Raw genomic sequence first — 115,343 nt, 5'->3', positions numbered from 1 at the left:
ATCCTTCTCGACGCATTGAAGAACGATCCCACGCGTGCGGCGATCTACGTGAAGTTGCTGGAGATCTACGCGCAACGCCGCAGCCTCAAGCAGTTCGAGAACATTGCGACCGATCTCTATACACAGACCGGTGGCGCCGGAGATGACTGGGCGAAGGCGGCTGCCTTGGGGGCGCGTCTCGACCCGACTAATCCGCTCTATCGTTCCGGTGGCACGACCGAACAGGCTGCGGCCGAGCCGGGCGTGCCGGTGATAGAGGCGGCAGTCGCGGCGACTGCTGTCGGGGCGGCTGCGGGCCTGGTGGCGGATTCTGTCGCGGCCCAGGTTGAGCAGGTGGCCGCCGCCGAGGAGCCGGCGCCGGCTGTGACTTTCGGGACCAACAACGTGTCGCAGATGCGGGCGACCTGGACGGTGCCGGGTGAGATCAGCCAGTTCGACACCAGCAATGGCGAGTTGCCGATGATTCCCGAGGCGACGCCTGCCGTGAGCGCGCCCCCGGCTGATCCGTTGAATCTGGACTTCAATCTCGATCTCGAGCTGCCGGAGGGTGAAGAGCCCGAGACGCGCATGGAGGCGCGTGAGGTGGATGAGGCGCCGGCCGACCTGGCCATCGATGACATCGTGGTTGAGCCGGATCTGCCGAAAGCGACCGACTCGATGAATCCGCTCGAATTCGACATCGACCTGGGTATGGAAACCGAGCCCGATGTGCCCGTGGTTGAGCAGGCGGCTGCGTCGCCGGTGCTTGAAACGGCCGCACCTGCACCGGCTCCTGCACCGGTCGTGGCGGCAGCCGAACCGGAGGATTTCGACCTTGGGATCGAGCGTGCAATGGAAAAAACCACACTGTCCGTGGTCGATCTGGAGAAGACCAACTTCGAAGGCAGTCTGCTTGATTTCGATTTTGAGCTGGGTGACGAATCCCGTCCCGATGACCGCAGCCTGGACCTCTCCCAAGTGAATCTACGCACCGATGGCAACCTGAGCCAGACTGCTGGCGTGATGCAGGCTTCGGCGCCTGCCCCGAGTGTCGATGTCGCGCTCGCCGAGCCCGTTGGGGCGGGTGAACCGCTGGCCGAGATCGATCTCGATGATGAAGTGACGACCAAGCTCGAGCTGGCGCGCGCTTACGAGGAGATGGGTGACTTGGAAGGTGCTCGTGAGCTGCTTGAGGAAGTGATGGCAGACGGTGTTGATGCGCAGAAGGAAATGGCCAAGACCATCTTGTCGCGTATCAGTTGAGCGCATGTAAGTCCGTGTCCCTTTTCGTTGCATGTCATCCGGCCGTCCCCGTGACGGCCGGTTTTGTTTTGATCCTTCTGCTGCAGCGCTTGCAGGGCACGCCCCTGTTGCTTGCCCTGTGCCTGCTCACAATCCTGAGTGTGGCCTGTGCCGCCAAAGCCTGGTGGCGCTTGACCAAGCGTCTGCGTTACATGCTCCTGGTCTTGTTCCTGCTGTTTTGCTGGCATACGCCGGGAACTCTGGTGTGGCCGCAGTTCGGAGCCTGGAGTCCGACCCTGGAGGGGGTAGGTCTCGCTGCAGATCACACCGCGCGCATCCTGCTGGTCGTCGCCATCGTGGGGCTCATGCTGCGCCTGCTGAATCATGCGCAATGGGTGCAGGGTCTCCACGGCTTATTGGCCCCCCTGCAACGCCTGGGGCTGCCTTCTGCAAGGCTTGCGATTCGTCTGCAACTGGTGCTGCAGGAAGCGGAGCATGCCGAGCGCCTGACATGGCGGGATTGGCTCAGCGCTTCAGCGGCAGAAAAACAAGTGTCAGTGAGCCCGTTGCGCCTGTCCCCGCTGACGACTGCTGATGTGTTTGCGGTGGCGATCCTCATCTTGCTGGCCTGTGCTGGCCTGCTGTGGGGAAGCGCGTGAGAGTTGCACTGGGCCTGGAGTACGACGGCGGCGCATTCGAGGGCTGGCAGACTCAGCCGCATGGCCGCACGGTGCAGGACGTGCTTGAGCGCGCGTTGTCCGCCATTGCGAATGAAACGGTGGCGACCGTGTGTGCAGGGCGCACCGATACTGGTGTGCACGCAGCCGTCCAAGTCGTTCATTTCGACACCGAGGTCCGGCGACCAATGAGTGCCTGGGTGCGAGGCGTCAATGCGCATTTGCCGAAGAGTGTCGCGGTGCGTTGGGCGCAGGAGGTTGACGAGGCGTTCCATGCACGTTTCTCGGCACGGGCACGTCGCTATCGTTACCTTCTGTTGAACCGACCGGTACGCAGTGCGCTACATCACGGGCGGGTAGGCTGGTTCCACCTGCCACTCGATGTGACAAGGATGGATCGGGTCGCAGCAAGCCTGTGCGGCGAGCATGATTTCAGCTCTTTCCGGGCCGCCGAGTGTCAGGCGCACTCGCCGGTGCGCACCATGAGTCATGCGCGTGTGTGGCGGCAGGCTGACTGGGTGGTCTTCGAGTTCGAGGCCAACGCCTTTCTCCATCACATGGTGCGCAACCTGGTTGGAGCACTGGTCTATGTTGGAAAGGGGGCGCTGGATGAACAAGGCTTTGCCGCGTTGATGGCAGCCAAAGACCGGCGTTTCGCTCCGCCTACCTTTGCGCCCGACGGGCTCTACCTGGCTGGCGTGGATTACCCGCCAAACTGGCGCCTGCCGGGCGACGGACGTATCATCGCGCCCCTTCAACAGCTTCTGGGATGAAACGCGTGCGCACCCGGATCAAGATGTGTGGCCTGACCCGGCCACAGGATGTGCTGGATGCCGTGCAGGCTGGGGCGGACGCCATCGGCTTCGTGTTCTATCCTCCCAGCCCGCGGGCCGTCAGCGTGGAGCAGGCGCGTGAACTGTGTGCCTTGGTGCCGCCTTTCGTGAGTACCGTCGGCTTGTTCGTCAACGAGGAACCTACCCGCGTGCGGGAGGTGCTGGACACGGTGCCCTTGAGCCTGCTGCAGTTCCATGGTGACGAGGACGAGGCCTATTGCCGCAGTTTCGGCCGCGCCTACCTCAAGGCTGCACGCGTGAGGGCTGGATTCGATCTGCTAAACTATGCCTCCCGCTTTCCCTCGGCCTGCGCAGTGCTGGCCGATGCCTGGGTGGATGGTTATGGCGGTGGTGGCGAGGTCTTCGACTGGTCCTTGCTGCCAGCCGATTTCCCTCTTCCACTCGTCCTGGCAGGTGGCCTGACCCCCGCAAACGTTTCTACCGCCGTAAGGTGCGTGCGCCCTTGGGCGGTGGATGTGAGCAGTGGGATTGAAGCCGCAAAGGGCGTCAAGGATCGGGCCCTGATGGAAGCTTTTGTTGCCGGAGTACGTGATGCAGATGGCCGAACTGAAGAATGAACCCCGCTACGAAGCCCCGGATGCGACCGGACACTTCGGGCAGTTTGGCGGCATCTTCGTCGCCGAGACGCTGATTCCCGCGCTGGATGAACTGCGTGCCGAGTACGAGAAAGCGATCCAGGATCCGGCCTTCATGGCCGAATATCAGTACGAGTTGAAGCACTACGTCGGGCGTCCCAGCCCGCTGTACCACGCACGGCGCTGGTCCGAGCAAATCGGCGGCGCCCAGATTTACCTGAAGCGCGAAGACCTGAATCACACCGGCGCGCACAAGGTGAACAACACCATCGGTCAGGCCCTCTTGGCACGCCGCATGGGCAAGAAGCGCGTCATCGCCGAGACCGGCGCTGGTCAGCACGGCGTGGCTTCTGCCACCGTGGCCGCGCGCTACGGCCTTGAATGTGTGGTGTACATGGGGGCCGAGGACGTCGCACGCCAGGCGCCCAATGTGTTCCGCATGAAGCTGCTGGGCGCCACCGTGGTGCCGGTAGAGAGCGGCTCCAAGACCCTCAAGGACGCCATGAACGAAGCCATGCGCGACTGGGTCACCAATGTCGATTCCACTTACTACATCATCGGCACCTGTGCTGGCCCGCATCCTTACCCGATGCTGGTGCGCGACTTCCAGGCCGTGATCGGCGAGGAATGCAAGGTCCAGTGCGCCGAGCAGATCGGGCGCCAGCCGGATGCGGTGGTGGCTTGCGTGGGCGGCGGGTCGAATGCGATCGGCATTTTCTATCCCTATATCGACGTGCCGGGCGTGCGTCTGATCGGTGTCGAGGCCGGCGGCTTGGGCATTGAGACTGGCAAGCATGCGGCGCCGCTGACGACCGATGCCCGCCCCGGTGTGCTGCATGGTCAGCGCGTGAATCTGATGCAGGATGAGAATGGGCAGATCATTGAAACGCACTCCATTTCTGCTGGACTGGATTATCCCGGCGTCGGCCCCGAGCACTGCCATCTCAAGGAAATTCACCGCGCCGAGTACGTAGCGGCCAACGACGATGAAGCGCTGGATGCCTTTCATGACCTCTGCCGTTACGAGGGCATCATTCCTGCGCTGGAATCCAGCCATGCCCTGGCACATGCCAAGAAGCTGGCGCCGACCCTGTCGCGTGACCAAGTGATCGTGGTCAATCTGTCCGGTCGTGGCGACAAGGACATCCCGACCATCGCGCGCCTGTCCGGCATCCAACTCTGAACTTGTTTTCTCCGGCAACAATGTCCCGAATCCAGACTACTTTTGCCCGCCTGCAGGCGGCTGGCCGCCAGGCCCTGATCCCCTACATCACGGCCGGCGATCCGAATCCCGGTGCCACGGTGGCGCTGATGCACGCGCTGGTGAAGGGCGGGGCGGACGTCATCGAATTGGGGGTGCCTTTCTCTGACCCGATGGCGGATGGCCCGGTGATTCAACGTGCCAGCGAGCGGGCGCTCGCCCATGGCGTGAGCCTGCGCCAGGTGATCGCCATGGTGGCCGAGTTCCGCCACAGCAATGCCGAGACGCCGGTGGTGCTGATGGGCTATGCCAATCCGGTCGAAGCGATGGGCTACGAGGCCTTCTCGCGTGTGGCCTCCGAGGCGGGCGTCGATGGTTTGCTGACAGTCGACCTGCCTCCCGAAGAAGCGGCAGGCCGCGTGGCCGTGCTCAAGCAGTTCGGACTCGATCCCATATTCCTGCTCGCACCGACCACGCCACCCTCGCGTGTCGAAGCAGTGGCCAAACTGGCGGCGGGCTATGTTTATTACGTGTCGCTCAAGGGCGTGACCGGTGCGGCGCACCTGGACATCGCAAATGTCGCAGCCAAGCTGGATGTGCTGCGTGGCCTGCTGTCGCTGCCGATTGGTGTGGGTTTCGGCATTCGCGACGCGGAGTCCGCCAAGGCGGTGGCCAAGGTGGCCGATGCGGTCGTCATCGGTTCCCGTATCGTGCAGGAAGTGGAGCAGGGTGAAGCCGGCTTGGCCGGACGTCTCACCGATTTTCTCGCTGGCGTGCGTGCCGCGATGGACCAAGCACGCGCCTGAGCGCAACAGAATCGAGGTGAATGATGAGCTGGCTGACCAAACTGCTGCCGCCCAAGATCAAGCGTGACCAACCCTCCAAGCGTTCGATTCCGGAAGGGCTGTGGATCAAGTGTGAGGCCTGCGAGGCGGTGCTCTACCGCTCGGACCTGGAGGCGGCACAGCATGTGTGCCCCAAGTGCGGCCATCACAAGCGCATCCGTGCGCGCCAGCGCCTGGATCTGTTGCTCGACACAGAGGGGCGCTTCGAAATTGGTGCCGAAGTGGTGCCGCTGGACCCGCTGAAGTTCAAGGACAGCAAGAAATACATCGACCGCCTGGCTGCGGCGAACGAAGACACCGGCGAAGCGGACGCGTTGATCGTCATGCAGGGGGCGGTTAAAACGATTCCCCTGGTCGTCGCGGTCTTCGAGTTCGATTTCCTCGGCGGCTCCATGGGCTCGGTGGTGGGCGAGCGTTTCGTGCGTGGCGTCACCGTGGCGCATGAGCAAGGCCTGCCCTTCGTGTGCTTCACCGCGACCGGTGGCGCGCGCATGCAGGAAGGCCTGTTCTCTCTGATGCAGATGGCCAAGACCACGGCTGCGATCACCCGCTTGTCGCAGAAGCAATTGCCCTTCGTGACCGTTCTGACCGACCCCACCATGGGTGGAGTGTCGGCCAGCTTCGCGTTCATGGGCGATGTGGTCATGGCCGAGCCGGGTGCGCTGATCGGCTTTGCCGGCCCGCGCGTGATCGAGCAGACGGTGCGCGAGAAGTTGCCGGAAGGTTTCCAGCGTTCCGAGTTTCTGCTTGAGAAGGGCGCCATTGACATGATCGTCGATCGTCGCCAGTTGCCGGAAAAACTGGCCCAGGTGCTGACCTTGCTGTCGCGCCAGCCGGCCTTGTCCGCCTGATGTCGGCTGCGTTCGCCACGCTTGAAGCGTGGCTGGCGTACATCGAGCGCCAACATCCCCAAACCATCGAGTTGGGCCTCGGCAGGGTGGCCCGTGTGGCCGACCGGCTGAATGCGCGCAGCGATGCGGTGGTCATCACCGTTGGCGGCACCAATGGCAAGGGCTCGACCTGCGCCATGCTGGAAGCGATTCTGCGTGCTGCTGGCTATCGCGTCGGCCTGTACACCTCGCCGCACTTGGTCCGCTACAACGAGCGCGTGCGCATCGACGCCCAGGAAGTGGACGATGCGACCCTGTGTGCGGGATTCGAGAAGGTGGAGCAGGCGCGTGGCGATATCGCGCTGACCTATTTCGAGTTTGGCACCCTGGCGGCCTGGCAGGTCTTCGCCGATGCCGGGCTGGACGTGATCATCCTGGAGGTTGGTCTGGGCGGGCGTCTGGATGCGGTCAACGTGTTTGAGCCCGACTGCGCCATCGTGACCGGCGTGGCCATGGATCACATGGACTACCTGGGCGACACGCGCGAGCAGATCGGTTTCGAGAAGGCTGGCATTTACCGCGCCGGCAAGCCGGCGATCTGTGGTGATCCGCAACCGCCCGCCACCCTGGTCGAGCATGCTGCCGTGATAGGTGCCGACCTGTGGATCAGCGGGCGTGATTTCCGTTTCGCTGGCGACAAGAACCAATGGAACTATCAGGGGCGGGCTCAGCGTCGCAATAGCCTGGCCTACCCGGCCTTGCGCGGGGCCAACCAGTTGCTCAATGCGAGTGCCGTACTGGCCGCGCTGGAAGCGCTGCAGGACCGCTTGCCGGTCCCGATGCAGGCAGTGCGCCAGGGTCTCATGCTGGTCGAGCTGCCGGGGCGCTTCCAGGTCGTGCCGGGCAAGCCCGTCAATGTGCTGGACGTTGCGCACAATCCGCAGGCGGCGGGCGTGCTGGCCGACAACCTGATGAACATGGGCTTCTACCCCAACACCCTGGCGGTGTGCGGCATGCTGGCCGACAAGGACATCGCCGGCAGCCTTCGTCATTTGTTGCCGCGCGTGGATCACTGGCACCTGTGCGACCTGCCGGGCCCGCGTGCAGCCAGCGCGGCGCAGATGGCACAGGTGCTGCGAGGCCTGCAGGCCGATGTGGCCCTGAGCCTGCATCCCGATCCGGCGACGGCGTGGCGGGCGGCCGGGGCGGCGGCGGGGGAGGGTGATAGAATCGTGACCTTCGGTTCATTCCTGACCGTCTCGGCCGTGATGCAGGCGCTCGCGGCCGCCCGCTGAGCCCATCCAGAGTCTGCTTCGAATCTTCTCCTGCCTGCCATGCCTGACAACGACGCCCAGCTCGAAATCAAGAAACGCGCCCGTCGCCGTCTCGTAGGTGCGGTTGCCCTGGCCTTGGCCGCCGCCATCATCCTGCCGATGGTCATGGACAAGGAGCCGCGTTCCACGGGCAATGAACTGCAGATCCGCATCCCCAGCCAGGAGGGAGGCAACTACACCGCCCGCCTGATCAACAGCACGGCTTCCGCACCGGTTGCCATGGCGCCACTGGAACCCGCGCTGCCGGCCAGTGAGCCTGCGGTGGCGCCAGTTGCGGCGAGCGTGCCCGCCGCGCAGCTTGAAAAGCCGCTGCTCGCCCCGACAGTCAAGGATGTGCCCAAGGAGGCGCCAGTCAAGGAAGCGCCTCCCAAGGAAACCGTGCCGAAGGAGCCGGATGGCGCGGCGCGCGCCAAGAGCCTGCTCGAAGGCGGTGAGCCGGTCGCAGCGGTAGCCGAGAACAAGCGCTTCTACGTGCAGCTCGGGGTCTATCGCGACGCCGAGAACGTCAAGAGCCTGCGCGCCAAGATCAAGACGGCGGGCTTTTCGACCGTGGTGGAGCCGGTGGGTGAGAGTTCGCGCGTGCGTGTCGGACCTTTCACCGATCGCGAGGCGGCCGACAAGGCGCTGGCCAAGCTCAAGAAGTCCGGCCTCAGCGGCATGGTGGTGAGTGCCAAGTAGGCGTGCTGGATGACGGTGTTCGACTACGTATTCCTGGGCGTGTTGGGGCTGTCCGTCCTGCTCGGGTTCTGGCGTGGTCTGGTGGTGGAAGTGTTCGCGCTGCTGGCCTGGGTGCTGGCAGTACTGGCGGCAAGGATGTTCGGCGGGATGTTGGCACCGTACTTTGCTGCCTGGATCACGGCGCCATGGTTGCAGATGGTGACGGCCTGGGTAGTGATCGTGGTGTTGGTGCTGGTAGTGCTGGCCCTGCTGCGGATGCTGTTGCGCGAACTGCTGGCGGCGGTGGGCTTGAGTCTGGCCGATCGTTGTCTGGGTGCCTGTTTCGGTGTGCTGCGCGCGCTGGTACTGGCCATACTGATTGTTGGGGCGGCAGGCATGACCAGCCTGCCGCGCGAGCCTTGGTGGCGGGAGGCGCAGTTGTCGGCGCCGCTCGAAACCGTGGTCCTGGCCGTCAGGCCCTGGCTTCCGCCAGAGCTTGCCGGGCGTATCAAGTATCGATGAACGGGTGAGCTATGTGCGGAATCATCGGCGTGGTGGCGACCACGCCCGTCAATCAGTTGCTTTATGACGGGTTGCAGGTCCTGCAACACCGCGGCCAGGATGCCGCAGGGATTGCGACCGCCGAGGGCGGCCGCTTCCACATGCACAAGGGCCCCGGCCTGGTGAGCGAGGTGTTCCGCACCCGCCACATGCGCAATCTCGAAGGCAACTGGGGCATCGGCCACTGTCGTTACCCGACGGCGGGCTCGGCCTACAACCCGGCCGAGGCGCAGCCGTTCTACGTGAATTCGCCCTTCGGCCTGATGCTGGCGCACAACGGCAATCTGACCAATGCCGATGAGCTCAAGCGCGAGATGTATCTCGCCGACCTGCGCCACATGAATACCAACTCCGATTCGGAAGTGCTGCTCAACGTGCTGGCGCACGAGTTGCAGGCCTCGTCGAACGGCTCCTTCCGACTCGATCCGGACACCATCTTCCGGGCCGTGGCCGGCGTGCACAAGCGGGCGCGCGGGGCCTATGCGGCGGTCGTGATGATCGCCGGCTATGGCCTGCTGGCTTTCCGCGACCCCTATGGGATCCGTCCGCTGGTGCTGGGAAAGAACGAGATTTCGCAGGGCACCGAGTACATGGTGGCCTCAGAGAGCGTGGCGGTGGACGTGTTGGGCTTCAAGCTGGTGCGGGACATCGCGCCGGGTGAGGCGGTGCTGATCGACACTCAGGGCAATCTGGTCAGCCGGCAGTGCAGTGAGCCCAAGACGCACGCCCCTTGCATGTTCGAGTTCGTCTATCTGGCCCGTCCCGATTCGTTGATCGACGGAGTTTCGGTGTATGACAGCCGGGTCAAGATGGGGGAGTTCCTGGCCGACCGCATCACGCGTGATTTCTCGCACCTGAAGATCGATGTGGTGATCCCGATTCCGGACTCCAGCCGTCCGGCCGCGATGGAACTGGCGGCCCGTCTGGGCCTGCCTTATCGCGAAGGCTTCGTGAAGAACCGCTACATCGGCCGCACCTTCATCATGCCGGGCCAGGCCATCCGCCGGAAATCGGTGCGCCAGAAACTCAATGCGATTCATCAGGAGTTCACCGGCAAGAACGTGCTGCTGGTCGATGACTCCATCGTGCGCGGCACTACCTCGCGCGAGATCATCAACATGGCACGCGAAGCAGGTGCGACGCAGGTCTTCATGGCCTCGGCCGCGCCGCCTGTGCGGCATGCCAACGTGTACGGCATCGATATGCCTTCGCGCGCTGAGCTGATTGCCTCTTATCGCGACGAACAGCAGATCGGCGAAGAAATCGGTGCCGATGCGCTGATCTATCAGGACCTGGAAGACCTCAAGCGTTCGGTGCAATCGCTCAATCCGACGCTCGAGGTGTTCGAAACCTCCTGCTTCGACGGCTGCTACGTGACGGGCGACATTACGCCCGAGTACCTGCAGGCGATCGAGGGTGGGCGCGCCGATGCAGCCAAAGCCAAAGCGAACGACGACGGGGAGGGCGGCGGCCAGCTCGACCTGAACCTTGTCAGCTCCGACGCCTGAGCGAGGTTTGACGCCACGTCGCGCTTCGCGCTAAGGTTCCGCCACGCGCCGATTTGATTTCAGCTTGCGGGCGCTTGATAAATTCAGCTAAAGCGGATCGGCACTCGAAAACCCGTTCCGGCTTTGGCTGAGCGGGTTTTCTGCTTTTGCGGGGTATGTGATGGATGAGCGTTTTGAGCACTACGACATCGACACGCTGGCGGTGCGCGCCGGCATCGAGCGCAGCCAGTTCGGTGAGCACAGCGAAGCGCTGTACCTGACCTCCAGCTTCGTGTTCAAGAATGCGGCCGAGGCCGCGCGCCGCTTCTGCGGCGAGGAAGAGGGCAACATCTACGCCCGCTTCACCAATCCCACCGTGACCATGATGCAGGACCGCCTCGCCGCGCTGGAAGGTGCCGAGGCCTGCGTGGCCACCTCGTCCGGGATGGCCGCGATCCTCTGCATGGCCATGGCCTTGCTCAAGGCGGGCGACCATGTGATTGCCTCGCGTGGTCTGTTCGGATCGACGCAGACCCTGTTCGGCGGCATTCTCAGTAAGTTCGGCATCGAAACGAGCTTCGTGCCGGCGACCGATCTGGACGCCTACCGCGCGGCGATCCAGCCCAATACGAAGCTGTTCTTCATCGAGACCCCGTCAAACCCGTTGACGCAACTCGTCGACATTGTTGCCGTGGCCGAGATCGCGCATGGCTGCGGTGCACTGCTGGCGGTCGACAACTGCTTTTGCACGCCGGCCCTTCAGTTGCCATTGAAACTGGGCGCCGACCTCGTCATTCACTCGGCCACCAAGTACCTGGACGGCCAGGGGCGTGTGCTGGGCGGCGCGGTGTTGGGCAGCAAGGCCCTGATGGATGAGGTCATCAAGTTCCTGCGCAGTGCGGGGCCCTGCATTTCCCCATTTAACGCCTGGATCATCCTGAAGGGGCTGGAGACGCTGAAGCTGCGCATGGACGCGCAATCGGCCAATGCGCTGGCCTTGGCTCAATGGCTGGAGAAACACCCGGCGGTGGCGCAGGTGTTCTATCCCGGCTTGCCCTCGCACCCACAGCACGAACTGGCCAAACGCCAGCAGAGCTCGGGCGGGGCCATCGTGGCTTTCGAGCTCAAGGGCGGGCGCGAGGAAGCCTGGCGCGTCGTCGACAACACGCGCCTGCTGTCGATTACCGCCAACCTGGGCGATACCAAGACCACCATCACCCATCCGGCTACCACGACCCATGGTCGCATCACGCAGGAGGCGCGCGATGCTGCCGGCATCCGCGACAGCCTGCTGCGCATTGCGGTCGGGCTGGAGTCGGTCGCCGACATCCAGGCCGACCTGGCACGCGGCCTGGGCTGATTCTCATGCGTTTGCTGGCGATCGAAACCTCCTGCGAGCGTGCCTCGCTGGCGTTGTTGCTGGATGGAGTGCTGGTTGAGCGCCAACTCCAGGGCAGCGGTGCGCAACACTCGGGCAGCCTGTTGCCGAGCCTGCATCAATTGTTGGCTGAGACCCAGGTGCGCCTGGCCTCGCTGGACGCCATCGCCTTTGGCAACGGGCCGGGTGCTTTCACTGGCGTGCGTCTCGCCTGTGGCGTGGCGCAGGGCTTGGCACTGGGGGTTGATCGGCCAGTGGCGCCGGTGGGCAGTCTGGCCGCGCTGGCCGAGCCTTGCGCAGAGGGACTGCTCTACACCGCGATGGATGCGCGCATGAACGAAGTCTATGTGGCGATGTTTTCCCGCGTAAATGGCCAGTTGCATGAGTTGCAGGCGCCCGGCGTATTTGCGCCGCAGGCGCTCCCCATTCCACCGGCCGGCCAGGTCTGGCAAGGCGTTGGCAATGCATTCACGGCTTACGCCGAAGTGATCAACACGCGTTTGGGGGACAGCGTGCGGGTGGTGTATCCACAGGCCGTACCGACTGCTGCTGCAGTGGCTCGCCTGGCCGCCGCGTCGCCGCACACGTGGATCGATCCTGCGCTGGCTTCGCCGTTGTATGTGCGTGATCGGGTCGCACTGACCATCGAGGAGCGCCTGCGCCAAGGAGGGCGGGCGTGAGCGAGGTGCAGTTCGAGCCCATGGGCACCGAGGTGTTGGACTGGGTGGCCGCGGCCGAGCAGCGCATTTACCCCTTTCCTTGGACGCGCACGAACTTCGCGGAGTCCCTGGAGGCTGGCTACAGTTGCTGGCTCATGCGCAGCGGTGGCGAACTGGCTGGCTATGCCGTGCAGATGCTGATCCTCGACGAGACCCACCTGCTGAACCTCAGCGTGCTGCCCGAGTTGCAGGGCCGCGGCCTCGGCTCCCTGTTCCTGCATCACCTGTGCCTGCAGGCCCGGTTGGCGCGGGCGGAGCAGATGTTCCTGGAAGTGCGGGAGTCGAACCAGGTGGCGCGCGGCCTCTACCGCAAATGGGGTTTCGAGGCGATCGGGCGGCGCAAGGGCTACTATCCGGCAACGGCGGGGCGGGAGGATGCGATCGTGATGAGGCGGATGTTGTGAGCGCGCGCCGTGAGGCCATGCTGGCGGAAATGGGGCTGCGGCCGCTGTGGCGGTTGCGCACAGGCGAAGAGCAGCAGGAGCGGGCTTGGACGGAGGAGGCGTCGGCGGGGGCCGCGCTGGAGTCGCCGGCTGCGCAGCCTGCCGAGCCGGAGGCGGCTGCCCGTATCGCACGGTCGGACCGGGCTCCGGCGCCTGCCGCCGCAGTCGAGGCCCCCCGCACGGTGGTCCAGGCCGACAGCCTGGACTGGGGCGGGCTGGAGGAGTCCGTCGCCAATTGCCGCGCCTGCCGTCTGTGCGAGCGCCGCAAGCAGGCGGTGCTGGGCGTAGGCGACCGCCAGGCGGAATGGATGTTCGTGGGTGAAGGGCCGGGTGCGGAGGAGGACGAGCGCGGCGAGCCCTTCGTGGGCCAGGCCGGACGCCTGCTGGATGCGATGCTGACCAGCGTGGGTATGCGGCGCGGCCAGAACGTCTACATCGCCAATGCGGTGAAATGTCGGCCGCCCGGCAACCGGACACCGGAACGGGATGAGATCGAGGCCTGTCGGCCTTACCTGGAGCGTCAGATCGCGCTGGTCAAGCCGCGTCTGCTGATCGCCATGGGACGGCCGGCCGCGCAGACCCTGCTGCGCCAGGACGACCTGCGCATCTCGGCGTCGCGCAAGCGCGTGTTCCAACATGAAAGTGGCGTTCCGGTCGTGGTGACCTACCACCCGGCCTATCTGCTGCGCAACCTGAGCGACAAGGCCAAGGCCTGGGAAGACCTGTGTTTCGCCCAGGACGAGATGGCGAAGCTCAGGGGCTGATCAGTCCAGCTTGTCGTGGCGCAACTGGGTGATCGAGTCGAACTCGCGCTGGTTGGCGTCGTGCCTGAGCTTGACGAGGTACATCGTAGCGGCCACGAACAGCCCGAACATCACGATCACCATGTTCACCGACAGGCCGCTGCTGATCAGGTAGGCGTAGAGCCCGGTCATCATGAGGATGCTCAGGTTCTCGTTGAAGTTCTGCACCGCGATCGAGTGACCGGCACCCATCAGCACATGTCCGCGATGCTGCAACAAGGCATTCATCGGGACGACGAAGAAGCCCGCCAGGGCTCCGACCAGCACCATCAACACCATGGCCAGGTGCACGTCGTGGACGAAGATCATCACGTTGATCACCACCCCCATTGCGATCCCCAGGGGAATCACCGAGGGTGAGCGCGGCAGGGTGATCAGGCGGGCCGCCAGCACCGAACCGACCGCCACGCCGACGGCCACCACGCCCTGCAAACGCGTAGCGTCGGATAGCTCCATGTCCAGGTTGTGTTTGGCCCAGTCCAGCACGATGAACTGCAGGGTCGCGCCGGCGCCCCAGAATAGCGTGGTCACGGCCAGCGAGATCTGCCCCAGGCGGTCGCGCCACAGCAGGCTCACGCAGTGGGTGAACTCGTGGACGAGGTAGATCGGGTTGTTTTTCAGCGGCTTGTGGTCGACGCCGGTGTCCGGCACATACATGTTGAAGAAGGCCGCCAACGCGTAGAGCAGCATGACCAGGAACATCGCGATGTGCTCGGTGGTGGCGAGCTGGACCGGGATGAAGCTCAGGTTGGCGTGCACGAAAAACGCGACTTCCGGGCGGATGAGCGCGCCGCCCAGCAGGGTGCCCAGGATGATCGCGCCGACCGTGAGGCCCTCGATCCAGCCGTTGGCGACGACCAGCTTCGAGTGCGGCAGCATCTCGGTGAGGATGCCGTACTTGGCCGGGGAGTAGGCCGCCGCCCCCAGGCCCACCACGGCATAGGCGATCAAGGGGTGCACGTCGAACAGCATCAGGCTGCAGCCCACCACCTTGACGGTATTGCTGATGAACATGACCCGCCACTTGGGCATGGAGTCGGCGAAGGCGCCCACGAAGGCGGCCAGCACTACATAGGAAATCGTGAAAAAGAATTTGAGAAGCGGAATCTGTTCCGCTGGGGCCAGCATCTGCTGAAGGATGTAGATCGCTGCGATCAGCAGCGCGTTGTCAGCCAGCGCAGAGAAGAACTGCGCCAGCATGACAATGTAGAAGCCAAGGCCCATCAGTGTCTCGTCAATCGGCCCGGGGCTGGGCTCTTGTGATTGGTGAGCGACGTTTATACCACAGCTGCGTCATCGCCCTGCCAGCTCCGGGCGTTTGCCATTGAGGCGTCTGTTGAATGCCGCACAGCAAAATAGGTGCGCAGCAGGGTGACGTGTCCGCATGAATATGGTGGAATGCTGCACATAAGCTGAATTTATGTGAGAGGTTGGCCATGGCAGATCGCAGACTCCAGGTGTTCCACGCCGTTGCCAAGCTGGGTTCCTTTACACGGGCAGCCGAAACGCTGTTCATGACCCAGCCGGCGGTGACCTTCCAGATCAAGCAACTGGAAGAGCAGTTCAATACCCGCCTGCTTGATCGCGGCCACGGCAAGGTCACGCTCACGCCAGCCGGCGAGATCGTGTTCGCGTACGCGGAGCGGATACTGGGCCTGTCGGACGAGATGGAGACGCGCATCAGCGAGCTCACCGACGAGCTGACCGGGGTGCTGACCATCGGTCTCAGTCCGACGATCGCGGCCTATTGGCTGCCGCAACTGCTGTCCAAGTTCAAGCAGAAGTATCCGCGGGTGATTCCGCGCGTCTTCGTCGCCAATTCCGAGAATGTCGAGAACCGCGTGCTGGAGCATGAGTTCGACGTCGGCCTGGTGGAGAAGGATTCGACCAACGCCGACCTGGAATGCACGCTGGCTTTCCGCGACGAATTGCTGGCGATCGTGCCGCCAGGGCATGCCTTGGCGAGTGCCGGTTCGCTGGAGGCCCAGGATCTGCAGGCCTATCCCTTTGTCGATCGGGACCCCGGCGCTGCGATCCGGGCACTGGCCGAGGGCTTCTTCCGCGCTGGAGGGGTGCCGCCGGACACGCTCAACCGCACGGCGGAGCTGGGCAGTCTCGCGGTAATCAAGCAACTGGTGCGTGACGGCGTCGGCTTCGCCATCGTGTCCCATGCTTCGCTCAAGCGCGAGGTGCGCGAGGGCTCCCTGGTGGCGATTCCGCTGCGTCCGCAACTGTTCTCTTCGATCAACGTGCTGGTACCCAAGGACCGTTTCCGCGCCCGCCTGCACTCGACCTTCGCCGAGTTCGCCGTGAAACATTTGTCCGAACTCGCCCAGTCCCTGACGCCGCCGGGTGAAAATCCCCTGGTGGCCAACAATCCGCATCCCTGATCGGGCCGCACTCGTCCATTCACCATTCGGCGCCCTTGACGGCGCGCGACACCATGTCCCGTCCGATTCTTGCCCGCATCGACCCTTCCGCGTTTCGTCACAACTACCTGCTGGCCAAACAGCATGCGCCCGGCGCCAAGGCGTGGGCGGTGATCAAGGCCAACGCCTATGGCCATGGTCTGATGCGCTGTGCCGAAGCGGTGCGCGACGTGGCCGATGGCTACGCCATGCTGGATCTGGCCGAGGCTGCCCAGTTGCGCGCGGCGGGTATCGTCCAGCCGATCCTGATGCTGGAAGGGCACTTCCGCGAGGACGACCTGCGCATGGCGGCCGAGTACGCGCTGACGCTGGCGGTGCACTGTGAGGAGCAGTTGCGCATGCTGGAGCTGGAGGATCTGGCGCGTCCGGTGGATGTGATGCTCAAGCTCAACACCGGCATGAACCGACTGGGCTTCGAGCCGCGTCGCTTTGCCGAGGTGCTGGCCCGCCTGCGCGCCTGCGGCAATGTCGCCGGCATCACCGCAATGACCCATTTCGCGTGTGCTGACGGCAGTGGCATTGAAGCGCAGATCGTGCGCTTCCGTGCAGCCACTACCGGCAGCGGGCTGCCGATCAGCGTGGCCAACTCTGCAGCCCTGTTGCGCTTCCCCGACGCGCATGGCGAATGGGTGCGACCGGGCATCATGCTGTATGGCGGCTCGCCGATGCCGGACCTGCAGACCGCCGCGCAGATCGGGCTCAAGCCAGTCATGACGCTGACCAGCGAGATCATCGGTGTGCAGGAGCTGCAGCCCGGCGACAGCGTGGGCTATGGCGCCCTGTTCACCGCGGATCGTCCGATGCGCATCGGCATCGTGGCCTGCGGCTACGCCGACGGCTACCCGCGCCATGCACCGACCGGCACGCCCATCGTGGTGGACGGCCAGCGCACGCGTACCCTGGGCCGTGTGTCGATGGACATGCTGGTGTGCGATCTCACCGATATCCCGGCGGCCGGCGTGGGTTCCAGCGTCACGCTGTGGGGGCAGGGCATGCCGGCCGATGAGGTGGCGACGGCGGCCGGTACCGTGAGCTATGAATTGTTCTGCGCCCTGGCGCAGCGCGTGCAGGTGATGGAAGTCGGGGCCTTCTGATGGCGAAGGCCAAGACGATCTACCAATGCACGGAATGCGGGGCGACGAGCCCCAAGTGGCAAGGCCAGTGCCCTGGCTGCGGACAGTGGAACACCCTGGTTGAATCCATCGCCGAGCCGGCGGCGGGAAGCCGTTTTGCGACGCTGGCAGCCAGTTCTGGCCGGCTGCAGAAGCTGTCGGAGATCGACCCGCGCGAAGCGCCGCGCCAGCCCACTGGCATTGAGGAGTTGGACCGCGTGCTGGGCGGTGGCCTGGTGCCGGGCATGGTGGTGCTGATCGGGGGTGACCCCGGCATCGGCAAGTCCACGCTGCTGTTGCAGGCTCTGGCGCAGTTGGCGCCCACGCAATCTGCGCTGTACGTCAGTGGCGAGGAGTCGGCGGAGCAGGTTGCGCTGCGTGCGCGCCGTCTGCAGCTCGATTGCGGTGACTTGCCGCTGCTGCCCGAGATCGCACTGGAGAAGATTCTCACCACGCTGCGTGACACCAAGCCCGCCGTGGCGGTCATCGACTCGATCCAGACTATGTATTCCGAGGCCTTGCAGTCCGCGCCCGGTTCGGTCGCTCAGGTGCGCGAATGCGCGGCGCAACTCACCCGCCATGCCAAGGCCACCGGCACCACGATGATCCTGGTCGGCCACGTGACCAAGGATGGTGCGCTGGCCGGTCCGCGCGTGCTGGAGCACATCGTCGACACGGTGCTGTACTTCGAGGGAGACACGCACTCGAGCTTCCGCCTGGTGCGCGCCTTCAAGAACCGCTTCGGTGCGGTCAACGAGCTGGGCGTGTTCGCCATGACCGACAAGGGCCTGCGCGGGGTCAGCAATCCGTCCGCCCTGTTCCTGTCGCAACATGCGCATCCGGTGCCGGGCAGTTGCGTGATGGTCACGCAGGAGGGCACGCGGCCCTTGCTGGTCGAAATCCAGGCCCTGGTCGACAGCACCCACGGCAATCCGCGCCGGCTATCCGTCGGCCTGGAGCAGAACCGCCTGGCCATGCTGCTGGCGGTGCTGCATCGTCATTCCGGCATCATGTGTTCGGATCAGGACGTGTTCATCAATGCGGTGGGCGGCGTCAAGATCGCCGAGCCGGCCGCCGACCTGGCGGTGTGCCTGGCCATTGTGTCCTCGCTGACCAACCGCGCGCTGCCCAAGAAACTCATCAGCTTTGGCGAAGTCGGCCTGGCCGGCGAGATCCGGCCCGCGCCGCGCGGGCAGGAGCGTTTGCGCGAGGCGGCCAAGCTGGGCTTCGAGATTGCCCTGATTCCCGCTGCCAACGCGCCCAAACAGCCGATCCCGGGCATCACGGTGCATCCGGTCGAGCGCATCGAGCAGGCTTTGTCGGCCTTGCGCGAGCTGGCGTAAGGCTCGTCACGGGTGGCTCCGGTAAAATCCGCCCCATCCCTTTCAACCCACCACCTTCGGACTGAGTGATGCGAACCAAATGGCTTATCGGTAACTGGAAGATGCACGGCAACCTGGCCGCCAACAAGAGCCTCATCGAGAGCCTCCGTACGGCCTTGCCTGCCTTGGACAAGCAGGTCGAGATGGTGGTGTGTCCTGCCTTCCCGTACATCGTGCAACTGGTGGAACTGACCAAGGGCACGGGTATCGCGGTCGGGGCGCAGAACGCTTCTGACCACCTGCAGGGCGCCTATACCGGCGAGACCTCGCCGCTGATGCTCAAGGAAGTCGGCGCCGGTTTCGTCATCATCGGCCACTCGGAGCGCCGCTCCTACTACCACGAGAACGATGGCCTGATGGGGCGCAAGTCGCTGGCGGCCATCGATGCCGGCCTGATTCCCGTCATCTGCGTGGGCGAGACGGCGGAGGAGCGCGATGCCGGGCGTACCCACGAGGTGCTGGCGCGTCAGCTCGACGCCGCTTTCGGCTACATCCGCACCGCTCATGACAAGATCATCCTGGCCTACGAGCCGCGCTGGGCCATCGGCACCGGCATCGCGGCCACGCCGGAGATCGTGCAGGAGGAGCATGCCTTCCTGCGCATGCGCGTGGCGCAGCGCGACGCCGAGTTCGCGGCGCGCCTGCCCATCATCTATGGCGGCAGCGTGAAGGCCAGCAATGCGCACAGCCTGTTCTCCATGCCTGACGTGGACGGCGGCCTGATCGGCTCGGCCGCGCTGCAGGCAGATGAGTTCTCCAACATCTACAAGACCCTGGTGACCATCACCTCGGGCGGGAAACACCCCTGATGCGGCAGATCGTGCTCGACACGGAAACCACCGGGCTCGAATGGCGTGGGGGTGACCGGGTGGTGGAAATCGGCTGCGTCGAGCTGGCCAATCGCAAGCTGACCGGGCGCACCTATCACGTGTATCTGAACCCGGAGCGCGAGGTGGGTGACTCCGAGCGCATCCACGGCTTGTCGGATGAATTCCTGTCCGACAAGCCCTTGTTCTCGCGCATCGTCGACGAGTTCATCGAGTTCGTGGCGGATGGCGAACTGATCATCCATAACGCGAGCTTCGATTGCGGCTTCCTGAACATGGAGCTGGAACGCCTGGGCCGCGCACGCCTCAGCGAGATCTGCCCTGGCGTGATCGACACGGTGCGCATGGCCAAGGAGATGTTCCCCGGCAAGAAGGCCTCGCTGGACGCCTTGTGCGAGCGTTACGGCATCGACAACGCGCACCGCACCCTGCACGGCGCCTTGCTCGACGCGCAACTGCTGGCCGAGGTGTACCTGGCCATGACGCGCGGGCAGGAAAGCCTGTCCATGAGCCTGGACGAGGCACCGCGACGCCAGGAGGTGGATGCCGCCCGTGGCGTGCGGAGTGAGCGCCCCGCCTTGCGCGTGCTGCGTGCCGCCGAAACGGAACTGGCCGAGCATGACAAGGTGCTGCAGGACATCCTGAAAGCGACCAAGGGCAAGTGCCTGTGGGTGCCGCCGGCGCCGCCCGCCGAATCGGCCTGAGCGTGGGGCCGCTCGGGGCGGCCTCTTGTTTTCTCCCCCTTTGCCCTGGCGCAAACGGCCGGCCTGTCTGCTGCCCGTGTGGTCCGCTGACGGTGTGGTCGATGTAGGCATAATCCCGGCGTCCGGCATCACCCGCGCAAGACGGGGCCGGTCTGTACATCACAACCAGTTCACTTCCGGGGGAAAGCATGAATGACGTTGCCTTCACGCCTGCCATGGCCACCGCGCCGACACAGCAGGAGTATCCGTTCGAGTTCACCGGCCAGGGCGGAGAGTACTTCCGCATCTGGATCGTCAACCTCTTGCTCACCATCGTGACCCTGGGCATCTACTCGGCCTGGGCCAAGGTGCGGCGCGAGCAGTACTTCCACCGCAACACGCTGCTCGACGGCTCGGGCTTTGAATACCACGGCCAGCCCTGGTCCATCCTCAAGGGGCGCATCATCGTGGTGGCGGCCATCCTGGTGTACAACCTGCTGGGGAGCCTGAGCCCCGTGCTGGGTGTGGCCGGCATGGTCGTACTGCTGGTCGCCACGCCCTGGATCATCTGCCAGGCCATCCGTTTCCGTGCCGCCAACACGAGCTGGCGCGGCGTGCATCTGAGCTTCACCGGGACGGCCGCTGGCGTGGCCCGCGTCTATCTGCTCAACGGCCTGCTGGTGATCGTCACGCTGGGCCTGGCCGGGCCTTGGTGGCTCAACCGTTTCCAGACCTACCTGTTCTCCAACCTGCGTTTCGGCGGACAACAGTTCGCGGCCTACCCTTCGATGAAGGCCTACTACCGCGCGTGCTTCGCTTTTCTTCTGTTCCTGGTGCTCGGCGTGGTCGCCATCGTGGTCGTGGCTGTGGGCGGCGTGTCCGGTGCCAGCACGGCGGCCGGGCGCGGCGCGGCAGCCATGCTGATGGCCACGATGGTCTTCGGTTTCTATGTCGGCATGTACTTTTTCGCCGGCAGCTACCTGCGTGCCCGTCTTGGCAACGCGCTGTGGAACGACACACGCGTCGGCCCTCACGCCTTCGTCAGTGCCTTGCAGGCGCGCCGCCTGTTCGTGCTCCTGCTGACCAATGCGCTGGGCATCGTGTGCACGCTGGGCTTGTTCCTGCCGGTCGCCAAGGTGCGCATGGCGCGCTATCGCGCCGCGACCCTGGGCCTGTTGGCCGCCGGCTCGCTCGACGATTTCGTGGCCGAGCAGGAGGAGCAGGTGCGCGCCTTGGGTGAGCAGGCGGCCGAACTGCTGGATGTCGACCTTGGCTTCTGATCAGCCCGGGCGCTACTTCGACGGCCGCAGTACGCGCGCCGTCGAGGTGCGCGTGCATTGCGACGGAGACATGCTGCATCTGGCCGGTGCACTGAGCGCGAGCTGGCCCTGCGCGCAGGTGCAGATCAGCGAGCGCATCGGTCGCTCGCAGCGACGCATTCTGCTGCCAGAAGGGGCTTTCGTCGAAGTGGCCGACGGCCCGCAATGGGACGCGCTGGCCCAGACCGGCGGCACGCACATGGGTCTGCTGCAACGACTGGAAGCGCACTGGCAGGCGGTGCTGGTGTCGGCGGTGGCGACCCTGGTGTTGTGCTGGGCGGCTTATGTCTGGGTGCTACCGGTGGGCGTGGAGTGGCTCAGTCGCTGGGTGCCCGAGACCTGGGTCACGCGCCTGTCCTCCGAGTCCTTGAGCTTGCTCGATCGCGTCTACACCGCGCCCAGCGCCTTGCCGGCAGCGCGACGCGAAGCTTTGGCAGCGCGCTTTGAAAGCTGGCGCACGCCGGATGGCCGGCGTCCCGCTTATCGCCTGCATTTCCGCCAGGGCACGCGCCTCGGCGCCAATGCTGTGGCGCTGCCTTCCGGCGACATCGTGATCACCGATGAGCTGATCCTGAAAGCCCGGGATGACGACGAAATCCTCGGGGTGCTGGCGCACGAACTGGGCCACGTGCATGCGCGGCATGCCTTGCGCCAGACCGTGCAAGGGGCCTTGCTGGTGGTGGTGGCGAACCTGATGCTGGGAGATGCTGCCGACATGACCGGCACCGTGGCCAGCTTGCTGAGCCTGCGTTACTCGCGCGATTTCGAGCACGAGGCCGACGATTACGCAGCGCGCATGATGCGCGCCAACGGCCGCGACCCGGCGCATCTGGCGCGTCTGTTGCAGCGACTGGAGGGGGAGGCGGGAGGTAAAGGCTTCGACTACTTCCGCACCCACCCGCTCACGGAGGAACGGGCACGGCGCCTGGAGCAAGCCCCCCGCTAGGCTCAGTCGCCGGTGGGTTCGCCCGCCGAGCCCCAGCGCGCCATCAACTGGTGGGGGACGCGGATCTGGTCCATCACGCGCGCGACGACGAAATCCACCAGATCGTCGATTGTCTGCGGGTGGTGATAGAAGCCCGGCGAGGGCGGCAGGATCACCACGCCCATGCGCGACAGGCGCAGCATGTTCTCCAGGTGCAGGGTGGAGAAGGGCGTCTCGCGCGGTACCAGCACGAGTTTGCGGCCTTCCTTGAGGCACACGTCGGCGGCGCGTTCGATGAGGTTGGACGACAGGCCGGCTGCAATGGAGGCCAGCGTGCCCATGCTGCACGGGCAGACCACCATCGCGTCCGGCGGATTGGAGCCGGAGGCCAGCGGGGCGAACCATTCCTCGCGGCCGTAGACCGCCAGTTGGCCCGGACGCGCGTTGAAGCGTTCGCTTAGCCAGGCCTGGGCTTCGGCGGCGCGTGCCGGAATGCCCAGGTCCATTTCCTGCCGTGCCACGATCTGCGCCACCTGCGAGATCAGGACCTGGACGGTGCAGCCGGCGGCCAGCAGGCACTCGATCAGGCGCAGGCCGTAGGGCATGCCGGAGGCGCCGGTGAGGGCGACGGCGATAGTTTGGGTCATGGTGTGTTCTCTGTAGTGGGCTGAGGGGCATCCAGCGAGCGCAACAACCAGGCAGCGGTGAGACCGTTGGCGATGCCGAACACGGTGGAGGCCGCGGCGAACACCGGAGCCAGCGCCCAGATGCCTTCGTGCGGGATCAACCATAGGCGGGCCAGCAGCAACTGGCCGAAGATATGGGCGAAGGCGGCGATCAGGCTGTGGGTGACCGGCCCGAAGGCACGCCGTGGCAGGTGGGTGCTGAGGCCCAGCGCGGCCAGACTGGCGAGGCTGCCGGCCAGACTCAGGAAGAAGCCGGGGGCGAACAACTGGCCCAGCAGCAGGTTCGCAGCCAGTACGCGCAGGATCGCCACCCAGGCTGCCTCGCGCCAGCCGTGGCGCATCAGCACGATCAGCACGACGATGTTGGCCAGCCCCGGCTTGACCCCAGGCAGGGGACTCGGGATCGCCGCCTCGGCCAGGCTCAGCGCGATGGCCGCGGTGGCGTAGCGCGCCACCCGGTAGTCGCTGGCATCGGCCTGGACGAGTTGCGGCTCCGCCATGCCGTCTTCAGTCCTCGAAGCTGACTGGCGCCTGGCGCAGGCCCAGGCTGCCATCCTCGGCCTGGCGGGTCAGTTCGGCGGCGGTGATCGCGAGGATCTCGCCCGCTGGTCGCAACTGCAGCACGTAGAGCTGGCGCAGGTTGCCGATATTGGCGATCACCGCGGCGCTGCGCGTGCCGTCGGGCAGACTCAACTCGATCACATCGCCGACGCCAAGCTGGGCAAAGTTCGCGGGAGGCACCGGGTCGCGTGCCAGGAAGCCGGGGCGGCGCAGGATGCGCAGCTTGTCGTCGTAGCCGGAAACGTCGATTCGCGGCGCTTCCTGTTCGCTGGGCGGCACTGGCGGTTCGCTGGCCTTGGGGTCGCGGCCGTGCAGAGCCTCGGTGTGCATGGCGGTGAAGCGGGCCAGCAGCTTTTCGCGCGAACCCTGGCTGAGGCCGATGGCTTCCAGCCCTGTGCCCAGGTGCTGGACCAGATTGGGCAGCAGGCTGACGAGGCGTTTGCGTTCATCGGCGTCCTGCTTGGGCTGCATGCTCCAGATCAGGGTGTCGGCCACTTTGAGGGCTTGCTTCCATTCCTCGCTCTTGTCGCCATGGGCCATCAGCACGCGACGCAGCACCATGAACCAGTAGCGTTCCAGGAAGATGCGCACGGTGGCGGGCGGCTCCAGCGCGCTGAGGGCACGCACGGCCTTGCTGGCGTAACGGCGTACGGCCTCGGCGCGTTCCTCGTTGCGCAGCGCCGTGGCCAGGCCGTCGACCCGGCCGGCCAGGGCCTTGAGGCGCTCCTGGCGGGCGTTTTCCAGGGTGGCGAGGATGTCGCTGAAGACGCGCTCGTCGTCGACATACTCGCGGCTCAGGCGGGCGATGGTGGCCTCGATCAGGTTGAGCTGGGTGGTGCCCACGGCCACATCCCGCGGCAGTTCCACGGCCTCACGCACCAGTGCCTCGGTGAGCTTGCGGGCCGGATGTTCGGGATTCATCACGAACAGCGGTTCGCGCAGCGAGAGCTTCAGCAGCGGCACACGCAGGCCGTCCAGCGCTGCGCGCGCGGGGGCGGCGATCTGCTCGGCCTCGGCAATACGCTTGAGCGCCAGCTCGACGCTGGAGATGGCTTCGCGCACTTCGGGCGAGAGCAGTGGCGCCAGTTCGCTGTTGCCGAGCTGGCGCGCGATCTGCGGATTGCTGCCATTGCTCTGCTGGAGCTGCTCTTCCAGCCAGGCCAGCATGCGGTCGCGCAGGGCGCCGGCAAGCATCGGCTCCAGCCCGCCGCCGGTGCCACCGCTGGCGGTGGGCGGTGTGCCGGTCGTGCGGGCGGCCAGCATGTCGAAGCTCCGGCTGGGTCGTTCGCTGGATGAGGCGCGCAGCAGGTTCTTCTGCACGATGCCGTCCTCTTCCAACTGGCGGTTCATCTCGGTGTAGAGCTGTGGCAGGCGGCCGGCGAGGATGGGGCGGATCGATTGCAGGAAGCTGATGCGGTTGTCCTGGTCCAGCGCGGCGGCCTCGGCCAGCGCGCGGATGCCGGCGCACACGGTTTCTGGCCCCGGCGCGAGCTGTTCGTCGGCGGCGTCTTCCTGCTCCAGCAGGGTCATGAAGCGCAGGCTCAACTGACCGAGCTGCGCTTCGCAGCGATCGCGCAACTGTTGCGCGAGATCGCTCAGGCGGATCGAGAATTCGAGGTCGTCCTCGTGTACCAGCGAGATGCGCGAGGCGGTGAGGCTGCGCACCGCGTCGAAACTCTTGCGGTCACGCAGGCCCACGGCTTCGTCGTAACGCTCGCGCGCGGCCTTCCGCATGGCCTCGACGGCCGCTTCGTCGCGGATGCCGAACTCCTGAGCGGCCGCCACCAGCATGTCGAGGACTTGCTGGCGACAGCGGTCTAGGATGTTGCGTTGCTCCAGCGTGAAGTGCTGGGACGGCTGTGAACTCATGGTGGAAACCCAGGCTACGGCTATTCCCGCAGTCTAGCGAAGCCGGCGCCCGCGTGGCGCGCCGGATGTCGCTCATTTGACCGTGCTTTACCCGGCTTGGCTCAAAGCCTCGCGCTTCTGTCGCAGCAAGTGGCGGTTGCAGGCCGATACCAGCGCGCGCAGCGAGGCTTCCACGATGCTGCCGGAGCAGCCGGCGCCGAAGATCGTGCCGCCCTCCTCAGCCGCGACTTCCACGAAGGCGATGGCGCGGGCGTCCGAGCCCTGGCCCAGCGAGCGCTCCTCGAAACTGTGGATGCTGGCCGGCAGGCCCAGCGCGGCGATGGCCGCGGCGAGCGGGCCATTGCCTTCGCCGCGCACGCGCTGCGGCTTGCCGTCGCGCATCAGGTCCAGCTCGATCACGTGCTTGTCGCGCGATTCGTCGAGCTTGTGGCCCAGCAGGGTGATCGGCAGATCGGCGTGGAGGTAGGTCGATTCGAACACGCCCCAGATGTCCTGCGCCGAGAGTTCGCGCCCGCTGTCGTCCATCACGCGCTGCACTTCGGCCGAAAACTCGACCTGCATGCGCCGCGGCATCACCAGGCCATAGGCCGATTCGAGCAGGTAGGCGATGCCGCCTTTGCCGGACTGGCTGTTGACGCGAATGATCGAGTCGTAGCTGCGGCCCAGGTCGCGCGGGTCGATGGGGAGGTAGGGCACTTCCCAGATGCCCTTGTCGTCCTGCACCGCGAAGCCCTTCTTGATGGCGTCTTGGTGCGAGCCGGAGAAGGCGGTGAACACGAGATCGCCGACGTAGGGGTGGCGCGGGTGGATGGGGAGCTGGGTACAAGCCTCGGCCGTTCGCGCGATGTCGTTGATGCGCGAGAAGTCGAGGCCCGGATGCACGCCCTGCGTGTAGAGGTTCAGCGCGAGCGTCACGAGGTCGACATTGCCGGTGCGCTCGCCATTGCCGAACAGGCAGCCTTCCACGCGGTCGGCGCCAGCCATCACGGCCAGCTCGGCGGCGGCGACGGCGGTGCCGCGGTCGTTGTGTGGATGCACGCTGACGATGATTGCCTCGCGCTGGGTGAGGTGGCGGCACATCCATTCCACCTGGTCGGCGAACACGTTGGGCGTGGCGCATTCCACCGTCGCGGGGAGGTTCAGGATGGCGGGGCGCTCACGCGTCGGCTGCCAGATTTCCATGACGCGCTCGGAGATTTCGAGCGCGAAGTCGAGTTCGGTGGAGGAGAAGGTCTCCGGGCTGTACTGGAACACCCATTCCGTCTCGGGCTGGGCTTCGGCCAGCTCGCGGATCAGCTTGGCGGCGTCCTGCGCGATGCGGATGGAGCCGGCGCGGTCGGTGTTGAACACGATGCGGCGGAAGTTCTCGGCCGTCGCGTTGTAGAAATGCAGGATGGCGCGGCGTGCGCCCTTGAGGGATTCGAAACTGCGGCGGATGAGGTGCTCACGGGCCTGGGTCAGGACTTCGATGGTCACGTCCTGCGGCACGCGATCTTCCTCGATCAGTTTGCGCACAAAATCGAAGTCGGTCTGCGAGGCGGAGGGGAAGGCGACTTCAATTTCCTTGAAGCCGATGCGACACAGGGTCTCGAACATCTCCAGCTTGCGTGCCGGCGACATCGGCTCGAACAAGGCCTGGTTGCCGTCGCGCAGATCGGTACTCATCCAGATCGGCGGGCGGGTGATGGTCTGCGCGGGCCAGCGGCGGTCGGCGAGCTGGATGGGGGCTGTGGCGCGGTATTTGGTTTGCGGTTGCTTCAACATGATTGCTTGCTCCATGACGTTCGGTATCGGGTGGTGTCAGCCGGAATGAACGAGAGGGCACCGAACGGCTGGTTCGTGGTCCGGTGCCCGATGGGCAGTCGTAGCGTCGTCATGGTCATGGCTTTGCTCCGCAAGGAGTGGATATGGGGAAACCGGTTCCGGGCTGGCGGCGGCGCATAGGAATGCGCATCGCCCGCTTGCGCGGATCGGGTACGGCTCGGCAGGAAGGGGGAGGATTTATCTGCGCGCGCGGCGCAGCAGCAGGCGCTTGGCCAGCAGGCCAAGGCTCAGGGAGAGAAGCGAAGCGAGGATGAGCGAGAAGCTCTGGATCGCGGACATGGCTGAACCATATCTGGGGCTCTTATTTGCTGTCAACAATGCCGATGATAGGGGGATGCTATGTTCGCCCTCCCGTAACGAGACAACACCGCCGTGACTCAGGACGACTGGATCCGCCTGCCTGCCGAACTTCCCTATCCCCTGCGTTCCCATGCCTGGGCGCGCTGGCTGCTGCGTCGCCTGGGCTGGCGCATCGACGTCTCGCAGTTGCCGCCGCGTGGTGTGATGGTGGTCTATCCGCACACCAGCAACTGGGACTTCCCGACCGGCATGCTGCTGGTGTTCGCGCTGGGCTGGCCCTTGCGCTGGATGGGCAAGAAGAGCCTGTTCCGCTGGCCTTTCGGTGGCTTGATGCGCTACTGGGGGGGCATCTCGGTGAACCGGGCTTCACCTGAGGGCATCGTGGAGGAGATCGCCGAGCTGTTCCAGCGCAGCCCGCGTCTGCACATTGCCATCGCGCCGGAAGGCACGCGTGGTTTCGTGCCGCATTGGAAGTCCGGCTTTTTGCGCATCGCACGGGCGGCAAACGTCCCCTTGGTCCTGTGCAGCATCGACTACGCCACGAAGACCATGGGCGTGCGCGGCGTGCTGATGCCCAGCGATAACGCGGAGACCGACATGCTGCGCATCGCCGAGGTCTATGCCGGTGTGCAGGGCAAGCGCCCGGAGTGTGCGGGAGCGATCCGTCTGCGGTCTTGAACGGACCGTGTGACAGTTGTTTCCGGGGCTACGGAAAATCCTGAGGCGACGCATTCGGGCGTCGCGTAGAATGTAATTTGATCTGTGTCAAACCAAGGATTTCCGATGTTCTCCGGCTTGTTCGACCTCACGTGGTGGGAGCTGATTCTCGCCACGCTTGGGCTCACCCACATCACCATCGCGGCCGTCACGATTTTCCTGCACCGCCACCAGGCACACCGCGCGCTGGACCTGCATGCGCTGCCCAGCCACTTCTTCCGTCTGTGGCTGTGGCTCACCACCGGCATGGTGACCAAGGAATGGGCGGCCATCCACCGCAAGCACCACGCCAAGTGTGAGACCGCCGAAGACCCGCACAGCCCGCAGGTGCTGGGTATCAACCGCGTGCTATGGACGGGTGTGATGCTGTACGTGAAGGAATCGCGCGTGCAGGAGACCATGGACCGCTACGGCCATGGCACGCCGGACGACTGGATCGAGCGCAACCTGTATTCGCGCTTCCCCAAGAGCGGCATCGTCGTCATGTTGCTGGCCGACCTGCTGATGTTCGGCCTGCCGGGCGTGCTGGTATGGGGTGTGCAGATGGCCTGGATTCCGTTCTGGGCGGCCGGCGTCATCAACGGCATCGGCCACTTCTGGGGCTATCGCAACTTCGACTGCGTGGATGCCTCGCGCAACATCCTGCCCTGGGGCATCCTGATCGGTGGCGAGGAGTTGCACAACAACCATCACACCTACGCCACCTCGGCCAAGCTGTCGGCCAAGTGGTACGAGTTCGACCTGGGCTGGGCCTATATCCGCACGATGGAAATGCTCGGTCTGGCCAAGGTGAAGAAGACCATTCCGGTACCGAAGCTGGGCGCACCGCGTCCGGTGGTGGATCTGGAGACGCTGCAGGCTGTGATCGCCAATCGCTACGATGTGACGACCCGCTACCTCAAGTCGATGCGCAGCGTGTATGCCGAAGAACTGGGCAAGCTCAAGGCGGCGCATGGTGAGCGCTTCGACATCAAGAAGCTGCGCGCCGCGCTGCTGGCCGATGCGCAGAACCTGTCTGCCAACGCGCGTCAGCAACTGGCGGATGCGCTGGCGCACAGCCCGCAACTGGCCAAGCTGCATGCCATGCGGGAGGAACTGGCCATGCTGTGGGCACGTTCCAATGCCTCGCGCGAGCAACTGGTGGCGCAATTGCAGGACTGGTGCCAGCGCGCCGAGGCTAGCGGCGTGCGGCAACTGCAGGAGCTCTCCTTGCGCATGCGCAGTTACGCCGCGACGGCTTGAGCCTTCGCCGTCACAAAAAAAGAAGCCCGCGACATGCGGGCTTTTTTGTGCCGTCGTTTCGGCGCGGGAATGACGGCGGGGTCTGCGGCTATCCCGGCGCTCGTGTCACTCGCACGATCTGATAAACGCCGCCGAATATCGTGCGCTTGTCCCACACATACTGTTCGGGGTGGCTGGCGAAATCGGCGATCTCGCGCTGCCACAGCGCCTTGGCGAAGGGCTCCAGCAGGCGGTTGACCACGCGCAGGATGTAGCCGATCGGCTGCCACCAGGCTGGGCGGTGGTAGTCGACGAACAGCACTTCGCCACCCTCCGGCATCTGGCGCAGCATGTTGTCGACGATCTGGTGCTTGCGCTCGTCCGGTACCTCGTGCAGCAGGAAAAAACTGCAGATCAGGTCGTAGCGCAGCGGGCCGTCGAACAGGCCGGCGTCGGCGCGGAACACGCGTGCCCAGGGCAGATCGGCCGTCTTGCGCTGGCCGTGGGTGACCTGGATCGGCGTGATGTCGGTCAGGTGGAAGCTGCCGGTCTCGCCACAGGCCTGGGCTGCGCGGCGTACCAGATCGCCATACACATGGGCGACCTGCCACACCTTCATGCCCGGTTTGATGCAGGCCAGGTAGGCGCGCATCAGGCGCTGGTCGTTGCCGAACAGCAGGGTCTTGACCACGATGTTGCGGTCTAGCTGGCGTACCCAGCGCGGGTCGACATAGGCCCAGTCGTAGACCTCGGTCATGTACTCCGGGACTGGGGGCGCCGCCAGTTCAAGCTGCTGGGGTGCGCCTTCATAGGTGGTCTCGGTCTGCATCAGGGTAAGTCCGGATGATTGATAGATAAAGATTATCACTAGGTAGTCTGGGTCGTATTTGCGCTAATGCAAGTTGCCTGTTCCGGTGGTGATTAGCCTGACTTGCCGCAATGCAGGATGAAAGACTCAAGCTCCCCGTATGGTCTGACGATACTTATGTTGCAGCGCCACGGGAGATGAGGCGAGAACGAGTATGCATCCGGGATTGAGCGGCAAGGTCTTGGTGGTGGATGACAGCGGTGCGCAGCGCATGGTCATGACGGCGATGCTGCAGCAGTCAGGCCATGAGGTGCGCGCGGTGGAGAACGGGGCCCAGGCCTTGCTGATTGCCCAGCTTGGCTGGCCGGACGTGATCGTCACCGATCTGGTGATGCCCGAGATGGATGGCTTCGAGCTGATCAGCCGACTCAAGCACAACCCGGTGACGGCCCATGTGCCGATCATCGTGCTGACTTCGATGCACGACCGCAGCGCGCGTCTGCGCGGGCTCGACTGCGGCGCCGAAGACTTTCTGGCCAAACCGGTCGACGAAATGGAGCTGCGGGTGCGCGTGTCCAATCTCGTGCGCCTGAAGGACTATCACGACCAGGTATCGGAAGCGCGGCGCGGTCTGGAGCGGCAGGTCCGGCACAAGGAGCATGAGTTGCAGGCGGCCAGCCTGGAGACGATTTTCACGATGTGTCGGGCAATGGAGTACAAGGACAACAGCACCGGCAATCATCTGCGTCGCATCAGCCATTATGCGCGCCTGCTCGGTGAGGCAATGGGGTTGGAGGAAGACTTCGTCGAGTGTCTGACGCATGCCACCCCGATGCATGACATCGGCAAGATCGGCGTGCCGGACAGCATCCTGTGCAAACCGGGGCCACTGGATGAGGCGGAGTGGGCCGTCATGCGCGGCCACTGCGAGTTGGGGGCCCGCCTGCTGGCCGGCACAACCTCGCCTTACCTGCGCATGGGGGCCGAGATCGCGTTGGCACATCACGAGAATTTCGACGGCAGTGGCTATCCTCAGGGCCTGACGGGCAAGGCCATTCCCTTGTCTGCGCGCATCATGGCGGTCTGTGATCGTTACGACGCACTGCGCGCGCATCGCCCGTACAAGCCCGCCATGAGTCACTCCGAGGCATTGCGCATCATGCGCGAGGGTGATGGACGCTCTTCGCCCTCACACCTGGACCCTGATGTGGTGGAGCATTTCCTGCGCGTCGCGGACCGTGTGGCCGAGGTCTTCGACCTGCATGCCGAGATCGCCTGAGCCGCGCCCGAGTCGGGGCGAGGTTCAGCTCAGCAGGTGACAGGCCGCCAGGTGTCGCGGCGCGATCTCGCGCAGGATGAGCGGCTGCAGCTCACAGCGTGGTTCGCCATGCGGGCAGCGTCCGTGGAATCGGCAGGCACGCGGGTCCGGGTTGATCGGGCTGCGTGCTTCGCCTTCGGCACGTGGCAGCGCCGAGGCCTTGCGCTCCGGATCGGGAATTGCGGCGACCAAGGCCTGTGTGTAGGGATGGCGTGGGTGGCGGAATACCTCTTCAGCCGGACCTTGCTCCACGACCTTGCCGAGGTACATCACCACCACGCGGTCGCACAGCAGGCGCACCACGTTCAGATCGTGCGACACGAACAGGTAGGCCAGGCCCAGGCGCGCCTTCAGCTCCATCAGCAACTGCAGCACGGTGGCTTGTACCGAGACGTCCAGTGCCGCGGTCGGTTCATCCAGGATCAGCAGGCGCGGTTGGGAGGCCAGCGCGCGGGCGATGCCCACGCGTGCCTTCTGTCCGCCGGAGAGCTGGTGCGGGTAGCGTGACAGCAGCTCGGTCGGCAGGCCGACCCAGCCGGCCAGCTCTTCGACGCGCGCCTGTATCTCGCGGGCGTCACGCATCTTCATGAGCAGGCGGAGCGGCTCGGCGATGGTGTCCTGCGCGGTGTAGCGCGGGTTCAGGCTGTCGTGCGGGTCCTGGAACACCATCTGGATCGCGCCGCGCTGCGGATGGCCAGCAAAGCCGCTGGCCGGAGCGAGGCGCAGGTCCATGTCCTGCAGACCGTCGTGGAACCAGATGCTGCCGGCATCCGCATCGGTGAGCCGGGCCAGCACGCGCGACAGCGTGGATTTGCCGCAACCCGACTCGCCGACCAGGCCTACGCTCTCGCCGGGTGCGATGGTGAGGCTGACGTCGTCGACCGCATGCAGCTTGGCGTTGCGGCCTACCTTGAAATGCTTGATCAGGCGCTCGACGCGCAGCAGGGGCGGGGAGGTAGTCATGTCATGGCGTTCCAGCAACGGACAAGGTGGGTGGCATTGAGTTGCTGCACGGGCAGTGGTGCGGCGGCGCAGGCAGCTTCGTAGCGCTCGCAGCGTCCGGCATAGCGACAGGGGGGAAGGTCGTGACGCCGCAGGTCCGGCAGGTTGCCGGGGATCGGGCGCATGGCCGCGATGCTGTCGGCGGTGTGCGGCGTGGAGGCGATCAGGCGCGCGGTGTAGGGGTGGGCCGGCGCATTGAGCACCGTCTGTGCCGGGCCGCATTCCACCAGGTGACCGGCGTGCATGACCGCGATGCGATCGCAGTACTGCGCGGCCAGCGCGAGATCGTGGGTGATCAGGATGGTCGCCATATTCGTCTCGCGCGCGAGCGTGGTGAGCAAGTCCATGATGGCGGCCTGGGTCGTCACGTCCAGCCCTGTCGTAGGCTCGTCGGCGATCAGCAGCGAGGGCTGACAGGCCAGCGCCAGGGCGATCAGGATACGCTGGCACATGCCGCCCGACAGTTCGAAGGGATAGGCCTCGTAGCGACGCGCCGGATCGGGGATGCGTACGCGCTTGAGACAGTCGATGGCACGCTCGCGCAGGTCCTGGCTACGCACCGCGGCATGGCGGCGCAGGATGTCTTCGATCTGGTGGCCCACCTTGCGGATCGGGTTCAGCGCGGTGCGCGGGCTCTGGAAGATCATCGAAATTTCGCGGCCGCGGATCTCGCGCAACTCACGTTCGCTGGCGCGCAGCAGGTCGCTGCCGCCAAACAAGGCCGTCCCCTGGTTGATGCGCGCCGCGCCGTCCGAGATGCCCAGCATCGCATAGGCCAGCACCGATTTACCGGAGCCGGACTCGCCGACGATGCCCAGCATTTCGCCTTTGCCCAGCGAGAAGCCGATGTCCTGCAGTGCATGCACGGTGCCGCTGCGGGTGCGGAACTCCAGCGAGAGATTGTCGACCTGGAGCAAGGGGAGGGAGTCAGGCTGCATGGTCGTCCTCTGTGCTAGGCAAAGGTACCGTCATTCCCGCGCAGGCGGTGACGTAGGGTGGAACTCCGCAGGAGGTTCCGCCGGCCGCCGGCAGGCGGCTTGTCGCGGTGTCGCAAGGTGGGGATTGGCGGAACCGCTGCGCGTTCCGCCCTACGTGTCCGCTCATGTGCGCCTCCGTGGGTCGATCAGGTCGCGCAGGCCGTCGCCCAGCAGGTTGAAGCAGAACACGGCGAGCATCAGTACCGCACCGGGGAACAGTGCGACCCACCATTCGCCGGAGATGATGTAGGTGGCGCCCTCGGCCACCATGATTCCCCACTCGGCTTCCGGTGGGCGCACGCCGAGGCCGATGAAGGAGAGGCCGGCCGCGTTGAGGATGGCCCAGCCCATGTTGAGCGAGATCTGCACCATCATCGGCGGCAGGATGTTGGGGAAGATGTGCAGCGCCAGGATGCGCACATCGCTGTTGCCGGCGAGTCGCGCTGCCTCCACGAAACCGGCTTCGCGCCGTACGTTCGCCTCGGCGCGCGCCACCCGCATGTAGAAGGGCAGGTTGATCAGGGCGGTGGCGTAGATCACGTTGCCGATGGTGTTGCCCAGCGCAGCGACGATGCCCATGGCCAGCACGAACAGCGGGAAAGCCATGATGGTGTCGGCCACCCGGCTGGAGATGCGATCCAGCCAGCCGCCCCAGTAGCCTGCCGCGCAGCCGATGGCCGAGCCGATGATGAAGGAGATCAGCACGGCCGACAGCGCGATGCCGAAATCCAGGCGGGTGGCCACGATCACGCGCGACAGGATGTCGCGGCCAAAGGAGTCGGTGCCGAACCAGTTCTGCGCCGTCGGGGGCGACAGTGCCGGGCCGGCGTTGGAGTCCAGCGGGTCGTAGGGCGCGATCATCGGGCCGAAGATCGCCAGCAGCACGAACAGGCCGAACAGCACGAAGGCGCCCGCGGTGACGGGGTTTTCGCGCAGGACGTATTTGAGGTGGCGCAGGTTCATGAGGAGGTTCCCGGTTCTTGACCGTCATTCCCGCGCAGGCGGGAATCCAGTGTCTTGCCCGGCAAGCAGCCGTACTGAGGGAGAACGCAAAGTCGCTGGGTTCCTGCGCGCGCAGGAACGACGGGGCGGAAAGGCGTGTGCATCTCTCACCCCTCCAGCGACACGCGCGGATCGAGCCAGCCGTAGGCAAGGTCGATCAGCAGGTTGAGCAGCACGTAGAGCAGCGCCATCGACAGCACGAAGCCCTGCACTGGCGCGTAGTCCGAGGCGACCAGGGATTCGATGGCGAACGATCCGATGCCGGGCCAGGCGAAGACCTTTTCGACCAGCACGTTGGAGCCGAGCAGGAAGGAGAACACCATGCCCAGCGTGGTGATCACCGGCAGCAGCGCGTTGCGCAGCGCGTAGGTGTAGAGCACGGTGCCGGGCGACAAGCCGGCGGCGCGCGCGGTGCGGATGAAGTCCGACGACAGCACGCCCAGCATGGATGCACGCGTCATGCGTGCCAGCGGTGCCAGTACGAACAGGCCCAGGGTGGTGGCGGGCAGGATCAACTGTTTGAGGCTGCCCCAGAAGGCTTGCAGGTCGCGCGCGATGAGGCTGTCGATGAGATAGAAACCCGTCACCGTGGGGGGCGAGACGAGAAAGGCGTCGAGCCGGCCGCTGGGCGAGGCGGCCCAGCCCAGCTTGTAGTAGAAGACGTAGATCAGCAGCAGGCCGGTGAAGAAGGTGGGCAGCGACACGCCCATGGTGGTCAGCATGCGCACGCCGTGGTCGGCCCAGGAGTTGGGCCGGGTGGCCGCCAGCACGCCCAGCGGCAGCGCCACCGACACCGCCAGCAGCAGGCCGCACAGAGTCAGCTCTAGCGAGGCCGGCAGGCGCGCCGCGATCTCCTGCGTCACCTTCTGCCCGGTGGCCAGCGACACGCCCCAGTCGCCGCGCACGAGGTCGTGCACATAGCTCATGAACTGCTCCGGCAGCGGCCGGTTCAGCCCCAGTTGCGCGCGCACCTGTTCCACCGCTTCCGGCGTCGCGGCGGCACCCGCGAAATACGCGGCCGGATCGCCGGGCAGCGCGCGCGTCAGCACGAAGGTGACGACGATCACGCCGACCAGATTCGGTAGCGCGAGCAGTAGTCGTTTCAGGATCATTTTCATGACAGCATCCTCTTGCCGCTCATCTGACTCCCCCTGCCGTCATTCCTGCGCAGGCAGGAATCCAGCGTCTTTCGTTGAGGCTTCCACACGGGCAACAAGCAGAAGCAAAGCCACTGGGTCCCTGCCTTCGCAGGGACGACGGCGCTTTTCAATTTCCTACTGACTGGTGTTGCGTGGCAGCACCGCAGGATGGGTGGAGGCCAGTTGGCCGATACCCATCGTTCTGCGGGCTTCGTTTAATGGGTATCGCTGCGCTCCACCCATCCTACGTAAAGTCACTGGATTCCCGCCCGGGCAATGCCCGGCCTGTCCTGAGCCTGTCGAAGGGCGGAAACGACGTTGCCTTTCATTTCATTCAGAGTCTCGTTACGTGGCAGAGACCGTCGCGAGAGGGCCGAGCTTGAAACGCGGAGCGGAGTCGTACGGATGTACGGCGAGCACCACAGTTTCAAGATCGGGCTCCGCAGTAGGCCTATGTCACATCATTGCTTTTCGATCTGACGATAGTCCGGCTGGATGTGGAACCAGTAGGTGTAGCCCGTGATGTTCTTGCCCATCACCACGTCCATCACCGGCTGTGCGATCGGGATGCGTGGCAGGTCGGCGTAGAGCAGATCGAGGAAGCCCTTCACCTGCGTGGCGTACTTCTTCGGGTCCGTCTCGAAGCGCGCGGCCTGGATCAGTTCGTCCATCTTCGGGTTCTTGTAGCTGCTGGTGTTGAACACCGGGTCGGAGCTGTGGAAGTTCCAGAAAAAGAAGTACTCGGGGTAGTTCAGCCAGCCGCCGAAGCGGTTGATGAAGATGGGCATGTCCTTCTTGAGCATCTGCGCACGCCAGTTGGCACCCGGCACCTTGTTGATGGTGGCCTTGATGCCGATCTCGCCCAGGGCCTCCTGCAGCAGCACGGCCATTGGTTCGCCGATGGTGCCGTTGCCGAGGTCGAAGGACAGCGTGGTCTCGAAGCCGCTGGGGTAGCCGGCTTCCGCCATCAGCGCCTTGGCCTTGGCGATGTCGGTGTTGTAGCCGTGCGGTGCGGGCCAGTCGGCGCTCGTCACGGGGCCGGGCTTGCCGCCCCACAGCTTGATCGCGCGGCCGTAGAAGGCGCGCGTGAAGATCTTCTCGTAGGGCACGGCGTAGGCCACGGCCTGGCGGACCTTCACATTGTCGAAGGGAGGCTTGTTCACGTTCATGCCGAGGTACCAGATGGCGTTCTCGACCGGCGTGCTCTTGACCGTCAGGGTGGAGGCCTTGTCTTGCGACAGCAGGGCGAAGTCCTTGGGCGGCAACTCGAAGCTCATGTCGGCGTCGCCCTTCTCGATCAGCGCGCGGCGCGTGCCGGCCGAAGGCACTTCGCGCTGGATGATGCGCTTCAGCTTGGGCAGGGGGCCGCTCTTCCAGTCGTCGAAGCGCTCGTAGACGATTTCCTGGCCCGGTTTCCAGCTCGCCACCTTGTAGGCGCCACCGCCGGCCGTATTGTTCTTGAGCCAGGCCGCGGCCCAGGGGTCTTGCGGGGTGGCGTTCTTCTTCGCCAGCGTGGCGTTGTAGATGCTGGGCACCGGTACCGCCATGTCGGGCATCGACAGCTTGTCCTTCTTCAGGAATTTCACGCGGAAGGTATTGGCGTCGACCGCCTCGAACTGCTCAGGTTTTTCCAGCGAGCCGGCCATCATCTGGAATTGCGGGAAGCCTCCCATGGCCAGCGCGCGGTCGTAGCTCCACTTGACGTCGGCCGCGGTGACCGGCGTGCCGTCGTGGAACTTGGCGTCGCGGCGCAGCTTGAAGGTGACCGACATGCCGTCCTTGGCGATCTCCCAACTCTCGGCCAGTTCAGGCGTGAGCTTCGAGTAGTCGTAGTAGGGCACGCCATTGACCGTCTTGCGGCCGAAGCTCATCAGGCGGTCGTAGGCCAGCCAGGCCACGCCGTATGACGGGCGGTTGGCGCCCACGGCGTGGATGTCCAGGCTGTTGGGGCCGGTCTCGTTGATGACCAGCAGGGTTTCCTTGCGGGCATCCTGGGCCTGGGCAGGCGCGCTCAGCGTGAGGGCCAGGAGGCCGACGGCCAAGAGCGTGGAGGTGAAGCGATTCTGCATGATGACTCCCGATGGAAAGTGGGCTGCGCCCGTTGTTCAGGCCGCCGACCGGCTTGCCACGTAGGCACGCCAGCCGCCGAAATGGGTGATGTCCTGCGCGCCTTCCAGCGCATAGGGCTCGCACAGGAAGCCCTTGACCTGTTCGCCGTCGTCCAGCGTCAGCGTGCCGATGCCCAGTGGCGCGGGAATGCGCGAGACGAAGTCGCCAAAGGCGGCTGGCGACAGCTCCCACACCTCCACGGCCAGCGCGGCGCCGCCTTCGGCCGCGCGCAGCAGACCCGGCTTGGGTGGCACCGTGCCGGGCAAGGCGTAGAGCTTGTAAGCCGGCGCCGTCTTGCAGGCACGAATGAAGCGCGCTGCGCGCTCCTGCAATTCGCGGTTGAGCGGCATGCCGGAGAGGTGAGCGCCCACTACGGCCAGGCGGATGCCTTCGGGCTGCGCCGGCCATTCGGCCTGCAGCGCGGGGCCGGCCGGCGGGGGCTGGTCGAGGCCGCAGGGCAGGCCGCTGGCGCGGTGAATGCGGTCGGCCAGGGTGGCCAGCGCGGCGTCGGTCCAGGCGGGGCCGAACAGACTGATGCCGAAGGGCAGGCCATCCGGTCGCATGCTGGTCGGCACGGCAATGGCGGCGAGGTCGAGCAGGTTGGCGAAGTTGGTGTAGGTGCCCAGGTGGCTGTTCAGGCGCACCGGGTTGGCCAGCACCTCCTCCACCCGGTAGTGGGTCGGGGCGGTCGGCAGGGCGATGACATCCAGCTTTGCCCAGTTGGCTTCCGCCATCCTCTGCAAGGCGGCCAGGCGGGAGCGGGCGAGGTGGGCATCGGCAGCGCTGTAGCGCAGGCCTTGTTCGATCACGCCTCGCACCGTGGAATCCAGCGCTTGTGGTGCCTCGGCGATCAGCGCGGCGGTGACCTCCAGGCGCTCGGCCACCCAGGGGCCGTCGTAGAGCAGGGCGGCGGCTTCGCTGAAGGGCGCGAAGTCGAACTCCACCAGTTCGCCGTACTCGGCCAGACGACCCAGTGCGCGTTCGTACTCGGCAGCCGCCAGCGCATCACCGAAGAATTCGCGTTGTGCCGGTTTGGGCACGCCAATGCGCAGACGCTGCGGCAGGCCACGCGGGCTGGCCGGGCGGCTCCAGGCGTCGCCCGCGTCGGGGCCGGCGGCGAGCCGGGTGACCTGCCAGGCATCGCTGGCGTTGAGGGCGAAGACCGACAGGCAGTCGAGTGAGCGGCAGGCCGGTACGACGCCGGTATTGGGCAGCAAGCCGCGGGTGGGCTTGAGGCCGACGAGATTGTTGAACATCGCCGGCACGCGGCCCGAGCCGGCGGTGTCGGTGCCGAGCGCGAAACTCACCTGGCCACTCGCCACCACGACGGCCGAGCCGGAGCTGGAGCCACCAGAGACATGCTCGGCACTGAACACGCTGGTGGGGATGCCGTAGGGGCTGCGCACACCGACCAGGCCGGTGGCGAACTGGTCCAGGTTGGTTTTGCCGACCAGGATCGCGCCGGCGTCGAGCAGGCGTTGCACGGCGGTCGCCGTGGCGGAGGCGACGTAGGCGAAGGCGGGGCAGGCCGCGGTGGTGGGCAGGTCGAGGACGTCGATGTTGTCTTTGATGGCGAATGGGATGCCGTAGAGCGGGCGGGAAGGGTCCGGGCCGAGCGACTCCAGTTCGCGGGCGCGGGCCTGCAGCGCCTCGGCCGGCAGCAGGTGAATCCATTCCGCACCGGGCATGGCGGGGCGGCGGGCGAGCAAGCAGTCGACCAGGGCCACGGGGCTCAGGGTTCCTGCCGCATAGGCGGCACTCAGCGTGGAGATGGCCAGGGCGTTGGGAGGGGCGTGATCGGGCGGGGCGGTGGTCGCATCAGGCGGATTCATGGTCTTCCTGCTTGGTGAATGCAATCATGTATACAAGAAAGTATTCAGCAAGCCTTGTGCCAGTTCCCGAGCGTCTGCTTCATTCGTGCAGTGCTGGAAAAAGCACTTACTTAACAAGGCGTTGGATGCGCGCCTGAGGGCTTGGGCGAACTGCGGCCGGGTGGTCGCTCGACGCGCAGCGGGAAGAAATGCCCCGGGCCAGGGCCTCATGCACCCTTCCGGTGCGCCACGGGGGCCGAATGGAGGGCTGCGCCGGCTGCAGGGGATGGCGTCTGGTTTTTGAGGGCCGCCATGTGGCGGGAGAGCCGCAGCCTGCTGTCAGGGCCTGTGTAACTGGCGAAGAAGCAAGGTATGGAATTTGCCTGCACCAATCATGTATGCAAGTCCGCATGCATCCAGACACGAGAGGAACGCATCATGCACATCGAATACAAGATGGATGGCAGTGACTGGCAGGCTTATGTCGAGCAGGTCTCGATGGCGCAGGGCTACAGCCTGGATGCCGGCCAGCTCGAACGCGTCGGTGCCCAGATGGCGCTGGTGGCCCAGGTGGCGCAGCCGCTGCTGGCCCTGCAACTCGCGGTGGAGGTCGAACCGGCCAGCGTGTTCGTGCCGGCGGGGCGTCCATGACGGCACAGGAATGCCTCGGCCTGCCCGCCTGGCGGCAGGCCGAACTGGTGGCGGCCGGTGAGTGCAGCGCGCTGGCCTTGTGCGAAGCGAGCCTGGCGCGTATCGACGCCCTGGATGCGGAGTTGTATGCCTTTACCGACCAGACGCGCGAGCGCGCACTGGCGGAGGCACGGGCCATCGACGAGCGCCGCGCCGGTGGCTCCGATCTGCCGCCACTGGCCGGCGTGCCCTTCGCGGTCAAGAACCTGTTCGACATCGCGGGCCTGCCGACCCTGGCCGGTGGTCATCGTGGCCGCGCGCCGCGCGCCGCGCCGGCCGATGCCACCCTGGTGGCGCGTTCGGTCCAGGCCGGCGGGGTGCTGCTGGGCGCCCTCAACATGGATGCCTACGCCTACGGCTTCACCACCGAGAACAGCTTCCATGGCACGACGCGCAACCCGCTCGATCCGACGCGGGTAGCCGGCGGGTCTTCGGGTGGCTCGGGTGCTGCCGTGGCGGCCGGCTTGTGCAGCTTCTCGCTGGGCTCGGACACCAACGGCTCGATCCGCGTGCCGTCCTCCTTCTGCGGCATCTTCGGCCTCAAACCGACCTATGGTGCGCTGTCGCGCGGTGGCAGCATGCCCTTCGTGCATGGCATCGACCATGTCGGCCCCTTCGCGCGGCATGCGCGCGACCTGGCCCGCGTGTTCGACCAACTGACCGGGCGCGATCCGCGCGATCAGGCGTGTTTGCGTGACGTGGGCGTGCCGACCGAGGGGGCGGTGCTGCGTGCGCTGGACGAGGGCGTGGAGGGTTTGCGTGTGGCACGGTTGAGCGGCCATTTCGACACCTGGGCCGGGGCGGAAGCACGTAGCGCCGCCCGCACCGTGGCTTTGAGCCTGCAGGCGCACGATGAGCTGGACATCCCCGACGTGGCTGCGGCGCGTGCCGGCGCCTTCGTCATCACCGCCAGCGAGGCGGGCCAGTTGTACCGGCCGGCGCTGCAGGACCACTACGAGGACATGGAGCCGCACAACCGCGACCGCCTGCTCGCGGGCAGCCTGTTGCCGGCAAGCTGGTACGTGCAGGCGCAGCGCTTCCGCCAAGTCTTCCTGCAACGCATGTTGGACCTGTTCCAGCGCTACGACCTGCTGATCGCGCCAGCCACGCCCTGCGTGGCGACCGAGATCGGCCAGCCATCGCTCGATCTGCCGGGCGGTCGCGTGCCGACACGGCCCTCGATCGGTCTGCTGACCCAGCCGATCTCCTTTGTCGGTTTGCCAGTGGTGGTGGTGCCGCTGCCCACGGCGGGTGGTCTGCCGATCGGTGTGCAACTGATTGCCGCGCCGGGGCGCGAGGACATCGCCTTGGCCGTCGCCGCCGTGCTGGAGGCCAAGGGACTCAGCTTCGTGCAACCCTGGATGAGGAGCGCCGCATGATCGTTAACGATCCCGTCGTGCTGGCCGAGGTCACGGCCATGTCGGACCGCTACGAAGCGGCCTTGCAGGCGAATGACCTCGATGTTCTCGATGGGCTGTTCTGGCAGGACGCGCGCGTCGAACGCGTCAGCCCGGCCGGCGAACTGGTCGGCATCGAGGCCGTGCGCGCCTTTCGTGCCCAGCGGCCGACGGCGGGCCTGGCGCGGGAGCGGCTGGACCGCCGCATCGTCTGCTTCGGCATGCACACCGCCACCGTGAACCTGGTCTTCCGCCGTGCGGCGGACGGCGCCATCGGGCGGCAGAGCCAGACCTGGGTCTGCATGCCCGAGGGCTGGCGCATCGTGTTCGCCCACATCAGCGACCGGGCCTGAAGCCGATGGCACAATGCAGCCCGTGAACACCGTCGCCAGAGCAAGAGATCATGAGTGAGGACGCCAAGCAGCCGGACGACAAGGCCGAGGGCATGGGCTTGCCCGGCTCGCGTGTCGACCACGTGTATGCACGCGTCAAGGAAGACATCTTTGATTTCCGCCTGCTGCCCGGCGACCGCTTCACCGAAAGCCAGGTCGCCGAGCGCCTCGGCGTGAGCCGCACGCCGGTGCGCGAGGCGCTCTACCGGCTGGAGCGCGAAGGCTACCTGTTCGTGCACTTCCGCAACGGCTGGAGCGTGCGCCCCTTCGATTTCGTGATGTTCGAGAACCTCTACGAGCTGCGCATGATCCTGGAGACGGCGGCGGTGCGGAAGCTGTGCGACCAGACCGATCTGACGCGCGTTGAGGTGCTGCGCGACATCTGGCTGGTGCCGCCCGAGCAGCGTGCGGCCGACCCGCTGGCCGCTGCCGAGCTGGACGAGGCCTTTCACACCACCCTGGTCGACGCCGCCGACAACCCGGAGCTGGCGCGCGTGCATAACGACGTGATCGAGCGCATCCGCATCATCCGCCGGCTCGACTTCACCCAGGGTTACCGCATCGAGCGCACCTACGAGGAGCACGCCCAGATTCTCCAGGCCGTGCTGCGCCGACGGGCCGACCAGGCAGTGATGCTGCTCAACAGCCACATCGCCGAGAGCAAGGCCGAGGTGCGCAAGATCACCATCCACCGCCTGCAGGCGGCGCGCCAGAGCTGAGCGCCGGCGCGGGCTCAGCCGTGCTGTGCGGCGGCGTTTAGCTGCGGCTTGCCGATCAGGTAACCCTGCAGGTAGTCGACCCCGAGGGCAACCAGCAATTCGCGCTGCTGCGGTGTCTCCACGCCTTCCGCCACGACATGGAAGCCCAGCCCGCGCGCCATGGTGACGATGGCGAACAACAGCTTGCGGCCACTGCTGTCCACGTCGGCGACGAAGCTGCGGTCGATCTTGATGCTGTCGACCGGCAGACGGCGGATGTAGGCCAGTGAGGAGTAGCCCGTGCCGAAGTCGTCGATGGCCACGCTGATGCCCAGTTCGCGCAGCGCCTCCAGCGTGGCGCAGATGTGTTCCAGGTCGTGGGCGAACACGCTCTCCGTCACCTCCAGTTCGAGGCGGCGCGGCGACAGGCCGCTGTCCTGCAGCGCGTTCATCACGGTCACGCACAGATCGCTGGCGAGGAACTGCTGCACCGAGACGTTCACACAGACCACCGTGTCGTCCGGCCAGGTGACGGCGATGCTGCACGCACGTTGCAGCACCCAGTTGCCGATCGGGACGATCAGCCCGCTCTCCTCGGCGATCGGGATGAAGTCTGCCGGCGACACCGGCCCGCGCTGCGGATGCGTCCAGCGCAACAAGGCCTCGCGCTTGCGCGGGCGCGAGTCGACCGTCGGCTCGATGGGCTGGAAGGCCAGTTGTAGCACGTCGTCGTTGAGAGCCTGCAGCAGTGCCTGGCGCAGGTCCTGGCGCTCCCGTGGTTTGTTGTCGTGCTGCGGGTCGAACACCCGCACGCCGCCCATGTTCAGCTCGCGCAGGTGATGCAGCGCCGCGGCGGTCTGGTAGATCAGCTCGTCGGCACTATGGGCCAGGCTGGGCAGGCTGGAACAGCCCAGCATGAAGTCCAGGCTCAATAGACCGGACTCCAGCGCGATCGGGCTGCGCAGGGTCTGGCGCAGTTGTTCCGCGCTCGCCTGCAGGGTTTCCGCCGAGCTCGCCGCGCGCGTCTCCAGCGGCACTGCGAGCATGAAGCTGTCATGTGTCCAGCGCGCCATCAGTGAGTGTTCAGGCAGGGTCTTGCGCAGGCGTTCGGCCAGGGTGCCGAGCACGCGTGCGCCGAGCGACTGCCCCTGCAACTCGATCACGTCGAAGCGCAGGATGCGTACGCACAGGCAAGCCCAGACCGCGCCGCTGGCCTTGGCAGCCTGCATCACGCGCTGCAGCTCCGCCGTCATGTGCTCGCGGTTGAGTAACTGGGTCAGCGGGTCACGGCTGCTCAACCACTGCATCTGGTGCGACAAGGCCTGTTGTGCCGCCAGGGCACGGCTGGCGCGCAAGGCATGGTCGCGCTGGCTGGTCAGCGCGCGCTGGGCGTTCTCGCGCGCCACCCGGGAGAAACCGCTGAGCCCCAGGAACATCACGACCCCCAGCCCGCCCAGCAGCAGGTCGTCAGGGTCGCGGCTGTGCAGCAAGGTCCACACCATGGGCAGGAGCAGCAGCAACAGGTAGGCGGTGTTGAGCCAGCGCACCAGCGACAGCACGACCACGCTGCCGGCCGCCATGATGGCGACGATCAGGGCGATCAGGGTGCGCTGGTCGGGCAGGGCGTGCGGAAAGATGGTGAGCGAGAACCAGGCCCAGGCCAGCCCGGTGGCCAGGGTGCCGGCGGCAAAAAGGTTCAGCAGGCGTGGCGCGTCGCGTTCCTCGGGCGGGCAGCGCTTCCACCACAGATAGATGCCCAGGCGATAGATCGCGATGAGTTGCATGACTCCCCACCAGACCAGCGTCTGCAGCCAGTGCCCGGCGCCGCAGTACAACAGCAGGGCGGTGCTGGCGACGAAGACGAAGATCAGGATGTTGGGGGTGTGGAGATAGAGCGCGGTGACCCGCTCGCAGTGCTGTTCATCCCATGCTGGCGCGCGAGGGTGTGAGGTAGAGCCGTCGCGGTGTGGAGTGTCAACCGTTTGCATGACATGCGGATGGGAAGGGCGTTCGTTCGGCCGGCGGATTATATGGTCAAGTTCCAAGCTGTATGACAAAAGGCGCCGAACGGCTGCCCTGCGGTGGCGGCAATGTGCGCACATCGGAGGCGGGTGGCGGGTTACGCTGTCGCCCTGTCTTCCCGGAGCACATCATGTCAGACCACTCGGACACCCGCGGCCAGAGCGCCAATTGGACCACCCTGCAGGTGGCCAACCTGAACGTGCTGAACTTCGCCCTGCCCGGGCAGGGCTTCTATTCCAACGAACGCCCCTATGACGAAGCCGAGTACGGGCGCAAATGTGCCTGGCTGGGTGAGCAGTTGCGGCGCCTGAATGCGGACATCGCCTGTTTCGAGGAGCTGTGGCATGAGGTCGCGCTGCGCGAGGCGATTGCCGCCAGCGGCCTGCACTATGCGCATGTGCTGGTGCCCGGCGCGGAGGCCGGCGCCAGTGGCACGCCGCGTGTGGGGCTGGCGACCCGCCTGGAAGTGCTGGCCCATGAGTCGTTGGTCGACTTTCCCGCGGGCATGGCCTTGGGTGTGCCGGAGCTGGGCGAGTACGCGCGCTTCGAGCGGCCGGTGCTGCATGCCCGGCTGGCGACGCGCAAGGGCACCGAGCTGCAGGTGCTGGTGGCGCACCTCAAGAGCAAACGGCCCAAGTTCCTCGTCGACGCGGCGGGCAATCCGCTGGAGGATCGCGACGATCCGCGCATCGTGGCGCGCGCGACGCTGCGCTCGCTGATCATGCGCGGCGCCGAGGCGGCTGCGCTGCGCAGCAAGGTGGCCCAGATCCTGCAGAACACGCACACGCCGCTGCTGCTGGTGGGGGACCTCAACGACCGGCCGGAGTCGGTGACCTCGCAGCTCATCGCCGCCACCTCGGAAGTGGCCTTCGACCGCAGCGCGCGCGATACGGCCCTGTGGCACGCGCCGGATGTGCAGACCGGGCTCGCCCTGCGGCGCGACGTGGGCTACAGCCATATCCACCAGGGCAGCCCCGAGGTGCTCGACCAGATCTGGGTGTCGGAGGAGTTTGTCGCGGGCAGCCGTTTCGCCCTGGGTGATGTGCGGCGCGTCGACTACTTCAACGACCACCTCAATGAGGGCCGCGACCGGGTGCGCTCCGACCACGGCTTCGTGCGTGCGCTGCTGCGCCTGCGCGAAGAGGGCTGAGGGACAGGCCGGGGCGATGTCTGCGATGATCGCGCCATCATGAATCGTCCGGAGCCCCGCCCATGCTGAGCCTCAGTGCCGTCTTCCTCGCTGCCGCCGTGCTGATGGTGCCCTTAGCCCGCAAGCTCGGCCTGGGCGCCGTGCTGGGCTACCTGATCGCCGGCATGTTGATCGGACCCTGGGGCTTGCGCCTGGTCGACGATGTGGAGGCGATCCTGCACTTCGCCGAGTTCGGCGTGGTGCTCCTGCTGTTCATCATCGGCCTGGAACTGCAACCCTCGCGGCTGTGGGTGCTGCGGCGCTCGGTGTTCGGCCTGGGCAGCGCGCAGGTGGCGGGTTCGGCGTTGCTGCTGGGGGTGGCCGCGTGGGTGCTCGGCCTGTCGGTGACGACCGCCGTGGTGGTGGGCCTTGCGCTCGCCATGTCGTCCACCGCGCTGGTGCTGCAGTCGCTGGCCGAGCGTAACGAGCTGACCGATCGCCATGGGCGCAGCGCCTTCGCCATCCTGCTGTTCCAGGACCTGGCGGTGATCCCCATCCTGGCCCTGATCCCCCTGCTGGGGGGCGGGGGTGATGCGGCCTTCAGTTGGTCCGGCCTCGGCCTGGCCGTCGCAGTGATCGCTGCGGTGGTGGTTGGCGGCCGCCATCTGCTGCGCCCGGCCTTCAAGTGGATCGCCACGCTGGGTAGCCGCGAGACCTTTACCGCCGCCGCGCTGCTGGTGGTCATCGGTACCACCTTGCTGATGGAGTACGTCGGGCTCACCGCCTCGCTGGGGGCCTTCCTGGCCGGGTTGCTGCTGGCCGATTCGGAATACAGGCACGAGCTGGAAGCCAGCATCGAGCCCTTCAAGGGGCTGCTGCTCGGCCTGTTCTTCATCGCGGTGGGCATGGGGGCCGAGCTGGGCGTGCTGGGGACGGCGCCGCTGCCGATCCTGGGCCTGGTGCTGGGGCTGATGCTGATCAAGTTCGGCGTGCTGTGGCTGGTCGGTCGCCTCAGTGGCTGCGAAACGCGCAGTACGCGCAAGCTGGCCATCGCTCTGGCACAGGGCGGTGAGTTCGCCTTCGTGCTGTTCGCGCTGGCGCGCCAGCATGCCCTGCTCGATCCCCACCAGGCCGACATGCTGGTGATGGTCGTCACCCTGTCGCTGTTGCTTGCGCCCTTGCTGTTCCTGCTCGAAGAGAAGCTGCTGGCGCCGCGCCTGGATGTCCAGCGCGAGCGGGCCTTCGACCGCGTCGAAGAGAGCGGCCCGCGCGTGTTGATCGCGGGATACGGCCGCGTGGGGCAGGTGGTGGCACGCTTGCTGGCGCTGCGACGCATCCCCTTTACCGTGCTGGACGCGAGCGCGATGCAGGTCGACTTCACGCGCAAGTTCGGCGCCCGGGTGTACTACGGCGACGCGACCCGGCTGGACGTCTTGCATGCCGCGGGCATCGAGGAGGCGCGCCTGTTCGTGCTGGCCATCGACGACGTGGAGGCCTCGCTCAAGACCGCCGAGCTGCTGCGCCGACATTACCCGGCGCTACCCATCCTGGCGCGTGCGCGCAACCGTTTCCATGCCTACAAGCTGATGGACCTGGGCATCCCGGCGCCGGTGCGCGAGACCTGGCACAGCAGCCTTGCCTTGGGCCGTTCGGTGCTGGCATCGCTGGCGGTCGCCGAGGATGAGCTGGCGCGCACGCTGGCCTTGTTCCAGCAGCATGACGAAGCCACCTTGCTGCGCCAGCACGCGATCTACCAGGACGAGGCGCAACTCGTGCAGACCTCCAAGCAGGCCACCGAGGAACTGCGCAGCCTGTTCGAGCAGGACGCGCAGCTTGTTCCTCAGGCGCCGTCGCCAGATTCCGCGCACGCTCAGCAAACCGCCTAGCCGAGCTTTGATTTTCTTGCACGGACGGAAAGTGCAAAAGATCGTCACAAGCGACTCTAAATTTTGGTTAACACGGATGAGATCCGCCTAGGCAACGCGCGATAGTCCCTTCATCGGACAAGCCCTTTCGGGCAGCTTTTCTCCCGCACGGGCGGGGCCTGAAAGGTGATGGAGGAAAAGGATGAAAACGCGATTCGCAGTGGGACTGGTCTGTGTGCTGGGTCTGGCACTGGCGTCTCCGGCCTGGGCCGCGCCGGAGATCATGAAGACTGAGAAGCTCAGCTTCGCTCCCGGCAGCACCGAGTTGAGCACGCAAGGCGCGGTGCAGGGCAAGGCGGTGGTCGACTACAAGGTGTTTGTGCCCAAGGGCAAGCTGCTGGCGGTCGGTGTGGTGGCGGACACCCGCGAGCTGTACTTCAACGTGCTGAGCCCGGACGGGGTGACCAAGATTTTCGATGGCACGGTCTCGGGCAACCAGTCGGAGGATGCCGCGTCGCAGGACGGGGAATACATCGTGCGGGTCTATCTGGCCGGCCGCGCCATGCAGAAGATCGAGCCGATCCGTTTCCGTCTGCAGGTGCGCGTCCGGGAAGCTGCCGGCTAGGGCGCGCATACGCTGAGCGCATCACCTCACCCCGAACACAGCCGGCGGAGCGGCTGGCGCCCCGCCTAGGCTTGCTCCAGCAGTGCCTGCGCTGCATCGAACTCGAACGCCTCCAGGCGCGCGAGCATGGGCGGATAGCGCTTGCCCAGCGCACCACGCAGAAGGTCCGCATGGGTATGGCACAGCGCCTGGGCGCGCACGTCGCTGTCGGCCAGCAGGCTTCTGAGTTCGGTCAGCACCGCTTCCACGGTGGCGGTGGGGGCTGGGGGCGTGGCGGCGGCGTGGTCCAGCAGGTCGAGAATCGGCTGCAGGCGCCCGGCGAGCGCTTCCACCTTGTCGTGCAGCGCAGTGTGGTCGATGGCCGCGCGACCAGGATCGAGCTGGTTCTCCAGTTCGCGTGCCGCCTCGGCCAGTCCCAGCGCGCCGAAGGTGCCGCCCAGTCCCTTGAGCGTGTGGGCGATGCGGTGGGGTTCCGTGAGATCGCCCTGCGCCACCCCCTTCCTGATCCGGTCCAGATCACTGCTGTGCGCGCTGGCAAAGCGTCGCATCAGGTCGACGAAGCGCGCCTGCTTGCCCTTGAAGAGCTGCAGTCCGCGTGCGACGTCGAAGTCGGGGATCTGCGCCAGGCTCTGCAGTACGGCGTGGTGATCATCGATGGGGACGACGGTCGTCGTCGGGCGTGAAGTGAGGTCGTTCGCCGCGGCGCGAGGCAGCCAGCGCAGAAGGGCCGCTTGCAGGGCAGCAGGATCGACCGGTTTGGGCACGAAGTCGTTCATGCCAGCGGCCAGGCAGGCGGCACGATCATCCGAGAAGGCATTGGCCGTCATCGCGATGATGGGCAGGCGTTGCCGACCCGGGAGGGCGCGGATGGCCTGGGTGGCCTCCAGACCATCCATCTCGGGCATCTGCATGTCCATCAGCACAAGGTCGTAGGCGTGCTCGTGGACCAGCGCCACCGCCTCGCGGCCGTTCTGCGCGGTGCTCACCTTGAGGCCCAGGGCTTGCAGCATCTCCACCGCGACTTCGCGGTTGAGCTCGCTGTCCTCCACCAACAGCACCGGGTTGCCCGCCCATTGCCTGGTGGAGGGGGCAGGGCACGCGGCTGCCTGCGCGCCACTGCCGCTGTCGCGATCGCTGGCGCGTGCGAGGCGGGCGGTGAACCAGAATGTGCTGCCCTGGCCGGGCACGCTGCTCACGCCAGCCTCACCGTCCATCATGCCCGCCAGGCGCCGGGTGATGGCCAGCCCGAGACCGGTGCCGCCGTACTTGCGCTTGGTCGAGGCGTCGGCCTGCTCGAAGGCCTGGAACAGCCGCCGCTGAGTCGCCTCGTCGATGCCCACGCCGGTGTCCTGGACCTCGAAGCGCAAGCGGACATGATCTGTCTGCTCGCCGATCACGCACACACGTAGCGTGATGCCGCCGCGCTCGGTGAACTTCACCGCATTGCCCGCGTAGTTCAGCAGCGCCTGGCGGACCCGGGTGACGTCGCCACGTACGCGGGCGGGGACGCCGGTGGCGTCGAGCGTGACGTAGAGCCCGCGGGCGCGCGCGGACTCGAAGATCATCGAGCGCACGTTGTCGAGCAGGGCGGGGACCGAGAAGTCGTCCTCTTCGAGTTGCAGCCGGCCCGCTTCGATCTTGGACAGGTCCAGGATGTCGTTGATGATGGCCAGCAGGTGATGCGCGGCGCCGTCGATCTTGCCCAGGCGGTCGGCGGCGGTCGCGTCGCGGGCTTCGCTGCGCAGGAGATAGGTGAGGCCCAGGATCGCGTTCATCGGGGTGCGAATCTCGTGGCTCATGTTGGCGAGGAAGGCGCTCTTCGCCTGGCTGGCCGCTTCGGCCGCCACGCGTGCCTGGTCCAGCTCTGCGGTACGGGTGGCAACCAGTTCCTCCAGGTGGTGACGGTAGGCGTCCAGCTCCTGGCCCATGCGCTTTTTTTCCGTGATGTCTTCCTGCACGGCGACGTAATGTGTGATCGAACCGTCTGGCTGTCGCAGCGGGGTGATGACGGCGAACTGCACGACCGCTTGGCCGGCCTTGTGGCGGTTGATGAGTTCGCCCTTCCAGCTCTGCCCTTTGACCAGGGTCTCCCAAATCTGGGCGTAGGTCTCGGCCGAGGTGAGACCGGATTTGAGGAAGCTCGGGTTGCGCCCCATCGCCTCGTCGGGCGCGTAGCCGGTGGTGCGCGTGAAGGCGTCGTTCACATACTCGATGCGCCCCTGCAGGTCGGTGATCAGCACGCACTCTGGGCTTTGTTCGACGGCCAGGGCGAGCTTGTGGAGCTGGGTTTCCACCGTGAGTTGCTGGGTCACGTCCTGCACCGTGCCAGTGGAGCGCAAGGGTTGCCCGTCGGAGGCGTAGCGCGTCTCGCATTGTTCGTGCAGGTACTTGATGCGCCCGTCGCGCATGCAGATGCGGTGTACCAGGTTGTAGTTCTCGTGTGCCTTGATCGACGCGCTGTAGGCGTCCGCCACGCGCTGGCGGTCCTCGGGATGGACCATGGCCAGAAAGGCCTCGTAGGAGGCGGGGACCTGTTCGCTAGCCAGCTCGAAGATGCGGAAGGTCTCGTCGGACCACCACAGCTCGTTGCTCACCAGGTCCAGCTCCCAACTGCCGATGTGGGCGACGCGTTGTGCTTCGGACAGGCGGGCCTCGCTCTGGCGCAACGATTCTGCGGCGTGGACGCGGGCCGTGATGTCTTCGCTCATGATCATGATGCCGCCGATGTCGCCGTTGGCGCCGTACCACGGACGGACCTCCCATTTGAGCCACTGCACCACGCCGCCGGGGCGCTCGAAGCGGTCTTCGTCGGCGCACACGACCTCGCCAGCGAGGGCGCGGCGGTGGACCTGTTTCCAGGCCGCGCTGACTTCAGGGAACACATCGTAGTGGCAGAGGCGGATGACCCCGGACTCGTCGAGTCCGAAGTCCTTCAGCCAGCGATGGCTGGCCGCCAGGTAGCGCATGTCGCGGTCGAACATCGCCAGTGCCGCGGGGGCATGCTCGACGAACAACTGCAGGCGGGTTTCGCTTTCGCGCAGGGCTGCAGCGGTGCTTTCCGCGCGGCGCCGCGCCGCGACCGCGTCTTCCATGAGGTTGAGCGCGGCCAGGCGGGCCTGCCGCTGTTCTTCCAGCATGCTGCTCTGCACCTCGCGCAGGCGGCGTTCGGCCACGGCACGTTCGGTGATGTCCAGCATCATGCCGTGCACGCCGACAATGCTGCCCGCCGCGTCGCGCAAGGGCTGGCCCGAGACGATCACGCTACGCTGGCTGCCATCGGCAGCGCTGATCTCGGCATCGGTCCAGTACGGTTCGCCACGCGTGAGCGCCGTGTCGATCAACTGTGACAGGCGCGCCCAGCTCTTGGGCAGGAAGTAAGCCGCCAAGAGCTTGAACTCCAGCGGTGGGGAGCCCGGTGGCGTGCCGAAGATGTGGTGCATCTCTTCGCTCCATTCGGCACTGTCGTCGCGCAGGTTGCGGCTCCAGAAGCCGAGTCGGGCCATGCGCCGGGCGTCCTGCAGCATGCTGTTGGAGCGCAGCAGGGCGGCTTCCGCCTCCTTGCGCGCCTGGATGTCCTCGACCACCGAGACGAAGTAGTCGGGCTGCCCGTCGGCGGTCCACAGCAGGGACACGCTCAGGCGGGCCCAGATGACGCTGCCATCCTTGCGGCGATAGCGCTTCTCCAGCGTGTAGGACTCCATCTCGCCGGCGAGCATGCGCCGTACCAATTGCAGGTCGGTCTCCAGATCGTCGGGATAGGTGATGTCCTGGAAACTGCGCTGTAGCAGCTCGGCGCGTGTGTAGCCCAGGATGCTGCACATCTTCCGATTCACGCGCAGCCAGCGCCCATCCGGTGCCACCTCGGCCATGCCGACCGCAGCCAACTCGAAGGTGGCCTCGAAATGCGATTGGAATAGTTGCCCTGCCGCGCTGGCGGCATGGGCCCGTTCGCGCTCGTCGGCCGCCAGCCGGCGAGCGCGATGGAGCCCGCCGGCCAGGCAACTGATCATGCCGCCGGTGACGAGCAGCAAGCCCCACTGGAGCTGATCGTAGCCGGCTGCCTGCAGGGGCCGGCCGAGCGGGGGAATCAGGAACAGCGCGCTCAGCAGCCCGCCGCCGACGGTGGCGAGCAGGCCCGGGCCGGGGCCATGCAGCAGGGAGACGAGGGCGATCGGGAGCAGGAACAGGAGCAGTAGCGGTCGTTCGCTGAGTGAGGCGGGCAGGGATGGATGCAGGCTCCGCACCAGCCACAGGGCCAGCGCCGGCAGCACGATGGCCAGGCTGTAGGCCAGGGCGGCGCGCGCCGGACGCAGCGAGGCGGGCGGTGGCAGCGCGCTCACGCAGGCGCCCCCGGGTAAGTGGTGAAGGCGAGGTCGTAGGGCTCGGGGCGGCCCAAGGCACGCGTCAGTGCGTTGATCGTGCGCTTGAGTTCCAGCATGTCGAGCTCGCGCCCGATGACCACTCGGTTGAAGCGCTCCAGCTCGGCGTTGCGTGCTTGTAGCTCGGCCGTCTTGGCCAGCAGGTCTTCCTCGGCCTGCTTCTGCTCGGTGATGTCGGACAGGGTGCCGATCATGCGCAAGGGGCGACCATCCTCTGCGCGTTCGACAACCTTGCCCTTGGAGCTGACCCAGCGGTGGTCGCCGTGCTTGGTGCGCATGCGGAAGCTGACCACGCAGGCGGGTGTTTCGCCGCGCAGGTGCGCATCCTGCTCGGCGGTGAAGGCCGGCCAGTCCTCCGGGTGGACCAGGCTGCGGAAGAAGGCAAGGTCCGGTGTGACTTCTTCGGGGGTGTAGCCGGTGATGGCGTAGTAGCGGGGGGAGAGAATGGAGAGCCCTGCCTCGATATCCCAGTCCCACAGGCCTTCGTTGGCGGCCTCGAAGGCATAGCGCAGGCGCTCCTCGCTGGCCCGCAGGCGCGCCTCGCTGGCCTGGCGCTGGCTGATGTCGCGCGATACGCCGCACAGCCCGATGACCGTGCCGCTCGCATCGCGCAAGGGCGTCTTGAGCGACAAGAGGGTATGCGGGCCGTCGGCGCTGGGCAGGATTTCCTCCAGGGCTTCGCTCACCCCGCTGTTCATGATGCGTTGGTTGGCGGCGATCAACGGCGCAGCGATCTCGTGCGGGAAGATCGCGCTTTCGTCCTGGCCGAGCACCTGCTCGGCGGGTTTGCCGGTCATCCGCTCGGCGGCCCGGTTGAACAGGGTGAAGCGGCCGTCGCGGTCCATCGCATAAATGCAGTCTTCCGAATGCGCCACCACGGTCTCCAGCAGGGCCAGGGCCTGCAGGCGCTCGTCCTGGGCTTGCTGCGTGCTGGCGGCGATCTGCAGTTGTTCGCGCTGGCGTTGCATCACGAACCAGGCGGTCAGGACGCCCAGCGCGAACACGCCGCTGAGTACGATCCACACGCTCTGGCGCAGTGCGCTGGCCATGATGTCGTCGCGGTCCTCCTTGGCCACTACGTACCAGTCCGAGTCGGGGACCGCCGTGGCGACCCCGAGCACCTCGTGTCCCTGGTAGTCGCGCCCACGCAGAGGTGAGCCGGGCCGCGCGCGGCCGCTGAGGATCTGGCTGGCGAGCAGGTCCGGGGTGTCCAGCGACAGGCGCAGGCTGACCGCACGTGCAGCGGCGTGGCGCAGATCGTTGAGGAACTCCACCTCCTGGCCCTCGCCGCGGAACAACAGCAACTCTCCGCTCTCGCCGAGGGTGGGCCAGGCCGACAGCAAGTTGAACAGGCGTTGCCGTGCCCGCGCATGCAGGACGACGAGGCCTGGCGGGCGGGCCAGCTCCAGGCGCACCACCAGGTCCAGCCAGGGCGTGCCATCGGCGGTCCGGTGGGGGCCGTGCAGGCCGATGGCCGGGTTGACCGGTGCCGGTGCGCCCTCCGATTGCCACAGTACGCGGCCTTGCGGGTCGAGCAGGCTGACGGCGTCGAATCCCCCCACCCGGGCCAGTTGCAGCAGGCGGGGATGCAGTTGCTCGGCGGCTTCGTGATTGCCGGCGCTGGCTTTCTGGTACCAGTCGGCCAGCAGGCTGCTGGAGCGGATGATCTGGGGCGAGCCCTGGGTGCGCTCGCGTAGCCAGTCGCCGATCTGCGCGGCCTTCAGCTCGGCGACGGCGCCGAGTCGGGCATAGGCGGTGTCTCGCTGGTGCCGGATGTTCAGTGCTACGGCGCCCGCTGTTGTCGCCACGATGAGCAGGGCCAGGATGAGGTGGGGGGGCACGAGGATGTCGTGCAGGCGCACGCGGGGCACCGCGGCCTGGGCGTCGTGCTGGCGCCGCAGCAGCAGGAACAGCAACAGCGAAGTGACCAGCACGAAGCCCCAGCCCTTGAGTGCACTGGCCAGGGCGAGCTGCTCCGGGTTGGGGAACAGCGCCAGCAGGAGACGGTCGGACGCGAGAATCCACAGGCCGGCGACCCCCGCGTAGCCCAAGGCAATGGAGTGCGGGCTGGGACGTGCGCGGGGCCGGGGTGGCAGTGGGCTCGGGGCGGACATCTCAGTCGTCCCGGTGATGCCGGGCTATGGTCACGATGCTTTCGTACTGTTCCACGAAGGCGTCCACGACGTCCGGGTCGAAGTGCGTGCCGCGCCCCCCCTCGATGATGCGGCGTGCCTCGTCGAAGGGTAGGGCCGGCTTGTAGACACGGCGCGAGATGAGCGCGTCGAACACGTCGGCCAGGGCCATCAGACGCGCGGAGACCGGAATCGCATCACCTGCCAGACCTTGCGGATAACCGCTGCCGTCCCACTTCTCGTGGTGCCCGCCGGCGATCTCCTTGGCCACGGCGAGGAAGGCCACTGGCTGCTCGACGTCGCGTTCGGCCATCTCGATGGCCTCGACACCCAGCCAGGCGTGCGTCTTCATGATCTCCCACTCGGCCGGCTCGAGTTTGCCGGGTTTGCGCAGGATGGCGTCGGGGATGCCGACCTTGCCGATGTCGTGCAGGGGAGCGGAGCGGGTGAGCAGGTCAATATAGGCGGTATTCAGCGTGTGCAGGAAACGCGGATGCGTGCGCAGCTTCATGGCCAGCGCACGCACATAGGCCTGGGTGCGCAGGATGTGATTGCCGGTTTCCTCGTCGCGGGTTTCGGCCAGGTGCGCGAGGGCACGGATGCTGACCAGTTCGGCCAGGTCCTGGTCGCGCATGCGCCGCGCGACTTCTTCTTCCAGCCAGGCGTTCTGGTCGGCCAGGCGGTCGCGTGCCTGCTTGAGTTCCAGTTGGGTGTGCACCCGTGCCAGCAGTAAAGGGGCAATGATGGGCTTGGCGATGTAATCTGCCGCGCCGGCTTCCAGCCCCTGCAGCTCGTCCTGCACCTGGTCGCGCGCGGTCACGAAGATGACCGGGATGTCGCGTGTGGCGGGGGTGCTGCGCAAATGCGCGAAGACCTCATGACCATCCATGCCGGGCATCTCCACGTCCAGCAGCACGAGATCGGGGCGCGGTTCGCTGTCCGCGATGGCAAGCGCCTTGGGCCCCGAGGTGGCCGCGCGCACGCGGTACTGGGGCTGCAGCAGTGCCGACAGTACGCCGAGGTTTTCCGGCGCATCGTCGACGATCAGAATGGTCTGCACGGTGGCTAGGGCTGCATCCATTGGGGCCCAGGGGCTTAGTCGCTCGGTTCGAGTCAATCCATGCAGGATTTACGTCAGCGAAGTCCGTCGGCTTGACGCCCGTAACCATTCCGCTGAATTCGGTCGCATCCCGGGCCGGGCCTTGCCACGCGGGGGTTGTGCGCCAGATGTGCCGTGTGGATTGATGTTACCTGCCCGAAGGTCTGGTAGTGCCCGGTCCGCATGGCCGGGCGCATGGCCGTGGACCCAGGGCGCGGTCGACTGCAAGGTGTTCGTGCGCAAGGGGCTGTTGCTGGGCACGGGTGGCGCGATGAAGCGCTTCGACGGCTCTACCGCGGGCAAGCAGTCGGCGGCCGTCGCTTAGTGCGAGACCAGGCGTACCGGCGGTTCGCCGATCAGGTTTGCCAGCATCTCCTGCAGGCCCTGGTCGACGCGTCGTCCGTCGCGGTACAGCACTACCGGCGCCAGCAATGAGGGCTGGCGCACTGCCACCTGGGCCACGTTGTCCGGGCTGATGGTGTAGCGCCCCAGGGTGCGCGCCAGTGGCCAGGGCACGTCTGGAAACACCACGTAGGCCAGCTCCGAGCACACGATGCGCTGGTCGGTGTAGGCGTCGAAGTTGAAGTCGTACTCCTTGCCGAGCTGCGCCAGCGCGGTGTGGACAGCCTGGCGCAGGTAGGCCGGGTCGGCCGGGCGCTGGTCGCGCAGCACCAGCAGATCGTCGATGTTGAGGAAGTGTTGCAGCGTGCTCAGGGTGACGCCGCCGCGCAGGGCTTCCACGATGCGGTGCCCCTCGCGGATGCGCTGTTGCAGCTCGGGCGCGATGTCGTCCCACGCGCCGATGGCGCGCAACTCCTCCTCGCTGCCCAGCCAGATGGCGACATGGCCATAGTGACCGGGGATGAGCTTGTCGGTGAGGCGGAAGGGTGTCTTCTCCAGCAGGATGTCCAGCGGCTTCAACTCGGCGGCGAGCCGTGCCTGCTCCGTGGACGACAACAGGGTCAGCCGGCCGCGCCGCGTCTGCACCAGGCCCACCACGTTGCCGAAGCCCATGCTGACGCCATGGCTCACCATCTGCTGCAGGTGGCGCCCGCGCAGGTGGATGTCGCCCCCCAGGTAGAGCAGGGTGCCGGCCAGGTCCATGATGCCGGCCTTGCGGATTTCTCCGTACCAGAGCGTGCTTTGCGTCAGGCCGTAGAGGTGGGCTTCCACTTCGTCCGGCTGGCGGCGCCGGTCGCGCAACCAGCCCATGTAGCCGTCGACGAAGCGTGTGGCGTGGGCCAGGCGGGCCTTCGTTTCCGGCGAGTAGTAGCGGCTGGCGAGCTGGCGCAGCGTGTTGGAGGAACTCACGTCGTAGGTGAGCAGGTAGCGCATGCTCGGGTTGTCGGCATACGGTTCCACCGCGATGCGGTAGCTGTCCATCAGCATCATGCCGGTGACCAGCCCGCGCTGGATCTGCCGCAGCAGGCGGCGCCCCTCGGCATCGTCCGGGTTCAGTGTCAGGCGGCGCGACTCGCTGTCGGCGTATTGAGCCAGGCGGATGGGCAGGCGCACGTTGGTGGGGCGGGTGTCGTCGAGGCGCAGCAGGTCCGGAAAGTGGAACAGCGGGGCCACCGCGTCGGCTTCCGGCAACAACTCGGCGCGGGCCTGCAGGTAGTCGGCGCCGATGCTGCGCAAGGTGTTGCCCTGGGCGCGCGTCAGCTTGGGCGTGTCGGGCCGCAGGATCCCGCTCTCCTCGGCGAAGCGGTAGGCACGCGCGCGCACCTCGATCAGGCGGTTGATGCGCTGCGTGAATTCGGAATCGCTGAGCGCTTCTCCGCTCGCCGCCGGTGGCTGGGCCGGCGCGGGCAGGGCCGATGCAAGACAGGCGAGCAGACACAGGCGCTGGAGGATTTTCGGCATGAGGAGTACCCGATCGGAATCCGCCGAATCTTAACGAATGTGCAGTGAGATGCCGATGGGCAGGAACAAGCCGCCGCCGGGAGGGCGGCGGTCTGGGCGGGAAAGAGCCGGCTCATTCCCGCCCCGCCGGACTTACAGCAGGACTCCCGGGTCGTACTCGGCCTCGCGCAGCTTGGCCTGCGCCGCCGCGAGGCGCGCGATGGGCACGCGCGGCGCGGAGCAGGACACGTAGTCCAGCCCGATGTGGTGGCAGAAGCGCACCGAATCAGGCTGGCCGCCCTGTTCGCCGCAGATGCCGATCTTCAGATCCGGCCTCGTCTCGCGGCCCCACTTGACGGCCATCTCCATGAGGCGGCCGACGCCTTTCACGTCGAGCACCTCGAAGGGGTTGTCCTTGAGGATCACGGCCTCCTGGTACAGCGGCAGGAACTTGTTCTCGGCGTCTTCGCGCGAGAAGGAGAAGGTGGCCTGGGTGAGGTCGTTGGTGCCGAAGGAGAAGAACTCGGCGACCTTGGCGATGTGGCTGGCGCGCATGACGGCGCGCACCACCTCGATCATGCTGCCGAAGGCGATGTGGGGGCGGATGCCGGTCTTGCGCTCCACGATGTCCAGCTCGGCATCGAGCATGTCGCGTACGCGCTTGAGCTCCTCGGCGGTGCACACCTGCGGCACCATGATCTCGGCGCGCACCTTGATGCCGTCCTTGATGCACTGGGCGGCCGCCTCGACGATGGCGCGCAACTGCATGGTGTAGATCTCGGGATCGGTGAGGCCCAGGCGCACGCCACGGTGGCCCAGCATCGGGTTCACCTCGGACAGCGCGCGTACCTTGCGCAGCATGGTCTCGCGCTTCTCGATGAGTTCGTCGAAGCGGTGGTTCTGCTGGTACTCGGCGAGATTGCTGGTGAGGTGGTCCAGGCTCTCCACGTACTGCGTATGCAATTGCGGGTCGAGCAGCTTGAGCGTGTCCGGCAGCTCGTACATGTTGCGTACCGCGCGCTTGAGGCCGCGCAGGTGCTCGATCTCGAACTCCAGTTGCGAGGCGGTGGGCAGGAACTCGTGGATCGGCGGGTCGAGCAGGCGCACCGTGACCGGCAGCCCGTCCATGGCCTTGTAGATGCCGATGAAGTCGCTGCGCTGGAAGGGCAGCAGCTTGTCCAGCGCCTCCTGCCGTGCCTTCGGTGTTTCGGCCAGGATCATCTCCTGCATGATGGGCAGGCGGTCCACGTCGTTGAACATGCGCTCGGTACGGCACAGGCCCACGCCCACTGCGCCAAAACTACGTGCTCGTGCAGCATCGCGCGGGGTGTCGGCGTTGGCGTGCACTTTCAGTGTGGCAATCTCGTCGGCCCACTTGAGCAGGGTGCCCAGCTCCTCGAAGAATTCGGCCTCCACCGTCGGAATGCGGCCGGCATAGACCTTGCCGCTGGTGCCGTCGATGGTGATGACATCGCCTTCCGAGAAGCTCATCACGCCGACGCGGGCGCGCTTGGCGTGCACGTCGATCTGGATCGCGTCGCAGCCCGACACGCAGGGCTTGCCCATGCCGCGTGCGACCACCGCCGCGTGCGAGGTCTTGCCGCCACGCGAAGTGAGAATGCCCTGTGCGGCGAAGAAGCCGTGGATGTCTTCCGGCTTGGTCTCTTCACGTACCAGGATGACCTTCTCGCCGGCTTTGCCCTTGGCTTCCGCCGTGTCGGCATCGAATACCACCTTGCCGGAGGCCGCGCCGGGCGAGGCGGGCAGGCCCACGCATAACGCCTCGGCCTTGGTGCTCGGGGCCAGCGTGGGCACCATCAGTTGTTCCAGCATCGCGGGATTCACGCGCAGCAGGGCTTGCTCCTTGCTGATCAGGCCTTCGCGGAACATCTCCACCGAGGTGACCACCATGGCGCGCGCGTTCATCTTGCCGTTGCGCGTCTGCAGGCAATACAGCTTGCCGTGCTCGATGGTGAACTCGAAGTCCTGCACTTCCTTGTAGTGCCGTTCCAGGCGCTCGCGCAGCTCGGCGAGCTGGCGGTAGATCTCGGGCATGTCGAGCTGCATCAAGGCCAGGGGCTTGGGCGTGCGGATGCCGGCCACCACGTCTTCGCCCTGGGCGTTGACGAGGTATTCACCGTAGATTGCGTTCTCACCATTGGCCGGGTTCCGGGTGAAACCCACGCCGGTGCCGGAGTCGTTGCCCATGTTGCCGAACACCATGGTGCACACATTGACCGCGGTGCCGTTCGCCATCTCTTTCGTGATCTTGAATTGGCGGCGGTAGTCGATGGCGCGCTTGCCCATCCAGCTCTTGAACACCGCGCAGATGGCGTATTCGAGCTGGGCATACGGGTCCAGCGGGAAGGGCTGGCCGGTGTGTTGCTCGACGATCTTGAGATAGACGTTGGCGAGTTCTTCCAAGGCGGTGGCAGAGAGGTCCACGTCCTGCTCGGCGCGGTTCTTCTTCTTGATCATGTCCATCGCACGATCGAACTGCTCGTCCGGAATGCCCTGGGCGATCTTGCCGAAGAGCTGGATGAAGCGACGCCAGGCATCGAAGCCGAAGCGCGGGTTGCGTGTGTTGTCGATCAGGCCGCGCAGGGTGCTCGGGTTCAGGCCGAGGTTGAGGATGGTGTCCATCATGCCGGGCATGGACATGGCCGAGCCTGAGCGCACCGAGACGAGAAGGGGGCGGGTGGTGGAGCCGAAGCCCTTGCCGGTCTTCTCCTCCAGCGCCTTGATGTTCGCCAGCACCTCGTCCATGAGACCGTCGGGCAGGCGATTGTTGTCCAGGTAGGCCAGGCAGGCCTCGGTGGTGAGGGTGAAGCCGGGCGGAACGTTGAGCCCGATCTGCGTCATCTCGGCCAGGTTCGCACCCTTGCCGCCGAGCAGCATCTTGTTCTTGCCGTCCCCCTCCTCGAATGGATACACATAGTGGACCATGCTTGTTCTCCTCCAGTGAAAGAGCTGAACAGGCCCCGGCAGACGGACAGACTCCCCGCCTGCGCAGCGGAGCCATCGCTTCACTCTAGGAAGGCCATGCGCGCCACACGGCGGCAACACGCAATGATCTGCGTTGCATCAAGCATCAGATACAGGACACGGGTTTGCCCGGCTTGGCACGCGGCCTGTTTCGGCGGCTGTCATTTCCTGCGCGTCCCCAGCTTACGCACCTGCACGTCATTCCTGCAAAGGTAGGAGTCCAGCGTCTTTCTCGGGGGCATCGGCCAAGAGCGAAATGCAAAGCCGCTGGGTTCCTGCCTTTGCAGGAACGACGGTGCTAGGGACGAGGGGACCAGTGACGAATGGGCTGGCCAGGGGCGATGAGGCCGGGCGCACCCACGCTCCCCTCGCCCCAGCGGGGAGAGGGGTGGGGGAGAGGGGGAGACTGACCGACTCGCGCACACGCCGTCATTCCTGCGAAGGCAGGAATCCAGTGTCTTTCTCGGAGCCCAGAGCCAAGGGGAGATGCAAAGCCGCTGGGTCCCTGCCCCCGATCAGGTCGAGGGCAGGCTCTTCGCAGGGACGACGAAGCGGGTCATTTGTGTTGCCGGCGCGGCCAGATCAGGCGGCGCTGTTCACCTCTTTCACCGCTGGCCGGACTTGGTGCGGCGTGCCCTGATTGGGTGCGTCGCGCGTCGCTGCGCTAGCGGGCGGATATCGCGGTAATCCGCGCAAATTCCCATGAATACGTGGTCCGTTTCGTTCGGCAGGGCGTGGCACATGCTTTGCTTCTTCTTGTATGCAAGATCGTGCACAAGGTTTTCAGGCGCGTTCAGACATCCAATCGAGAGGGGTAATACACATGGCCGGACAGCACTTCGATCGTCGCAATTTCCTCAAGCTCGCCGCCGCATCGGGCGCCACCCTGGCCTTGCCGGAGTTTGCCCTCGCGCAGGGCAAGCCACTGACCGTGGGCTTCATCTACGTCGGCCCGCGTGACGACTTTGGCTACAACCAGGCGCATGCGCAGGCGGCGGCGGTGATCAAGAAGCTGCCAGGCGTGAAGGTGCTGGAAGAGGAGAAGGTGGCCGAGACCGTGGCCGTGCAGAAGAGCATGGAAGCCATGATCGAGCAGGACGGCGCGCAACTGATCTTCGCCACCTCCTTCGGCTACTTCGACCCGCATGTGCTGAAGGTGGCGGCGAAGTATCCCAAGGTCTTCTTCGCGCATTGCGGCGGGCTATGGACCGAAGGCAAGCACCCCAAGAACGTGGGCAGCTTCTTTGGCTACATCGACGAGTGCGAATATCTCAGCGGCATGATCGCCGCCTCGGTCTCCAAGACCAAGAAGGCCGGCTTCGTGGCGGCCAAGCCGATCCCGCAGGTGCTGCGCAACATCAACGCCTTCACCCTCGGCGCGCAGTCGGTCGATCCGAGCTTCACCACGCGGGTGATCTTCACCGGCGACTGGTCGATGCCGGTCAAGGAAGCCGAGGCTGCCAACAGCCTGATCGACCAGGGCTGCGACGTGCTGACCTGCCATGTGGATGGCCCCAAGGTGGTGGTCGAGACGGCCGAGAAGCGTGGCGTGTTCACCACCGGCTATCACGCCAGCCAGGCCGCACTGGCGCCCAAGGGCTACCTGACCGGTGCCGAGTGGGACTGGACCACCCCCTACAAGACCCTGACCGAAGCGGTGAAGGCCGGCAAGGCGCCGGCCAACTTCCTGCGCGGCGGCCTCAAGGAGGGCTTCGTGAAGACCTCCGCCTACGGCCCGGCCGTGCCGGACAAGGCCAAGAAGGCAGCCGACGACATCAAGGCCAAGATGGTCAAGGGCGACTTCGTGATCTTCAAGGGCCCGATCAAGGACAACAAGGGCGGCTCCGTCATCGCGGCCGGCACCTCGCATCCGCAGCAGGACGGCGTGCTGGAAGGCATGAACTACCTGGTGGCGGGGGTGGTGGGCAGCATCTGATAACCGGCGAAGCCGCACGAAGCTCCCCTCTCCCGTTCTCGGGAGAGGGCAACTGAACGGGACGTCGCATGCACAGCACCATCGAACGCCTCTGCATCACTCTCGGTGCCATCCTCGTGGCGCTGGCGCTGTTTGCACTCTTCGTGGCCATCGCCGGTTACCCACCCAGCGAGGTCTTCTCGCTGATCTACAAGGGCGGCTTCGGCAGCAGCTTTTCCTGGAACAACACCTTGCAACGCGCCGCACCGCTGATTCTCACGGGATTGGCCGTGGCCCTGCCGGCGCGCGCGGGTCTGGTCATCATCGGCGGCGAGGGGGCGATGGTGCTGGGCGGACTGGCGGCCGCCATCGTCGGCGTGTGGGGGCCACAGGCCCCCACATTGCTGGCGCAGTGCGCAATGCTGCTGGCTGGCATGCTGGTGGGAGGAGCCTGGATCGGCCTGTGCGGCTGGATGCGCCATGCGCGCGGCATCAACGAGACCATCTCCAGCCTGCTGCTGGCCTACATTGGCATCGCGCTGCTCAACCACTTCGTCGAAGGGGCGCTGAAGGACCCCGCCAGCCTCAACAAACCGTCCACTCCGCCGATTGCGGCCGCCAACATGCTGGGCCTGACGCCCGGCTTCGATGTGCACATGGGCCTGCTGATCGGTGTGGTGGTCGCCGTGCTGGCCTGGTTCGTCATCAGCTTCACCACCACCGGCTTCTCGCTCAAGGTGGTGGGTGGTAACCCGCGCGCGGCGCAACTGGCGGGCCTGCGCGTCGGCATCTGGATCATTGCGGCCTGCGCCGCCGGCGGTGCCTGCGCGGGCCTGGCGGGCGCCATCGAGGTGGCGGCCGTGCATGGCGCGGCGAACGCTTCGCTGATTTCGGGTTACGGCCACGCCGGCATCCTGATCGCCTTCATGGCGCGGCAGAACCCGCTGGCGGTGATCCCGGTGGCGGTGCTGATCGGCGGCATCGGCGCGGCCGGCGGCATGCTGCAGCGCCGCCTCGACATGCCGGATGCCACCGTGCTGGTGCTGCAGGGCCTGGCCTTCGTCGCCATCCTGGCCAGCGAGGCGACCGTGGGCGCCGCCTGGCGGCGCATCGCGCAACGCCTGTTCGGCATCGAGCCGGTGGACCCGGCGAAGCGCCCAGCGCTGTCCGTGCCCGTCATCTCTTCGGCGAGGGCCACATCATGAACGAGGCTGCGCAAACCCTGGGCTGGTGGGGCGTGCCGCTGGCCGTGCTGGCCGGGGCGATCCGCGTGTCCACCCCCTTCATGCTGGTCAGCCTGGGCGAATGCATCACCGAGAAATCGGGGCGCATCAACCTCGGCCTGGAAGGCATCCTCATCATGGGCGCGATGTCTGCCTATGCGGCTTCGCTGAGCACCGGTTCGCCGTGGTTGGGCCTGATGGCAGCGGCCATCGTCGGTGCCGCCTTCGGTTTGCTGCATGCCATGCTGTGCAGCCTCAAGCGCGTCAATGACATCGCCATTGGCATCGCGCTGATGCTGCTCGGCACCGGGCTCGCCTTCTTCCTCGGCAAGCCTTACATCCAGCCCAAGGCGCCCAACCTGCCCAGCATCCCGCTGGGCTGGTGGAGCGATTCGCCGGCGGTGCGCGCGGCGCTGGACATCAACCCCTTGTTCCCGGCCGGCATCCTGCTTGCCATCTTCCTGCACTGGGCCTTTGCCAACACGGGTTGGGGCCTGCGCCTGCGCATCGTGGGCGACTCGGCCGATGCGGCGCGTGCGCTGGGTTATCGCATCCTGCCCACGCGCATCCTCGCCACCATGCTGGGCGGCATGCTGGCTGGTCTGGGCGGGGCTTTCCTGTCGCTGTATTACCCCGGTAGCTGGAATGAATCGCTGTCCAGTGGGCAAGGCATCATCGCCGTGGCCTTGGTCATCTTCGCGCGCTGGCAGCCCATGCGCTGCGTGTGGGCGGCGCTGATCTTCGGTGGCGCCGGCGCGCTGGGCCCGGCCCTGCAGGCGGCCGGCGTGACCACGGGTTACCACCTCTTCAACGCGGCACCCTACGTGCTGACCCTGCTGATTCTCATCGTGAGCTGTTCGCCCACGCGCAGCCTGCAAGGCGCGCCGGGCGAGCTGTCGCTGACCCGGAGCTGATGACGCATGAACACAGTCAACGCCACGCCCTACGCCTGGCCCTTCGACGGCGCACTGCGCCCGGACAATACCGCGCTGGTCATCATCGACATGCAGACGGATTTCTGCGGCGTCGGCGGCTATGTGGACCGCATGGGTTACGACATCTCGCTGACGCGGGCGCCGATCGGCCCCATCGGCCGCCTGCTGGCCACGATGCGCGCCAAGGCTTATCCGATCATCCACACGCGCGAAGGCCATCGCCCTGATCTCTCCGACCTGCCGGCCAACAAGCTGTGGCGCTCGCGCCAGATCGGCAGCAACGGCATCGGCATCGGCGATCCCGGCCCCTGCGGTCGCATCCTGGTGCGTGGCGAGCCGGGCTGGGAAATCATCCCCGAGCTGGCGCCGCTGCCCGGCGAAGTCATCATCGACAAACCCGGCAAGGGCAGCTTCTGCGCTACCGACCTGGAGCTGGTGCTGCGCTCGCGTGGCATCCGCAACCTGATCCTGACCGGCATCACCACCGATGTGTGCGTGCACACCACGATGCGCGAAGCCAACGACCGTGGCTTCGAGTGCCTGTTGGTCGAGGACGGTTGCGCTGCCACCGACGCCGGCAACCATGCTGCCGCGATCAAGATGGTGCACATGCAGGGCGGCGTGTTCGGCGCGACCGCGATGGCGGATACGGTGATTGAGGGGCTGCCGGGGTGAGGCTGCGGGACATGCGTAGGGCGGAACTCCGAAGGAGGTTCCGCCGGCCGCCGCGAGGCGGCTTCGTACCTTCGTTCACCGCCCGGTGGCGGAACCTCCTTCGGAGTTCCGCCCTACGTACGGCCTTCGCAGGAATGACGGTGCAAAGGGGTGAGTGCCATGCAGAACATTGAATCCATCCAGACCAAGTCCGGTGCGATGGCGCTGGAAGTGCTGGGCATGAGCAAGCGCTTTGGCAGCCTGGCGGCGCTGGATGATGTGTCGCTGACGATTCCGGCCGGTGGCTTCCATGCGCTGCTGGGCGAGAACGGCGCCGGCAAGAGCACGCTGGTGAAGTGCCTGGTCGGCTTCTACCGCCAGGATGCCGGCAGCATTTCCGTTGATCGCCGCGAGATGGACATTCCTAGCCCGGTGGTCGCCTCGCAGTTGGGTATCGGCATGGTCTACCAGCACTTCACGCTGGTGCCGTCGATGACCGTGGCGGAGAACCTCGTCGCGGCGCGCGGGCATTTGCCCGGCCTCATCGACTGGAAGCAGGAGCGCCGCACGCTGAGCGAATTCATGGATTCCGTGCCCTTCCGCATTCCGCTCGACAAACCGGCCAGCACGCTGGCAGCGGGTGAGAAGCAGAAGGTGGAGATCCTCAAGCAGCTCTACCTCAAGCGCCGATTCCTGATCCTCGACGAGCCGACCTCAGTCCTGACCCCGGACGAGGCCGACGAGGTGCTGGGCCTGGTCAAGCAGCTCACGCTGCAGAAGCAACTGACGGCCCTGATCATCACGCACAAGTTCCGCGAGGTGACGGCTTATGCCGACGCGGTGACCGTGCTGCGGCGCGGCCGCTGGATCGGCAGTGGCTCGGTGGCCGAGCTGTCGGTCGAGCAGATGGCCGAGATGATGGTGGGCAACAAGGTCGAGACCGAGCGCAAGCGTGCCAACCGCAAGCCGACGCCGGAGGGCGCGGCACGCCTGGTGCTGCAGGATGTCGGTGCGCTCGGCGACAACGGCCTGCCGGCGGTGCGCGGCGTGAACCTGGCGATCCGTCCGGGCGAGATCCTGGGCATCGCAGGCGTGTCCGGCAACGGGCAGCGCGAGCTCGCCGAACTGCTCAACGGCCAGCGCAGGCTCAGCAGCGGCAGTATCCGCGTGGGCGACGAAGTCTTCGCCGGCTCGCGCGCCGAACGTGCGGCGAAGCACGTCTACAGCCTGCCGGAAGAGCCGCTGCGCAATGCCTGCGTGGCGCCGCTGTCGGTGGCCGAGAACATGGCCTTGCGCAACTATGACCAGGCGCCGCTGGCGCGCTTTGGGCTGCTCAATCGCACCGCGCTGAAAGCGCAGGCGAAGCGTTTCGTGGAGAGCTTTCGCGTCAAGACCGAGGGCGTGGATGCCCCGATCGCCTCGCTGTCGGGCGGCAATGTGCAGCGCGCCGTGCTGGCGCGCGAGCTGTCGTGGCCGGTGGATGTGCTGATCGTCGCCAACCCGGTATTCGGGCTGGACTTCGGCGCGGTCGCCGAGACGCATGCGCGCATCATGGCGGCGCGCGATGCCGGTGCGGCCGTGCTGCTGATCTCCGAAGACCTCGACGAACTACTGGAACTGGCCGACCGCATCGCCGTCATGAGCGAAGGCCAGCTCGTCTTCGACGCGCCGGCCGAGGGCGTCGACGTGCGCACCCTGGGGCGCTACATGGGTGGGCATCACCACGAGGCGGCGGCGTGAGCGCGCTGCTGTTGCAATACGTAGGATGGGTGGAGCGCAGCGATACCCATCTCGATGTACGCACCCGGCATGGGTATCGGCCTACGGCCTCCACCCATCCTACCGGTCAGGACGAGGCACGCTCCATTCCGTCGTCCCTGCGAAGGCAGGGACCCAGTGACAGTGCCTTTCCGGCACTCTCGCAAAGCAGGTCGAAAGACACTGGATTCCTGCCTTCGCAGGAATGACGGTGCCCAGGTGAAAAACAGGAGTAGCCAAGCAACATGCTGACCGTCCAAGCCCGTCCCTTCGATTACCGCTTCGATCCCGCCCACACCGCGTTGGTGATGATCGACATGCAGCGCGACTTCATCCTGCCCGGTGGATTCGGCGAGACCCTGGGCAACGATGTGTCGCAGCTTGCTGCCTGCGTGCCGGCCGCGCAGGGCTTGCTGAGCTGGGCGCGGGCGCTGGGCATGCGCATCGTGCACACCAAGGAAGCGCATGCGCCGGACCTCTCCGACTGCCCGCCGGCCAAGCGCAATCGCGGCGCACCCAGCCTGCGCATTGGCGATGTCGGTCCGATGGGACGCATCCTGATCGACGGCGAGATCGGCAGCGACTTCATCCCGGAATGCGCGCCGCTGTCGGGTGAGACGGTGCTGGTGAAGCCGGGCAAGGGGGCCTTCTGCCGCACCGGCCTGGAAGAGATGCTGGACGACTGGGGCATTACCCATCTGATCGTGGCCGGCGTGACCACCGAGGTCTGCGTGCAGACGACCCTGCGCGAAGCCAATGATCGCGGCTACGACTGCCTGCTGGTGACGGATGCGACGGCCAGCTATTTCCCCAGCTTCAAGCAGGCAGCCATCGAGATGATCGTGGCGCAGGGCGGCATCGTCGGCTGGGCCGCGCCGTTGGCGGCTTTGCAAGCCAGTCGTGCGAGTTGTGCGTGATGCCGACTATATGAAACGGCGTATGCCTGGCATTCCGTGATGCTTGTATGACAGTCAGCCCCTGCTTGACCGGAGTCAAGCGCATAACCCTCATGCTTGGCGAGACTCGACGCTTTGTCGCTGACGCGCGCGTGGGAGTAGGGCATGGCTTTGATGAAATGGGACGATTCCCTGAGTGTCGGGAATCCGCAGATCGACGACGATCACAAGCATCTGTTCGCGTTGCTGGACAAGCTGCAGGACGCGATGAAGCAAGGCAAGGCGAACACCGTGCTGGCCAACATCCTGGATGAGTTGGTGCAGTACACCGTGTGGCACTTCCGGCGCGAGGAGCAGTTCATGCAGCGCATCCGCTATGCGGACTTCGCGGCTCACAAGGCCGAGCATGACAAGTTGATCGCCGAGGTCAACGACCTGCAGCAACGCATGCAGCGCGGTGCCCTGACCTTGTCGCTGAGCGTCAATCAGTTCCTCAGCGAATGGCTCAACAGCCACATCCGCAGCAGCGACATCAAGCTGGCCAAGGCGCTCGCCCTGGCCTGAGCCTACTTGCCCCTCGGTCGAGCCGGGCGCGGTGCTTGTTTGCCGGCCGGTCGAGGTGCGGGCTTGATGCGGTGCGCGTAATCGTTGCCGTTTGTGCGCGCCGCACCGCTCGCTTGCTGGGCACGTTGATGTCGGGCCGCTGGCGCGCGCGGCACCAGGTGCTGCGCACTGTTGCCGATGAGGTCCGTGCGGCCAATCTCGCGCAGGTATTCGCGGATGATGTCGTGGCCCGCTTCGTCGTGATAGCGCAACAAGGCCTTGTGCAGCTTGCGCTGCTTGGCGCTCTTCGGGGTTTCGACCTCTTCCGAATCGGCCGCCACCTTGCGTAGCGGATTCTTGCCGCTGTGGTACATGGCAGTTGCCATGGCCAGCGGTGTCGGTGTGAAGGTCTGAACCTGGTCCGGGCGGAAGTTGTTCGCCTTGAGCCACAGTGCGAGGTTCAGCATGTCCTCGTCCGTCGTGCCGGGGTGCGCGGCGATGAAGTAGGGCACCAGGTGCTGCTTCTTGCCGGCCTCCTTCGAGAACTTCTCGAAGAGCTGCTTGAAGCGGTTATAGGTGCCGATGCCCGGCTTCATCATCTTCGACAGCGGGCCGTCCTCGGTATGCTCCGGCGCGATCTTGAGCAGCCCGGAGACGTGGTGCGTGACCAGTTCCTTCACGTATTCCGGTGAGCGCACCGCGAGGTCGTATCGCAATCCCGAACCGATGGTGATCTTCTTGACGCCCGGAATTGCCCGCGCCTTGCGGTACAGCGCGATCAGCGAGCTGTGATCGGTGTTCAGGTTCTCGCAGATGCCCGGATACACGCAGGAGAGCCTGCGGCACGAAGACTCGATCTCCTTGCTCTTGCAGGCCATGCGGTACATGTTCGCGGTCGGACCGCCGAGGTCCGAGATATGCCCTTTGAATTCGGGGATCTTGTCGCGGATGTCCTCGATCTCTTTCAGGATCGACTCATGCGAGCGGCTCTGGATGATGCGGCCCTCGTGCTCGGTGATCGAACAGAAGGTACAGCCGCCGAAGCAGCCACGCATGATGTTGACCGAGAAGCGGATCATCTCCCACGCCGGGATGTGCGCGTTGCCGTAACTCGGGTGCGGCGCACGCGCATAGGGCCGGTCGAACACGTAATCCATCTCTTCGGTCGTGAGCGGAATCGGCGGCGGATTCAGCCACACGTCACGCTCGCCATGCCCCTGCACCAGCGCACGCGCGTTGCCGGGGTTGGATTCGAGGTGGAACACACGCGAGTTGTGCGCATAGAGCACCTTGTCGTCCTTGACCGCTTCGTAGGGTTGCAGGCGGATCACCGTCTTCGCGCGCTGCGCGCGGCGTTGGGCCACGCGCGCAGCGGCGGGGATGATGTGGATGGGTTGAGCAGTGCTTTTGTGCTCCCCTCTCCCGCTTGCGGGAGAGGGGGTGGGGGAGAGGGCTTCGACAGCCCCCCTCTCCCGGCCCTGCGGGCCACCCTCTCCCGCTTGCGGGAGAGGGGCGCTTCGTGCGGCTTCGCCGTAGGTGGACTCGGCATACGGATCGGGATGCGGTTCCACACGTCCCGGCCGGTCCAGACTCAGCGAGTCGACCTCCACCCAATCCTCCGCCGGACGCCAGCCGCGCTTGACCATGAAAGCCGTGCCGCGCAGGTCGCGGATGGCCTCGATCGGTTCTCCCGCCGCGAGGCGGTGCGCCAGGTCGACCACCGCGCGCTCCGCATTGCCATAGACCAGCAGATCGGCCTTGGAGTCGGGCAGCACCGAGCGGCGCACCTTCTCGCTCCAGTAGTCGTAATGCGCGATGCGGCGCAGGCTGGCCTCGATGGAGCCGAGCACGATGTTGGCCTGCGGGAAGGCTTCCCGCGCGCGCTGCGCGTACACCGTGACGGCGCGGTCGGGGCGCTTGTCCGCTGCGGCATGCGGCGTGTAAGCGTCGTCCGAGCGTGGTTTGCGATCAGCCGTGTAGCGGTTGATCATCGAATCCATGTTGCCGGCTGTGATGCCGAAGAACAGGCGCGGGCAGCCCAGCGCGCGGAAGGGCTCGGCCGAGTGCCAGTCGGGCTGCGCGATGACGCCGACGCGGAAGCCCTGGGCTTCGAGCATGCGGCCGATCAGCGCGGCGCCGAAGCTGGGATGGTCGATGTAGGCGTCACCGGTGACGATGATGATGTCGCACACGTCCCAGCCCAGCCTGTCCATCTCGGCGCGCGACATGGGCAGGAAGGGGGCGGGGCGCAGGCCCGGCCGGTGTGGCGGGTAGGCCATCAGCGGACGGGGCGTGGCCTCTGCAGGGGGCGTCGTGGTGAGCGGCGAATTCATCGGCGGATTTTACTGGATCGCCGATGGGGGCCCGGGGCAAATGTGTGTCGAGCGTGCACAGGCCCGGGCAATGGAACGGCCGGCGTCGCGCCAAGCGATGCCGGCCTCAGCGCCTGCGGCTCACTCCTCGCGGATCGTGAAGTTCCGGCTGCCGACGAGCTGGTCATCGAGCCAGATCTCGACCTTGAATTGCCCCACGCCCAGGTCGGCGGCGCGTACGGCATAGGAGGCTGCGCCAGGCGTTTCTTTCCAGCTCACATTGCCGCGCGGTGAGCGATGGATCAGCTCGCTGCCGCGATACCAGCGCGTTTCCAGCGTGTGGCTGCCGCCCAGTTGATCGACCGGCCAGGAGAAGGAGGCGAAGCTGAAGATCCGACCCTCCAGATTGAAGCTGCTGGCGATGCCCGTGGGCCCGTCGATCTCGCTGACGCTGCGAGCGGTGACGACCGTGCCGGCCTTGATCTGGGTCACGGTCTGCTGGGCAGGCAATGCCGTCGGCAGAGCGGCGACGGGCGTTTGGACCGTGCTGGGCGAAGCTGGCGCCAGGGTGGGCGCCTGTGCTGCGGCGGCCGGCTGCAGCGGGTAGGGGTCCAGCGTCGTGACCAGGCCGACCCGGTAGGGCAGCAGGGCGGGGTTCTGCACGCACCGATCTGGTTGGCGGTAGTTCTCGCAGTCCGCGGCCAGACCCTCCGGGTAGGCGGCGCTGGGCTGCACGAAACGGATGCCATTGGATGCGGTGCGCTTGTAGATGTAGAAATTCAGGGTGCTCATGGGCATGGCCGAGAAGCGCTCCTGAAAGTACGAGAAATAAGTTGGCGCGACGCTGAGCGAAGTGCCATCCGGCGGATTGGCAAAGATGGTCACGCCAGGCGAAGCGTTGGGGCGCAGGCCCCACTGGCGGCTTTCCCCGCCCATGAACATCATCAGGCACAGCGGGTCGCAGTCGCCGTCCATCACGGTCGTGATGCGCGCCTGACGCACGACCTTGGCCAACAGGAAGGCGGAATCCATGCCGGTGGCCGTGACCTGACGCAGCACCAGCACGCGCTTGCCCTTGATGTGACGCCACAGCGTCTCGCGGTCGCGCCAGCCATCGAGCTTGCCGCTGAGGGTGACGACATCACCTTCGGTTTGATACTGCGCCGGTACGCCCTGCGCATGGGCGAACGATGCCGTGATCAGCAGAGATGCAACGAGGAACGCGCGGAGTGAGTTGAGCATGTGAGGGCAGGCGGTTCTTGAGGAGGCGCGATTATCACGCAAGCCGGGTGCCCTGCTCATGAGTCGGCGCAAGACCGATGTGACAGGAATCGCGCGGGCCGCGGCGGCGGGATTTTGAGCGGCCCTCCCGCAAAGCGCCGCGCCCCATGCGTGCATGGTTTCATTCACATTGCTGAAAATATGACTCCCGCAACTGGGGCAAAATCGCAGTCTTGCATCCGCCTGAGGTTTGAACTCACTCGCGGACTCAGGGTCAAGACCTGACGAACAAGATCTGACACACCATTCCACCGGGGCCACCGCATGCCGCATGACGTATCACTCATCTCCACCATCGCTGTCGGCTTCGGGCTGGCCCTGATCCTGGGCTTCGCCGCCGCCCGCCTGTCCATGCCGCCGCTGGTGGGCTACCTGCTGGCCGGCATCGCGATCGGGCCGGCGACACCGGGTTTCGTGGCGGATGTGGCCCTCGCGGGGCAATTGGCGGAAATCGGGGTGATGCTGCTGATGTTCGGCGTGGGCCTGCATTTCTCGCTGGGCGACCTGATGTCGGTGCGGCGCATCGCCATTCCGGGGGCAATCGTGCAGATCGTGGCGGCCACCGCCATGGGCATGGCCGCGGCGCATTTCTGGGGCTGGTCCTTCGGTGCCGGCCTGGTGTTCGGCATCACCCTGTCGGTGGCCAGCACGGTGGTGCTGCTCAAGGCGCTGGAGGCACAGGGCGTGCTGGAAACGGTCAATGGCCGCATCGCGGTCGGCTGGCTGGTGGTCGAGGATCTCGTCACCGTGCTGGTGCTGGTCTTGCTGCCCGCGCTGTCGGGCATGCTGGGCGGGCAGCAGACTGGCGACGGAGGCAGTGGCCTGTGGCAGGCGCTGGGGATCACCTTGCTCAAGGTCACGGCCTTCATGGTGCTCATGCTGGTCGCCGGCAAGCGCGTGCTGCCCCGCCTGTTGTGGCTGGTGTCGCGTACTGCTTCGGGTGAGCTGTTCACGCTGTGCGTGGTGGCCTCCGCCATCGGCGTGGCCTTCGGCGCGGCCAAGCTTTTCGACGTGTCCTTCGCGTTGGGCGCCTTCTTCGCCGGCATGATGATGCGCGAATCGGAACTGAGCCACCGTGCGGCCGACGAGACCCTGCCGCTGCGCGACGCCTTCGCGGTGCTGTTCTTCGTGTCGGTCGGCATGCTGTTCGATCCGCGCGTGCTGCTGCAGGAGCCCGGCAAGGTGCTGCTCGTCGTGGCCATCATCATGGTCGGCAAGACCATCGCAGCCTCGGCCCTGGTGCTGGCCTTCCGCTACCCGCTGAACACCGCGCTGACGGTAGGCGCGAGCCTGGCGCAGATTGGCGAGTTCTCCTTCATTCTGGCCAGCCTGGGCGTGTCGCTGGGCTTGCTGCCGGTCGAGGCACAGAGCCTGATCCTGGCCGGTGCGTTGATCTCGATTGCCCTCAACTCGCTCATGTTCAAGGCCATCGAACCGGCCCGGCGCTGGATACTCGACAAGTCCGCCATGGCGCGGCGGCTGGAGATGCGCGACGACCCGCTGGCCGAGCTGCCGCAGACCACCGACCCTGCGCGCCTGAACGGGCAGGTCGTCGTGGTGGGCTATGGCGACCTGGGGCAGCGCATGGTCGAGATCTTGCAGGCGCACCAGGTGCATTGTGTGGTGGCCGAGCAGAACCGAGAGATCGTCGAGTCGCTACGCGCGCGTCAGCAGCCTGCCGTGTCTGGCGATGTGGCCGATCCGGTGGTGCTGGTGCAAGCGCACATCGCACGCGCCTCGATGGTGGTGGTGACGGTGGCCGATCCCTTCCTGGTGCGTCAGGTCATGGAAGTGGCGCGCACGCTGAACCCGGGCATCTGCGTGCTGGCCCGCGCGGACAGCGAGGAGGAAGCCCAGGTGTTGCGCAAGGAAGGCGCCGACGGCGTCTTCCTGCCGAACCAGGCCCTGGCCTCCAGCATGACGCAGCAGATCCTCAGCAAGCTGCAGCCCGTGCATTGAGCGCGCGGCTCGCCGTGTTGGCGGCCAGCATCTCTGGGCTGGCCGAACCCGTCTATTCGCTACGGATGCTGAAGGATTTGCTGGCGACGACTCGTCCGTCGAGCCAGAAGTCGACCTTGTAGTCACCCTTTCCCAACTCCGCAGCACGCATTGCGTACCATGCCGAGCCGGGTGTGGTGGGCCATGCGACGGCCTGAACAGGCGACTTGTGAACGAGTTGTTCCCCCCTGTACCAGCGCGTTTCAAACCGGTGGTTGCCGCTGGCGCCTCCACTGGCCCATGCAACCGGCAGGTAGGCAAAGATGCGCCCTTCAAGATTGAAACTGGTGGTGATGCCGCTGAGGCCTTCAGACTGACTGACGTTGCGTGCCATCAGCGGATCGCCAGCCTGCAGGCTGATGTTGTCAGCCACGCTGTTCGCGCCAGCGGACTCCATGGCCACGACGTTGGCGGGTGCTAGCGCGGCCGGTGCTGCCGCACTGCCAACCGCTGCGCCCAGCGCATAGGGGGTTGCACTGGTAAAAATGCGCGCGCTGAGAGGCTGCAATTCGGGGTGTCGCTTGCACTCTGCGGGTTTTGCAATGTCACTGCATTCCATCCCTTCGCCTTCGGGCAGGCCGTTGCCGGGGGCCACGAAGCGCAGGCCGTTGGTGGTCGAGCGCGAATTCACATAGTTGTTCAGCAACGAGAACGGAATCGAGAGCTGTCGTCTGTACAACTGATAGAGGCCAGGGTCGGTGCTCGTCAGACCAACGTTGACCGATGACGGCAGAGGCCGGTTGCCGAGAGTCAGAACGGGTGAGGCCGCTCCGGGGCGGTGGCCCCACAGGCGTTTTTCGCCGGCGGCGAACAAGGGCATGCAGGTCAAGCCGCAGTCGCCGTCGGCAACGGTCGTGACGCGCGCCTTGCCCACGACTTCTGCCAGTTTGAGTGCTGAATCGACGCTGTCTACGCTGACTCCCTTGAGGATCAGGACGGGCCTGCTGCGAATGGCCTGCCATAGCGGTTCCCGATCTTTCCAGGCATCGACGCTGCCGCTGAGCGTGACCGTGTCCTTGTCGATCTGGATGGTCGGAATCTGTGCCTGAACTGACAGTGGCAGTGCGAGCAGAAATGCAAAATGCAAGATGCGGCGGACAGTGTTCATGAGTCTTGTGATGGGTGTGGTGTCCAGGAAGAGGCAGGTGTGCACACCGTGCGGAGATGGCTGGATTGGTGTGTCCGTCTTCATGCTGCGGTGAGCCCGGCGCAGATTATAGGTGGGCCTGTCTCGCCACCATGTCGCTGGCACAGCTTGTACGTGACGAATCTGCGAGACGTGAACTTGCGCGCTTGCGCGTCACTGGCGGGCGGGCCGGCAACGCATCTCGCATGACGTACTCGCCCGGGGCTCAGCCCTTCGGAGGTGAGTCGGAACCCTCGGTGCCCTTCGCCGCGCCCGCCTGCTTCATCTGGCGGGTGATCTGCCAGGCCATGCCGGCCATCAGCAGCACGCCCAGGATCAAGGCGCCCCACAGCGCGGGCCTGGACCAGTCTTTGCGCGACGCAGTGCCGGGCTCGCCAGTGCTGCCGGGCCGGGCGATGTCGCGCGGCAGCGCCTGCAGGCTCGCATCCGCGATCTGCGGGCTGCCGGGCTGCCCGTAGGCCGGGATCAGGGTGGCCGGCGCGAGGCTGCTGTTCTTGGCCTGCGGGTGGCCCGCCGCGAGCCGGTACGGCCCGTCGCCGCTGGCCAGGAACAACAGCTCGGCGGGGCGCAGCGCGTAGTCGACATGCAGGCTGGGCGGCGGCTGCACCCGCGCATCCAGGCGCAGCACCAGCGTCCGCACGGACTGGGCCGGCAGCACGATCTCCTGCCGGCTCCATGGCTTGCCCTGGCTGTCGAGGCGGTAGACCACCTCGCTCGCGAGGCGCCGCCAGTTGCGCCGCTCGCCCTCGGCCGCCAGCACTTCCAGCGGCAGCACCTGATTGCCGGCCGGGACCAGCACGCGCAGGCGCGCCAGGGGCAGGGCCTGGGGGAGTTGCAAGTGGTACTCCTGCGGATGAGCCGGGTCTGGGTTCAGGGTGCTGGGCGCGTCAGACCAGCTCAGCGCCGTGCTGCGCACATCCTCGCTGAGGCGCAGTTCGGCGCGGCTCAGGGTGGGCGCCTGCTCGGGGCTGCGCCAGATGACGCGCAGGTAGCGCTGCGCCGGGCCGTCCAGCTCGATGCGCTGCTGCCGGATGCTCGCCCCCTGGTGGTCGAAGCGGGCGAGCGAAGCGCCGCTGGCCAGGCGCTGCCAGTGCTGCAGGTCGTCGCTGCCTTCCACGTCGACCGACTGGAAGCCATCCTCGGCCCCGCTCCAGTCCAGCTCCAGGCTGCGCTCGCCGCGCGCATCGCGCAGGCTGCTCGCATCCAGCAGGTAGCCCCGCAGCGTGTGGCCCGGCTGGCGTGCCGCATTCACGCGGATGTCCACGAGGCTGCCATCGCTCTGCTGGCGCACCTGCACCTGCAGGGCATCGTCGGGCCGGCTGCTTGCCGGCTGGCTCAGCGGAAACCAGCGCAGGGCCTGCTGGCGCGCCTGCCGGGCAAGCTCGTCCGGGGCGCTGACGCGCGCCATCGGCATCACCTGGCCCGCGGCGTTGAACACCCGCAGGTCCGGCAGGCTCGCATCGCGCGCCGCGAGATACACCGCCAGCGGCAGGCGGACGCGGTAGTAGGGCGCCAGCGTCTCGGTGCGCACCGCCCACTGTTGCTTGTAGTCCTCCGCGCGTTCCTGGGCGCTGGCGGGCAGGCTGGCGATGAGGCCGGCGATAAGGCCGCCCAGGGCGATCCGCCAGCGGCGTCGCGATCCGTTCATTCCGTTTCCTTTCTCGCGGGCGGCAAGGGCGCGAAGTAGCCCACGACCAGCAGCAAGACCCCGACGCCGATGAAGGAGATGATGCGCTCCAGGCCGCCACGGTCAGACAGTTCAACGAAGAAGAGCTTGGCGACCACCACCGCCACCAGCGTGGCGCCGGTGATCCACACCGCGCGTTGCGCGCGGCGATGGCCGGCCACCATCAGGCCCAGCGCGAGCAGCGCCCAAGCGAGGGACAGCGCGCTGTGCGCCCGCATCGAGCGCAGCATGATGTCGGCATCCCACGCCACATCCGCGAAGTGATGCACGCCGCGCAGCACGAGGCAGGTGTAGGTGAGGAAGCTGCCCGCCAGCAAGGCCAGCTCCAGTGGCCCGCACAGTCTGGCCGCCAGGCTGTCGTCTTCCAGCACATGGGCGCACCACAGCCAGCCGGCCAGCAGGATCAGGCACAGCCCGATCTCCAGCGGGTTGAGCAGCGGCAGGTAGGGCAGGGGCGCCGCGCTGCCCGCCGAGCCGATGTTCGCCACCCCTACCCAGCCCAGCAGCAGGACCAGCACCGGCCAGGTGGCGGTCAGCCGGTACAGCTCGGGGTAGCGGCTGAAAGGCCACAGCCGGGCCGGCGCACTGCGCGCGTTGAGCCACAGCCAGCCCGCCAGCGGCAACGTCCAGCCCAGCCAGCGCCAGGCGCTGCCCGGCTCGCCCAGGCCCAGGAAGAGCTGGCGGCACAGCATCGCGGCCACACCCAACCACACCCATGCATTCGCCAGGTGCAGGCGTTGCTCGGCCTGCATCGACCACACCGCGCCGGCGGTCTGCAACACGCTCAGCGAAGCCACCAGTGCCAGCACCAGCACCAAGCCACCTGTCATATCCCAGGCGATGTCCCCGGCGAGGAAATGGCTCAGCACCACCAGCGCCACCAGGGGCAGCAGCAGGCTCGTCACCGCCAGCAGGGCGGGCCACTGCCAGCGCCGCGCGGCCAGCCCGCCCAGCAGCGCGCTGGCCGCCATCGTGGCGAGGAAGGCATGCCCCGTGGCGATGTCGCTGCCCGCATGCAAGGCCCATTCGATGCCCCAGGCCAGCGCCCACCAGGCGCTGCCCCACACCAGCGCCGGCGTGGCGACATGGCGGGTCGCCGCGTGCTCGTCTTCCCGCGCAAGGTGGCTGAGCCAGGCGATGAAGAAGCCGGCGAGCGCGAGCAGCAGCGGCGCCCAGAAACCGAGGTGCAGGAAGGCGGCCGGGCGATCCTCCACGGCGAGCTGGTTCAGGTGCAGATAGCCCCACAGCTCGCTGCTGAAGAACAGCAGCCCGGCCAACAACTGCAGCACCAGCGCATTGGGCATCGCACTTGTGAGGCGCAGGCGCGACCCCAGCCACACCGTCGCGCCACCCGCTACTGCCCACACCGCAATGCAGGCTGCCGCCGCCAGGCTCAGGGCCGGGATCGCGTAGAGATGCCACAGGCCCAGGCTGAGGAAGAGGGCACCCAGCGCGCCATCCCACAGGGGTTGATCATCCGCCGCCTGGCGGGCCAGGTGCAGCACCCGCGCATTGCACAGGAAGGCCGCCGCCAGCATCAGCGCGGCCAGGGCCGAGCCCGCCAGCACCGTCTCCTGCCCCGGCATCAACTTGTAGACGAAGGCCAGCGTCGCCCCCAGTTGCAGCAAGAGCGCGAAACCACGCGCCACCGGTCGCTGCTGGCGATGGCCGATCCAGTACAGGCCGGCGCCTTCCACTGCCCAGGCGGCGGCGGTCCATTGCGCGTCCAGCCCCAGCGGAATCGCCAGCGAGCCGAAGATCACCCCCAGCGCGAGGAACACCTCGCTCAGCAGGCGCTGGCGCCCCGCCTCGCCACCCAGCGACAGCCGCGCCAGCACGAGGTAGAACAAGCCCAGCACCAGCGCGCTGAAGGCGCTGCCGTACTCGATATGCCGCACCAGCCCCACCTGCATGCCAAAGCCCACCAGCGGCGTGCCGAACAGCAGCGTGCCATCCACATAGCGTTGGCTGCGGCCCTGTGCGCGGGCGGCCCAGCCGGCCCAGGCGGCGGCATCCAGCCCGGTCGGCGCGCTTTCGTCCTCGGCCAGCATGCGGCGCGCGAACAGCAGGGCGATGGCCACGAACATCAGGAAGAACAGGATCAGGAAACCTTGCGCGCTGGCGTAATGCGCGGCGGCGTCATAGCTGCGCAAGCCCCAGGCGAGACCGATGCCGAAGGTGCCGAAGAAGCCCACCAGGTTCAGCGGGCGCCAGGCCTTGAACCACGCGATGCCCAGGATGCCCGCGTTGAGCAGCGCGAAGTAGGAGAACAGCCCCACATGGCTGCCGCCACCGGTCGACACCAGGATCGGCGCGGCGAAGCCGCCGATGGCGCCCGCCATGGCCAGCGACAGCGCGTTCTGCACCACCGCCAGCAGCCCCGACAGCGCCACCGTCGCGATCAGCAGCGCGAAGCCCAGGCCGGGCGGAATCAAGGGCTGCGCATGCAGCTTCAGCGCAGAGAAGATGGTGAGGTAGATCACCCCAGCCGCGCCGCCCTGCATCAGCAGGGCAAAACCGGGGCGCCGCTCGCGCAGCCGCCAGCCCAGCACCAGCGCCGCCAGCGCGGCACCCGCCACGGCGAGGTAGCGCAGCTCCAGCGGAATGACCACATGGTCCGAGGCATAGCGCAGCAGGAAGGCCAGCCCCAGGAAGACCAACACCATGCCCACCCGCACCAGCGTGTTGCCACCCAGCAACCAGGCCTTGGCCGCAGCGAAACCCTGCTCGATGTAAGAGGGGCCGGCCGGCTCCGCGCTAGCCGCCTCGCGCCGCGCACGATAGCTCGCGCGCAAGGCAGCGGCCGTTGCGGCATCCTGTGCCGGATCGCTGCTCGGCTTCGGCGCGGCAGGCGCCGCGGGCGCGGGCGTCTCCAGGGCCGGCAGGTCCGCCACAATCGGCTGGCCCCAGGGCTGCACCACCGGCTCGGGGGCCGGCTCCGGTTCCACGACGACAGGCGCGGGTGGCGTAGCCAAGATGGGCGGCACTTCCTCGGTCGGCTCGCTCGCCACCGGCGCGACGGCAGGGGCGGCCGGCTCGGGCGGCGCGACCGTCATGGTGGCGGCGGGAGCGGGCGCGCTCGCCTGGCCTTGCGCGAGCGTCTGCAACTGCAGCTCGGCTGCATGCAGCCGCTCCGCCAGACGCGCCAGCTCCTGTCTCTGCTTATTAGTGCGCGAGAAGGCAACGATGGCCACCAGCGGCAGACCCACCGCATAGGCCAGGGACAGCAAAACCAGAAACATCTCCATGCGCAGGCCCCCAAGTGTTCTTGTTGTTCGAGTCGCAGGCGATGGTAGCAAAGGCCGTTCCGCGCACCGTGGCTGCTGGACGAGTGGGTGCGTCGGACTTTGCCGGGCAGAAGCCGCCTTGTACCGAACCGCATTTCAGCTTTGAAAACGGGCAAGGAGACGACCCGGCGCCTACACCCAACACCTCCCCAAACCCTCCACTCTCGCCCCTGCATGGGCTCGCGGCTGCACGGGCGGAGTGCAATGCACTCCGAATTCCCCGCTTCGCCCCCTTGTCAGAGGAGGGCGCGCAGGGCGGCCCGGTGTGGAAACCCGGCCCCGCATCTGCTCAGCGACGTCGGCGGTAGAGAACCACGCCCGGCCCCTCCATCACAGGAGGAATTGTCGTAGGGCGGAACTCCAAAGGAGGTTCCGCCAGCCACCCGCAGGGCGGCGGGGTGAGTTGCGCACGGGGCGACGCGCTTGGGGCTATAGTCAGCGGCCCGCCGGGTCGGAGGGGATGGATTGGCGGAACCTCCATTGGAGTTCCGCCGTACGCGGTCAGTTCTACTGACGCTTGCGTGCCGTATACCTCGAGCCTTTCCGAAATGTTGTAATTCAAGACCTGACCCCGGGCCCGTTCTCTGTTGCACTTGATTCTTGAGACCAAGGAGGATTTATGAGAAATTTTTTTCCACGGATCCCGGAGGTGGTTGCTTTGATTTTGTTCGGGCTCTTTGCTGCTCGATACTACTCGTGGTTCCATGTTCCGAATTTTTTGTTATTAGCTCTTGGTTTTGTCTTCATAGTGGCGGTTTGTTGTGCCGCACCTGCAGTTGTGTCTTATTTTTCTAGAAATAGAAAAAGAGAGGATGCGGATCACCATGACTAGAATTGGCAGGCCGAAGCAGAAAGTCGCCAGCCTGCGCCAGATCGGAAAGGATGCACGGGGTCAGGTCTTGAATTTCGATATTTTTCTAAGCCAATGGGCGACTTAATGTCACCACATTCTTGTCCTGCGCTACGAAAAATTTATCCAGACTGTCGCGGGGGTGGATATGTTGCAATTCTAGACCTGACCCCGAGCTTCCTGGCTCCGAGCTTCCCCTATGAATAAGCCGAAACGACATCATTGGTGGCCAATGGCACAGTCTCGATACTGGACCGACACACACGGGTTCGTAACGGTGACTCGAGCAGATGGGTCGGCATTCCGCGCTAACCCTACGAACATTGGAGTCGAATCGGAGCTGTATACGCGCTTCCTTGATGACGACATTAAGGACACAGGAGTTGAGGAGTGGTTTGCTGAGACCATTGACAGCCCGGCTGCAAGAATGATCGAACACCTACTTGATCCTTCCAATGTCAGCCGACAGTCGTTTCGCGGTGATCCTGCGAAAGCGAGCACAGCCAGACAGATTGGCTTTCGCGTGAATCCCTATGTGGAGAAGATCACGACTCCGCCCGAGGTCCGCCGAGCCATCTCGCAGTACGTCGCCGCGCTTTTGGTGAGGCATCCTAAGTATCTAGCTCGGCTTGTTGCGTTTCATGAGAAGGACGCAGCACCAAGCACGAGCGTCAAGAACCACGCGCTGGACGACATGCTCCACCTTTACAAAGAGTATGTTGAAGTGATTGCAAGATCAGTCTTCCTTGTCACACGCCGTGTTGGCGATGCGGAGTATCTCTATGCTGACGGTGGACTGGTCGTTGAAGAGCCGTGGCGCACTACGTTCAATATCCCTTTTGATATTCATGCACCACTCACACCCGATATTGCACTGCAAGTGCTACCCGTACCTCTTTACTTCAATGGCGACCTAACCGTGGCGATGATAGGTGAGTCGACGAACCAGGGGGTTGCGCGTCAGAACCGCATCATCCTAGGCGGAGCTAGGCGCTTCGTGTTTTCTCGGCAGACCATCCCGCCTAAGTTTGTAGTGGAGAATATTGGACTGCCCCCGCCCAAGAACATTGGCTACAGCGTCATCGCTGGTCGACTGCAAACGTTCTATCGTGATTAAAGGGGCAGGATATGGGGCCGGGTTCGAATTGTTTTGCCGCGCAGAATTGAACTCACCAAACCTGCCACGTCGCCCACGTATCCACCTTGACTGCATGCCCTTGCACATCGTGTCGCGGGGGCACAACCGCCCACCATGTTTCTTCGGCGAAGAGGATTGCCTGGCCTACATGCGCTGGCTGGACGGGGCCTTGCGCAAGGAAGCGTGTGCACTGCACGCCTAAAACAAGTCGAGCCTGGCCTCTTTTGCTGCGGATTCCGTTGCAGCCCGAGGGACGGGAGGTCCATTTCATTCGTTAGGCGCCATGCTGGCGAACTCCAACAGCCATGATCGTGAATCCAATTCGGTACTACTCCTCGTACATGAAGACGCGTAGCGCGGTCAGGAGTGGTCAGCCCCTGTGGGACATGTCAGACGACAAGGTGACCCAGGCTGGGTACCTGACTGCGGGTACATTCAATAGGGTTCAGAACATCGCGTCCGTGGTAATCGCTTCACCGCTCATTATTCTTGGCGGAGAAGGCAGACCCGTGCTCTATGAACACCTACTGGGGTTCGGGAAACTTTCGCAGTCCTGTGATCTGGCTTGGCTTGGTCAGCTGTGGTCGATCATAAGTCCGTTGCTGTTGGCGGCTCTCGCACCAGTCCTCGTATCCAAGCTGGTCCTGCTGCTCTTGGATGTCACACTAAAGAGCAGTGAAGTCGCTCTACGTGCCTACAAATACCAAAACGCGGCAACTACCTTTGCCACAAAGGTTGCTTTCCTCAGTCTCTATGGTCTGCTTTTGCTATTTGGCGCTTGCGCATTTGCCCTCTACTCGTTCCTCCGGAATACCGGCGGCGACTTTCCAGGCCCAGACGGTGCAGGTCAAGATGTAGGGCTCCTTCTGGATCTCTTGGCCTATGGTCCGATTGTATTCGTCATAGCCCTGCTCTCCGTTCCGGTGTGGTTCTACTGTAGGTTCCTTGTTCGCTACGCAAAGTGGGCGCAGATGCGTAAATTGGCAGGCGGCTCTCTTGAGCCAAAATACAGCTTCATTCGATTGTCTGTCAGTTGTGTGCTCGCAGTCGTCGTCGCCACCATTCTCTTTCTGCTCTCTGTGGTGGCTCCTCAACTCGGCGAAACAGTCATAGATGTTCTCGCTTGTGGCTCACTCGAGATACCGGGAATCTAGGCTTGCAAAATGACCAACCCATCACACCACCTGGCCTGCGCAAAAATTCGCGCAGGCCGGTTTGCTCAGACAAGGTGTCCGAATAGATTCGTAGGGTAATGACATGGACGCCCCCTACCTGCGACGGCATCGAAGTGCCAAAGTGGAGTTGTCGAGAAACCACTGAGCAGAAGGGGACGTCATGGAAGAGCTTAAGGTAGTTGGGCTGGATGTGGCAAAGAGCGTGTTTCAGGCTCACGGCATCAACAGCCATGGTCGCAAGGTGTGCAGTAAGAAGCTGAGGCGCGGGGAAGTCGTTGCGTACTTTGCTCAACTCCCACCGGTGCTTGTTGGCATGGAGGCGTGCGGCGGTGCGCATCATTGGGCCAGAACGCTCTCAAGCCTGGGTCACCAGATCAAACTCATGGCGCCCCAACATGTGAAGCCCTTCGTTCAGGGCAACAAGACCGATGCACGTGATGCTGCGGCGATAGCAGAGGCGACAACGCGGCAATCGGTGCCCGCGGTGGCCGTTCGCGGCGTGGAAGGCCAGCAGATGCAGGCGCTCCATCGCGTGCGCGATTTGTGGATGAAGCAACGCGTGGCACTGGGCAATCAGGTTCGTGGTTTGCTCAGCGAGTTTGGCGAGGTCATCCCCTTGGGTTTTAAGCGACTCAAGCAGGATGTGTCCCAGTGGCAAGCTCGCGCAGGTGTAGAGCTGGTGACACTCAAAGAGCTGATTGCGCAATTGATGCATGCATTGAATGAGCTCGAAGAGCGCATCCGTGCGCTGGAGCTGCGAATCCGTCAGCAGCACAAAGGCAATGCCGCGAGTCGCTTGATCGAGAGCATTCCTGGCGTCGGGCTGTTGAGTGCAACAGCCGTGGTGGCCAGCTTTGGCCGGTGCGACAGTTTTGAGAATGGGCGTAAGTTCGCGAGCTGCCTGGGGCTGACGCCGCGTGAGCACAGCAGTGGTGGCAAGCAAGTGTTATTGGGGATCACCAAGCGGGGCAATGGCTATGTGCGCAAGCTGCTGATTCACGGCGCTCGTGCGGTGCTGCGGCATCTGATGCAGAGCGAGGCGCATGCAGAAGATTGGGTCGTGAAGCTTGCCAAGCGACGTGGGCACAACATTGCTGCAGTCGCGCTTGCGGCCAAGAACGCACGACGAATCTGGGCGATGCTCAGAACAGGAGAAATGTTCCGGGCCGACTACGCGCAAGCCAACTGCGCTTGCGCGTAGTCGGCCCGGTCGAGCACAACGTAGTACCGATCAACGCAACACGGAGGCAGCTCACTCGATTGCCTGGGCAATCTTGAAATGATGGCACCCACAGGTCAGACCGGGGTCATGACAACTCGTCCGAGCCCATGTGCCCTGAGCACGATAGGGTGATTGAGCTGTGACCCGCGAATATCATCATGCGTCAGCAGTCATGCAAGGGCTGCGTCAAAGACCGAATGTATGGCTGCAATCGACTCCGTGAGTCGTCATCATCGAAAAGATTGGTCGTGCAAACGGGGGGCGTCCATGTATGGGCACGGCGTGCCCACGCTGCCAGTCTTCTACCGATACACTGAACCGCGTGGGCTCACCGAGCCCACCCTACTGGGCTTTGCGCATGTGCGCTGCACGCTTACACGGCACTGGCGATATGCGCGCGCAGCCATTGATGTGCATTGTCACGGTGCAGGCGTTCGTGCCACAGCATGACCATCTCGTAACCCGGCACTTCGACAGGTGGCTCCACGACGCGCAGGCTGTCGTGATTGCGTACCAGGCGTGAGGGAAGCATCGCCACCAGGTCGGTGCTCTCCAGCACGGATCTTAGGAACAGGAAGTGGGGTACCGACAAAACCACGCGGCGTGTCATGCCAAGGCCTGCGAGCACCTCGTCGGTAGCGCCGCGAAAACCACCGCCATCGGGCGACACGATTGCATGCTCCAGTTCGCAGAATTGCGCCAGTGTGGGCCGCCGTTTCAGGCGCGGATGTCCGGCGCGCCCCACCAGCACGTAGCGTTCCGCGAACAGGACTTGCTGGTGCATCCCGGCAGGGGCTCCCTCGCGTGTGTGCAAAGCCAGGTCGATCTCGCCATGCTCGGCCTGCCGGGCGATGCGCCCCGGCGCCATGGCAACAACGGCCAGGCGCGTACCTGGTGCTGCCACGCGCAGGCTGGCCAGGGCGGGCAGCAGGATGGTCGACGCACCGTAGTCGACTGCAGCGATGCGCCAGGTCTTGCTGGCCTGAGACGGGTCGAAGGGGCTGGCAGGTGACACCGCGCGCTGCAGGGCTTCGAGCGCCTGGCGCAAGGGCTCACGCAGTGCTTCAGCACGCGCTGTCGGGCGCATGCCACGCGGCCCCGGCAGCAGCAGTGGATCGTCGAAGAACTCGCGCAGTTTGGCCAGGTGTACGCTGACCGAGGGTTGCGAGAAATGCAGACGTTCGGCTGCGCGCGTGACGTTGAGCTCGGCGAGCAGCGCGTCGAGGCTAAGCAGGAGATTGAGATCAAGACGCCGCAAATCATTCATGGCTATACCTGGAATTTCAGAAATTCATTTCCACTATAGCGTGAGCAGGTTCAGTCTGTGGTTCTCCTCAAACCCGATCCGCGCTGATGCCGCAGGAAAATGCCATGAACATTCTCATCGTCTACGCCCATCCCGAACCGCGCTCACTGAACGGCGCCCTGCGCGATTTCACGGTTCAGCACCTGCAGGCGGCGGGGCACAGCGTGCAGGTCTCTGACCTCTACGCTATGCGCTGGAAGGCTACGCTTGATGCCGCGGATAATCTCGATCACTTGGCCGGCGAGCGCTTCGATGCGGCCATGGATTCACAGCACGCTTTTGCCAACGGCCGCCAACGCGCAGACATCGAGGCCGAGCAACAGAAGCTGCTGTGGGCCGATGTGCTGATCCTGCAGTTCCCGCTATGGTGGTTCACCATGCCGGCAATCCTCAAGGGTTGGGTCGACCGTGTCTATGCCTACGGCTTTGCCTATGGTGTGGGCGAGCATTCCGATACGCACTGGGGTGACCGCTATGGTGAGGGGACTTTCGCGGGCAAGCGTGCCATGCTGATCGTCACCACGGGCGGCTGGGAATCGCACTACAGCGCGCGGGGCGTCAATGGTCCGATTGACGACATCCTGTTCCCGATCCAGCACGGCATCCTCTTCTACCCCGGCTTCGCCGTGCTGCCGCCGTTTGTGATCCATCGCACGAGCCGCACTGACGAAGCCCGTTTTGCGACGCTTCGCGTAGCGCTCGCGCAGCGCCTCGACCATCTCGCAACGACCGCACCCATCGCGTTTCGCGCACAGAACGGTGGTGACTACGAGATCCCGGCGCTGACGCTGCGCCCGGAGATCGCGCCAGGCGTCACCGGCTTTGCCGCACATGTCGACCTGCGCTAGGCGAAGGCAAGTGCGCAGTCCCGATCAGGACTGTGTCCGAGATTTGTAGGGTGGGCACGGCGTGCCCACGCGGTGGTTTTTCTTGCCGATGCGTTGAAGCGCGTGGGCTTACTGAGTCCAGCCCTGCCGGGCTGGGATGGGGTGGGTGAAAATCAAATCGAGCCTGGTCGCTATTGCTGTTTCCGCTTGCTCAGCTCATGTTTTGTTTATCGGAAGTACATCCAGAATTGACATGGGTGCAACGATTGCCCCTTGCGGATTAAAGTAATCTAGCTTGTGTAGTTTCCCTTCCTTAACAAGGTATTCACCGGAGCCATCAGTCAGGGCTACCACGGTCCCGTTGCGGGGAATAATTGGAAGTGTGGCAAAGGTGCCCGTAGGCACTGCGACCACACGGCGACCCGTGCCTCTGATCATCTTCCCTAGTTCGTCTGGATTCGCCACGCCAAGACGAGCGCCACCGACGATTGCGCACACCAGATCACTGGTGGGTTCCTTGATGAAACTTTCGTCACTCGGTTGCGTTGCCAAGGCGTTCAAGGCCGAAGGCGATATCGTGAGGACATCTTTCCAGTCCGTGTAGCCGAGTTGGAAGAATTCCGTGGGGCTTTTGATCCAGAATTTTGCTCCCCCGCACACCACAAACACTGCAGGATTGTCTTTCGTTTTGACTGCGACCCCATCACTCAGCAGGTAGTCGCACGGGTTTTTTCCCACGGTCGCGAATTTCATCTGCCAGTCTTGATTCCAGCCTACAACTGCAGACCCAAAGCAAGAAGTAGCGATAGTGTCCTGATGGCTATCGGTCCTCCCCTGAAAGAGCTTTTCTGGCGCGGATTCAAAGACGAAGTGCAACGCTCCCTGAAATAGGCGGGCGAACTGGGATACTGAACGCTTCCATTTCCGGCCAAGAAAAAGGAAGCGTTGATGAATAAGTACCACCAGCTCACCCGAGAGGAACGATACCGCATAACGGGGCTGCGGCTTGCGGGATTCTCGCAAGCGCAGATCGCCCAGCAGATGGGGCGCGCAGCCAGCACGATCAGCCGAGAGTTGCGGCGAAACCGCACCCATCACGACGGCCACTATCGCGCGGAGAAAGCGCACAAGTACGCCACGGCCAGGCGACGGCGGGCACGGCGCCGCTCCTGGTTCAGCCCGGCACAGTGGCAACAGATCGAAGGGTGGCTGCGCCAGAAATGGAGCCCGGAACAGATCAGCGGCACGCTGCGGGCAGCCGGGCAGTGGCGCATCAGTCCTGAGACGATCTACCGCCATGTCCTGCGCGACAAGCGTGCGGGGGGCACGCTCTTCAAATGCCTGCGCATCATGTGCAAGGCGGTGCGCAAGCGGTACGCCAGCAAGGATTCGCGCGGCGTACTGGCGGGCAAACGCCATATTTCCGAGCGGCCAGAAGAGATTGAACAGCGCCTGTACCTGGGGCACTGGGAAGGTGACACGGTCATCGGCCAGGACAAGCATCACTGCATCCTCACGCTGCTGGAACGCAAAACCGGCTACGCCATCATCAAGAAACTAAAGGCCAGGACGAGCGCACAAGTTACGCGGGCCGCCAGCCAGGCACTCACCGAACAGGCGGGTCGGTTTCATACCCTCACGCTGGACAACGGCACCGAGTTCCACGACTACAAGGCACTCGAAGCCCGTTTCCCTGTCACCTGCTACTTCGCCACCCCGTACCACTCCTGGGAGCGCGGGGCCAACGAAAACCTCAATGGCTTGATCCGTCAGTACCTCCCCAAGGGCACTTGCATGAGCCAACTGAGCCAAGCTCACTGCGACTGGATCGCCAATGAATTAAATACTCGACCCCGCAAAAGACTTCAATTCAAAACCCCCAAGGAGATTTACCATGCGTCCTGACTACCGTTGCACTTCAACGTTGAGACTACGTGGAGCGGACCATTGATTGGCGCCAGTCCGTTGCATGAAGTTCAATTGCCTGTCTGCTCCTCGGAAGAAGAGAAACAGGGTGCCATCAGTAGCTGCAATGCCGGGGCCTTTATCTGTCTTGGAGGAATCGGATAGCCGGATTTGCGGCGTCCAGATCCACCAGCTAGCCCTGTTCAGGTAAGAGGTGAAGATTGGTTCCCCGTCGTGATAGCCCGCCCACGCAGCATGGATCGTGTGATCCATGACTGTCATTGAAGGCGAGTGCTGACTGTCGAATGGCGTGGCCTTGATCGCTACGGCGTCGCGCTCAAAGCGGGTAAGTGGATCAAAGCTTGCGTGCACGAGTGCATCGGGATCGTAGGACGCCCAAAGCAAATGTACCCGGACCTCACGAGGGTCGCTGCCGGGGGGTGGAGTCAGAAGCACCATGGCCGGCCTGGTTTCATCTTTGATGCTGTTCGAAAGTTGAAAGCAGTGCCATCCAGCCAAATCCGATAAGACGGCAATCCAAAGTTCTCTGGTCCCAAGGCGGTGCCATGCGACGAAGAGCTGGTTTCCCACAGAGCAGGCAGCAGGTGTTTCTTTGGACCGTGCCACATCGTTACCGGGCGCGATGGTGATCGCCTGTTCTCCGGGCGGACCGAAAAGGGGCTGTAGTTTCAGTTTGCCGTTGTCGTTTGAATCACAGAAAACTGCATAGTCCCGACCTGCATGACGTACGAAGTCTGGGGCCCAGCTACTCTTACGCCCCTCAAGGGTTGTCGGGCCTTCCCAGAGAAGCCCAGTAGCATCGGAATAAGCTTCTTGCATCGCGTCCTCCTTTCGATATCCGTGCGGCTTTGATCGCACAAATAAAACCAGCGTAGACCGTCGTGTCGCGGAGATTCAAGAATGTATTTCAACAGCCGCGCGTTTCGTTTGTTCGCAGTCTCCCTTCGGGCGGAGCTCCTCGGCGGCGGCACGATGTCTTGGTTTCGACCAATGTATCCGTCATCTGCGATTTGAACGCCAAAGCCGATGCGCCGAGGTCGCGTGGAGGTGGCCGCTGACCTGTGTCACTCCAGATTCGCGGAGTGGGCACGGGGTACCCATGCGGTGGGTTTTCTGCCGATGCATTGAACCGCGTGGGCTCTCCTAGCCCACCCTGCCGGGTTACGGGTTCCCGCCTTCTCGCTCACGCGCACCCTCCCTCCCCATTTGCGCAGCCTCATGCATCCGGCATCACGCGCGGCAAGTGCGCAATCCCGATCAGGACAGTGTCGGTGCAGGTGCCGATCATGCGCGCCACAGCCCCAGTGAGGGGCGGCACATGACGGAGACAAGATGAATTCACGATTCCTGCGGTTCGGCGCGCCTGCGCTGAGCATTCTGGCTGCCTGCGTGTTGGTGGCCTGTGGTGGCAGCGGTAATGACGACGCGGCGCCGGCCGCGCAGGCGACGAGCCTGAGCGGGGTGGTGGCCACCGGGGCGCCGCTGGCCAAGGCCCGCGTCACGGTGTTCGACAGCACGGGCGCCAAGCGCAGCACCGAGGCTGGCACGGATGGCGCCTACTCGCTCGATGTGGAGGGCCTGGTGGCGCCGCTGATGATCCAGGCGGTGGAGGCGGGCAACAGCAATTGCTCGGATGGCGCCAAGCTGTGGGCGCGCTGCATGGGCGCCTTGCTGGGCAAGCTGACCCCGGGCGCGAAGAACGTGGCGAACGTGAATCCGCTGACCGACAAACTGGTCAGCGATGTGGCCGCGACGCTGAAGGCGGGCGATGCGACGCTGGTGGGCCCGCAAGCGCTGCTCGATAAGGGCACGGCCAAGGGCATCACGGCGGAGCTGATCAACAGCAAGGTCGATGAGTTCCGCCCCGCGATCCTGCAGGCGCTGAAGGATGCGGGCGTGGCGAATGCCGACAGCTTCGATCCGGTGACCACGCCCATGAAGGCGGACCACACCGGGGTCGATGCGCTGCTCGACGTGATCGTGTTCAACCGGGGGTACGACAACAACAGTGGCAAGCCGGGCGGCACCATGCTGCTGGATGCGGACTACAACTACATCGGCAAGATGGATGCGCTGAGCAAGCTGGAGCCGCTGGACCTCAAGCGCGCGCAGGCCGCCAAGGCGAAGATGGAGGACGCGAGCTATACGCGCGTGCTGATCGTTGGCGACTCGACGGCCAGCACCTACGAGCTGGCGCGCATGCCGCGCATGGGCTGGGGCCAGGTGTTCGAAGACCAGTTCAAGGTGGGCGCCAAGGTGAAGGTGCTCAACGGCGCCAAGTCCGGGCGCAGCTCGCGCAACTTCTACAACCAGGGTTACTACGACCAGATGGCGGCCTTCCTGCGGGCTGGTGACTACGTGATCATCCATCACGGCCACAACGACCAGAACTGCGACTCGACCAAGGCGAGCCGCGGCGCTGCCGACGTGTACACGATGTGCACCTACCCCAATGATGCGAGCGGGGCGCTGCAGCATCCGCCGGGACAGCCGGAGATGTCGTTCCAGAAGTCGCTGGAGCGTTATGTGACGGCGGCACGCGCGAAAGGTGCGATCCCGATCCTGATGACGCCCACCACGCGGGTCTGGAATGCTGCACGCAAGACGGGTTTCCCGGTCGTGCCGCAGCACATCACCACGCAGAACAGCACGAACGGTTTTGCCTTCGTGGGGGACTACGTGCAGACGATCAAGAACACGGCGACTGCGACCAGTACGCCGCTGATCGACATCGAAGCCAAGACCATCGCATTCGCCAATGCGCATCAGGCCGACTGGAAGGATTACTGGCTCGCCGCCGACCCGGCGGTCTACACCTGGTACGTCTCGCAGACCAGCGGCACGCTGGCGGCACCGGACACCACGCACTTCCAGGAGAAGGGCGCACGCGAGGTGGCCGCGATGGTGAGCCAGGGGCTCAAGGACAGTGGTGACGCCAACCTTGCCAAGCTGGTCGGCATGTTGAAGTGAGCCGGGCGGCCGTGAACTGAGGATGTCTCTTTCGAGGCGTGCGCCCCGCGTTGTCATGGACAAAGCGGGGCGCTTCGACGCTTAGTTGGGGAGGATCACGCTGTCGATGACGTGGATGACGCCATTGCTGGCCAGCACGTCGGTCTTCACGACGCGGGCGTCGTCCACTTTCACGCCGCCCTCGGTGCTGACCTTGATGGTGTCACCCTGGACGGATTTCACCTCACCGGCCTTCACGTCCTTGGCCAGCACCTTGCCCGGCACGACGTGGTAGGTCAGCACGGCGGTGAGCTTGGCCTTGTCCTTGAGCAGGGCGTCGAGCTGATCCTTCGGAATCTTCGCAAAAGCTTCATCCGTCGGTGCAAACACGGTGAACGGGCCTTGACCCTTGAGGGTGTCGACCAGGCCGGCCGCTTGTACGGCGGTCACCAGGGTCTTGAAACTGCCTGCGCCCACGGCGGTATCGACGATGTCCTTTTCTGCAGCGTGGACACTGAAGCTGGCGAGGGCGATGCTTGCAGCGGCGATGAGAGTACGGGTCATGCGAGTTCTCCTGAATGGCACATCAAACATGTTGGCTTGGGGTTGGGGCGCCCGCACGCGGTGCCACAAGGGCGATCCTGGAGGCGGGTTGCAGTCGCCACGGTCATGCCGTGTCGCTTGCTTTGTCTAGGACAAAAAGAATGCTAATTTGGTTCCGTGGAATTTGTGCGATGCATTCCCATGGACCCGATCTCGCCTCCGTACCCGTCCTCAACGTTCTCGCCGCTGCATCTGCTCTGGTTCAAGCGCGACCTGCGTCTTGAAGACCATGCCGCACTCGCCGAGGCCTGCGTGGGCGCGGCGGCGGTGTTGCCGGTCTATGTGCACGAGCCGGCGGTGTGGGGGGCGGTAGATGCCTCGGGCACGCATCTGGCCCTGGTGCAGGAGGCGCTGAGCGAGCTCGACGCGGCACTGGCCGCGCGGGGCAGTCGGCTGTGGGTGCTGCACGGCGCGCTGCCCGAGGTCTTCGAGGCGCTCTGGCAGCGGCATCGTTTTGTGGCCTTGTTCAGCCATCAGGAAACCGGCAACGGGGCGACGTTTGCGCGTGACCGTGCCGTGGCCGAGTGGTGCCGTGTGCGCGGCGTGCGCTGGTCGGAGCCGCCGCAGGACGGGGTTATCCGGCGGTTGGCGCAGCGCGAGGGCTGGGCGCGCCGCTGGGAAGCGCGCATGGACGGCCTGCCGCGCGCCGCGCCGGATACGCTGCCGCCGTCGCCCGCGCTGCATCCCGCATTGGCGGCCTTGCAGGTAGCGCCGCCTGCCTGGCATGCGTGCCTTGCCGAGGCCTTGCCGCAGCGGCAGCGTGGCGGGCGGGCGGCAGCCTTGCGCGCGCTCGACAGTTTTCTCGACGCGCGCGGCCAGTTCTACCGTGGCTCGATGTCCAGCCCGCTCACGGCCGAGCGGGCCTGCTCGCGTCTCTCGCCGCATCTGGCCTGGGGCACGCTGTCGATGCGCGAGATCGTGCAGGCCACGCGTGCGCGGCGTGCCGCGCTGCAGGCGATGCCGCCCGAGGCGCGGCCGCGTAACTTCCTGGCCTCGCTCAGTGCGTTCGAGGCGCGTCTGCACTGGCATTGTCATTTCATGCAGAAGCTCGAATCCGAGCCGCGCATCGAATTCGAGAATTTCCTGCCCGCGCTGGACGGGCTGCGCGAGGACGACTTCGACCGCGAGCGCTTCGAGCGCTGGCAGCGCGGGCTGACCGGCTACCCGATGGTGGATGCCTGCATGCGCAAGCTTGCCGCGACGGGCTGGATCAACTTCCGCATGCGCGCGATGCTGGTGAGCTTTGCGGCCTTTCCGTTGTGGCTGCACTGGCGCGAGCCGGGCCTGCATCTGGCGCGCCTCTTCGCAGACTACGAGCCGGGCATCCACTGGTCGCAGATGCAGATGCAGTCCGGCACCACCGGTATTAATGCGCTGCGCATCTACAACCCGGTGAAGCAGGCGCGCGACCATGATCCGCAAGGCCTCTTCGTGCGCCGCTGGGTGCCGGAGCTGGCGGCGGTGCCGCTGGATTACCTGTTCGAGCCCTGGCTCATGCCGGCCAGCGTGCAGTCGCGTGCGGGCTGCCGCATGGGTGTCGACTACCCGGCGCCCGTCGTGGTGTTCGAGCAGGCCACGCGCGAGGCCAAGCAGCGCCTGGGCGAACGCCTGCGGCAGAGCGAGACGCGCGAGCAGGCGCGCGCCGTGCTCGCGCGCCACGGCAGCCGCAAGAGCGGGCTCGCCCAGCATGCGGCCGCCCGCACACGCAAAACGGTGAAGCGACCTGCGCCAGACGGCGAGCAACTGGAAATGGAGTGGTAGGCGATGGCAGCCAACAGCTTTCGTGGCAACAAGCAGGCCTTGCCGAGCAAGCCTTGCCTCGCTTGCGGGCGGCCGATGAGCTGGCGCCGCAGTTGGGCGAAGAACTGGGATGCAGTGAAGTATTGCTCCGAGCGCTGCCGGCGCGACGCGAAGCACGCGGCAGCGAAAGTGATGAGGGCGCCCCATGCGTAAGCTCGTCCTGATTCTTGGCGATCAGTTGGCGCAGGATTCGCCCGCGCTCGAAGATTTCGACCCCGCACAAGATTGCCTGCTGATGATCGAGGCGGTGGGCGAAGCGCAGCACGTGTGGAGCCACAAGGCCCGCATCGCGCTCTTTCTCGCCGCCATGCGCCACCATGCCGACTGGCTGCGCGCGCAGGGCTGGCCGCTGGATTACCGCGCGCTGGGCAGTCATGCGGAGACCGATCTGTGCGCGGTGCTGCGCGATGCCCTGGACGCGCATCGCCCGCAGCGCCTGGTGCTGGTGGAGCCCGGCGAGTGGCGCCTGGCACAGGCGATCCGTGCCACCGCACAGGCCGCCGGGGTCGTGCTGCATCTGCTCGACGACACGCACTTCCTGATCTCGCGCCATGCGTTTGCCGACTGGGCGCGTGGCTACAAGCAATTACGCATGGAGTTCTTCTACCGCTTCATGCGCAAGCGGCTGGGCGTGCTGATGGAGGGCGAGCAGCCCGTCGGCGGGCACTGGAACTTTGACGCCGAGAACCGCAAGGGCTTCGGCCGCGCCGGTCCCGGCTGGGTGCCGCCGCACCAGGGCTTTGCGCCGGATGCGACCACGCGAGCGGTGCTCGACGAGGTGGCTACGCGCTTCGCCGAGCACCCTGGTTCACTGGCGCATTTCGACTGGCCGGTGACGCGGGCGGACGCGCGCGCGGCGCTGGCCGATTTCGTGCAGCACCGTCTCGCGCACTTCGGCACCTGGCAGGACGCGATGTGGCGTGACGCACCGGTGCTCTACCACGCACGCCTCAGCGCAGCGATGAACCTCAAGCTGCTGTCGCCGCGTGAGGTCGTGGATGCAGTGCTGGCCGCCTGGCGCGCGCAGGATCTCCCGTTGGCGGGCGTCGAGGGCTTCGTGCGCCAGGTGATCGGCTGGCGCGAGTTCATCCGTGGCGTCTACTGGCTCGACATGCCGGGCATGCGCGAGGCCAACCACTTCGGTCACACGCGCGATCTGCCGCGCTGGTACTGGACGGGCGAGACGCACATGCAGTGCATGCGCCAGGTGATCGGTCAGACCCTGGACTATGCCTACGCGCACCACATCCAGCGCCTGATGGTGACCGGCATGTTCGCGATGCTGGCCGAAGTGGCGCCGCAGCAGGTGGAGGACTGGTACCTCGCGGTGTACGTCGACGCCGTCGAGTGGGTGGAGCTGCCGAATGTCGCCGGCATGGCGATCTACGCCAACGGCGGGCGCTTCACCAGCAAGCCCTACGCCGCGAGCGGCGCCTACGTGTCGCGCATGAGCAACTATTGCGAAGGCTGCCGCTACCAGCCCGAGCAGCGCACAGGCGAGCGCGCCTGCCCGCTGACCACGTTGTACTGGCACTTTCTCGACCGCCACGAAGCCGAGCTGGCCAAGGAGCCGCGCACCGCACTGATGGTCAAGAACCTCGATCGCCTGCCGGCTGCCGAGCGCGTGGCGATCCGCGCGCAGGCTGCTGAGATGCTCGCGCGGCTGGATGGCTTGTAGGCGTGACCTGGCTTCAGCTCACCCGCGCTTTACCCATACTGCGCCTGCAGCTCAGCCGTAATGCAGCACCCGCACTTTGCCGCCGAACACGCGGTAGGCAAAGATCGTGTAGGCGATGATGGCCGGCACGCTGATGACGGTGCCGATCAGGATGACGCGCAGCGAGGCCGTGGCCGAGGCGGCTTGCCACAGGTCCAGCCGCTCCATCACCACCCACGGGAACAGGCTGTAGGCCAGACCGAAGAAGCCCAGCACGCAGACCAGTGCGGTCAGCGCGAAGGGCAGCCAGGCCAGGCTGCCGCGCCAGGCCCCCAGCAACAGCGACTGCGCGATTCCAGCCAGCGCCGCAGCCGTGGCGAGGGGAATCGGCAGCAGCGCGAGGAAGGCCGGGAAGCTGAACCATTTGTCGCGCACCGTGGCGCTGACCCAGGGAGTGGCCAGGGAGATGAGTGCCATGCCGATGACCACGGGCACCCAGGCCGCCAGCGCCCAGCGCACGGCTTTCTGCTGGAGCGCGCCCTCGGTGCGCAGCACCAGCCAGGTGGCGCCCAGCAGCACATAGGCTGCCGGCAGGGCGATGGCGATCAAGGCGGCGAAGACGTAGTGGTCCCAGTTGCTGGCAAAGCCGGTGATGTAGCGGCCGAGCATCCAGCCCTGGGCCACTGCCGCGGTGAGCGAGCCGAGGAAGAAGAGGCGGTTCCACAATGGCTTGTGCTCGTCCTGCGCCTTGACGCGGAAGTCGAAGGCCACGCCGCGCAGGATGAGGCCGAAGAGCATCAGCGTGGTGGGCAGGTAGAGCGCACCGAGCACGATGCCGTGTGCCTTGGGGAAGGCGATGAGCAGGATGCCGACGCCCAGCACCAGCCAGGTTTCGTTGGCATCCCAGAAGGGGCCGATGGCGCTGACCATGAGGTCTTTCTCGGCGTCGCTGCCGCGCGGCAGCAGCATGCCGACACCGAGGTCGAAGCCGTCGAGCACGACGTAGACAAGCATGGCGGCGCCCATCAGCACGTAGAAGATGATGGGCAGGGTGGTGTCGGTGATCATGCGTGTGCTCCGATCGGGTGGACGTGTGCAGCCGAGGCCTGTGGCGCCTTGCCCGCCAGATGCAGCAGCACGCGCAGGTAGGCCACGGTGAGCAGCGCGTAGAGCACGAGGTAGGCCGTCAGGGTCAGCGCAACGTGCGCGGGCGGTGTCTGCGTCACCACCTCTGCGGTGCGCAGCAGGCCGTGCACGATGAAAGGCTGGCGACCGATCTCGGTGACGTACCAGCCGGCCAGGGTGGCGACCCAGCCCGACAGCCCCATGCCGAACAGCCCCCACAGCACGGGCCGGGGGAGGGCGTCGATGCCTCCACGCTTGCGGCGGGCCAGCCACAGGCTGACCCAGCTCACTGCCCACATCAGCAGGCCGGTGCCGACCATGATGCGGAAACCCCAGAACACGGGTGCCACAGGCGGGTGGGCGCCGGGGAACTCGTTGAGCCCGCGCAGCTCGCCCTCCGGGTCATGGGTGAGGATCAGGCTCGCGAGCTGAGGGATGCCGATCTCGAAGCGGTTGCTCCGGGTGGCTTCGTCCGGCAGGGCGAAGAGCAGCAGCGGCGCGCCGCGTTCGGTCTCCCAGATGCCTTCGATGGCGGCGATCTTCTGCGGCTGGTGCTGCAGGGTGTTGAGCCCGTGCAGGTCGCCCACGAAGACCTGCACCGGAATCAGCACCGCACCGAGCGTGAGGCCGAAGCGCAGCATGCGACGGCTCGACTCGGGGGCGACGCCCTTGATGCGTTGCCAGGCCGACAGGCCCGCGATGAGGAAGGCCACGGTGAGGCCGGAGGCCAGCAGGGTGTGGCTGAGGCGATAGGGGAAGGAGGGGTTGAACACCACGGCCCACCAGTCGGTGGCGTGGAATTCGCCGTTGATGATCTCGAAGCCGGCCGGCGTCTGCATCCAGGAATTGAGCGCCAGGATCCAGAAGGCCGAGAGCGTGGTGCCGAAGGCCACGAGGACGGTGGCGATGAGCTGCACGCGCTCCGACACGCGCCCCTGGCCGAACAGCATGATCCCGAGGAAGCCGGCTTCCAGGAAGAAGGCGGTCAGCACCTCGTAGCCCAGCAGCGGGCCGGCGATGTTGCCGACGCGCTCCATGAAGCCGGGCCAGTTGGTGCCGAACTGGAAGCTCATGGTGACGCCGGACACCACGCCTAACGCGAAGCTGAGGGCGAAGACCTTGGTCCAGAGCATGAAGGCCTCGTGCCAGATAGGGTCGCGGCTGCGTATCCAGCGGATGCGCAGGTAGACGAGGACCCAGCCCAGGGCGATGGTGATGCTGGGGAAGAGGATGTGGAAACTGATGTTCGCGGCGAACTGCATGCGCGAAAGCAGCAATGTATCCATGATGCGTGATGCTCCAGGCCCATGATGCCCGGCGTGCGCGGCGGACCCAGACTCCGCGCGGCCGGATGATCGGGGTCAGGCGCTCTTGCTCTTGCCGGCGGCGACGCCGCGCACCTTGTCGGTGAAGTCGAGCAGTTTCTGCACGCGCGAGCCCATGCGCATGAGCTTTTCGAGCGTCTCGCGGTCCATGGCCTGCACTTCGTCGAACCAGCCGGTCAGCATCTCGATCAGCTCGTGCATGCTGCGCATGCGTTCCTGCGCGATGCGGTCCTCTTCGGTGGCGGGGGATTCGAGCAGGGCGGTGCGCAGCATCGACAGCGTGGGCTCGATCTCGCGCCGGCGCCGTTCCTCCGCGAGGGTGCGGAAGACGTCCCAGGCGTCGGTGGGGGCTTCGAAATATTCCCGGCGGTCGCCGGGCTGGTGGCGCAGCTTGACCAGCCGCCAGGCCTGCAATTCCTTGAGGCCCATGCTGACGTTGGAGCGCGAGAAGGCGAGTTGTTCCGCGATGTCGTCCGCGTTGAGCGGCTGCGGCGAAACGAAGATCAGGGCATAGATCTGGCCAACCGTGCGGTTGATGCCCCAGCGACTGCCCATTTCACCGAAATGGGCGACAAAACTGCTGACGAGCGGAGTCATGGCAAAACACTTCCTGTCGGGGTGAGCCGGCACTTCGGTGTGGTGCCGTGCGGTGTTGATGATAGTCAACTTTGTGCTGAATTTTCAAGAATTACTGAAAATTCAGCACGGATTTACTCCGTCATGGGCTCCGCCGTGTGCAGCCTGGGCACTCGCCGCCAGGGCGCACCGCGCCTCAGCGTGTCTTGCGGTAGGCCGCCAGCAAGGCCTGGTGGAGCTGGCTCGCCTCGAAGTCCTGCCCCAGCTTGCCCAGGCTGGCGAAGCAGTCTTCACCGGCCAGCATGCGGCGGGCGGTGAGCACGGTGGCTTCGCCGAACAGCAGGCGCAGCGCGGTCTCGCCCTGATCCTCCGGAGCCAGCCCCAGCAGCGCGTGCACGCAGCGGTAGAGGGCGGCGTGCGCGCCCGGCAGGGCGTCGATCTGACCGACCCATTGGCTGAACTCGGTGGCTTGTTCGTGATCGCCAGCGGCGAGGGCGAGCAGCAGGCGCAGTTCGCCCACGCGCAGGCTCTCCCAGTGGCTGCCCGGGTCGGGCGCGAGCCCGATCAAGGCGGCCACGGGGCGCATGTCGTCCTGGCCCAGTTCGTCCAGGCGGGCGAGCAGCGCGGCACACTGGTCGGCGCTGAGGTCCGGCAGGCGCGCGATGTCCTGGCGTACCGCGTTGCCAGCGCTGTTGTTCTCCCACTCCAGATCGTCCAGCGGGTAGACCTCGGACAGGCCGGGCACGAGGATGCGGCAGGCATACACGCCGTGCTGCTCGAAGTCGGCAACGTAGATGTCGTGGCCTTCGGCGTGGATGCATTCGCACAGCCAGGCGCAGTCCGCCTGTGAGTCGCCGCTGAAGTTCCAGTCGGCGAACGCATGGTCGGGCGTGTCGGCGAAGAAGCGCCAATGCAGCACGCCATCGGAGTCGATGAAATGGCTCTCGAGGTTGGTGGCGCTCGCGGCTTCGTCGAGGTCCAGCACCGGCGGCGGGAAGCCGTCCATCTTGTCCAGCCCGCGCCCTTGCAGCAGCTCCGTGAGCGCGCGTTCGAGCGCGATGGCGAAGCTCGGGTGCGCACCGAAGCTGGCAAAGCAGCCTTGGTCGCGCGGGTTCAGCAGGGTCACGCAGGCCACCGGGTAACGTCCGCCGAGGGAAGCGTCCTTGACCAGCACGCCAAAGCCGGCAGCGCGCAGTTCGGCGATGCCTTGTGCGATGCCGGGGTAGCGCGCGATGACGGTCTCCGGGATATCCGGCAGGCACAGGCCTTCGCGGATCACCTGATACTTCACATGGCGTTCGAGGATCTCCGACAGCGCCTGCGCACGTGCTTCCGCCGCGTTGTTGCCGGCCGCCATGCCATTGCTGACGAACAGGTTGCCGATCAGGTTGGCCGGAAACCACACGGTCTCGTTGTCGCGCAGACGGCGGTAGGGCAGGGCGCAGATGCCGCGCGAGTTCGCGCCGCTGTGGTGGTCGACCAGGGTGGCGGCCGGGATGCTGCCATCCGGGTCGTACAGCGCGTGCAGTTGGGGGGCGAGCAGCCCGGCGGGCCAGCGCGTGCTCTTGCCCAGGGGAAACCAGCGCTCGCGCGGGTCGAGCACCCACTCTGCGGCGGCCAGCGTGGCGCCCAGATGGAAGTGGTTCCAGAAGTAGCGGCACGAAAGGCGCTCGGCGAACTCGCCCAGCGCGCTGGCGCGTGCCGCGAGCAGCGAGGCGCCCTTGCCGTTGGTGTAGATCAGGCCGCAGTCGGTGTCGCGCAGATGCACCGACCAGGCGCCGCTGACCGGGTTGAGCCAGCTACACTCCTCCAAGCGGAAGCCCAGTGCGGTGAAGCGGCTTTCGAGCGCCGCGATGGACTCTTCGAGCGCGGCGTCCTTGCCGGGGATGTGGGTGAGCGGTGCGGCCATGGCGACGTCTTTGCGGGAAAAAGGCGCCGATTATGGCGGGCGGCGATCCGGCGCACCCCGCGCCGGATCAAGTAAGCGCTCAGCTCTTGAGGCTGCCGTCCTTGCCCAGGATGGCCATGTCCACGTACTGCGAGGCACGGTTGCCCCTGCGGAAATCGGCCGCCCAGCCCCCCAGGTCGACGCGTCGCAGGCTGCGCAGGGCCGCCATGTTTAGCGCCTGCGGATTGCCGCCATTGGCGCTCAGCGCGGCGATCAAGGTGCGCGCTGCGATGTAGCCTTCCAGCCCGGCTGCGCTGGGGGCCTCGTCGAAGTATTTGTTCAGCACGCGGGCATAGTCACGTGCCACGACCGTCATGCCGCGGGTGGGCTCGGGCACCACGCGCGAGACGATCAGCCCGGCGGCACGCTTGAGGCCCAGCATTTCCTTGAGGCTGTCGATGTTCACCGAGGAGGCGACGCAGACCTGCAGACCCGGATTGCGCGGCATCAGCTCACGCACGAACAGCGAGGCCGGAATGGTATCGGCCAGCACCGCGATGGCATGCGGCGGATTGCGCGCGATCTCCTGCGACAGCGCGACTGCATTAGCGCCGTTGTCGTCGATGCGCAGCAGCCGGGGCGGCGTGGAATAGCGCGCGGTGAACTGCTTCACCGCGATGTCGCGGCTCGCCAGGCTGGCCGGGGCATTGGTGTGGGCGATGGCGAGCGAGGACCAGCCGATGCGGAAGAAGCGCTCCAGCATGGTGGCGACCTCATCTGCATAGCTCGCGCGCAGGTAGACGACGCGCTCGGCCGTCCCCGCACTCGTGGTATCGGCCCCGCACATCGGAGCGAACAGCAGGGTGTTCGCGGCCTGGAAGGGACTGCTCTTCAAGACCGCCTCGACGCAAGCGTCGGAGGTATAGCCGAACAAGAGGTCGACGCGCTCCTCCTGCAGGAACTTGCGGGTATTGTCGATCGCCTGTTCGGGACGGGCTGCGTCATCCATCTGGATCAGGCGCAGGCGTCGCCCGCCGACGCCGCCCGTCGTGTTGGCCTCGTCCAGCGCGACCTTGGCACCGCTGAAGAAGTCCCGGGCCTGGTTCTGCAGCAGGCCGGACAGGTCGAGCGACTGGCCGATGAGGATTTCATTGCGGCTGCGCTGAGCCAGGGCGGGAGCGGGGGCGGCGAGGGCGCCTGGCAGGAGCGCCGAGGCGAGGAGAAACTGGCGTCGATTCATGCCTGCACGTTGTGAAACGGGAGGCGCGAATGTGCGCGACGAATGTTGTGGGATTGTTACAGCGGACTATGTCTTTTGGCGTAGAGACGGGTGGCTTGTGCTTCATCAAGCACGGACCGCCCAGCCCTCAACGAGGCGTGGCGGACAACAGCGCGTTGGGCTATTCCGGCAGACGGCCGCTGCCGAGGCTGGGGGCCAGCAGGTGGCCCAGGCGGGAAGTCGGCAAGTGGAGCAGCACCTTGTCTTCGCGGGCGCCCCGGCTCGCGCGCCGGAACCCGAGGTTCTCGCAGTAGAAGGCGGCATCCTTGCGGGTGCAGGCCATAACGACCTCGGTACTGCCCCAGCGGTCGACCACGACCGAACTCAGTGCCCGCACCATGGGGCCGATCATGTGCGGGATCGACAGGCGGGCATCGAAGGCGAGATGCTCGATCTCGGCCAAGCGCTCGCCGCGCGCGCGCAGGTCGTCCAGAGCCGCCGCATGGTGAGCGTCGAGCCCCAGGCCAGACGTTCCGTCACGATGCAGGCTGATGGTGGCGAGCGCCGAGCGCGGGCGTCCCAGGCCGGTGTCCAGCGCCAGGGCCACGACGCGTTCCTGCAGGGCGGTTTCTTCCTTGGGGGCCGGCGAGGTCCGGGGAACCAGGCCCGTGTACTCGAGCAGGGCCTGTGCCTGGCTCAGTTGCCAGGCCGTGGCCGCGAGACCGACCCGCATGCTGCATTCACCGATGCGCAGGGCGGACTCGAAGCTTAGCTCCTGCAGCATTTCAAAGAGGCAGGATCGCTCGCAGGCGTGTTGCCGCGAGTGAAGGGGGGAGGCTGTAAGGCCGCGATGGGGCCGGGAGATGTCCGCCACGTTCCTGCTCGATGAATGCCGATTACGCTGCCAGATAAATCGAAAGTGTTAAATATGATTGTTAAACGCCAGTTAAATCAGTCTCTTGTGGAAAGTCAAGCGCGCGAGCGGATAGCCGTGCCTGATCCGGCCCCGGCCGGTGTGCTAACTGACTGCCGGTAGGCGGGAACCCGTGGCCGGTGAGGCGGCCAGCAACTGCGCAATGGCCCGCGCAATATCTTCCGGCGCGCGCAGTTCGCCCGCCTGGTGACGGGCGACGAAACGCGCCACCTGTGGGAAATCGTCGGCCGAACAGGCGCGGATGCTCGCCTGCATGGAGGTGTCCATGACGCCCGGGTCAATGCTGAGGACGCAGAAGGGATGGGCCCGCTGCGCCTGTTCCACTGCCAAGGTGCGTACGAAATGCTCCAGGCCCGCCTTGGCGGCGCAGTAGAGCGACCAGCCGGCGTAGGGTTTGAGGGCCGCACCGGAGCTGATGCTGGCCAGCGTCTTGCGGCCAGGCGTGTCCGCAAAAATCCGCAGTACCAAGTTCATGAAGACGATGGCGCCGACGAAGTTGACGCCCAGGTTGGCGCTCGTCGCAAGCGCGCGATGGGCGCCGGCCGGGCCGATGGGGGCCAGGCTGGCGGCGTTGCTGAGGACGACGAGTTCCGTCGGCGCAGTGTCGCGCCAGGGCGCCAGATCGGCTTCGAGGATGCGTTCGATCTCTGCCGGAACGGCGAGATCGCACGCCACCGAATAGGCATGCGGCGCGCTGCGCGAGTACTCGCGGACCTGGAAGCCGCGGCGCAGATACTCCTGGCATAGGGCTGCGCCAAGTCCGCGCGAGCCGCCACTGATGAGCGCAAGTTTCATGAGGCAGGGCTGTGTCGAGACGGGACGCCAAGCTTACGCCGGGTGCCCTACCGGCAGTACCTGCCTCTGATTCACGCGTCCTGCGGCTTGTCCTCGTCGGCCGAACGGCCTACGCCATACTGGCTGCTCTCGAGATGGCTTTCGTCCAGATATTCCTGGCGCTCGAGCTCAATGTCGGCCTCGCTCGGGAGGGACGGGAGATTCTCGGGAGCGGTGAGGGGGCGGCGGCTGTGCATGATGTCCTCCTGCGCAGATGGCGACGAATGGGGATGACAAGGCAATGCAATTCCTGATCCAAGTTTGCGCTGGCTCAAGCGAATATTTTTTGATCGCGGTTAAGGCCCGTGCGGTGGGGGATTTGCGCCGGTGCTGCGCTGGCGTGCCGGCGCGCAGAGGCTTTGCCGAGTGCTTACTGGCCCCCAAGGCGGTGCGCCGGGGCCCGATATGGTGCATTGCAGCACGGGCAATACAAAGAAAACGGCCCGCCAGGTCTCCCCGGCGGGCCGCTTCCCTCTCTGTTGGCGCTGGAGGGCGCCTTTTTTAAACCGGCATCAGACCTTCACTTCGTCCGCGACTTCCTTGTACTCGGCGATCTGGTCGAAGTTCATGTAGCGATAGACCTTGCCGGCGTCGGCGTTGATCACGCCCATGTCGGCGTGGTACTCGGCGACGGTCGGGATACGACCCAGCTTCGAGGCGATTGCGGCCAACTCCGCCGAGGCGAGGAACACATTGGTGTTCTTGCCCAGACGGTTCGGGAAGTTGCGCGTCGAGGTGGACACCACGGTCGCGCCTTCGCGCACCTGCGCCTGGTTGCCCATGCACAGCGAGCAGCCGGGCATTTCGGTGCGCGCGCCGGCCGTGCCGAACACGCCGTAGTGGCCTTCCTTGGTCAGCTCGGAAGCGTCCATCTTGGTCGGCGGGGCGACCCACAGCTTCACCGGGATGTCACGCTTGCCTTCGAGCAGCTTGCTTGCTGCGCGGAAGTGGCCGATGTTGGTCATGCAGGAGCCGATGAAGACTTCGTCGATCGGCGTGTTCTGCACTTCGGACAGGAACTTGGCGTCGTCCGGATCGTTCGGGCAGCACAGGATGGGTTCCTTGATGTCGGCCAGATCGATCTCGATGACGTGCGCGTATTCGGCGTCGGCATCCGGGGCGAGCAGCTCGCCGTGGGCGATCCACTCTTCCATCTTCTTGATGCGGCGCTCCAGCGAGCGCTTGTCGGCGTAGCCGTCGGCGATCATGTTCTTCAGCAGCACGATGTTCGAGTTCATGTACTCGACGATGGGCGCCTTGTTCAGGCGCACCGTGCAGCCGGCGGCGGAGCGTTCAGCCGAAGCGTCGGAGAGTTCGAAGGCTTGTTCCACCTTGAGGTCGGGCAGACCTTCGATTTCCAGGATGCGGCCGGAGAACTCGTTGATCTTGCCGGCCTTGGCGACGGTCAGCAGACCTTGCTTGATGGCATACAGCGGGATGGCATGCACCAGGTCGCGCAGGGTGACGCCGCGCTTCTGTGCCTCTTCGAGCGAACCCTTGAAGCGCACCAGCACGGATTCCGGCATGTCCAGGGGCATGACGCCCGTCGCCGCCGCGAACGCCACAAGACCCGAGCCTGCGGGGAAGCTGATGCCGACCGGGAAGCGGGTGTGCGAGTCGCCACCGGTGCCGACGGTGTCAGGCAGCAGCATGCGGTTGAGCCAGGAGTGGATCACGCCGTCACCGGGGCGCAGCGAGATGCCACCGCGATTGCTGATGAACTTGGGCAGCTCGCGGTGCGTCTTGACGTCGACGGGCTTCGGGTAGGCGGCGGTGTGGCAGAAGGACTGCATCACCAGGTCGGCAGAGAAGCCGAGACAGGCCAGATCCTTCAGCTCGTCGCGGGTCATCGGGCCGGTGGTGTCCTGCGAGCCAACCGAGGTCATTTTGGGTTCGCAGTAGGTGCCGGGGCGCATGCCCTTGCCCTCGGGCAGACCGCAGGCGCGGCCGACCATCTTCTGCGCCAGGGTGTAGCCCTTGCCGGTGTCGGCCGGCACTTGCGGCAAGCGGAACAGCGTCGAGGCGGACAGACCGAGGAACTCACGCGCCTTGCTGGTCAGGCTGCGGCCGATGATGAGGTTGATACGGCCACCAGCACGTACCTCGTCGAGCAGCACGAGGGTCTTGAGCTGCGATTCGGCAATCGTGGCGCCGCCCTTGGTGGCGGTGACCTTGCCAGTGGCATGGTCGACGTTCAGGACGATCTCGTCACCCATGTCCATCTTGGCGACGTCGATTTCGATGGGTAGTGCGCCAGCATCTTCCTGCGTGTTGAAGAAGATCGGGGCAATCTTGCCGCCGAGACAGACGCCGCCGAACTTCTTGTTCGGCACATACGGAATGTCTTCACCCGTCCACCACAGCACGGAGTTCGTCGCGGACTTGCGCGAGGAGCCGGTACCGACCACGTCGCCCACGTAGGCGACGAGGTTCCCCTTGGCGGCGAGGTCCTGGATCATCTTGATCGGGCCACGCTTGCCGTCTTCTTCCGGGGTGATGCCGGGGCGGGTGTTCTTCAGCATGGCCAGCGCATGCAGGGGGATGTCCGGGCGGCTCCAGGCATCGGGTGCGGGCGACAGGTCATCGGTGTTGGTCTCGCCGGTCACCTTCAGCACGGTCAGCTTGATGCTGCTGGGGAATTCGGGGCGCGAGGTGAACCACTCGGCTTCGGCCCAGCTCTGGATCACGTCCTTGGCGGCCGCGTTGCCCGCCTTGGCTTTTTCGGCGACGTCGTGGAAGAAGTCGAACATCAGCAGCGTCTTCTTCAGCGCGGCGGCGGCAATCGGGGCCAGTGCGGCGTCGTCGAGCAGGTCGATCAGCGGCTTGACGTTGTAGCCGCCGACCATGGTGCCGAGCAGTTCGGTTGCCTTCTCCTTGCTGATCAGCGCGACGCTGATGTCACCGTGGGCGACGGCGGCGAGGAAGGAGGCCTTCACCTTGGCGGCGTCATCCACGCCCGGCGGCACGCGATGGGTCAGGAGGTCGACGAGGAAGGCTTCTTCGCCGGCGGGCGGATTCTTGATCAGCTCGATGAGCTCGGCAGTCTGCTTGGCGTCCAGCGCCAGGGGCGGGATACCGAGGGCGGCGCGTTCAGCGACGTGTTGGCGATAGGCTTGCAGCACGTTGGGGTCCTCCAGTCAGTGCAGCACTCTGGCTGCGTTCAAGTTCCGCAATCCGTCAGGGGCGCCGGACTGCATCCTGTTCCACCACTCAAGCCGCGCGGGCTTGAGCAAAAAAACGTTCCTGCGCCGCGGCCGGCAAGGCGACGCCGGTCGCCTGGGCTCGCTTGAGCAGGGTCCAGTAGTAACGGTAGGACGCGCGGTCATGCAGGCGTCCCCCATATTGTGTCGGGCCCCAATCCGCGTCCTGTGCGGCAAGCAGGATGTGGGCCGCTTCCTCGACCGAATCGTTGGCCGGTTGCATGGCACGCAGGATGGGTTCGATCTGCGCCGGGTGGATGCTCCACATCCGCAGGAAGCCGAATTCCTGGCGGGCGCGGCGCGCATCGGCGTAGACCGCATCGGCGTTGGCGAAATCCGTGCATACGCTGTGTGTGGGCAGCTTGCCATGGGCCAGTGCGGCGGCCGCGATTTCGCTCTTGGCGCGACGCATCAGGGGGTGGTCAAACTGCGCCGGACTGCGCATGCAGGCTGCATCCAGCGCGCCGTGATGGGCGCTGACGAAATCCATGATGCCGAAGTCCAGCGAGGCAACACCAGGCAGGGCCGCGATTTCCCACACGTCGTGCAGCGCCTGGTGCGTCTCGATCAGCACATGCAGCGGGATCGCGCGGTGCAGGCCGCAGCGCAGCTCGATATCGCGCAGCGCACGCAGGGCACGCCGGACGTCGTCGAGATTGCGTGCCTTGGGCAGCGTGATGTAGGCGATGCGCCCACCGGCCAGGCTGACGATGTGTTCCAGGTCGGCCAGCCAGCAAGGGTGTGTGAGGTCGTGGATGCGAGCACCGACACGCCCGTGCCGGTTGTCGTCGCCCTGGATCAGTGCGGCAACCAGCGCCGCATGCTCCGCTTCGGCGCCAACCGGCGCTCCATCCTCGCAGTCCAGCGTGATATCGAAGACCGCACCGCGCTCCGCTTGCAGGGCCAGGGCCTTGCGCATCAGCTTCTCGGAACCGGCGTAGTGATCGACACAGGGAATCGGGAAAGGCGCGAGCGCGCCTTCCGGATAGAGCACCGCATCCGGATGCAGCGGAGTGGAGGCGGTGCTCATGGGCCTCGGCTATCCGATCAGGCCAGCAGGTCGGCGACGCCGGCGCGCTCTTCTTCGAGTTCCTTCAGCGTGAAGTTCATCTTCTCGCGCGAGAACTCGTCGATTTCCAGACCTTCGACGCGCTTGTACTCGCCGTTGGCGGTGATCACCGGCACGCCATAGATGATGCCTTCGGGGATGCCGTAGGAGCCATCGGACGGGATGCCCATGGTGACCCATTCGCCGTTGGAGCCCAGCACCCAGTCACGGATGTGGTCGATGGCAGCGTTGGCGGCCGAGGCAGCGGACGACAGACCGCGCGCCTCGATGATGGCGGCGCCGCGCTTGCCCACGGTGGGCAGGAACACGTCGCGGTTCCAGGCTTCGTCGTTGATCAGGCTCTTCACGCTGTCGCCATTGCTGGTGACGAAGCGGTAGTCGGCGTACATGGTCGGCGAGTGGTTGCCCCATACGACCAGGTTCTTCAGCGAGGAGACCGGGCGGCCCGACTTGGCGGCCAGTTGCGACAGCGCACGGTTGTGGTCCAGGCGCAGCATGGCGGTGAAGTTCTTTTCCTTCACGCGACCGAACTTCTTGGCCGTTTCCTTGGCGATGTAGGCGTTGGTGTTGCAGGGGTTGCCGACCACCAGCACCTTGACGTCCGGATCAGCATATTGGCCGATGGCTGCGCCCTGAACGGTGAAGATCTTGGCGTTCTCGGTCAGCAGATCCTTGCGCTCCATGCCGGGGCCGCGCGGGCGGGCGCCGACGAGCAGGGCCACGTTGGTGTCCTTGAAGGCGACGGCGGGGTCGTCGGTGGCGATCATGCCGGCCAGCAGCGGGAAGGCACAGTCTTCCAGTTCCATCATCACGCCCTTCACGGCCTTCTGGGCCTGCGGCAGGTCGAGCAATTGCAGGATGACGGGTTGATCCTTGCCGAGCATTTCACCGCTGGCGATGCGGAACAGCAGGCTGTAGCCGATCTGGCCGGCGGCGCCGGTCACCGTGACGCGAACAGGGGCTTTGGACATTGCATGACTCCTGGATTCAGGTAAGTGGTCTCAAAAAACGGGGGAGGGGTGCCAGTGACTCGCCTTGCCAAATCTGGTTGCACTGCAGCGAGATCCGGACTATTGGTCATAGACGGTGTGGAGTTTAGATTCAAATGTGGGCGTCTGTCAAATGCTAAAAGATGTCTTATATAAGACAGAAGATAGGATATTGTTTTTCGGTGCCTTTTGTGCTTGAATGCCTGCCATGGCTCATGAATCGCCCACCTTCAGCCCGCTGTATCGACAGATCAAGGGCCTGATCCTGCGCGCGCTCGACGACGGCGAGTGGCTGCCGGGCCAGGTCATTCCCAGCGAGCAGGAATTGGCGACGCGTTTTGGCGTCAGCCAGGGCACGGTGCGCAAGGCGGTCGATGAACTGGCGGCGGAGAACCTGTTGGTGCGCCGCCAGGGCAAGGGTACGTTCGTTGCTTCGCATCATGACCCGCGCGCGATGTTTCGCTTCTTGCGTCTGGCGCCCATCGAGGGCGGATCGAACCAGCCGCAGAGCGTGCCGCTGGAGTGCTGGCGTGCCAAGGCGGGCCAGGAGGCAGCACGCAACCTGGCGGTGGAGCCGGGCAGTCCGATGATCATCATCCGTCGCTTGTTGCGTTTCGGCACGCGGCCGGTGGTGGTGGACGAGATCTATCTGCCGGGTGAGGTCTTCCAGGGCCTGACGCTGGAAATGCTCAAGGATTGGCAGGGCTCCCTGTATAGCCTGTTCGAGACGCGTTTCGGGGTGCGCATGATCCGCGCGACCGAGAAGCTGCGCGCCGTGCAGGCCGAGCGCGGTATCGCCGACATGCTGCAGGTGCCGGAGAACACGCCGCTGCTGTCAGTCGAACGGGTTGCTTACACCTATGGCGACCGCCCGGTCGAATGGCGGCGGGGCTTGTACTCGACTCAGGATTATCACTACCTGAACGAGTTGAGTTGAATTTTGTGAAACAGCGCGGCCGGCCTTGCATGGTCGCGCAGGCAAGGGGAGTAGATATGGCGGAAGCTAGCGTAAGTAAGCCACGGCCAAAGCACCTTGACCTCCGGGTCATCAGGTTGCCGTTGCCAGGCTTTGTGTCCATCCTCCATCGCGTCAGCGGTGCGGGTTTGTTTCTCTGTCTGCCGCTGCTGATGTGGCTGTTTGACGCCAGCCTGGGCACCCCTGAGCAGTTGGAGAGTTTTCGCTCGGTGTTCGGCAATCCGCTGGTCAAGCTGATCCTGCTGGGCTTGGTGTGGGCCTACCTGCACCACTTCTGCGCCGGCATCCGCTTCCTGCTGCTCGACATGCACAAAGGCATCGAATTGCCCGCCGCGCGCAAGACGGCCGGCGCCGTGCTGGTAGTCAGCCTGTCCTTGACCGTCGTGATTGGAGCCCTGCTATGGTGAAGCGACTCGTCGTCGGCGCGCACTACGGTTTTCGCGACTGGCTGCTGCAACGCCTGACCGCCGTGGTGATGGCGCTCTACACCGTCATCCTGCTCGTCAGCGTGCTGGTGCTGCCGGCCTATGACAATGCTTCCTGGCGCGCGCTGTTCTCTGGCGGCTTCATGAAGTTCGTTACCTTCCTGTTCTTCCTGTCCCTGTTCTACCACGCCTGGGTTGGCGTGCGGGACATCTGGATGGACTACATCAAGCCGATTTCGGTGCGCATCACGCTGCACGCGATCACGGCCCTCTTGCTCATCGGTTACGCCGGTTGGGCGGCCCAGATTCTGTGGAGGCTGTAATTGAAAGTCGCCAAGCGTACGTTTGATGCAGTGATCGTCGGTGCCGGTGGCGCCGGCATGCGCGCTGCGGTGCAACTGGCCGAGTCCGGCCTCAAGACGGCAGTTCTGTCGAAGGTTTTCCCAACGCGCTCCCACACGGTGGCGGCGCAGGGCGGTGTGTCTGCCTCGCTGGGTAACTCCGAGCCGGATCACTGGCATTGGCACATGTATGACACTGTCAAGGGCTCCGACTGGCTCGGTGACCAGGACGCGATCGAGTTCATGTGCCGTGCTGCGCCGCAAGTCGTGGTCGAGCTGGAACACTACGGCATGCCGTTTGACCGCACCGACGAGGGCAAGATCTACCAGCGCCCCTTCGGCGGTCACATGTCGAACTTCGGCGAAAAACCGGTGCGTCGCGCCTGTGCGGCGGCTGACCGTACCGGCCACGCCATGCTGCACGCGCTGTACCAGCGCAATGTGCGGGCCAACACGCAGTTCTTCGTCGAATGGATGGCGCTGGATCTGCTGCGCGCCGTCGACGGCCGCGTGCTGGGCGTGATTGCGATGGAAATGGAAACCGGCGAGATCACCGTATTCCAGGCCAAGGCGACCTTGTTCGCCACCGGTGGTGCGGGCCGCATCTACTACTCCTCGACCAATGCCTTCATCAACACGGGTGACGGCGTGGGTATGGCGGCGCGTGCCGGCATCCCGCTGGAAGACATGGAATTCTGGCAGTTCCACCCGACCGGCGTGGCTGGGGCGGGTGTGCTGATCACCGAGGGCGTGCGCGGCGAAGGCGGCATCCTGCGCAACAGTAGTGGCGAGCGCTTCATGGAGCGTTATGCCCCGAACGCCAAGGATCTGGCCTCGCGCGACGTGGTCTCGCGCGCCATGGTCACCGAGATCAACGAAGGTCGTGGTTGTGGCACGGGCAAGGATCACGTGCTGCTGGACATCACCCACCTCGATGCGGATGTCATCAATAAGCGTCTGCCGGGTATCCGCGAAATCTCGATCCAGTTCGCGGGCGTCGACCCGATCAAGGCGCCGATCCCGGTCGTGCCGACCTGCCACTACCAGATGGGGGGCATCCCGACCAACTATCGTGGCGAAGTCGTCGACTATGGCAATGCGATTGCCGGCTTCTACGCCGCCGGCGAGTGCGCGTGTGCCTCGGTTCACGGCGCCAATCGTCTCGGCACCAACTCCTTGCTCGACCTGCTGGTATTTGGCAAGAGCGCGGGCGAGTCGATGATCGACTTCATCCGCAAGGAGCCTTCGGCACTCCCCGAAGTGCCGCAGGGCGAGATCGACAAGGCGCTGGCGCGTGTCAATCGCCTCAACACGCAGACCGGCGGGGCGGATGTGAGCGAGACGCGCCTGGCAATGCAGCGCACGATGCAGAACCATGCTGGCGTTTTCCGCTTCAAGGACATGCTGGCTCAGGGCGTCGACAAGATTCTCGATATCGAGAAGCAGGTGCTGCAGACCGAGATCAAGGACAAGTCGCAGGTGTGGAACACGGCGCGCATTGAGGCGCTGGAACTGGACAACCTGATCGAAGTGGCGAAGGCCACCATCATCTCCGCCAACGCGCGTACCGAGTCGCGCGGCGCTCACGTGCGAGATGATGCGCCGGACACCCCGGAGCATCCGAACGGCCGTGACGACCAGAACTGGCTCAAGCACACCCTGTGGTATCGCGACGGCAACCGTCTCGAATACAAACCGGTGAACCTGAAGCCCTTGTCGGTCGAAACCATCGCGCTCAAGACGCGCGCCTACTGATCTTCGGAGTCGAAGCAAACATGGCTAACCGTATCGTTCAATTCAAGATCTACCGCTACGACCCCGACAAGGATGCCGCGCCCTACATGCAGGACATCTCGGTCGAGCTGGACCCGTCGGACCGCAAGCTGCTCGATGCGCTGACCAAGCTGAAGGCGAAGGATGACTCGATGTCCTACCGCCGTTCCTGCCGCGAAGGCGTGTGTGGATCCGACGCGATGAACATCAATGGCAAGAACGGTCTGGCCTGCCTGACCGACATCGACAGCCTGGCGCAGCCGATCACGCTGCGTCCGCTGCCGGGCCTGCCGGTCATCCGCGACCTGATCGTTGACATGACGCAGTTCTTCAAGCAGTACCACTCGATCAAGCCCTACGTGGTCAACAACACGCCGGCGCCCGAGAAGGAACGCCTGCAGTCGCCGGATGAGCGCGAAGAGCTCAATGGCCTGTACGAGTGCATCCTGTGCGCCTGCTGCTCGACGAGCTGCCCCAGCTTCTGGTGGAACCCGGACAAGTTCGTTGGTCCCGCCGGCCTGCTGGCGGCGTATCGCTTCATTGCAGACACCCGCGACGAAGCGACCAACGAGCGTCTGGACAACCTGGAAGATCCGTACCGCCTGTTCCGCTGCCACACGATCATGAACTGCGTGGATGTGTGCCCCAAGCACCTGAATCCCACCAAGGCGATTGGCAAGATCAAGGAACTGATGCTGTCGCGCGCTGTTTGAGTTAGATGCCCGCACCCGTGCCCCCATGGGTGCGGCAGACAAAGGAATGTGATGTACGAGTTGCGTGAAAAAGTGAAGTGGCGGGCCCGGCGCGGCCTGCTGGAGTTGGACCTGTTTTTCACGCGCTACCTGAACACCCGGCTGGAGGGACTCGACACCGCCCAGTTGGAAGCCTTGCTGGACTTGCTGACCTGTGATGATCACGAGCTGTGGGCCATGGTGAGCGGCAAGCAGGAATGTGAAGTCGAGAAATGGAAAGCCGTGGTGGCAGAACTCCGCGCGAGTGGCCCCGAATTGCCCCAGCTTGCAGCAACCCAGTCAACGGAAGGGAAAATTGGTATGACGACCCAAAAGACCGCGACGCTGACCTTCAACGGTCAGTCCCATGAGTTTCCGGTGCTCTCCGGCACCGTCGGCCCCGATGTCATCGACATCCGCTCGCTCTACGCGAAGACCGGCGCCTTCACCTTCGATCCCGGCTTCATGTCGACGGCGGCCTGTAAGTCGTCCATCACCTATATCGATGGGGACAAGGGCGAGCTGCTGTATCGCGGTTATCCCATCGAGCAGTTGGCGGTGCATTGCGACTACCTCGAGGTCTGCTACCTGCTGAAGAACGGCGAGCTGCCGAACAAGACGGAATACGACGCCTTTGCCAAGACCGTGCGCGAGCACACCATGGTGCACGAGCAACTGACGCGCCTGTACCAGGGTTTCCGTCGCGACGCGCACCCGATGTCCATTCTGGTGGGCGTGGTCGGCGCGCTGTCGGCCTACTACCAGGACTCGCTGGACATCAACAATCCGGATCACCGCTACATCGCGGCGACCCGCCTGATCGCCAAGATGCCCACGATCACCGCGATGGCCTACAAGTACACGGTCGGCCAGCCCTTCATGTTCCCGCGCAACGACCTCGATTACGCGTCGAACTTCCTGCACATGATGTTCGCCACGCCCTGCGAGAAGTACGAGCCGAACCCGGTGCTGGCACGCGCACTGGACCGCATCCTGATCCTGCACGCCGATCACGAACAGAACGCTTCCACCTCGACCGTGCGTCTGTCCGGCTCCTCCGGTGCCAACCCCTTCGCCTGTATCGCGGCCGGTATCGCCTGCCTGTGGGGTCCGGCGCACGGTGGTGCCAACGAGGCCTGCCTGGTCATGCTGGACGACATCATGAAGCAGGGTGGCGTGGCCAAGATCGGTGAGTTCATCGACAAGGTCAAGGACAAGAACTCCAGCGTCAAGCTGATGGGCTTCGGTCACCGCGTCTACAAGAACTACGACCCGCGTGCCAAGCTGATGCGCGAAACCTGCCACGAAGTGCTCAGCGAGCTGGGTCTGGAAAACGACCCGATGTTCAAGCTCGCCATGGAGCTGGAGAAGATCGCACTGGAAGACGAGTACTTTGTGTCCCGCAAGCTGTATCCGAACGTCGACTTCTACTCGGGCATCGTGCAGAAGGCCATGGGTATCCCCGTGTCCCTGTTCACCGGCATCTTCGCCATGGCCCGCACCATCGGCTGGATCGCCCAGTGGCACGAAATGATCGGCGACCCCGAGCAGAAGATCGGCCGCCCGCGTCAGCTCTTCACCGGCGCCACGACCCGTGAAGTTAAGCCGATGGCCCTGCGCGACAAGGCCTGAGGACAGCAGCCCCGGCGCCGGGCCTAACCCGGCGCCACCCCTAAAGAGATCCGGCAAACAAGCCCCTGATCACACACTCATCACACCCGCTACAGGTGATCCACATGATGAATCAGTACCTCACCAACTCCTATCTGTTCGGCGGCAATGCGCCGTTCGTGGAGGAGATCTACGAGGCCTACCTCGCCAATCCGGCGAGCGTGGACGAACAATGGCGCGAATACTTCGACGCCTTGCAGAACATGCCCGGCAACACCCGCGACGTGGCCCATGCTCCCGTCGTGGCCTCTTTCGCCCAGATGGCGAAGCAGAGCAAGTTCGCCGTGGCGGCGACCGGCGTGGCCGACAAGCGCCAG

Annotated in this window: 94 protein-coding genes (2 of these 94 running past the window's edge); 56 read left to right on the top strand and 38 right to left on the bottom strand. The window is 65.4% G+C overall.

The window, feature by feature from the left end:
• From NMB43_RS11550 to NMB43_RS11480, 15 genes are all read left to right on the top strand, one after another.
• Positions 1-1,242 carry the 3' portion of a motility hub landmark protein FimV gene (locus NMB43_RS11550; RefSeq protein ID WP_494348312.1) on the top strand. 1,908 nt of this gene lie to the left of the window's left edge, so only the last 1,242 of its 3,150 coding nucleotides appear in the window; the start codon falls outside the window, past its left edge; it ends in the stop codon at positions 1,240-1,242.
• 68 nt (positions 1,243-1,310) lie between these two features.
• Entirely contained in the window at positions 1,311-1,880 is a 570-nt protein-coding gene (locus tag NMB43_RS11545) for a hypothetical protein (RefSeq protein ID WP_494348311.1), read from the top strand.
• On the top strand, positions 1,877-2,671 hold the full coding sequence (truA, locus tag NMB43_RS11540) for a tRNA pseudouridine(38-40) synthase TruA (protein WP_494348310.1): 795 nt from the start codon (positions 1,877-1,879) through the stop codon (positions 2,669-2,671). Before NMB43_RS11545 ends, truA begins: the two co-directional genes overlap by 4 nt.
• On the top strand, positions 2,668-3,309 hold the full coding sequence (locus NMB43_RS11535; RefSeq protein WP_494348309.1) for a phosphoribosylanthranilate isomerase: 642 nt from the start codon (positions 2,668-2,670) through the stop codon (positions 3,307-3,309). The genes truA and NMB43_RS11535 overlap by 4 nt, the downstream gene beginning before the upstream one ends.
• On the top strand, positions 3,284-4,510 hold the full coding sequence (trpB, locus tag NMB43_RS11530; RefSeq protein WP_494348308.1) for a tryptophan synthase subunit beta: 1,227 nt from the start codon (positions 3,284-3,286) through the stop codon (positions 4,508-4,510). Before NMB43_RS11535 ends, trpB begins: the two co-directional genes overlap by 26 nt.
• Before the next feature lie 20 nt (positions 4,511-4,530).
• The gene (gene trpA, locus NMB43_RS11525) at positions 4,531-5,334 is read left to right on the top strand and encodes a tryptophan synthase subunit alpha (RefSeq protein WP_494348307.1); all 804 of its coding nucleotides are present in this window, start codon (positions 4,531-4,533) and stop codon (positions 5,332-5,334) included.
• A gap of 23 nt (positions 5,335-5,357) precedes the next feature.
• Complete coding sequence (gene accD / locus NMB43_RS11520) at positions 5,358-6,224, top strand: acetyl-CoA carboxylase, carboxyltransferase subunit beta (protein ID WP_494348306.1); 867 nt, start codon at positions 5,358-5,360, stop codon at positions 6,222-6,224.
• The gene (gene folC / locus NMB43_RS11515; protein WP_494348305.1) at positions 6,224-7,498 is read left to right on the top strand and encodes a bifunctional tetrahydrofolate synthase/dihydrofolate synthase; all 1,275 of its coding nucleotides are present in this window, start codon (positions 6,224-6,226) and stop codon (positions 7,496-7,498) included. Before accD ends, folC begins: the two co-directional genes overlap by 1 nt.
• Positions 7,499-7,537: 39 nt before the next feature.
• The gene (locus NMB43_RS11510; RefSeq protein ID WP_494348304.1) at positions 7,538-8,215 is read left to right on the top strand and encodes an SPOR domain-containing protein; all 678 of its coding nucleotides are present in this window, start codon (positions 7,538-7,540) and stop codon (positions 8,213-8,215) included.
• A gap of 9 nt (positions 8,216-8,224) precedes the next feature.
• Entirely contained in the window at positions 8,225-8,716 is a 492-nt protein-coding gene (locus NMB43_RS11505) for a CvpA family protein (protein ID WP_494348303.1), read from the top strand.
• Positions 8,717-8,727: 11 nt separating this feature from the next.
• Positions 8,728-10,263 (top strand): amidophosphoribosyltransferase, encoded by a 1,536-nt coding sequence (purF, locus tag NMB43_RS11500; protein ID WP_494348302.1) that lies wholly within the window; start codon positions 8,728-8,730, stop codon positions 10,261-10,263.
• 160 nt (positions 10,264-10,423) lie between these two features.
• Entirely contained in the window at positions 10,424-11,602 is a 1,179-nt protein-coding gene (locus NMB43_RS11495; protein ID WP_494348301.1) for an O-succinylhomoserine sulfhydrylase, read from the top strand.
• A gap of 5 nt (positions 11,603-11,607) precedes the next feature.
• Entirely contained in the window at positions 11,608-12,300 is a 693-nt protein-coding gene (tsaB, locus tag NMB43_RS11490) for a tRNA (adenosine(37)-N6)-threonylcarbamoyltransferase complex dimerization subunit type 1 TsaB (RefSeq protein WP_494348300.1), read from the top strand.
• Positions 12,297-12,743 (top strand): ribosomal protein S18-alanine N-acetyltransferase, encoded by a 447-nt coding sequence (gene rimI, locus NMB43_RS11485; protein WP_494348299.1) that lies wholly within the window; start codon positions 12,297-12,299, stop codon positions 12,741-12,743. Before tsaB ends, rimI begins: the two co-directional genes overlap by 4 nt.
• Positions 12,740-13,546, top strand: coding sequence for a uracil-DNA glycosylase (locus NMB43_RS11480; protein WP_494348298.1), 807 nt, complete (start codon positions 12,740-12,742; stop codon positions 13,544-13,546). The genes rimI and NMB43_RS11480 overlap by 4 nt, the downstream gene beginning before the upstream one ends.
• On the opposite strand, the gene lplT is transcribed toward NMB43_RS11480, so the two are convergent.
• Positions 13,547-14,809, bottom strand: a complete 1,263-nt coding sequence (gene lplT, locus NMB43_RS11475) for a lysophospholipid transporter LplT (RefSeq protein WP_494348297.1) — start codon at positions 14,807-14,809, stop codon at positions 13,547-13,549.
• A gap of 212 nt (positions 14,810-15,021) precedes the next feature.
• On the opposite strand from lplT, the gene NMB43_RS11470 reads away from it, so the two are divergent.
• From NMB43_RS11470 to NMB43_RS11440, 7 genes are all read left to right on the top strand, one after another.
• Positions 15,022-15,975, top strand: coding sequence for a LysR substrate-binding domain-containing protein (locus tag NMB43_RS11470; protein WP_494348296.1), 954 nt, complete (start codon positions 15,022-15,024; stop codon positions 15,973-15,975).
• A 53-nt stretch (positions 15,976-16,028) separates the two neighbouring features.
• Positions 16,029-17,108, top strand: coding sequence for an alanine racemase (gene alr / locus NMB43_RS11465; RefSeq protein WP_494348295.1), 1,080 nt, complete (start codon positions 16,029-16,031; stop codon positions 17,106-17,108).
• Entirely contained in the window at positions 17,108-18,469 is a 1,362-nt protein-coding gene (gene radA / locus NMB43_RS11460) for a DNA repair protein RadA (protein WP_494348294.1), read from the top strand. The genes alr and radA overlap by 1 nt, the downstream gene beginning before the upstream one ends.
• A gap of 68 nt (positions 18,470-18,537) precedes the next feature.
• Positions 18,538-19,317: a triose-phosphate isomerase gene (gene tpiA / locus NMB43_RS11455; RefSeq protein WP_494348293.1), complete on the top strand. Its 780-nt coding sequence runs from the start codon at positions 18,538-18,540 to the stop codon at positions 19,315-19,317.
• Complete coding sequence (gene dnaQ, locus NMB43_RS11450; RefSeq protein WP_494348292.1) at positions 19,317-20,039, top strand: DNA polymerase III subunit epsilon; 723 nt, start codon at positions 19,317-19,319, stop codon at positions 20,037-20,039. The genes tpiA and dnaQ overlap by 1 nt, the downstream gene beginning before the upstream one ends.
• Positions 20,040-20,227: 188 nt before the next feature.
• Entirely contained in the window at positions 20,228-21,298 is a 1,071-nt protein-coding gene (locus tag NMB43_RS11445) for a YjgN family protein (RefSeq protein WP_494348291.1), read from the top strand.
• Positions 21,288-22,283 (top strand): M48 family metallopeptidase, encoded by a 996-nt coding sequence (locus NMB43_RS11440; RefSeq protein WP_494348290.1) that lies wholly within the window; start codon positions 21,288-21,290, stop codon positions 22,281-22,283. The genes NMB43_RS11445 and NMB43_RS11440 overlap by 11 nt, the downstream gene beginning before the upstream one ends.
• Positions 22,284-22,285: 2 nt before the next feature.
• Here the strand turns inward: NMB43_RS11440 and NMB43_RS11435 are convergent, their stop codons facing one another.
• From NMB43_RS11435 to leuA, 4 genes are all read right to left on the bottom strand, one after another.
• On the bottom strand, positions 22,286-22,909 hold the full coding sequence (locus NMB43_RS11435; RefSeq protein WP_494348289.1) for a flavin prenyltransferase UbiX: 624 nt from the start codon (positions 22,907-22,909) through the stop codon (positions 22,286-22,288).
• Positions 22,906-23,448, bottom strand: coding sequence for a Gx transporter family protein (locus tag NMB43_RS11430; protein WP_494348288.1), 543 nt, complete (start codon positions 23,446-23,448; stop codon positions 22,906-22,908). The genes NMB43_RS11435 and NMB43_RS11430 overlap by 4 nt, the downstream gene beginning before the upstream one ends.
• 7 nt (positions 23,449-23,455) lie before the next feature.
• On the bottom strand, positions 23,456-25,378 hold the full coding sequence (locus tag NMB43_RS11425) for a DUF1631 family protein (RefSeq protein ID WP_494348287.1): 1,923 nt from the start codon (positions 25,376-25,378) through the stop codon (positions 23,456-23,458).
• Positions 25,379-25,465: 87 nt separating this feature from the next.
• On the bottom strand, positions 25,466-27,142 hold the full coding sequence (gene leuA / locus NMB43_RS11420; RefSeq protein ID WP_494348286.1) for a 2-isopropylmalate synthase: 1,677 nt from the start codon (positions 27,140-27,142) through the stop codon (positions 25,466-25,468).
• Positions 27,143-27,574: 432 nt separating this feature from the next.
• Between leuA and NMB43_RS11415 the strand changes: the two genes are divergently transcribed.
• A complete protein-coding gene (locus NMB43_RS11415; RefSeq protein WP_494348285.1) occupies positions 27,575-28,180 on the top strand; it encodes a lysophospholipid acyltransferase family protein in 606 nt (201 codons plus the stop codon).
• 105 nt (positions 28,181-28,285) lie between these two features.
• A complete protein-coding gene (locus tag NMB43_RS11410; protein WP_494348284.1) occupies positions 28,286-29,461 on the top strand; it encodes a DesA family fatty acid desaturase in 1,176 nt (391 codons plus the stop codon).
• Positions 29,462-29,549: 88 nt separating this feature from the next.
• Here the strand turns inward: NMB43_RS11410 and rquA are convergent, their stop codons facing one another.
• Positions 29,550-30,269: a rhodoquinone biosynthesis methyltransferase RquA gene (gene rquA, locus NMB43_RS11405; protein ID WP_494348283.1), complete on the bottom strand. Its 720-nt coding sequence runs from the start codon at positions 30,267-30,269 to the stop codon at positions 29,550-29,552.
• A gap of 193 nt (positions 30,270-30,462) precedes the next feature.
• Here rquA and NMB43_RS11400 point away from each other — a divergent pair, with 193 nt between their 5' ends.
• Complete coding sequence (locus tag NMB43_RS11400) at positions 30,463-31,527, top strand: HD-GYP domain-containing protein (RefSeq protein ID WP_494348282.1); 1,065 nt, start codon at positions 30,463-30,465, stop codon at positions 31,525-31,527.
• 24 nt (positions 31,528-31,551) lie between these two features.
• On the opposite strand, the gene NMB43_RS11395 is transcribed toward NMB43_RS11400, so the two are convergent.
• From NMB43_RS11395 to atzF, 6 genes are all read right to left on the bottom strand, one after another.
• Positions 31,552-32,529: an ABC transporter ATP-binding protein gene (locus NMB43_RS11395; RefSeq protein WP_494348281.1), complete on the bottom strand. Its 978-nt coding sequence runs from the start codon at positions 32,527-32,529 to the stop codon at positions 31,552-31,554.
• Positions 32,526-33,506 (bottom strand): ABC transporter ATP-binding protein, encoded by a 981-nt coding sequence (locus tag NMB43_RS11390; RefSeq protein ID WP_494348280.1) that lies wholly within the window; start codon positions 33,504-33,506, stop codon positions 32,526-32,528. The genes NMB43_RS11395 and NMB43_RS11390 overlap by 4 nt, the downstream gene beginning before the upstream one ends.
• Positions 33,507-33,668: 162 nt before the next feature.
• Entirely contained in the window at positions 33,669-34,508 is an 840-nt protein-coding gene (locus NMB43_RS11385) for an ABC transporter permease (RefSeq protein WP_494348279.1), read from the bottom strand.
• Between the two features lie 146 nt (positions 34,509-34,654).
• Entirely contained in the window at positions 34,655-35,665 is a 1,011-nt protein-coding gene (locus tag NMB43_RS11380) for an ABC transporter permease (RefSeq protein ID WP_494348278.1), read from the bottom strand.
• A 482-nt stretch (positions 35,666-36,147) separates the two neighbouring features.
• Complete coding sequence (locus tag NMB43_RS11375; protein ID WP_494348277.1) at positions 36,148-37,755, bottom strand: ABC transporter substrate-binding protein; 1,608 nt, start codon at positions 37,753-37,755, stop codon at positions 36,148-36,150.
• A gap of 36 nt (positions 37,756-37,791) precedes the next feature.
• A complete protein-coding gene (atzF, locus tag NMB43_RS11370; RefSeq protein ID WP_494348276.1) occupies positions 37,792-39,627 on the bottom strand; it encodes an allophanate hydrolase in 1,836 nt (611 codons plus the stop codon).
• A 417-nt stretch (positions 39,628-40,044) separates the two neighbouring features.
• On the opposite strand from atzF, the gene NMB43_RS11365 reads away from it, so the two are divergent.
• Genes NMB43_RS11365 through NMB43_RS11350 form a run of 4 tightly spaced genes read left to right on the top strand, consistent with a single transcriptional unit; the run spans position 40,045 to position 42,804 of the window.
• Positions 40,045-40,257 carry a DUF4089 domain-containing protein gene (locus NMB43_RS11365; protein WP_494348275.1) on the top strand — a complete coding sequence of 71 codons (213 nt, stop codon included), beginning with the start codon at positions 40,045-40,047 and terminating at the stop codon, positions 40,255-40,257.
• The gene (locus tag NMB43_RS11360) at positions 40,254-41,675 is read left to right on the top strand and encodes an AtzE family amidohydrolase (RefSeq protein WP_494348274.1); all 1,422 of its coding nucleotides are present in this window, start codon (positions 40,254-40,256) and stop codon (positions 41,673-41,675) included. The genes NMB43_RS11365 and NMB43_RS11360 overlap by 4 nt, the downstream gene beginning before the upstream one ends.
• Complete coding sequence (gene hpxZ, locus NMB43_RS11355) at positions 41,672-42,046, top strand: oxalurate catabolism protein HpxZ (RefSeq protein ID WP_494348273.1); 375 nt, start codon at positions 41,672-41,674, stop codon at positions 42,044-42,046. Before NMB43_RS11360 ends, hpxZ begins: the two co-directional genes overlap by 4 nt.
• Before the next feature lie 50 nt (positions 42,047-42,096).
• Entirely contained in the window at positions 42,097-42,804 is a 708-nt protein-coding gene (locus tag NMB43_RS11350) for a GntR family transcriptional regulator (protein WP_494348272.1), read from the top strand.
• A gap of 14 nt (positions 42,805-42,818) precedes the next feature.
• On the opposite strand, the gene NMB43_RS11345 is transcribed toward NMB43_RS11350, so the two are convergent.
• Complete coding sequence (locus NMB43_RS11345; protein ID WP_494348271.1) at positions 42,819-44,771, bottom strand: putative bifunctional diguanylate cyclase/phosphodiesterase; 1,953 nt, start codon at positions 44,769-44,771, stop codon at positions 42,819-42,821.
• 164 nt (positions 44,772-44,935) lie between these two features.
• Here NMB43_RS11345 and NMB43_RS11340 point away from each other — a divergent pair, with 164 nt between their 5' ends.
• The 3 genes from NMB43_RS11340 (at position 44,936) to NMB43_RS11330 (ending at position 48,424) form a co-directional block, all read left to right on the top strand.
• Complete coding sequence (locus NMB43_RS11340; protein WP_494348270.1) at positions 44,936-45,955, top strand: endonuclease/exonuclease/phosphatase family protein; 1,020 nt, start codon at positions 44,936-44,938, stop codon at positions 45,953-45,955.
• 62 nt (positions 45,956-46,017) lie between these two features.
• Positions 46,018-47,820 (top strand): monovalent cation:proton antiporter-2 (CPA2) family protein, encoded by a 1,803-nt coding sequence (locus NMB43_RS11335; protein WP_494348269.1) that lies wholly within the window; start codon positions 46,018-46,020, stop codon positions 47,818-47,820.
• A 181-nt stretch (positions 47,821-48,001) separates the two neighbouring features.
• The gene (locus tag NMB43_RS11330; RefSeq protein WP_494348268.1) at positions 48,002-48,424 is read left to right on the top strand and encodes a hypothetical protein; all 423 of its coding nucleotides are present in this window, start codon (positions 48,002-48,004) and stop codon (positions 48,422-48,424) included.
• 65 nt (positions 48,425-48,489) lie between these two features.
• Here the strand turns inward: NMB43_RS11330 and NMB43_RS11325 are convergent, their stop codons facing one another.
• The 5 genes from NMB43_RS11325 to ppdK all read right to left on the bottom strand — a co-directional run bounded on the left by NMB43_RS11325 (position 48,490) and on the right by ppdK (position 60,822).
• Positions 48,490-52,764: a PAS domain S-box protein gene (locus tag NMB43_RS11325; RefSeq protein WP_494348267.1), complete on the bottom strand. Its 4,275-nt coding sequence runs from the start codon at positions 52,762-52,764 to the stop codon at positions 48,490-48,492.
• Positions 52,761-54,917, bottom strand: coding sequence for a PAS domain-containing protein (locus NMB43_RS11320; RefSeq protein ID WP_494348266.1), 2,157 nt, complete (start codon positions 54,915-54,917; stop codon positions 52,761-52,763). Before NMB43_RS11320 ends, NMB43_RS11325 begins: the two co-directional genes overlap by 4 nt.
• A 1-nt stretch (position 54,918) precedes the next feature.
• Positions 54,919-55,995 (bottom strand): HD-GYP domain-containing protein, encoded by a 1,077-nt coding sequence (locus NMB43_RS11315; protein WP_494348265.1) that lies wholly within the window; start codon positions 55,993-55,995, stop codon positions 54,919-54,921.
• A 360-nt stretch (positions 55,996-56,355) separates the two neighbouring features.
• Positions 56,356-57,897, bottom strand: a complete 1,542-nt coding sequence (locus tag NMB43_RS11310) for a YiiX/YebB-like N1pC/P60 family cysteine hydrolase (RefSeq protein WP_494348264.1) — start codon at positions 57,895-57,897, stop codon at positions 56,356-56,358.
• 132 nt (positions 57,898-58,029) lie between these two features.
• On the bottom strand, positions 58,030-60,822 hold the full coding sequence (gene ppdK / locus NMB43_RS11305; protein WP_494348263.1) for a pyruvate, phosphate dikinase: 2,793 nt from the start codon (positions 60,820-60,822) through the stop codon (positions 58,030-58,032).
• A gap of 862 nt (positions 60,823-61,684) precedes the next feature.
• Here ppdK and NMB43_RS11300 point away from each other — a divergent pair.
• From NMB43_RS11300 to NMB43_RS11270, 7 genes are all read left to right on the top strand, one after another.
• Positions 61,685-62,797 carry a BMP family ABC transporter substrate-binding protein gene (locus NMB43_RS11300; protein WP_494348262.1) on the top strand — a complete coding sequence of 371 codons (1,113 nt, stop codon included), beginning with the start codon at positions 61,685-61,687 and terminating at the stop codon, positions 62,795-62,797.
• 68 nt (positions 62,798-62,865) lie between these two features.
• Positions 62,866-63,981: an ABC transporter permease gene (locus tag NMB43_RS11295; protein WP_494348261.1), complete on the top strand. Its 1,116-nt coding sequence runs from the start codon at positions 62,866-62,868 to the stop codon at positions 63,979-63,981.
• Entirely contained in the window at positions 63,978-64,913 is a 936-nt protein-coding gene (locus NMB43_RS11290; protein WP_494348260.1) for an ABC transporter permease, read from the top strand. The genes NMB43_RS11295 and NMB43_RS11290 overlap by 4 nt, the downstream gene beginning before the upstream one ends.
• Positions 64,914-64,919: 6 nt before the next feature.
• Positions 64,920-65,609, top strand: coding sequence for a biuret amidohydrolase (gene biuH / locus NMB43_RS11285; protein WP_494348259.1), 690 nt, complete (start codon positions 64,920-64,922; stop codon positions 65,607-65,609).
• Between the two features lie 159 nt (positions 65,610-65,768).
• Positions 65,769-67,328, top strand: coding sequence for an ABC transporter ATP-binding protein (locus NMB43_RS11280; RefSeq protein ID WP_494348258.1), 1,560 nt, complete (start codon positions 65,769-65,771; stop codon positions 67,326-67,328).
• Between the two features lie 263 nt (positions 67,329-67,591).
• Positions 67,592-68,263, top strand: a complete 672-nt coding sequence (locus NMB43_RS11275) for a cysteine hydrolase family protein (protein WP_494348257.1) — start codon at positions 67,592-67,594, stop codon at positions 68,261-68,263.
• A 144-nt stretch (positions 68,264-68,407) separates the two neighbouring features.
• Complete coding sequence (locus NMB43_RS11270; protein ID WP_494348256.1) at positions 68,408-68,806, top strand: bacteriohemerythrin; 399 nt, start codon at positions 68,408-68,410, stop codon at positions 68,804-68,806.
• Between the two features lie 2 nt (positions 68,807-68,808).
• On the opposite strand, the gene NMB43_RS11265 is transcribed toward NMB43_RS11270, so the two are convergent.
• Positions 68,809-71,013, bottom strand: a complete 2,205-nt coding sequence (locus NMB43_RS11265) for a YgiQ family radical SAM protein (RefSeq protein ID WP_494352138.1) — start codon at positions 71,011-71,013, stop codon at positions 68,809-68,811.
• A gap of 225 nt (positions 71,014-71,238) precedes the next feature.
• Positions 71,239-72,339 (bottom strand): hypothetical protein, encoded by a 1,101-nt coding sequence (locus tag NMB43_RS11260; RefSeq protein ID WP_494348255.1) that lies wholly within the window; start codon positions 72,337-72,339, stop codon positions 71,239-71,241.
• A 303-nt stretch (positions 72,340-72,642) separates the two neighbouring features.
• Between NMB43_RS11260 and NMB43_RS11255 the strand changes: the two genes are divergently transcribed.
• Positions 72,643-74,337: a cation:proton antiporter gene (locus NMB43_RS11255; RefSeq protein WP_494348254.1), complete on the top strand. Its 1,695-nt coding sequence runs from the start codon at positions 72,643-72,645 to the stop codon at positions 74,335-74,337.
• A gap of 52 nt (positions 74,338-74,389) precedes the next feature.
• On the opposite strand, the gene NMB43_RS11250 is transcribed toward NMB43_RS11255, so the two are convergent.
• From NMB43_RS11250 to NMB43_RS11240, 3 genes are all read right to left on the bottom strand, one after another.
• A complete protein-coding gene (locus NMB43_RS11250) occupies positions 74,390-75,484 on the bottom strand; it encodes a hypothetical protein (protein WP_494348253.1) in 1,095 nt (364 codons plus the stop codon).
• 244 nt (positions 75,485-75,728) lie between these two features.
• Positions 75,729-77,171 (bottom strand): DUF3999 domain-containing protein, encoded by a 1,443-nt coding sequence (locus NMB43_RS11245; protein ID WP_494348252.1) that lies wholly within the window; start codon positions 77,169-77,171, stop codon positions 75,729-75,731.
• Entirely contained in the window at positions 77,168-80,458 is a 3,291-nt protein-coding gene (locus NMB43_RS11240; RefSeq protein ID WP_494348251.1) for a DUF2339 domain-containing protein, read from the bottom strand. Before NMB43_RS11240 ends, NMB43_RS11245 begins: the two co-directional genes overlap by 4 nt.
• Before the next feature lie 1,088 nt (positions 80,459-81,546).
• On the opposite strand from NMB43_RS11240, the gene NMB43_RS11235 reads away from it, so the two are divergent.
• From NMB43_RS11235 to NMB43_RS11225, 3 genes are all read left to right on the top strand, one after another.
• Positions 81,547-82,464, top strand: a complete 918-nt coding sequence (locus NMB43_RS11235) for a DUF4238 domain-containing protein (RefSeq protein ID WP_494348250.1) — start codon at positions 81,547-81,549, stop codon at positions 82,462-82,464.
• 407 nt (positions 82,465-82,871) lie between these two features.
• Positions 82,872-83,639 (top strand): hypothetical protein, encoded by a 768-nt coding sequence (locus NMB43_RS11230; protein ID WP_494348249.1) that lies wholly within the window; start codon positions 82,872-82,874, stop codon positions 83,637-83,639.
• A 181-nt stretch (positions 83,640-83,820) separates the two neighbouring features.
• On the top strand, positions 83,821-84,861 hold the full coding sequence (locus tag NMB43_RS11225; RefSeq protein ID WP_494348248.1) for an IS110 family RNA-guided transposase: 1,041 nt from the start codon (positions 83,821-83,823) through the stop codon (positions 84,859-84,861).
• A 394-nt stretch (positions 84,862-85,255) separates the two neighbouring features.
• On the opposite strand, the gene NMB43_RS11220 is transcribed toward NMB43_RS11225, so the two are convergent.
• Positions 85,256-86,149, bottom strand: a complete 894-nt coding sequence (locus NMB43_RS11220; protein WP_494348247.1) for a LysR family transcriptional regulator — start codon at positions 86,147-86,149, stop codon at positions 85,256-85,258.
• Positions 86,150-86,253: 104 nt separating this feature from the next.
• Here NMB43_RS11220 and NMB43_RS11215 point away from each other — a divergent pair, with 104 nt between their 5' ends.
• Positions 86,254-87,036: an NAD(P)H-dependent oxidoreductase gene (locus NMB43_RS11215; protein ID WP_494348246.1), complete on the top strand. Its 783-nt coding sequence runs from the start codon at positions 86,254-86,256 to the stop codon at positions 87,034-87,036.
• A 195-nt stretch (positions 87,037-87,231) separates the two neighbouring features.
• On the opposite strand, the gene NMB43_RS11210 is transcribed toward NMB43_RS11215, so the two are convergent.
• A complete protein-coding gene (locus tag NMB43_RS11210) occupies positions 87,232-87,768 on the bottom strand; it encodes a hypothetical protein (RefSeq protein WP_494348245.1) in 537 nt (178 codons plus the stop codon).
• A 195-nt stretch (positions 87,769-87,963) separates the two neighbouring features.
• Here NMB43_RS11210 and NMB43_RS11205 point away from each other — a divergent pair, with 195 nt between their 5' ends.
• Complete coding sequence (locus NMB43_RS11205; protein WP_494348244.1) at positions 87,964-88,920, top strand: IS30 family transposase; 957 nt, start codon at positions 87,964-87,966, stop codon at positions 88,918-88,920.
• Here the strand turns inward: NMB43_RS11205 and NMB43_RS11200 are convergent, their stop codons facing one another.
• Positions 88,921-89,760, bottom strand: coding sequence for a hypothetical protein (locus tag NMB43_RS11200; RefSeq protein WP_494348243.1), 840 nt, complete (start codon positions 89,758-89,760; stop codon positions 88,921-88,923). It lies immediately after the preceding gene.
• 513 nt (positions 89,761-90,273) lie between these two features.
• Here NMB43_RS11200 and NMB43_RS11195 point away from each other — a divergent pair.
• Positions 90,274-91,911 (top strand): GDSL-type esterase/lipase family protein, encoded by a 1,638-nt coding sequence (locus tag NMB43_RS11195; protein WP_494348242.1) that lies wholly within the window; start codon positions 90,274-90,276, stop codon positions 91,909-91,911.
• An 81-nt stretch (positions 91,912-91,992) separates the two neighbouring features.
• On the opposite strand, the gene NMB43_RS11190 is transcribed toward NMB43_RS11195, so the two are convergent.
• Positions 91,993-92,454 carry a fasciclin domain-containing protein gene (locus NMB43_RS11190; protein ID WP_494348241.1) on the bottom strand — a complete coding sequence of 154 codons (462 nt, stop codon included), beginning with the start codon at positions 92,452-92,454 and terminating at the stop codon, positions 91,993-91,995.
• A gap of 180 nt (positions 92,455-92,634) precedes the next feature.
• Between NMB43_RS11190 and NMB43_RS11185 the strand changes: the two genes are divergently transcribed.
• The 3 genes from NMB43_RS11185 to NMB43_RS11175 are packed head-to-tail and all read left to right on the top strand — an operon-like array spanning position 92,635 to position 95,971.
• Positions 92,635-94,254: an FAD-binding domain-containing protein gene (locus NMB43_RS11185; RefSeq protein WP_494348240.1), complete on the top strand. Its 1,620-nt coding sequence runs from the start codon at positions 92,635-92,637 to the stop codon at positions 94,252-94,254.
• A gap of 3 nt (positions 94,255-94,257) precedes the next feature.
• On the top strand, positions 94,258-94,446 hold the full coding sequence (locus tag NMB43_RS11180; RefSeq protein ID WP_494348239.1) for a DUF2256 domain-containing protein: 189 nt from the start codon (positions 94,258-94,260) through the stop codon (positions 94,444-94,446).
• The gene (locus tag NMB43_RS11175; protein WP_494348238.1) at positions 94,439-95,971 is read left to right on the top strand and encodes a cryptochrome/photolyase family protein; all 1,533 of its coding nucleotides are present in this window, start codon (positions 94,439-94,441) and stop codon (positions 95,969-95,971) included. Before NMB43_RS11180 ends, NMB43_RS11175 begins: the two co-directional genes overlap by 8 nt.
• Before the next feature lie 51 nt (positions 95,972-96,022).
• Here the strand turns inward: NMB43_RS11175 and NMB43_RS11170 are convergent, their stop codons facing one another.
• The 11 genes from NMB43_RS11170 to NMB43_RS11120 form a co-directional block, all read right to left on the bottom strand.
• A complete protein-coding gene (locus NMB43_RS11170) occupies positions 96,023-97,018 on the bottom strand; it encodes a cytochrome d ubiquinol oxidase subunit II (protein ID WP_494348237.1) in 996 nt (331 codons plus the stop codon).
• Positions 97,015-98,361 (bottom strand): cytochrome ubiquinol oxidase subunit I, encoded by a 1,347-nt coding sequence (locus NMB43_RS11165; protein WP_494348236.1) that lies wholly within the window; start codon positions 98,359-98,361, stop codon positions 97,015-97,017. The genes NMB43_RS11170 and NMB43_RS11165 overlap by 4 nt, the downstream gene beginning before the upstream one ends.
• A 75-nt stretch (positions 98,362-98,436) precedes the next feature.
• Positions 98,437-98,997: a GbsR/MarR family transcriptional regulator gene (locus tag NMB43_RS11160; RefSeq protein ID WP_494348235.1), complete on the bottom strand. Its 561-nt coding sequence runs from the start codon at positions 98,995-98,997 to the stop codon at positions 98,437-98,439.
• Between the two features lie 175 nt (positions 98,998-99,172).
• Entirely contained in the window at positions 99,173-100,885 is a 1,713-nt protein-coding gene (gene ycaO, locus NMB43_RS11155) for a 30S ribosomal protein S12 methylthiotransferase accessory factor YcaO (RefSeq protein ID WP_494348234.1), read from the bottom strand.
• A gap of 79 nt (positions 100,886-100,964) precedes the next feature.
• Positions 100,965-102,104: an ABC transporter substrate-binding protein gene (locus tag NMB43_RS11150; RefSeq protein ID WP_494348233.1), complete on the bottom strand. Its 1,140-nt coding sequence runs from the start codon at positions 102,102-102,104 to the stop codon at positions 100,965-100,967.
• 160 nt (positions 102,105-102,264) lie between these two features.
• A complete protein-coding gene (locus tag NMB43_RS11145) occupies positions 102,265-102,867 on the bottom strand; it encodes an N-acyl amino acid synthase FeeM domain-containing protein (protein WP_494348232.1) in 603 nt (200 codons plus the stop codon).
• Between the two features lie 234 nt (positions 102,868-103,101).
• Positions 103,102-103,812, bottom strand: coding sequence for an SDR family NAD(P)-dependent oxidoreductase (locus NMB43_RS11140; RefSeq protein ID WP_494348231.1), 711 nt, complete (start codon positions 103,810-103,812; stop codon positions 103,102-103,104).
• Positions 103,813-103,883: 71 nt separating this feature from the next.
• Complete coding sequence (locus NMB43_RS11135) at positions 103,884-104,048, bottom strand: hypothetical protein (protein ID WP_494348230.1); 165 nt, start codon at positions 104,046-104,048, stop codon at positions 103,884-103,886.
• 315 nt (positions 104,049-104,363) lie between these two features.
• Positions 104,364-106,973 carry a bifunctional aconitate hydratase 2/2-methylisocitrate dehydratase gene (gene acnB, locus NMB43_RS11130; RefSeq protein ID WP_494348229.1) on the bottom strand — a complete coding sequence of 870 codons (2,610 nt, stop codon included), beginning with the start codon at positions 106,971-106,973 and terminating at the stop codon, positions 104,364-104,366.
• An 88-nt stretch (positions 106,974-107,061) separates the two neighbouring features.
• Positions 107,062-108,081: an HpcH/HpaI aldolase/citrate lyase family protein gene (locus tag NMB43_RS11125; protein ID WP_494348228.1), complete on the bottom strand. Its 1,020-nt coding sequence runs from the start codon at positions 108,079-108,081 to the stop codon at positions 107,062-107,064.
• A gap of 17 nt (positions 108,082-108,098) precedes the next feature.
• Positions 108,099-109,091 (bottom strand): malate dehydrogenase, encoded by a 993-nt coding sequence (locus NMB43_RS11120; protein WP_494348227.1) that lies wholly within the window; start codon positions 109,089-109,091, stop codon positions 108,099-108,101.
• A gap of 226 nt (positions 109,092-109,317) precedes the next feature.
• Between NMB43_RS11120 and NMB43_RS11115 the strand changes: the two genes are divergently transcribed.
• The 7 genes from NMB43_RS11115 to NMB43_RS11085 form a co-directional block, all read left to right on the top strand.
• Complete coding sequence (locus tag NMB43_RS11115; RefSeq protein ID WP_494348226.1) at positions 109,318-110,046, top strand: GntR family transcriptional regulator; 729 nt, start codon at positions 109,318-109,320, stop codon at positions 110,044-110,046.
• Between the two features lie 56 nt (positions 110,047-110,102).
• Entirely contained in the window at positions 110,103-110,492 is a 390-nt protein-coding gene (sdhC, locus tag NMB43_RS11110; protein WP_494352137.1) for a succinate dehydrogenase, cytochrome b556 subunit, read from the top strand.
• A complete protein-coding gene (gene sdhD / locus NMB43_RS11105; RefSeq protein ID WP_494348225.1) occupies positions 110,486-110,833 on the top strand; it encodes a succinate dehydrogenase, hydrophobic membrane anchor protein in 348 nt (115 codons plus the stop codon). Before sdhC ends, sdhD begins: the two co-directional genes overlap by 7 nt.
• Positions 110,834-112,606: a succinate dehydrogenase flavoprotein subunit gene (gene sdhA, locus NMB43_RS11100; RefSeq protein WP_494348224.1), complete on the top strand. Its 1,773-nt coding sequence runs from the start codon at positions 110,834-110,836 to the stop codon at positions 112,604-112,606. It abuts the gene before it with no gap.
• 20 nt (positions 112,607-112,626) lie between these two features.
• Complete coding sequence (locus NMB43_RS11095) at positions 112,627-113,337, top strand: succinate dehydrogenase iron-sulfur subunit (RefSeq protein ID WP_494348223.1); 711 nt, start codon at positions 112,627-112,629, stop codon at positions 113,335-113,337.
• A gap of 51 nt (positions 113,338-113,388) precedes the next feature.
• Entirely contained in the window at positions 113,389-114,987 is a 1,599-nt protein-coding gene (gene gltA, locus NMB43_RS11090) for a citrate synthase (RefSeq protein WP_494348222.1), read from the top strand.
• Between the two features lie 107 nt (positions 114,988-115,094).
• On the top strand, positions 115,095-115,343 hold the beginning of the coding sequence (locus NMB43_RS11085; protein ID WP_494352136.1) for a 2-oxoglutarate dehydrogenase E1 component. Its footprint extends 2,595 nt past the window's final position; only the first 249 of its 2,844 coding nucleotides appear in the window; the start codon lies at positions 115,095-115,097; the stop codon falls past the right edge of the window.

Source organism: Uliginosibacterium sangjuense (assembly GCF_059132465.1).
This window is presented reverse-complemented; position numbering and strand designations above follow the sequence as displayed.

What these genes read in the sequence shown, in the direction of transcription:
- NMB43_RS11260 (WP_494348255.1), bottom strand. Translation starts at nt 72,339, where the DNA reads ATGCTCAACTCACTCCGCGCGTTCCTCGTTGCATCTCTGCTGATCACG.
- gltA (WP_494348222.1), top strand. Translation starts at nt 113,389, where the DNA reads ATGTACGAGTTGCGTGAAAAAGTGAAGTGGCGGGCCCGGCGCGGCCTG.
- alr (WP_494348295.1), top strand. Translation starts at nt 16,029, where the DNA reads ATGTCCCGTCCGATTCTTGCCCGCATCGACCCTTCCGCGTTTCGTCAC.
- NMB43_RS11330 (WP_494348268.1), top strand. Translation starts at nt 48,002, where the DNA reads ATGAAAACGCGATTCGCAGTGGGACTGGTCTGTGTGCTGGGTCTGGCA.
- ppdK (WP_494348263.1), bottom strand. Translation starts at nt 60,822, where the DNA reads ATGGTCCACTATGTGTATCCATTCGAGGAGGGGGACGGCAAGAACAAG.
- NMB43_RS11280 (WP_494348258.1), top strand. Translation starts at nt 65,769, where the DNA reads ATGCAGAACATTGAATCCATCCAGACCAAGTCCGGTGCGATGGCGCTG.
- NMB43_RS11120 (WP_494348227.1), bottom strand. Translation starts at nt 109,091, where the DNA reads ATGTCCAAAGCCCCTGTTCGCGTCACGGTGACCGGCGCCGCCGGCCAG.
- NMB43_RS11265 (WP_494352138.1), bottom strand. Translation starts at nt 71,013, where the DNA reads ATGTCGCGCGCCGAGATGGACAGGCTGGGCTGGGACGTGTGCGACATC.
- NMB43_RS11365 (WP_494348275.1), top strand. Translation starts at nt 40,045, where the DNA reads ATGCACATCGAATACAAGATGGATGGCAGTGACTGGCAGGCTTATGTC.
- NMB43_RS11230 (WP_494348249.1), top strand. Translation starts at nt 82,872, where the DNA reads ATGTCAGACGACAAGGTGACCCAGGCTGGGTACCTGACTGCGGGTACA.
- NMB43_RS11495 (WP_494348301.1), top strand. Translation starts at nt 10,424, where the DNA reads ATGGATGAGCGTTTTGAGCACTACGACATCGACACGCTGGCGGTGCGC.
- NMB43_RS11340 (WP_494348270.1), top strand. Translation starts at nt 44,936, where the DNA reads ATGTCAGACCACTCGGACACCCGCGGCCAGAGCGCCAATTGGACCACC.
- NMB43_RS11170 (WP_494348237.1), bottom strand. Translation starts at nt 97,018, where the DNA reads ATGATCACCGACACCACCCTGCCCATCATCTTCTACGTGCTGATGGGC.
- NMB43_RS11210 (WP_494348245.1), bottom strand. Translation starts at nt 87,768, where the DNA reads ATGAAATTCGCGACCGTGGGAAAAAACCCGTGCGACTACCTGCTGAGT.
- NMB43_RS11195 (WP_494348242.1), top strand. Translation starts at nt 90,274, where the DNA reads ATGAATTCACGATTCCTGCGGTTCGGCGCGCCTGCGCTGAGCATTCTG.
- NMB43_RS11135 (WP_494348230.1), bottom strand. Translation starts at nt 104,048, where the DNA reads ATGCACAGCCGCCGCCCCCTCACCGCTCCCGAGAATCTCCCGTCCCTC.
- NMB43_RS11150 (WP_494348233.1), bottom strand. Translation starts at nt 102,104, where the DNA reads ATGAATCGACGCCAGTTTCTCCTCGCCTCGGCGCTCCTGCCAGGCGCC.
- tpiA (WP_494348293.1), top strand. Translation starts at nt 18,538, where the DNA reads ATGCGAACCAAATGGCTTATCGGTAACTGGAAGATGCACGGCAACCTG.
- biuH (WP_494348259.1), top strand. Translation starts at nt 64,920, where the DNA reads ATGAACACAGTCAACGCCACGCCCTACGCCTGGCCCTTCGACGGCGCA.
- ycaO (WP_494348234.1), bottom strand. Translation starts at nt 100,885, where the DNA reads ATGGCCGCACCGCTCACCCACATCCCCGGCAAGGACGCCGCGCTCGAA.
- NMB43_RS11510 (WP_494348304.1), top strand. Translation starts at nt 7,538, where the DNA reads ATGCCTGACAACGACGCCCAGCTCGAAATCAAGAAACGCGCCCGTCGC.
- NMB43_RS11400 (WP_494348282.1), top strand. Translation starts at nt 30,463, where the DNA reads ATGCATCCGGGATTGAGCGGCAAGGTCTTGGTGGTGGATGACAGCGGT.
- NMB43_RS11220 (WP_494348247.1), bottom strand. Translation starts at nt 86,149, where the DNA reads ATGAATGATTTGCGGCGTCTTGATCTCAATCTCCTGCTTAGCCTCGAC.
- NMB43_RS11300 (WP_494348262.1), top strand. Translation starts at nt 61,685, where the DNA reads ATGGCCGGACAGCACTTCGATCGTCGCAATTTCCTCAAGCTCGCCGCC.
- NMB43_RS11215 (WP_494348246.1), top strand. Translation starts at nt 86,254, where the DNA reads ATGAACATTCTCATCGTCTACGCCCATCCCGAACCGCGCTCACTGAAC.
- folC (WP_494348305.1), top strand. Translation starts at nt 6,224, where the DNA reads ATGTCGGCTGCGTTCGCCACGCTTGAAGCGTGGCTGGCGTACATCGAG.
- NMB43_RS11425 (WP_494348287.1), bottom strand. Translation starts at nt 25,378, where the DNA reads ATGAGTTCACAGCCGTCCCAGCACTTCACGCTGGAGCAACGCAACATC.
- NMB43_RS11200 (WP_494348243.1), bottom strand. Translation starts at nt 89,760, where the DNA reads ATGCAAGAAGCTTATTCCGATGCTACTGGGCTTCTCTGGGAAGGCCCG.
- radA (WP_494348294.1), top strand. Translation starts at nt 17,108, where the DNA reads ATGGCGAAGGCCAAGACGATCTACCAATGCACGGAATGCGGGGCGACG.
- NMB43_RS11180 (WP_494348239.1), top strand. Translation starts at nt 94,258, where the DNA reads ATGGCAGCCAACAGCTTTCGTGGCAACAAGCAGGCCTTGCCGAGCAAG.
- NMB43_RS11390 (WP_494348280.1), bottom strand. Translation starts at nt 33,506, where the DNA reads ATGCAGCCTGACTCCCTCCCCTTGCTCCAGGTCGACAATCTCTCGCTG.
- NMB43_RS11320 (WP_494348266.1), bottom strand. Translation starts at nt 54,917, where the DNA reads ATGTCCGCCCCGAGCCCACTGCCACCCCGGCCCCGCGCACGTCCCAGC.
- NMB43_RS11225 (WP_494348248.1), top strand. Translation starts at nt 83,821, where the DNA reads ATGGAAGAGCTTAAGGTAGTTGGGCTGGATGTGGCAAAGAGCGTGTTT.
- NMB43_RS11205 (WP_494348244.1), top strand. Translation starts at nt 87,964, where the DNA reads ATGAATAAGTACCACCAGCTCACCCGAGAGGAACGATACCGCATAACG.
- NMB43_RS11470 (WP_494348296.1), top strand. Translation starts at nt 15,022, where the DNA reads ATGGCAGATCGCAGACTCCAGGTGTTCCACGCCGTTGCCAAGCTGGGT.
- NMB43_RS11380 (WP_494348278.1), bottom strand. Translation starts at nt 35,665, where the DNA reads ATGAAAATGATCCTGAAACGACTACTGCTCGCGCTACCGAATCTGGTC.
- NMB43_RS11185 (WP_494348240.1), top strand. Translation starts at nt 92,635, where the DNA reads ATGGACCCGATCTCGCCTCCGTACCCGTCCTCAACGTTCTCGCCGCTG.
- purF (WP_494348302.1), top strand. Translation starts at nt 8,728, where the DNA reads ATGTGCGGAATCATCGGCGTGGTGGCGACCACGCCCGTCAATCAGTTG.
- NMB43_RS11345 (WP_494348271.1), bottom strand. Translation starts at nt 44,771, where the DNA reads ATGCAAACGGTTGACACTCCACACCGCGACGGCTCTACCTCACACCCT.
- trpB (WP_494348308.1), top strand. Translation starts at nt 3,284, where the DNA reads ATGCAGATGGCCGAACTGAAGAATGAACCCCGCTACGAAGCCCCGGAT.
- dnaQ (WP_494348292.1), top strand. Translation starts at nt 19,317, where the DNA reads ATGCGGCAGATCGTGCTCGACACGGAAACCACCGGGCTCGAATGGCGT.
- sdhD (WP_494348225.1), top strand. Translation starts at nt 110,486, where the DNA reads ATGGTGAAGCGACTCGTCGTCGGCGCGCACTACGGTTTTCGCGACTGG.
- leuA (WP_494348286.1), bottom strand. Translation starts at nt 27,142, where the DNA reads ATGTTGAAGCAACCGCAAACCAAATACCGCGCCACAGCCCCCATCCAG.
- NMB43_RS11430 (WP_494348288.1), bottom strand. Translation starts at nt 23,448, where the DNA reads ATGGCGGAGCCGCAACTCGTCCAGGCCGATGCCAGCGACTACCGGGTG.
- NMB43_RS11235 (WP_494348250.1), top strand. Translation starts at nt 81,547, where the DNA reads ATGAATAAGCCGAAACGACATCATTGGTGGCCAATGGCACAGTCTCGA.
- lplT (WP_494348297.1), bottom strand. Translation starts at nt 14,809, where the DNA reads ATGGGCCTTGGCTTCTACATTGTCATGCTGGCGCAGTTCTTCTCTGCG.
- hpxZ (WP_494348273.1), top strand. Translation starts at nt 41,672, where the DNA reads ATGATCGTTAACGATCCCGTCGTGCTGGCCGAGGTCACGGCCATGTCG.
- sdhC (WP_494352137.1), top strand. Translation starts at nt 110,103, where the DNA reads ATGGCGGAAGCTAGCGTAAGTAAGCCACGGCCAAAGCACCTTGACCTC.
- trpA (WP_494348307.1), top strand. Translation starts at nt 4,531, where the DNA reads ATGTCCCGAATCCAGACTACTTTTGCCCGCCTGCAGGCGGCTGGCCGC.
- NMB43_RS11190 (WP_494348241.1), bottom strand. Translation starts at nt 92,454, where the DNA reads ATGACCCGTACTCTCATCGCCGCTGCAAGCATCGCCCTCGCCAGCTTC.
- atzF (WP_494348276.1), bottom strand. Translation starts at nt 39,627, where the DNA reads ATGAATCCGCCTGATGCGACCACCGCCCCGCCCGATCACGCCCCTCCC.
- NMB43_RS11240 (WP_494348251.1), bottom strand. Translation starts at nt 80,458, where the DNA reads ATGGAGATGTTTCTGGTTTTGCTGTCCCTGGCCTATGCGGTGGGTCTG.
- NMB43_RS11410 (WP_494348284.1), top strand. Translation starts at nt 28,286, where the DNA reads ATGTTCTCCGGCTTGTTCGACCTCACGTGGTGGGAGCTGATTCTCGCC.
- NMB43_RS11270 (WP_494348256.1), top strand. Translation starts at nt 68,408, where the DNA reads ATGGCTTTGATGAAATGGGACGATTCCCTGAGTGTCGGGAATCCGCAG.
- NMB43_RS11445 (WP_494348291.1), top strand. Translation starts at nt 20,228, where the DNA reads ATGAATGACGTTGCCTTCACGCCTGCCATGGCCACCGCGCCGACACAG.
- NMB43_RS11165 (WP_494348236.1), bottom strand. Translation starts at nt 98,361, where the DNA reads ATGGATACATTGCTGCTTTCGCGCATGCAGTTCGCCGCGAACATCAGT.
- NMB43_RS11250 (WP_494348253.1), bottom strand. Translation starts at nt 75,484, where the DNA reads ATGAACACTGTCCGCCGCATCTTGCATTTTGCATTTCTGCTCGCACTG.
- NMB43_RS11255 (WP_494348254.1), top strand. Translation starts at nt 72,643, where the DNA reads ATGCCGCATGACGTATCACTCATCTCCACCATCGCTGTCGGCTTCGGG.
- NMB43_RS11505 (WP_494348303.1), top strand. Translation starts at nt 8,225, where the DNA reads ATGACGGTGTTCGACTACGTATTCCTGGGCGTGTTGGGGCTGTCCGTC.
- NMB43_RS11115 (WP_494348226.1), top strand. Translation starts at nt 109,318, where the DNA reads ATGGCTCATGAATCGCCCACCTTCAGCCCGCTGTATCGACAGATCAAG.
- NMB43_RS11175 (WP_494348238.1), top strand. Translation starts at nt 94,439, where the DNA reads ATGCGTAAGCTCGTCCTGATTCTTGGCGATCAGTTGGCGCAGGATTCG.
- NMB43_RS11375 (WP_494348277.1), bottom strand. Translation starts at nt 37,755, where the DNA reads ATGCAGAATCGCTTCACCTCCACGCTCTTGGCCGTCGGCCTCCTGGCC.
- rquA (WP_494348283.1), bottom strand. Translation starts at nt 30,269, where the DNA reads ATGCAGACCGAGACCACCTATGAAGGCGCACCCCAGCAGCTTGAACTG.
- NMB43_RS11145 (WP_494348232.1), bottom strand. Translation starts at nt 102,867, where the DNA reads ATGCTGCAGGAGCTAAGCTTCGAGTCCGCCCTGCGCATCGGTGAATGC.
- NMB43_RS11350 (WP_494348272.1), top strand. Translation starts at nt 42,097, where the DNA reads ATGAGTGAGGACGCCAAGCAGCCGGACGACAAGGCCGAGGGCATGGGC.
- NMB43_RS11395 (WP_494348281.1), bottom strand. Translation starts at nt 32,529, where the DNA reads ATGACTACCTCCCCGCCCCTGCTGCGCGTCGAGCGCCTGATCAAGCAT.
- NMB43_RS11245 (WP_494348252.1), bottom strand. Translation starts at nt 77,171, where the DNA reads ATGAACGGATCGCGACGCCGCTGGCGGATCGCCCTGGGCGGCCTTATC.
- NMB43_RS11095 (WP_494348223.1), top strand. Translation starts at nt 112,627, where the DNA reads ATGGCTAACCGTATCGTTCAATTCAAGATCTACCGCTACGACCCCGAC.
- tsaB (WP_494348300.1), top strand. Translation starts at nt 11,608, where the DNA reads ATGCGTTTGCTGGCGATCGAAACCTCCTGCGAGCGTGCCTCGCTGGCG.
- NMB43_RS11310 (WP_494348264.1), bottom strand. Translation starts at nt 57,897, where the DNA reads ATGCCGAAAATCCTCCAGCGCCTGTGTCTGCTCGCCTGTCTTGCATCG.
- NMB43_RS11160 (WP_494348235.1), bottom strand. Translation starts at nt 98,997, where the DNA reads ATGACTCCGCTCGTCAGCAGTTTTGTCGCCCATTTCGGTGAAATGGGC.
- NMB43_RS11360 (WP_494348274.1), top strand. Translation starts at nt 40,254, where the DNA reads ATGACGGCACAGGAATGCCTCGGCCTGCCCGCCTGGCGGCAGGCCGAA.
- NMB43_RS11535 (WP_494348309.1), top strand. Translation starts at nt 2,668, where the DNA reads ATGAAACGCGTGCGCACCCGGATCAAGATGTGTGGCCTGACCCGGCCA.
- NMB43_RS11140 (WP_494348231.1), bottom strand. Translation starts at nt 103,812, where the DNA reads ATGAAACTTGCGCTCATCAGTGGCGGCTCGCGCGGACTTGGCGCAGCC.
- NMB43_RS11295 (WP_494348261.1), top strand. Translation starts at nt 62,866, where the DNA reads ATGCACAGCACCATCGAACGCCTCTGCATCACTCTCGGTGCCATCCTC.
- accD (WP_494348306.1), top strand. Translation starts at nt 5,358, where the DNA reads ATGAGCTGGCTGACCAAACTGCTGCCGCCCAAGATCAAGCGTGACCAA.
- NMB43_RS11435 (WP_494348289.1), bottom strand. Translation starts at nt 22,909, where the DNA reads ATGACCCAAACTATCGCCGTCGCCCTCACCGGCGCCTCCGGCATGCCC.
- NMB43_RS11385 (WP_494348279.1), bottom strand. Translation starts at nt 34,508, where the DNA reads ATGAACCTGCGCCACCTCAAATACGTCCTGCGCGAAAACCCCGTCACC.
- NMB43_RS11335 (WP_494348269.1), top strand. Translation starts at nt 46,018, where the DNA reads ATGCTGAGCCTCAGTGCCGTCTTCCTCGCTGCCGCCGTGCTGATGGTG.
- NMB43_RS11275 (WP_494348257.1), top strand. Translation starts at nt 67,592, where the DNA reads ATGCTGACCGTCCAAGCCCGTCCCTTCGATTACCGCTTCGATCCCGCC.
- NMB43_RS11125 (WP_494348228.1), bottom strand. Translation starts at nt 108,081, where the DNA reads ATGAGCACCGCCTCCACTCCGCTGCATCCGGATGCGGTGCTCTATCCG.
- NMB43_RS11290 (WP_494348260.1), top strand. Translation starts at nt 63,978, where the DNA reads ATGAACGAGGCTGCGCAAACCCTGGGCTGGTGGGGCGTGCCGCTGGCC.